This window comes from Gordonia sp. OPL2 (genome assembly GCF_003797825.1).
Classification (GTDB): Bacteria; Actinomycetota; Actinomycetes; order Mycobacteriales; family Mycobacteriaceae; genus Gordonia.
Genome location: NZ_RKME01000024.1, coordinates 1 through 92,434 on the forward strand (window position 1 = coordinate 1; position 92,434 = coordinate 92,434).

Sequence of the window (92,434 nt, forward strand, 5' to 3'; positions counted from 1 at the left end):
CCCGGCCCCCGGGGGTCCCGCACCCCATCAAACACTATTGAGTCACATGACTCAATAGATCCCGCGAATGTCCGACTCAGACGCCGGCGGTCAGCCTCCAGGTGTCAGCGGCGGAGCGTGATCGACAGCAGCGCGCCGCTCTCGGTCCCGGCCACGAGCGAACCCGGTCGGCCTGGGTGTTGCGCGACGGCCGTGACCGGTTGTCCGACAGCGGCCGTGCAGGTCCGGCCGGTGGGCAGGTCCACCGTTGCGATCTGCCCCGTGACCAGGGTGACGACGAGGGTGCGGTCGTCGAGAGCCGTGAGATCGTCGAGAAGCCCGGGCAGTGGGCGCGTGACGTCGGCAGCGACGGCGGTCGCCGACGGGTCGTCGATCGGTACACGCAGGATGCGACCGGTCAGACTCGTCGTGAGAGTGACGTACAGGTCGTCCCCGATCACGACGATCCCGTTGGTGCCGGTGCCGTTGATCGTGCCGTCCGGCGACAGATTCTTGGGTGCACGCGCGGACCAGGCCTCATCGAGAAGTCCCTGGGGACCGATGCGCAGCACGCCGCGGTTGCTGTCTGCGACATACAGATTGCCGCCGGGCCCGAAGGCCATCCCGTTGGGCATCCCCAGCCCCCTGGCTAACTCGTGGGGCGTCGGCTGTCGATCCGTCGGGTTCATCCGCAGGATCCGGCCGGTCCGCGGCACCCCGGGCAGCATGTTGACCGCCGCGTTGCCCGACGTGACGTAGAGCAGTCCGTCGGGGCCCGGGCGGACCGCTCCCGGCGCGTCCACGGGCACGGTCGCCGTCCGACGGCCGGCCCGGTCGTATCGTTCCACCGCGTTCAGCGACAGCCGCGACACCCACAGGTTGCCCAGGTCGTCGAACGCCAGGTTCTCCGACCACCCGGCGGGTCCCGGCGACGGCAGTCGCGTGGTCACGGCGATGCGGGGACAGTCGGGTGCTGCCGATGCGGAGGGCATGCCCAGGCCGGTGAACGCGATCGCGGCCGCGCCGACGAGGACGCCGACGGTCCGCAGTGCAGTCGTCATCGCGCAAAGGTACCGCGTACCGGGCCGATGAGGACGGCTCCCATGTCCCGGGAGGGAGCGATGAGGCCCTCGATGCGTCGATGGTCCCCGGCGAGCAGTGCCGTGTCATGCCCCGGGCAGAGGCGGTGTTGTCGTCGTGACTGCGCTCGACGACGCCGCGTCGTCGGCGTCCGCGCGGGCCGCCGGTGTCCGGGTACCGGTGGTCGACGTCGAGGGCGAGGTCGGCGCCGAATCGGGCGGGGCGGTCGGCGGTGCCGCCGTGGTCGGGGTGCTGGTCGGCGCGGGACCGTCGCGGGCCGGAGCCGCCGGTGCAGACTCCGGAGCTGTGGTGGGCGGTGTCGTCGGCGACGGCGTCGTCGGCGACGTCGTGATCGGCGGTGAGGACGACGGTCCGGTGGTCTCCGGTGCTGCGGGCGTCGACGACACAGCGGGCGACCGCGAGCCGGACGACGGCGATGTGCTCGACGGCACGGACGACGACGCACTCCCCGACGGTGACACCCGTCTGGGCGCAAGGCTGTTCGTGGTGGTGCCCGCCGGCGAGCAGACGGACAGACCGAGGACCGGGATGATCGTGCGGGTGAGCGGCGGGGACGAGACGAAGTTGTCGCCGACGAGTGAATGCAGCGACGCGGTGACGGTGAGCAGCGCGATGGCGGCCGGGGGTGTCACCGTGATGGTCCCCGACGCCTGCGCCGGAACGACCTGCCGCACCGCGGTGGTGAGCAGCGCTCCGGTGTAGACGACGAGATAGCGGTACGTCGGGTTGACGACCGGCCAGCTGAGCTGCGCGGTGAGTTGCAGTCCCGTGTTGGCACACGTGAAACTCGCCGGCCGGGTCACCGTACCGGTCGACACCGTGACGCGCCCGCTCGCCGTGTCCGTCAGCGGCGCGGCGAACGCCGGACCCGGCCGGCCGAAACCGATGGCGGCACAGATCATCACGAGCACCAACAGAATGCCCACCCCGTTGCTCACACCGGACATCGAGTGTCGCGGCCGCGGGCGGGATCTCGGCCTCCGCACGGGCCAGAACACGGTTGCGACGAGCCAGATCGCCAGGATCGCACCGGCGACGGCTGCCGTCGGAGTCGACAGTGCGGCAACGAGATAGCCCGCATACGGGACCGCGATCACCACTCGGTCGACGTCGGTGACGACGTAGGGCCGGGCGTCGACGACGTTGTTGTCGTCCCCCTTGAGGATCAAGGTCACCGAGTTGCCGGTCACCGACGACACCTTCTCGACCCGGTGGGTGACGCGGTCGCCGTTGTCGGCGGTCACGCTCACGACATCGCCGGCCGACACCTGCGTGGCCGGCACCTCGCGGGCGACCGCCAGCGAGCCGGTCGGCATCGCCGGACTCATCGAACCGGAGCGGACGACCAGGGGTGTGAGGCCGACGATCACCGCCGACAGCGCCGCGACGACACACACGAGACCGAGGACCGCCCCGACCCAGAGCGCGGCGTCGACCAGACCGGAGACCTCTCGGCGGCCGCTCTCGCCGTCGGGCCTTCGGTGCCGGCGCGCTGCGAGTTCAGACAACCGAGGTCACCGCCGATGCGACGAACGTGAACTGCACACCGCCAGAGGTCGTCTGCACGGAATTCGGTGCATCGGTCGGGAGAGTGAACTGGACACACAGCGGGTCTGCGCCCGTTCCCCCGGCCAGCGGACCGCGCGTGCCGAGGATGGCGGTGTCACCGGCGGTTATCGCCTGATCGACGACGGTCGTCGCCGTGCCACCGCTGCAACTCCCACCCGACACCGTCGCCCCCGTGGTGATCCGGAGACGCATGGCCCGTCCGGTGGCGTCCGCACTGCGCACCGCCGTCGTGTAGCGGACCGCGAGCGAGCCGCGGTTCTGCACGATCAGCGGCACACCTGCACTGTCGCCCGGCAGGAGCGCTCGACCCAGCGTCACGGTATACGGACTGGTGACGGTCGCGTCGGCGTCGTTCAGTGCGATGTCGACGGTGCCGGTGGTGAAGACACCGGACGTCGTCGTCGTGCTCGCCGACCACGTCGCCAACGTGCTCACCGTGCCGAGACCGAGGATCACTCCGAGCGAGAGAAGGGCACGTATCCGCATCGACACGACACCACTCATCGCGCTCCCCGCGCCTTCGTCGAGGCCTCGCGATGGGCGCGTCCCGCGCCGACGAACTGCCATAGGGCATAGAGGAACAACGCAGCGGCGGCGATCGCGACGACCAGCATCCGCGTGTCACCGGTCAGCCAGTTGTTGACATATCCCAGGTACGGGATGCTGTACCAGAGCGTTCCGCGGATCTGCACGGGCTTCACCGGCTCGCGATCGGGTTGGGGATTCGCATCGCCCTGGGTCGTGTAGACCCGCTCGCCCGTCCGGTCGACACCGGTCGCGATGACACGATGCGTCACCACATCCGGTTGACCGGACTCCAGTTGATAGGTGACGACCGTGCCCACCGGTAGGTGCGAGGCGTCGGTCGCACGGACCACCACCAGCGTTCCCGCAGGGTAGGTCGGCTCCATCGACGACGTCAGCACGGTGTAGGGCCGCGCCCCGCCGAGAAAGGGCACCACGATCAGGGCGAGCACGAGCGCGGCCGCCGCCAGCACCACGACCCAGGTGACGACCGCGCGAATCCACCACCAGACGCTCGTGTCGTCGGAGAGTTCCGGGGGTGTGCGCCCGGCGACGGTCGTCACGGTCGCTCCCACCTCGAGCGGATGCCCGTCATGTCTGTTCCGCGCGGAACGAGAGCAGATGGGTGTACGACGCCGGCTGGACCCCCGATACCGAGACCAGAGTCGTTCGGATACACCAGGTCTCGCTCGCCGCCGGTTGCAGTTCCCGGAATGTCGACGTGACGGCCGTTGTCCCGGTCACGCCGGTCATCGTCCCGAACGCGGCCACCGGCCCGAGAGGCGCACCGGCCGTACAGGACCCGCCCACCGAACCGGCGAGCGTCACCGCCACCGTCGAGGCGGTCGAGGGCACGGGCCCCGCGGAGACGAGTCGGTACCGGAGCGCGACCGTGCCGGTGTTGACGATGACCAGGGGCGCCTGCACAGGCACGTCCGGCACGACATCGGTACCGCTCAGCGCCGGGAGGGTGTAGTTCGGGTCGGTACCCGCCCCGGTGGACAGCGACAGCCTGCCGGCCGCGACGGCACCGGGCTCGGAGGTCGCGGCGTCGGCCCAGTAGGCACCGGTGGTCCGCACCGACATCAGCATGAGCAGCCCGACCACGGCGACGACGACCATCGGGACGATCCGGCGGGCGGTCAGCATCGAGATGTCCGATGAGTACCCGGGCAGCCGGCCCGATCACCTACGTCCGGACCTGCTGCAGCGTGACCTGGAAGTTCTGCAGGTTGATCGTCCCGTTCTGCCCTTCCTGGTTGGGCGTGTCGGTATCGAATGTGACGGTGATGGCGACGTCGACCGTGTCGCCGTCATTGGCCTCGGTGATCTCATTCGCCGGAAGGGCCGCACCATTGATGGTCGCCGTGGTATCGATGTCGACATGTGGCGCGAGATCGGGACTGATGACCGCATCGCTTTGAGTTCCGGTCACAGTTGCGCGCAAATTCTCACCCGATGCCCCGATACGGAAAGTCGCGTTGTATCGGAGTACATCACCCGGGACAATACGGAATGTATTGATGTCGGCAATGGCGCCGGAGTTCACCGCACCAGGTGACACATCCTCCCACTGACCGTTCCCGACCAGCGAGATGTCAAGCGTACCTGCGGTGATGTTGCCGGCCTCTGCATCGTCGCTGTCACTCCAGAGCGCATAGGACCCGGCGCCACCCAGCAGCAGTAATACCGCGGCCACCGCCGCCAACGCGCCTTTCGCCACCTTCTTGTTCACGCAGAATCAACTCCCTCGATGTGGAAACTGACGATGACAAACAGGATTTCAACGAATCTTCGACAGCACATAGGAGTCTGGCACAATCCGCGATTCGTGCTCCCACCATAAACCGCGACGGGGTCATGATGTCCATAGGTTCGCGAATTTTTCCATTGTTCGGACCTCATCGACTTCTATTTCCTAAACAAATGTTTCAACTATTCGTGGCACACATTCGGGATGCGTGCCCTCTGGGCGCGATCGAGGGCACGCTCGGCGGGATCCAGGGCACGATCGGCGAGATCGAGGGCACGCTCTGCGGAGGGATCGCAGGACTTCTCCAACTAACAAGCAGTCTGGACTGTTTCTCGATTTGCCGCTACGCTCGCCAGTCATGACCGACCAGCCCACGCCGGCGCCGCGCACTCAAGCGCAGCGGACCGCCGCCACCCAGGCGAAGGTGCTCGACGCGACCATCGAGTCCCTCGTCGAACTCGGGTACGCGAAGACGACGACGCAGGAGGTCAACCGGCGTGCCGGGGTGTCGCGCGGTGCGTTGCTGCATCACTTCCCCACCCGTGAGTCGTTGGTCGTCGCGGCTGTCGGCCACCTCGTCGATCGCCGGATGACCGAGATCTTGAGCCGACCGCGCACCGGCGACGAGGACATCGCGGTGATCTTCGAGGCTTTCGGCGGTCCGTTGTTCGACGCCGCCCTGGAACTCTGGGTCGCCGCGCGCACAGACTCCGGCCTGCGCGACGCGATCATCCCGCTCGAGCAGAAGGTGTCCGATGCCCTGCTCACCGGTAGCGCCGAACTGTTCGGCTCCCGGTACACCCCCGAACAGATCGCGCTCTCGGTCGAATTGGCGCGCGGACTCGCGGTGTCGCGGATTCTGCGGACCCCGGCCGCCGACCGCGCGCTCGTCGACCAACTGCTCACCGCATGGAAGGACATGGTGACCACCGATGAGTGAGAACCGGAACGGGAACCGGACGACGCTGCCCGACCGGGTGGATGTCCTCGTCGTGGGTGTCGGGTTCGGCGGTCTGGCCGCACTGCACCGTCTACGCGCCGACCACCCCGACCTCGAGATCCTGGCGATCGAACGGGCATCCGGAGCCGGCGGGGTCTGGCGGGAGAACGACTATCCCGGCGCCGCCTGCGACGTGCCGACGTCGCTGTACTCCCTGTCCTTCGCGCCGAACCCGAACTGGTCACACACCTACGGCCGCCGGAACGAGATCCACGACTACCTCGTGGATGTCGCCGAGGACCATCGCGACGTCATCCGCTACGACTGCGCACTCGAGAACGCGTCCTGGGACGCGGCGCGCTCGGAATGGGTCGTCACCACCGAACGGGGCACCCTGCGTTGCCGATTCCTCGTCACGGCTCCCGGGGCGCTCTCCGAGCCGGGCGAGCCCGACCTCCCCGGCGCCTCCGACTTCACCGGCACGATCTTCCACAGCGCACAGTGGGATCACTCGCATGATCTCACCGGACGGCGCGTGGCCATCGTCGGCAGCGGCGCGTCGGCGGTGCAGATAGTGCCGGAGATCGTCGACCGCGTCGAGCACCTCACGGTGTTCCAGCGGACACCCGCCTGGGTGGTGCCACGCCTCGACCGCAGCATCGGACGCATCGAGCGGGGCCTCTATCGCCGGCTCCCGGCCGCCCATCGGGTCATGCGCAGGCTCGTCCATCTCTACCGCGAGTTCTACGTCATCCTGATGGCGCGCCGTCCCCAGCTACTGCCCATCGCCACCGCGCTCGGCAAGCTGCAGCTACGCGTCCAGGTGCGAGACCGGGCACTGCGTCGTCGCCTCACCCCGGACTACACGATCGGATGCAAGCGGATGCTGTTGACCAACAAGTGGTTTCCCGCACTCCAGCGCGACAACGTGACTCTCACGGGTGCGATCACCGGATTCACCGCGACCGGGGCGCTCGACCGCGACGGCACCACCCACGACGTCGACACCGTCATCCTGGCCACCGGATTCACCCCGACCGAACCGCCCATCGCCCGTCACCTCCACGGCGCGTCCGGACGCTCGCTCGCCCAGACGTGGGCCGGATCGCCGAACGCCTATCGCGGGGTGTCGATCCACGGGTTCCCGAACCTGTTCTTCCTCTACGGGCCCAACACCAATCTCGGCCACAGCTCGATCGTGCTGATGCTGGAGCCGCAGGCGTCCTACACCAGTGCGACGATCGCACACCTGCGCGCCCAGGGGCTCGAGACCGTCGAGGTCACCGAGCAGGCACAGCTGCGCTACAACGCCGACCTCGACCGCGAACTCGGCGGCACCGTCTGGAACACCGGAGGGTGTGCCAGCTGGTACATCGACTCCTCGGGCCGCAACTCCGTGATGTGGCCGACCTTCACCAACACCTATCGGCGGATGATGTCGCGCTTCGTACCCGCCGACCACATCCTGACCCGGGGGACGACCCAGGCGATCGATCCCACCGATCCGGCCGACGCGAAGGTGGCCCAGTGACCCTCCGACACAGCCCCGATCACTTCGACGCGATCGTCATCGGTTCCGGATTCGGCGGCTCTGTGGCCGCCCTCCGGTTGAGCGAGAAGGGATATCGCGTCGCCGTCCTGGAGTCGGGCCGGCGCTTCGGCGACGACGACCTCCCGAAGACGAGCTGGCGCATCCGCGACTACGTATGGGCTCCGGCGCTCGGTTGCTATGGGGTGCAACGCATGCATCCGCTACGGGATGTCCTGGTGATGGCCGGCGCCGGGGTGGGCGGCGGTTCGCTGAACTACGCCAACACCCTCTACCGTCCGCCATCCGCCTTCTTCGACGACCCGCACTGGGGCGCGATCACCGATTGGTCGGCCGAACTCGACCCGTACTACGACCAGGCATCGCGCATGCTCGGTGTCACCACCTTCCCGCACACCACACCCGCCGACGACGTGATGCGCGGCGTGGCCGAGGAGATGGGCGTCGGCGACACCTTCGTGCCCACCCCGGTCGGGGTCTTCTTCGGCACGCCCGGCGAGACGGTCGCCGACCCGTTCTTCGGCGGGGCCGGGCCCGATCGCACCGGCTGCACCGAATGCGGCGCATGTATGACGGGATGTCGCGTCGGCGCCAAGAACACACTCGTGAAGAACTACCTGCACTTGGCCGAACAGGCCGGGGCACAGATCTTTCCGATGACCACGGCGCACGCCGTGCGTCCACGGTCGTCGGGCGGGTACGAGGTCGACACACGCCGCACGGGGGTGAACCTGCGACGCCGGGGGCGCAGGTTCACCGCCGACCACGTCGTGTTCGCGGCAGGCACCTACGGCACGAACAAACTGCTGCTGTCCATGCAGCAATCCGGCGACCTGCCGAATCTCTCGTCGCGGCTGGGTCGGGTGGTCCGCACCAACTCCGAGGCCGTCCTCGCCGCGACCGCACGCGACACCGCGACCGACTTCACCGAGGGCGTCGCGATCACATCGTCGTTCCACCCGAACGATCACACCCACATCGAACCGGTGCGTTATGGCAAGGGCAGCAACCTGATCGGGCTCCTCCAGGCGATTCTGGTCGACGGCGGCGGACGCACTCCGCGTCTGCTCAAGGCGCTGATCGCGATGGCCGCGCACCCCGTGACGACCGCGCGGTCGCTCTCGGTACGACGCTGGTCGGAGCGCACCATCATCGCGCTGGTCATGCAGACCGCCGACAACTCGATCGAACTCTTCGCCCGCCGCGGACGGTTCGGCCCCATCCTGCGCAGCCGCGCCGGCGACGGCGATCCTCCGCCGCGATGGATTCCGGAGGGCCACACCGCCGTCCGCTCGGTCGCGCGGCGAATCGATGGCGATCCGGGCGGTTCGATCGTCGATCTGCTCAACATCCCGATGACTGCTCATTTCCTCGGCGGCTGCGCGATCGGCACCTCCGCCGACGACGGCGTGGTCGACGCCTACCATCGCGTCTTCGGCCACCCGGGCCTGCACGTCGTGGACGGGTCGACGGTGTCGGCAAACCTCGGAGTCAACCCATCACTCACGATCACGGCCCAGGCCGAACGTGCACTGGCCATGTGGCCCAACCGAGGTGAGGCCGACCAGCGACCGGCGCAGGACGCCGGATACCGTCGGGTCGACCCGGTCGCGCCGCATCGACCCGCGGTGCCCGAGAACGCGCCCGGCGCGCTACGACTCCCCGATCAACTACCCGACATGCTGCCGATCAGCGCGGTCCGGCGTCACGCCTGATCACCAGCCGCCCAACCGCATCCTCGAGGAGTCCGTCATGTGGAGCGTCGCCGAATCCCGCACCGACCGCGACATCTGGCCGGTGAGCCCGCCCGCCCCGTGGCCGGCCTCCGTCCGGGCCGCCCTGTGGTGGCATGCGGCGACCGACGACGCCCGCTCTCTCATCGTGACCGGCGAACCGATCATTCCCGTCACCGTTGCCATGGTGGTCGACTATCTGGAGTCGCCGGTGGGCCCCTACCGGGAGATCCTCGCCAGCCCGGTCCTGTCGGCGCCGGGCCGGCGGCTGGGGCCACTGTCACGACTGCACGTCCCGTTCATCGCCGTGGACTCCGAGACCTCGGTGCACGGCGGACGTTTCCATTGGAGGCTGCCGAAGGTGATGGCCGAGTTCACCGGCGCGGTCGACGGCGAGTTCACCGCCAAGGGCGAGGACTGGTCCGTGCGGACCACCACACGCACTCTCCCGGTGAGCCTTCCGGTGGCCGGAGGCCTCGGATTCGCGCAGCCGATCGTCCGCGCGGGCGGACCGGTGGATTTCCTCCGCGCGGTCAGCGTGCTGGCCGGCACCTTCCGGCCCGCACGCGTCGGCGTCGAGGTCACCGGGACCACCCTCCCGTCGTGGCTGACCGCCGGCACACACACCGGGATCACCATCACCCGCGGCCGGATGTCGACCCGGCGCGGCCGACGGCGCTGAGCGGCCGCAGCGCCGACGGATCGACCGTCGGCGGGCGCGGCGCGATCGGAGCTCAGAAGTACTGGGCCCCACCATCGATCGAGATGTGCTCGCCCGTGATGAACTTCGACTCGTCGGAGGCGAGGAACGCGACGACGTTCGCGATCTCGTCGGCGTCCGCGACGAACTGGTTGAGGAACGTCATGCCCATGCCGGCCAGGCGTGGGTTGGCCGCGTTGGTCTGCTCGATGCGCGCGACCATCTGACCCGACCCCATCGGCGTCGCCACGGCGCCCGGATGGATGCTGTTGACGCGGATGTTGTGATTGCCCAACTCAGCGGCGAAGGCCCGCGTCATCCCGACCAGCGCGTGTTTGCTGGTGGTGTAGTGGACCATGAAGGGCTGCATCTTCTTTCCGGCGAGTGAGCTGGTGAGTATCACCGAGCCGCCACCGCGACCGATGAGGTGTCCCGCGGTGGCGGTGACCGTGTTCCATGCGCCGGTCACGTTGATGTCGAGGGTGTCTCGGAAACTGGCCGGGGTCACCTCGTCCCAGGTCTCGGGGATGCAGATGCCGGCGTTGGCGACGACCACGTCGAGACCGCCGAAGACCGACACGCCCTCGGCGACGGCGGCGGAGACGGCGTCGAGATCACGGACGTCACCCTGCACCAGAACGGCTTTCGCACCCGCGTCCTCGACCAGGCGGCGGGTCTCGTCGAGATCGGCCGGGGTGGCCGGGTCGTAAGGGACGCCGGGCAGCGGTCCGGCCAGATCGAGGCCGATGATCTGCGCCCCTTCGGCGGCGAGCCGGACGGCGTGGGCACGACCTTGCCCGCGTGCGACACCGGTGATGAAGGCGACCTTGTCGTCGAGACGACCCATGGGAGTGACCCTTTCGCTAGGACTTCGGTTGCAACGGAAGGCCCTGTTCGAGCAGATCGATCGCCCCGAGCAGGGTGGACAGGAGGTCGTCGTCGAGCACGTCGTCGGCCGCGCGGGCGAAGTGGAACATGACGCCGCCGGCGGCGGCGATGAACACCCGCAGGCGCAGATCGTCGGGATCGGTCCCGGTGTACTCGGCGAAGAAGTCCGTCGCCTCCGAGATCGCCCGGTCGGATTCGATCTGGTACGCGGTACGCAGCGCCGGTTCGGACTGGATGAGCCGCATCCGTTCGGCATTGCTGGCCCACGCATCGGCAGTCCCGATCCGGAACAGATCGGTCACGAGCCGACGCAGCAGGCCGAAGTGGCCGAGGCCGGGCGGGATGGCCGCGAGAGCCTCGTCGCGGGCATCCTCGAGGTCGTCGGAGAGGACCACCTGCTCCTTGGACGAGAAGTAGCGGAAGAAGGTGGTGTGGGAGACCTCGGCCTCCCGGGCGATCTGCTCCACGGTCGTCTGGTTGTAGCCGTGCTCGGCGAACAATCTCATCGCCGCGTCGCGGATCGCCGTGCGGGTGCGCATCTTGTTCTTCTCCCGCAGACCGATCCGACGCCCCGGGCCGGTGGTGCCCGGGGTCGTCGTCGGTGTGGCCATGCCCTGACCTCCTGGATTAGTGGCGTGTCACCCGGGACTCAGCTCGGTGATCCGACCGGTTCACGCGGTGCGGCCTCGCTGTCGGAGGGCGGCAGGCCGCGGTCGCGGACCGCACTGCCCTCGATGTCGAAGTTCACCACGAACCGATCCAACCATTTCGGCAGACCCCAGGCGCGATCTCCGAGCATCGCGATGATCGCCGGCACCACCATCATCCGGATGATGAAGGCGTCGAAGGCGACTGCCACCGCCAGCGCGAACCCGATCATCTTCGCGGTCGTGTCGGGCGACAGCATGAACGCGGCGAACACGCTGATCATGATGATCGCGGCCGACGTGACGACGCGGGAGCCGTGTCGGTAGCCGGCGATGATGGCGTCCTTCGCCGACATGCCGTGCACATACTCTTCCCGCATTCGGGTCACCAGGAACACCTGATAGTCCATCGCCAGACCGAACACCAGCCCGATCAGGAAGATCGGCAGGAACGACAGGATCGGCTTGGTGTTGTCGATCAGACCGAAGGTGCCCTCCTGGAAGATCGCCACGGTGACACCGAAGGTCGCGCACACCGAGAAGATGAATCCGATCGTGCCGATCAGCGGAACCCAGATCGAGCGGAACACACCGATCATGATGAGGAACGCGAGTCCGACGACCACGACGAGGTACGGCAGCAGCGCCTTGTCGAGCTTGGCCGACAGATCGGACATGATGGCCGTCTGTCCGCCGACGTGCAGTTGCGCACCCGCCGCCTCCGCCGACGGCGTGTAGGCGCGGATCTCCTCCATCAGATCGTGTGTCGCCCCGTCCGACGGCGCGCTGGTCGGCGTCACCGAGATGAGCGCGGTGTCGGCGCCCACGTTCGGCGTGGTCTTGCCGTTGCCGGTCCAGATCAGGGTGTTCGTGTTCGCGACGTCACCCAGGGTCTTGATGTGCGCGACGGTACGGTCGGCGGCGGCGGCCACGTCTCCGTTGTCGCTGTGCAGGACCACGAGGAGCGGTCCGTTGATGCCCTCACCGAAACCGCGCTGCAGCAACGATTGTGCGGGCGCCTCGTCGTCACTCGTCATCGACATGCCGAGTTCGAGTTTCGTCATCGGGATGGCGGCCAGGATCAGCACCGCGAGCCCGGCGATGACGTAGGGCAGCGGCCGTTTGACGACCATCCGCCCGAACTTCACGCCCAGGGTGTCTGCGGTGTCGGACTCCTCGGCATGCCGGATCCACGGGATGCGCGGAGTGAACGCGAATCGCCCGACGGCACCCAGGAGTGCCGGGATCAGGGTGAGGGCCGCGATGACGGCCACGAGAACGGCCGACGCGGCGCCCAGGCCCATCTGGGTGATCAGCGGAATGCCGATGACCGTGAGCGCGACGACGGCGATCATCACGGTCATGCCGGCGAACACGACGGCCGTGCCCGCGGTGCCGACGGCCCGTCCGGCGGCATCGGCCCGACTGCCGCCACGTCTGACCTCGTTGCGATACCGGGAGACGATGAACAGTGCGTAGTCGATGGAGACGGCGATGCCCAACATCGTGACGATCGCGGTTGCGGTCTCGTTGATGCTGAGGAACTCCGCCGACAGGGTGAGCAGCATGATCGTCAGCATCACGCCGACGAGGCCGGTGACCAGCGGGATGAAGGCGGCGACGAGCGCACCGAAGGCGACGATCATCACGACGAACGCCACGGCGAAACCGATCATCTCGGCCTTGCCGCCGGCCTCCATCACCTGCATCAGCGAACCGGTCGCCTCCACCTGCAATCCACCACCGCGGTGGTCGGCGAGGATCTCCTGCAGCTGTTCCTTCTGATCGACGGTGAGATCGGTCATCTCGATGTTCTGCCGGATCTGCATCAGTCCGACCTTGCCGTCGTCGCCGATCACCGAGGACGCCAGCGCGGGCCGGGCCTTCGCCACGGTGTCCGGGTTGACGACGGTGGCCGGGTCGGTCAGGTCCGGGAGCTTCTGCAGGTCGGCGACGAGTCCGTCGATCTGCGACGCATGCGCTGCGAGCCCGTCGTCAGCGGCCACGAGCACGCTGGTCGATGCCTGCGTCTGCTGCTTCATGACCTCGGGGAAGTACTCCTCCACCTGCGAGGTCGCCGTTCCGGAGTCGGTCCCGGGGAGACTGAAGTCCTTCGCGAACTTCGGATTCAGCGCTCCCACCAGGCCGGCGACGGAGATGGCGGCCACCAGCCAGACGGCGATCACCCACCACTTGTGCCGGAAGGAGAACCTTCCGATGCGATACAAGAACGAGGCCATGGGCCATCCCTTCGGAATCGTCGTACGAACGAGGCCGCCACAAAGTGTTAGTGACTACCACTTGGTACTGGATAACAAAAGATTGCGGATCGTGCCACTTTCCGGCCGTCGTTTGTGGCCAAGGCCTCGTGGGCCGCAAGTTCTGGGAGAGATCATCGAACATGTGTTCGCCACTCCGGTAGGCTCGCGACCATGAATGCGGGTATCCAGGGCTCGCTGTTCGACCAGCCCGACGCCGGAACACAGCTCGGCGATCTCGCGGGGACGCAGCGGAGGTCGCTCTCCGACGGCGCGTGGGTCGACCTGCGTCCGGGATGGATCTCCGGCTCGGAACTCCTCTTCGACCGACTCCGCGACGGCGCGGCCTGGCGTGCCGAGCGCCGGCGGATGTACGACCGCGTGGTCGACGTCCCTCGGCTGCTGGCGACCTACCTCGACGCGGCGACGTTCCCCGATCCACTGCTCGTCGAGGCTCGCGATCAACTCTCCCGCCACTACCGCGACGAACTGCCGGAGGGATTCGCGACCGCAGGCCTCTGCCTGTACCGAGACGGCAACGACAGCGTCGCCTGGCACGGCGACCGGATCGGGCGTGGCTCCACCGACGACACGATGGTGGCCATCGTGTCGCTCGGTTCACCCCGGCCGCTGATGCTGCGGCCGCGCGGCGGCGGGTCGTCACTGCGCTTCGTCGTCGGACCCGGCGATCTGCTGGTGATGGGCGGCAGCTGCCAGCGGACGTGGGAGCACGCGATCCCGAAGAACCCGGGCGTGGGACCGCGGATCAGCATCCAGTTCCGCCCGCCCGGCGTGTGGTGATCGAAGCCCGCATCCGGTGCCGCGCCACCCGTCTGACGATGCGGTACTTCGCGTAACCGGCAGACCCGGCGCATCGACCGCACGGGGCGCACCCCGGGGTGTCGAGATGGTCACGGAGTGGTTGAATCGGGACGTCGTTCATGCCCCGGGGATCGAGTGAAAGAGAACCATGATCCGAAAGTCTGTCGCCGCCACCGCACTCACCGTCGCCGCAACCGCGGCAGCTCTCGCCGCACCCGCGGTCGTCGGATCGGCCACGGCCGCGCCGCTCGACAGCCTGCTCGGGAGCTCGGGCGGCTCCGGCAGTGCGGGCGGTTCGGGCAGTTCGGACCTGCTCGACACCGGGAGTGCCGCGCTCGGGTCGTCGGGCAACAAGCCCCAGCACTTCGGCAAACTCGGACGGCCGGACGCACCCAACGGGGTCAAGTCGATCAACGTGTGGACGTACGCACCCAAGGTGACACCCGTCTCGCCCAACGTCTTCCCGCGCAACTCACGCCTCGGGGTGCGGTGGAACTCGACGATCGACTCCGGCCCGGTTGTCGACGGCAACGAGTGCGGGATGCAGATCCGGCTCGACGGCCCGAAGGTGCCGAAGGCCGCGCAGCTGACCAAGACCCGCGACTGCACCGCGGTGAAGTCGTTCCTGCTGCGTGCGCCGGGCTCTTACTCGATCACCGTCACCGACGGCATCTCCGGGGCATCGAACTCCATCAAGTTCGACGTCAGGTAGTCGCGCCCGGCCCGACGGCGAAGGTGGTGTCGGTGAGCTTCTCCGACACCGCCCACAGGCCGTCTCGGATCGCGGTGTTGTCGGCGCGCTTGTTGTAGCCCGAGACCCCGGGCGCACCACGCGAGCCGAACATCTGGGTCGGCCCGTAGAACGTGCCGTTCGCGGCGTCGGGTGACGTCGCCGCGTACAGGGTCGGCAGTGCTCCGGCGGCTGCGGACTGCGCGACCACCTTGTTCGCCAGATTCATGAAGACGTCCTCGACGGTCTCCGACCGTCCCTGCAGTTCGGTTGCCGCGTAGCCCGGATGCGCGATCACCGATGTCGTCGTCGACCCGGCGGCCGCGAGACGATCCGCGAGTTCCTTGCCGAACATCAGATTGGCCATCTTGGAGTCCCCGTAGGCGCGCCAGCGCCGGTACTTGCGGGTCTCCCAGTTCAGGTCGCCGAGGTCGATGCGGCCGATCTGGTGCATCGACGACGACAGCGTGACCACCCGGTCGGTGATCTTGTCCAGCACCAGCGCGGTCAACGCGAAATGCCCGAGATGATTTGTGCCGATCTGCATCTCGAAACCCTGGGCGGTGCGCTTGTGCGGGATCGCCATCACACCCGCGTTGTTGATCAGGACGTCGGCGCCGCCGAGGCCGTCGGCGAAGGTGCGGACCGAGTCGAGATCGGCGAGATCGAGTTGCGCGACGGTCGCCGCCGACCCGATCTCGCGCGCGACGACATCGGCCTTCTGCGTGTTGCGACAGGCCAGGATGACCTGAGCGCCGGCAGCGGCCAGCGCCTTCGCGGTCTCCGCACCGAGGCCGCTGTTCGCGCCGGTGATCACCACCGTGCGACCGGACTGATCCGGGATGTCCGACGTCGACCAACCACTCATGCTCACGACCCCCTGCTCATTCGACTGATGGCCCCACGCTATTGACGCCGCCGGGGACCGTCAACGGCCGAAGAGGTCGAGGGGCAGTCGCATGAGTCCGAGGAGTCCGGCCCGCCGGACCGGCCGCAGCAGTCCGGAGAGGACACCGGTGACGATCGGCGAGGAGTTCGCTGCGGCGAGTTCCTCGGGCACGAACACCTCGGTCGGCCGGGGGCGGCCACGGAGGGTACGAGAACCGACCGACCGCCAGTTCTCGGCCTCCGGGCCGGCGGCGGCGACCGCTGCATCGCCGGCGAGCACCGGAACCGCGGCGCCCTTGGCGAGTTCGGACAGGCGGGCACATTCATTGACGGGATCGCCGATCACGGTGTACTCGTAGCGCTGCTCGGCACCGACGTTCCCGGCGAAGGCCATGCCAGACGAGACGCCGATCCCCCATCGCACGGGGAGTTCGTCGAGACGCAGGGCCAGATCCCGCGCAGCCGCCAGGGCTGCCGCGGCCGGCTCGTCGATCGCGACCGGCACCCCGAACACCGCGAGCGCCGCGTCACCCTCGAACTTGTTGACGAATCCGGAGTGGTTGTCGACGACGTCGGCGACGATCGTGAAGAACGAGTTGAGCAATTTCACGGTGTCGCGCGGATCCTGCTGCGCGGCAATCGTCGTCGAGCCGACGATGTCGACGAAGAGCACGCCGACGATGGCATTGGTGCCGTGCATGCCGACGCCGCGTTCGAGAGCGAGTTCGGCGACCGTGTCACCGACGTGGCGCGCGAAGAGTTCCCGCATGCGTTCCCGCTCGTCGAGCCCGGCGACCATCTCGTTGAAGCCGTGCTGCAGGACGCCGAGTTCGGACGAGTCGTAGACCGCCACCTGGGCGGCGTAGTCCCCCTGGTCCACACGTTCCACGGCCCGACGCAGATCGGTCAGCGGGTCGGCGATGGCCTTGCCGACCAGGACCACCACGCGCGCGCCTGCCGCGAGACCGACGAGCGCGAGCACCACCGTCGCCCAGTCGACGGGTCCGGGGGCGGGCGGCAGCATCCCCGCCCAGCGTCCGCCGTTGATGATGAGCAGTCCGAGCATCGGGACCGCCGAGCTGACCGCCCAGACCGCGATCATCCTCGACCGCACGCCGTGCATGACGTGGTGCGCCGGATTGTCCTGCAGCGCAACCACGGCCAGCGGACGAGCAGCGCTCTCGGCGAAGATGTAGGTGATGCACGAGCTCGAGAAGCCGGCGAGCATGAACGCGACCGAGACACCGACGACGGTCTTCGCGGTGAGTTCGTTGGCGGTGAGCACGTACGACAGCACCGCCACCGCCCACGCGACGAGCGTGGTCATCACCTGATGGATCGGGATGCGCTGCACGGCCCGTCGTCGGGCGTGGTCCGCGGGACGTCCGCTGACGAACCAGCGCAGCTGCGGCTTGAACACCGCCAGGCCGAGCGCCACGTTGATGATGAGGCCGACGACGATCGCGATCACGACGGACGGGAAGTTGGGGGCACCGAGCGTGGTGTCGACGGTCAGCTGGCCGCCGTTGAACGCCAACTGCACGAGCAGGAACGTCTCGACACCGACCACGCAGTTGGTGGTGCCGATCGCGATCGCCGCACCCACGGTGGCCCAGCGTGCCATCCAGGCACGGTCGTCCACCGAGAGGTCGGCCCAGTCCGGGGACCGCGGGATGCGCCGTCCCCAGATCCGGGTGTGCGCGCGAAGGCGAACCCCCGACCCGACGGCGTCGGTTCGGGGGCCGTGTGGTCGTCCCATACGGCCACCTCCCTGCCCAGCGGCTGCGTCCAGCGTACCGAACCGCCGTATGGTGCAGGTCACAGACGAGGTCGAGACAGAAGAGCCGACACCGCGCCGGGGTGCGCACGGTGTCGGCTCTTTCTGTTCGGACGGCCCGGGCCCGACGCTGTGGTCGGGATCGGCGGACCGCCGGGTCAGCTGACCTCGATCAGGCCGGCTGGCCCGCCTCGATCTCGAGGGTGATGGTGACCTTGTCGCCGACGACGACGCCGCCGCCCTCGAGCGGCATGTCGATGTCGATGCCGAAGTCCTTGCGGTTGAGCACGGTGGTGGCCTCGAAGCCGGCGACCGGGCCGTGGCCCATGCCGGGGTTCACACCGTTGAACTCGAGGGTCAGCTCGACGGACTTCGTGACGCCCTTGAGGGTGAAGTCGCCGGTCAGGATGTAGTCGTCACCCTTGGGAGCGACTCCGGTCGACACGAAGGTCGCCTTCGGGAACTTCTCGGCGTCGAAGAAGTCGGCGGACTTGATGTGGCCGTCACGCTGCTCGTTGCCGGTGGTGATGGAGGTGACGTCGATCTCGGCCTGCACGGCCGGGGTGCCGTCCTCGGCGACCGTGATGGTGCCGGAGAACGACTCGAAGTTGCCCCGCACCTTGCTGACCATCAGGTGCTTGACGGAGAACGCGACTGCCGAATGGGCGGGGTCGATGATCCAGGTGCCGGCGGCGATGGGAGCGGAGACTGCAGTGGTCATGGTGGTTCCTCCAGGTTGAACGTGAACGTGTTCGTGGGTTCTGGTCCGTGGGCCGTCGCGGCCCAACACCACTGTAAACGGACCGTGGTCCGATTCCATTCCCGGGTTCGCCGGATTTTTTGCCCGGGGCCTAACGCCAGGCGAACACGGGCTGTTCGAACCCGTCGACGCGGGTGTGCCGGTCGCGGAGGACGACCTCCGCGAACTGATAGATGACCGCGGCCGTCGGTGCATGCACGAGGGCACCGACGATGGGGAGCTGGATGACCGGTCGGTCCGATTCGGGGATGGTGAGGAACCGCGGCTCGACCATCAGTTCGTCGAAGGTCACGAAGAACAGCTGTGAGACCTCATCCGGGTTGGGATCCGGGATGTGCGTCCCGTCGGACCAGCAGACGACAGGTGTGATGACGAAACCGGACCGCGTCGGATAGTCGTCGAGCATGCCGATCACACTGTCGGCGGGCAGATCGATACCGATCTCCTCATGCAGCTCACGCAGCGCGGCCGTCGGCTGGTCCTCGCCGGGATCGAGACGACCGCCGGGGAGCGCGTACTGCGCGGCGTGTCGTCGCATGGTCGCGGGACGCTTGGTCAGCCAGATGCCGTGCTGTCCGTCGCGCTCGGCGATGGTGAGGGCGACCGCTGCGGCCCGCGCGTCTCCGACGTCGGCGACCCGCCGTTCGAAACCGGAGACCCGGGCGGTGACGGATGCGCGATCGAGAGTGCTCACACTCTCAGTTGATCACGATCGACATCGGCCGCGGCGACCCGCTCACCGAGGTGATAGGTGATCACGGCGAGGGCGAACAACCCGATCGCCAGGTTGAACAGCGCCCCGAAACCCTCGAGAGCGAAGTCCACGAGAGCGTTGGTCAACGTGAAGACGAGTGCGGCCAGACGCAGGGACCGCAGCGGCCAGAGCCGCTCGGTCCGGTTGCGCGCGATCATCGCCGGCAGCGACAGTGCCAACGTGGCGACGCCACTGATGAACAGAATCCAGCTGGCCTTCGTGTTGCGGCTGATCTCGAAGTAGAGCGCCACGTCGCCCATGTCGCGATCGTTGAACGTCCATCCCAGGATGCCGACGACGAATGTGCCAACGGAACTGATCACGAGCAACCAGCCCACGATCGTCACCCATCGCGGACTGCGGAACAGGCCGGGGATGAGGGAGGTCGCGCGGTCACGCAGACGCATCAGCCGGTCCGGTGAATCCTGACTCGCCTCTAGCAGGCCCCGGATGTGTTCGACGACAGCGGGATCGGCGCCGCGGGCGGACGCGACGTCGAGGAACTCGTCGGCCTGCCGTCGGCGGCGGGCGGGCAGTCCGTGGGAGATGCCGTCGGCGGCGATGGTGGCCGCGTTGGCCATCGACTCGGCGACGGTCGGCTTCTTGACGTCACGCACGATCCGGCTGATCAGCAGGATCAGGACGACGAGCACGTACATGATCTCCGCGGACGGCCCGTAGAAGTAGTCGTTGTCCTTGGTGACGAACTTGCCGACCTCGTCCAGAAACAATCCGAAACCGATGCCGCCCATGATGATCGCGATGATCCGCGTCGCCGGTCCCAGGAACAGCCAGCCGACCACCAACGCGAGCATCATGAGCGCGCCACCCCACAGCGCATGCGCGATGTGCAGGGTGCCGCCCCCGACCTGCGGATAGCCGGTCAGCTGCAGGTACAGGCGCGTGACGAGGATCGTCCCGATGGCGAAGATCAGGAACCACTCGACCGCCGCTGTCCCGTAGATGCTGCGGACCACCACGGCGTTGGCGCGCGAACTGCGCGATTCGGTCATGGGGAAAGTATGGTACGAAGCTCTCTCCGCGCCACCCGATTCGGTCGATCGCCGCCGAGCGCGGGAATGCGCTGTGCCCGCGCCCCCTGCGTCCTCAGGCTCCGAGGGCCTGGGGTGCGCTGATCTCGCGACGCAGGATCTTCCCGGTCGCGCCCTTGGGAAGCTCCGGCAGGAACCAGATGTGCCGCGGGTACTTGTAGGCAGCGACCCGCTCCCGGACGAAATCGACGAGCTCGGACGGCTCGACGCCGGCCCCCGGTTTCACCGCGACCGCCGCACCCACCTCTTCCCCCAACGTCTCATGCGGGATTCCGACGACCGCCACCTCCGCGACATCGGGATGCTCGTAGAGCACCTCCTCGATCTCCCGGGGATACACGTTGTATCCACCGCGGATGATGAGGTCCTTCTTGCGGTCGACGATGAACAGGTAGCCGTCGGCATCGACGGTCCCGATGTCGCCTGTCGAGAACCAGCCGTCGGGATCGATCGCGTCGGCGGTGGCCTCCGGGAGGTTCCAGTAGCCGGTCATCACATTATGGCCGGCGATCTGGATCTCGCCGGGTTCCCCGGTGCCGACCTCGGTGCCGTCGGCATCGACCACGCGCATCCGCACGCCCTCGATCGGAGTGCCGATCGAGCCCGCCTTTCGCTCCTTGTCGGGATGGTTGAACGACGCCACCGGAGAGGTCTCCGACAATCCGTATCCCTCGAGGATCATGCAGCCGAAGGTCTTCTCGAAATCGGTGAGCACCGCAACGGGCAGCGACGCCCCACCGGACGCGCAGGTACGCAGGCTCGCGGTGGCGGAGTGCGGGAACTCCCGCGCGACGCCGAGCATCGCGGCGTACATCGTGGGCACTCCCAGGAAGACGGTGACCTGGTCGCGTTCGATCACCTGCAGCGCGGTCCGGGGGTCGAATCGTGGGATGAGCGTCAGAGTCGTCCCGGCGAGCACCGAGGTGTTCATCCCGCACGTCAGACCGAAGACGTGGAACAGCGGCAGGCAACCCATGACGACGTCGCCGAAACCGATCCCCAGCAGCGTCCGCGCCGTCACCTCGCAATTGCGTGCCAGACCCCCATGGGTCAGCTCCGCGCCCTTCGGCGTTCCCGTGGTCCCCGAGGTGTGCAGGATGACCGCGGTGTCGCCGGACTCGCGGTCGACCGGCCGCGGCTGCGCGGGCAGATCCGCGATCAACTCGGCGAGCCCCGCATCGTCGACCAGCCACAGCCGGCTGCCCGCAGCGTCGGCGGCCGCGCGTGCCTCCTCCGCGAACTGCGGCGTCGCGAACAGCGCGTCCGCGCCGGTGTTGGTCAGGTAGAACTCGATCTCGCGACTCTTCAGCAACGGGTTCATCGGCACCGCGATGGCGCCGCGGCGAAGGATCCCGTAGAACGTCAGCGCGAAGGCAGGCGTGTTGCCCAGCATGATGCCGACCCGATCACCCGGTCCGACACCTTCTCGCTCGAGCAGCGTCGCGATTCGTGCTGCCGCCGAATCGAACTCGGTGAAGCTCAGCTCGAGTTCATCGCATCGCAGCGCGACGGTATCGCCATGCGCGCGGGCGGTGGCGACGAGATTGAGTGCGAGATTGGTCATCTGGGGACTCCGGTCGTGATGGCGGGGTGATGGCGAGAATTCTGCTCGACGGGTACGGCGTGAGTCGATGGTCGGTGCCACAAGGTGATCCGCCGTGCTGCTGTCCGGATGCACATGCCGTGCGGTGCCCTCCGGATTCGGCCGCGAACATCCGTGGAACCGATCAGCGTGCTGCGTGTCCCTGCATCCGCACCGCGCGCAACGCGAGGTAGAGCTCGGCGGCATCGATCGGCTTCTCGACCGCGCGTCCGGTGAGGTCGCGGATCTTACGCAGGCGATAGAGCACCGTGTTGCGATGGAAATGGAGCCGGTCCGCGGTTGCCGCCGTCGAGCCGTCGCACTCGAACCACGCCTCGAGCGTCGCGAGCATCTCGTCGCGTTCGGCGTCGGGAAGTTCCAGCAGCGGCCCCAATGTCCGTTCGGCGACCTCCTGCGCCGCGTCGGGGACACGGACGAGTAACAATGCCAGGGAGAGACTCTCGTACCGGATGACGGTGCCGGCACCACTGGGCGCAGAACGTCGGGCCAGCCGGGCCTCGTCGACGGCCCGCACGATCCCCGCCGACGTGGCGAAGGTCCGACTCACTCCCACCCGCTGATCGAACACCGCACCGACATCGTTCACCGCCGCGTCGACATCGGTGTCGGATCGTCCACAGATCAGCCCGAGGTACCCGTCGTGTCGGGTGTCCCACACCGAGGTGATCCCCTTGTCATGCAAGCGGGTTGCGGTGTCACCGGCCGTCGCCGGGCGCGGCTCTGCCCCCTCCGCCGACACGACGGCAAAGCAACCGCGCTCGGGCAGTCCCAGGGCACGAACCGCGTCGATGATCACCGTGGGGTTGTCGGAGTGGTCGTCGAAGACGGTGCGTACCAACAGCGCTCGCGCTTCGGCATCGGCGTGAGCGAGGAGGATCTCGGTCTCCCGATAGCCTTCGACCGCCGCGCTCGAGTAGGCATCGATCGCCGCCCACAGCTGCGCAGGGATGTCGAGCAACTCCACCGGCGTGACGCTGTCGGCACGACGCATCATCTGCTCCCAGATCAGCTGCCCACCGAGGCGGTAGGCGCGCAGAACCGCGGCCAGCGGGATCGCCTGCTCGGCCTTGAGTCGTCCCGTCGCGCGGGCGACGTCGATCCGCACACGTCCACGTCCGGCGAGAACCTCGAGCACCGCGTGGAGGTTCTCCGTGCACGTCGTGACGAGCTGGTCAGGTGTCAGTAGTTGCGACTCGAGGTAGGTCTCCTCCGCCGACCGCAAGCGGTCGACAAGGGCGTCGGTGAGCGCGGGAAGATCGGCGAGCAGATCGACGGCGAGCGCGGCCGCGGGAGAGTTGCCGGTAGAGGTGACCACATCGGCGATCGTAGCGGTATGTCGTGAGCTGTGTCATATCGCCGTTGTGCACGGGCACAACCTCACAGCGACGCCTCCGTGGCAGTCGCCCATGGTGGCACCGCGCCGTACGGCGAAGAATCCAGTCATCGAGCAAGCCCGAGAACCTGACACGACGACAGGAGTTGATTCGCGCACATGAGCGTCGACACACCCCACGACACCGATCACCGGCCCGCGACCGAAGCCGCACTCACCGATCTTTCCGCAGGTGAAGAGGCATGGTCGCGGACGTCACTGTCCGCGCGAGCCGACCTACTCGACCGCGTTCGAGCGCTCACCGGCACCCACGCCGCCGCCTGGGTGGACGCCGCGTCCTCCATCAAACAGCTCGACCCGGATTCGGTGCTGACCGGTGAGGAGTGGATCTCCGGCCCCTACGCCTTCGCGACCGGCCTCGGTGCCGCCGCACAAACCCTGCGCGCGCTCGCCGCCGGCCGCAGCCCGATCGCGCGAGCCACGTTCGGAACGGCAGGCGGGCGCACCACGGTGCGGGTCCTGCCGTCGTCGTCGTACGACTCGCTGCTGCTGAGCGGATTCACTGCCGACGTGTGGTTCCAGCCGGGTGTGGATCGCGCGCGGGCCGAGGCCGACGCCGGTCTCGCGCAGCTCGACCCCGCACGGACCGGTGGCATCGGTGTGGTCATCGGTGCCGGCAACATCACCTCGATCGCCCCGCTCGACGTGATCTACGAACTGCTCGCACACAATCGTGTGGTCGCCCTCAAACTCAACCCACTCACCGATCCCCTACTCCCGGTGCTGGAACGGGTGCTGGAACCGCTGATCTCCCTCGGCGCGATCCGCATCCTGACGGGTGGGGCGGACGTCGGTGAGCACCTCGTCCAGCACGACGCGGTCGCGCATGTCCACATGACCGGCAGCGCGGCCACTCACGATGCGATCGTCTGGGGTACCGGCGCGCAGGCCCAACAGCGCAGGGCATCCGGCGAGCCACGATTGACGAAGCCGATCACCAGCGAGCTCGGCGGAGTCTCGCCCACCATCGTCGTACCCGGACGATGGAGCGCCGCGGATCTGCGATTCCAAGCCGAACACGTCGCGACCCAGCGCCTGCACAACGGCGGCTACAACTGTGTCGCCGCCCAAGCCGTGATCATCTCCTCCGACTGGGAGCAGAAGGACGAGTTCCTCGACGCACTGCGTGACGCGTTCAGATCCGCTCCGGCGCGGGTCGGGTACTACCCTGGCAGCGACGCCCGGGTCGCCGCGGCGCGGGACGCCTATCCGCGATCGGAACGGCTCGGCACCGCTGCCGAACGCCTTCTCGTCACCGGGCTGTCCGCCGACGACACCGAGACCCTGCTGCGCACCGAATATTTCGCCCCTGTCCTCGGCGTTCTCGAACTCCCCGGCTCTGAAGACGAATTCCTCACCGCTGCAACCGATGTTGCCAACAACCGATTCGTCGGCACGCTCGGGATCAACGTGATCGCGCACCCTCGGTCGATCGCTCGGCTCGGCGACGACTTCGAGACGATGATCGCCGACCTGCGCTACGGGACCGTCGCCGTGAACGCCTGGACCGCCGTCGGCTTCCTCACCGCCGCCGCGACCTGGGGTGCGTTCCCGGGTCACACGATCGACGACATCCAGTCCGGAACCGGTGTCGTCCACAACGCATTCCTGCTGGCCGACGTCGAACGCACTGTGGTGCGCGGACCGTTCCGACCCGCACCGCGCGCCATTCTGCACGGCGAGTGGTCGCTGTCGCCCAAGCCCCCGTGGTTCGTCACCAATCGGACCGCCGCCACCACCGGTCGACTGCTCGCGGAGTTCGCCGCGCATCCCCGACCGACCCGACTTCCTGCCATCTTCGCCTTCGCGCTGCGCGGCTGACGCTTTCACACGAGAGAGGACACCATGCCCGTTCCCGCACCCCGCACCGTCGACTACGTCGTCGTCGGTACCGGTTCCGCCGGTGCCGTCGTCGCGAACCGCCTCAGCACCGATCCCCGCAACGAGGTGCTGGTCCTCGAGGCCGGCTCGAAGGACTCCGATAGCTTCATCCACATTCCCGCCGCCTTCTCGAAGCTGTTCGGCGGTGACTCCGACTGGAACTACTCCACCGAACCGCAACCCGAACTGAACGGGCGGCGAGTGTTCTATCCGCGCGGCAAGACCCTCGGCGGGTCGTCGTCGATGAACGCCATGATGTGGGTCCGCGGGTTCGCCGCGGACTACGACGAGTGGGCCGGACGCGCCGGCAATGACTGGTCGTTCTCGTCGCTCGTCGAGTACTTCCGCCGGATCGAGAACGTCGACGGCGCCACCGAGTACGACGAGGGGTCAACCGGCCCGCTGCGTGTGTCACATCAGCGCTCGCCCCGTCCACTGACCCGAGCGTTCCTCGATGCCGCATCTGAATGCGGCTATCCGGTCGAGCGCGCGAACCTGCCTGAGCCGAAGGGCTTCTCGCAGACCATGGTGACCCAGCACAGAGGGGCGCGATTCAGCACCGCCGACGCCTACCTACGACCCGCACTCAAGCGAAAGAATCTTCACCTCATCACCCAGGCCACCGCCACCAAGGTGTTGTTCGACGGCACCCGCGCAATCGGCATCGAGTACGACCATGCCGGACAGACCCGGACCGTCCACGCGCGCCGTGAGGTCGTTCTCTGCGGCGGAGCCATCAACACACCGCAGTTGCTCATGCTGTCGGGCGTCGGAGACAGCCGCGATCTCACCGAGCACGGCATCACCACTGTCGCCCACAACCCCGAGGTCGGCCGCAATCTTCTCGATCACCTCATCGCCCCGATGGGCTGGGACGTGGACTCCGGATCGCTCGCCGACGCGGAGACACCTCGGCAGCTGGCCGACTACCTGCTCCGCCGGCGCGGCATGCTGACCTCGAATGTCGGTGAGGCATATGGCTTCATCCGCAGCCGCAACGAGCTTCGCCTTCCGGACCTCGAGGTGATCTTCGCCCCGGTGGCGTTCTACAACGAGGGGCTCGGCGACCCTCATCCCCATCACGCCGCAGTGATGGGCCCGATCCTGCTCCAGCCGAAGAGCACCGGATCGGTCCGACTGAGCTCCGCGGACCCGACTGCGAAAGCCCTGATCGATCCCCGGTATCTCAGCGATCCCGACGGTATCGACAGAGCGGCCATGATGCAGGGTCTGCGAGCCTGCGCCGAGATCGCCCAGGCACCGTCCCTGCGCGGACTTCTCGGGGTGATCTCCCAGCCCAACACCGGGGTCAGGACCCCGGACGACGACATCCTCGCCGAGGTCCTGAACCGGCACTCGCACACGCTGTATCACCCGGTGGGCACCTGTCGTATGGGCAATGACGCCAACAGCGTCGTCACGCCGATGCTCACGGTGCGCGGGGTGACGGGCCTACGCGTCGCGGATGCATCGGTCATGCCCACGATCGTCCGGGGGCACACCCATGCCCCGTCTGTCGTCATCGGCGAGAAGGCCTCAGATCTCGTCCTGTCGGAGAGCTGATCAAGCGCCGGCGGCACTGCCCGGAAGCTCACCGGGCAGTGCGCAGGTCTCCGGACAGCATCTCGGCAGCGCCGAACAGCTCGAACAGGAGTCGGGTCGAACGACTGGCACCGCACACGCGGATCCGACACGGTTGCGTGGACGAATGCTCGACGAGGATGCCGACCGCACGGGAGTTGATGAACGTCACCTCCGACAGATCGACGGTCACCTGACGGGTCGAGGCACTCACCGCCTCGAGGGTCGCCCGCAGGTCGGCGGCGGCGAGCAGGTCGATCTCGCCGGCGAGGCACACGCGTGCGCGTGTGGCACTCTCACTCTCGATGGTGAAGTGGTACAACGGCTTACGGTTCTGGCGCGGGAACTGTCCACCCACACGGATCACGTCGATGACATCGACTGATTCGCCGAGGTCTCCGGTGGGGAGCGGGGCAATGCGGGCACTGGTCATGGATTCCGCCGATCGTCGCACTGGGTTGCTCGTGAACACCGCGGGCGCAATGGCTCGACGTCCCGTCGGTGACGATGACGCTACTGCCCACCGTGATGACGCGTCGCTCCCGCGCTGCGGGTGACACCACACCGATACGGCGCATCTCGAATCGATAACGGGCTCGCCTCGGCCGCCATCACTCGATCGCTGCCGCCACGCGAGGTGCGACCGGCATCGTCGCGCACACCGGCCAGATCGTCACACGAGGAGGGTTCTCGTCATCCCACGGTGATTCGCCCGAGAACTCCGACTCGGCTCGCTCGATGGCGGCGTCGAGCCGCGCCATCGCGGATGTGAGATCGTCGAGCGCCTCCTCCCCGCCGTCCGGCAAGGCTCCCGGGAGCACGGAAGGTTCCTCCCCGATGCCGCTGCTGCGTCGATCGGATGAGAGGAAGTGCACCAGCTCGTTTCCCGGTCCGAGCGTCGCCACGATCATCATGACGGTGAGAGTTCCCGCGAGCAGCACCGTCGTGCGGCCGCCACGAGAACCGCGCACCGAGCCGCTCGCGGATTCGCTACGATGTCGCATCAGGCGAATCGTCGCAACTGCGCAAGCATGTGTGCGCGAACGTCTTCGATGATCTGTTCGCGCCGTCCATCGGGGAGCCAGCCGCCGCGGAGGTCATCGAGTTCGGCGTCGATCGCCTCCTCCACGCGACGCGCGAACTCGGCGTTGCGCGCGTTCTCATCCGTCGCCCATCGTCGGAGATCGGCGAGTTCGTCGGCGGTGCGGCCGGGGTCGGCAGCAGGCTCTGCCTCGACCACCGCCGACTCGAACGTGATGTCCGGGAACTCGATGCTCTCGGCCCGGATGGATGCGGTGGCGAGGTCACCCATCGCCGACTCGAGCGCACGAAATGCCGCGTCGAACTCGTCAGCGTTGGTCATCTGGTCACCATTTCAGCGCCTCGAGCACCTTCTCGGTCTGCGGAACGGACTTGGTGCACAGATTGGCCGAACCATCCCCGGCTCCATCGATCTTCACGCCGAGAAGATAGCCGTCCGGAGTCTGGGGTGTACGTACCAGCGCCTGACACATCGTGGTTCCGTCATCGTCGAACTGTTGATAACCGGTTCCGTCACCGACCTTGTACTGGCTGACCGCAGTCGTCAGGATCGCATCGACGCTGACCGGTTTGAACACATCGATCGCCAACCACCCGTAGCCGTTCTCCACCGGCCATTTGCAACCGGGCAGTCCCAGGTTCATCGTCGGCTGCGGCTTGTCGGTCACCGTTCCCGAGGTCAAAGGCGCCATGTCCTGAGGCGTCAACGATGCGCAGATCTGCTCTGCGGTCATCGTGGTCGGCGGTTCGCCGTCCTCGGACACGGGCGCCTGCTCGGTCGTGGACTGCGCCGGTGATGCGGCCGCCGGCGGCGTCGCACTGGACGATGATCTGTCGGCGCCGTTTGCCCCACTGCAAGCAGTCGTAGCCAACAGCAGCGTCAGCACGGCGATGGTCACGGCAACGATCCTCACGGCTGGTCCTCCCAGATTCCCGGACCCGTCCCCGGGTCGTAAGCAGTCCTCGGCTGTTTCGTCACTCGGTCGATCTCGGTAGCTGTGGCAACGTCGTTCGCGAACGCGATCTTGTCCAGCGTGTCAGTGAAGGGTTTCAGCTCTTCCTTCACCGCTCCTTCGGCCTTGCCCGTGGCGAAACCTACCGGATCCTTGCAAAAGCTGATGAAGGTCGTGAGCGCGTCGATGGCTTTGTTGATCTCAACGATCATCTTTTTCGCTTCTATGGCAACTTCCGCGAGCAGACGAGTCACCTCGGCCACGGCGGCGGCGGTTCCGGCTCCCGGGACGGCTTTGGCAGCCAGCTTCAGAATGCCCTCGAAGCTGTCGACTTTCACGAGCCGGGACAGCCCCTTCTGCACCAGGGCAATGAGTGCCTTCGCGGCTGCCTCGAGTTGATCTGCGGCCATCGTGAGGCCACGTTCCAGCAGGCGGCCGACCGACCCTTCCCAGTTCAACCCGCGCGCAAGATCTGCACTGTAGGACGAGTACGAGACCGCGGCCTTACCGTCCCAATGGGTGTCGACCGTTCGGTGCCCGGTACCCAGGTCACCGGAGATGATGTCGAATGCGCTGCCAGTCTTCCCATACGTCTTGCCGATTCGCTTGAGTTCCATCCAATTTCCTGCAACCGGTTCGACGGCCGACTGAATGGGACTCCAGTGGGTCAGGCTCGCAATCGCCGAGTCGGCGTCGGCCAGCCAACCCGCCGCACTCTCGATGATGGCGTTCCAGTTCACCGACTCGTTGGCGGGGGCCGTCACGTCGACGGCGCGCGGATTCCCGAAGCCGCGAGTTCCCGGGACGTCATCGACCTGCTCGTAGGTGACCACTGGGTCGGGGACCCGACCCAGCTGCACCTCGATCGGCGGTATGAACGGATTGCTGTTGTAGGTCTCGGTTCGTGTGTGCCGCAATCCGAGGCCGGCTTCACGATCGGTGGTCGTGTAATCCCACGCGGCTTGCTTCAGGTTGACACTCGTGCCATAGAGGACAGGTGGAATCCTCTCGATCCGCGTCTTGGTTGCCGTGTGCAGACTGTCTACGGGTTCTTTGAGCTTGCCCATCAACCCCTTGAACTCACCCGTCGACTGCGCGTGCGCACCAACCAGATTGACCGCCTTCCAGGCACTGCCGTTCAGCGCCAGCACATAGTTGCCCAGACCGCTGATCCATTCCGGGTCAGCCTTGAGTGTCTCGCCCATCCGTCCCCCCACGTCTCATCGGAGCAACGCTCCCCGTCAACCCCTTCACAGAGTTGGACGCATCCGATGCGTAGACGGTTCCATCCGACCGGGTTCCCACCAGAACTGGGGACAGCGTGGACGTGAGCGTGGTCACACGGCACCTCCGTCCGCTACCCCTTCCCCCTCGCCGCCCCGCAGACGTAGCGAAAACCGTCTCCCGGCGCCGTGTTCGCTACGTCTGCGACGCGGGGTCAGGGCCGGCACGCGAGCGCGGTCACACGCTCACCGAGCGCTCCAGCCACCGTCCATCGGATACGACGCACCGGTGACCATCGCCGCGTCGTCGGAGGCCAGCCACGCCACCAGGGACGCAACCTCCTCGGGCCGGACCAGACGTTTCACCGCGCTCTCGGTGAGCATGATCTTCTCGACGACAGCGTCCTCGTCCATGTCGTGGACGCGCGCCTGATCGGCGATCTGCTTGGTGACCAACTCGGTGTGTACGTACCCGGGGTTCACGCAGTTGCTGGTCACACCGTGCGAGGCACCCTCCAGCGCAGTCGTTTTCGACAAACCCTCGAGTGCATGTTTCGCGGCCACGTACGACGACTTGAAGGCCGAGGCGCGTAGGCCGTGCACGGACGAGATGTTGACGATCCGACCGAACCCGCGCTCGTACATGCGCGGTAGCGCGGCCCGGATCAGGAGGAACGGCGCCTCGACCATCAGCCGTTGCATGCGGCGGAACACATCCGGCGCCATCTCCTCGATGGGTGCGACCGACTGGACACCCGCATTGTTGACGAGGATGTCGACGTCGAGTTCGGCTGAGTCCAGTTCGACCGTCTCCGAGAGATCGACGTGCCACGCCCGCCCGCCGAGGTCGGCGGCCACCTGCTTGGCTCCCACGTCGTCGACATCGGCGACGGTGACCAGTGCCCCCCGGGCGGCGAGGACGCGCGCACAGGCCTCGCCGATCCCGGTCGCGGCCCCCGTGACCAGGGCTCGCCGTCCGGTGAGATCGCCGGTCATGCCGAGACTCCTTCACGCTGCGGGGCGACGTCGAGATGCGCGGCGGCATCGGCGGCGTCGATCGACTCGAGCGAGATCCCCTTGGTCTCGCGGGCCACGATGACCGCGATGATCGTGATCACACAGGCGGCCGCCAGATAGAACGCGATCGGCAGCGACGAGTCGAATCGACTCAGCAGCGACGCCGCGATGATCGGCGCGAGGGAGCCGGCGACGATCGAGGTGACCTGATACCCCAGCGACACACCGGAGTACCGCATCCGGGTCGGGAACATCTCGGCCATCATCGCCGGCTGCGGCGCGTACATGAACGCGTGGAAGATCAGTCCGAGGATGATCGCGAGCATGATGAGTCCGTAGTGGCCGCTGCCCATGAGCGGGAAGGCGAAGAAGCCCCACGTCGCGGTCGTGACGGCGCCGACGAGGTAGACCGGTCGTCGGCCGACGCGGTCGGCGAGTCGGCCGACCAGCGGGATGGCGACGAAGTGGACCGCGTGCGCCGCGAGCATCCACCACAGGATGTCGGCGGTATCGGCCTCGACGACGACCTTCAGATAGGTGATCGAGAACGTGACGACCAGGTAGTACATGATGTTCTCCGCGAACCGCAGCCCCATGGCGGTGAACACCCCGCGCGGGTACAGCTTGAGCACCTCGATCGCGCTGAACGACGACGTCTTGACCTCCTCGGCCTCGCGTTGTGCGGCAACGAAGATGGGGGCGTCGGTGACCTTGGTGCGGACGTAGTAGCCGACGAGCACGATCACCGCGGACAGCCAGAAGGCGATGCGCCAACCCCAGCTGAGGAACGCACTGTCGGGAAGGGAGGTGGTGAGGACGAGCAGGACGATGGTGGCGACGAGATTGCCCACGGGGACACCGGCCTGCGGCCAGGACGCCCAGAACGCACGCGATCGGTTCGGGCTGTGCTCGGCCACCAGCAGGACTGCTCCGCCCCACTCACCACCGACGGCGAAACCCTGGATGAATCGCAGCGCGACCAGAAGTGCGGGAGCCCAGTAACCCACCTGGCCGAAGGTCGGCAGACAGCCCATCAGGAAGGTGGCGGCGCCGACGAGGATCAGGCTGAACTGCAACAGTTTCTTGCGGCCGTATTTGTCGCCGAAGTGACCGAATACGATCCCGCCGAGGGGCCGGGCGACGAACCCGACCGCGTAGGTGACGAAGGCCGCGATGATCGCGTCGAGCTCGTTGCCGCCGTCCGGGAAGAAGACCTTGGAGAACACCAAGGTGGCAGCGGTGCCGTACAGGAAGAACTCGTACCACTCGACGACGGTGCCGGCCATCGAGGCCGTGACGATCCGCCGCAGCCCTGACCGGTCGTCCCGGGCTGGTGAGGCACTCGCAGTGTCTGGTCCGGACATTGTCTCCTCCACTCGATCGAGTCGTGTGATGCGGGTCACGCAGTTATCCGAGTATTGGATAGCCAAGCGTGCGCATGCAATGACCGAAACGTCTGATCGGATCTGCAATAGTGCAGATATGGCCCCTGACAAGCTCAGTTCCGACGACCTGCTGGTCTTGCTCGCGGTCGGGCGGAGCGGGCGCTTCACCGCTGCCGCAGATGTCCTCGGCCTCAATCACACGACCGTGGCCCGTCGGATCGACTCGCTCGAACGGGCCGTCGGAGGTCGAGTCCTCGCCCGTGGTGCGGCCGGCTGGGAACTCACCGACCGCGGCCGTCAGGCGTTCGCCGCGGCCGAACAGATCGAGAGCGCCGTCCGCAGACTGGAGACCGACATCGAGGGGTCGCCGACACTCAGCGGGGTGGTGCGCATGTCGGCCACCGACGGCTTCTCCGCCTATCTCGCCGCACCGTCCGTGGTGGCCGTCCGCCGCAGACATCCCGGGGTCAGCGTGGAGATCGTGACCGCGACCAGGATCGCGTCGCAGCATCGCACCGGCCTCGACATCGAGGTCGTCGTCGGCGAGCCGCACGTCCATCGAGCCGAGGCGATCCCCCTGGCCGACTATCGGTTGGGGCTCTACGCTTCCCGCACCTATCTGGCCGAGAATCCCACACCGACATCCGCCGACGACCTCACCACGCACCCGCTGATCTACTTCGTCGACGCCATGCTGGCTGTCGACGATCTCGACCTGGCGCGCACCCTCGTTCCACAGATGGCCGAATCCGTCACGTCGACCAACGTGTTCGTCCACGTCGAGGCCACCCGGGCCCACGCCGGAATCGGGCTGCTCCCCTGCTACATGGCCGATCGCCACGACGACCTCGTCCGCGTATTGCCCTCCGTCGGCGCCCAATTGACGTACTGGCTGGTGACCAGGACCGCGTCGTTCCGGCGACCGGAGGTCGCGGCGGTCGTGGATGCGATCCGTGACGTCGTCGCCGACCATGAGGAGGAACTGCTGGGGCACTGACGAGTTGGGGGACCGACGCGAACTCGGCGAACCAACGACCGGGCCGAACAGAACAGAAAACCCCCGGATCACTCCGGGGGTTCAGACGTGGCCAGGGCCGGGATCGAACCGGCGACCTTCCGCTTTTCAGGCGGACGCTCGTACCAACTGAGCTACCTGGCCGGACGGCACCCGAACCGAATGCCTATCGCACACATGTGTTGCGACCCTGACGGGACTCGAACCCGCGACCTCCGCCGTGACAGGGCGGCGCGCTAACCAACTGCGCCACAGGGCCATGTTCTGTTGTCTGCTCCCTCCGTCCCCGCAAGGGGCCGGGCAAGCGTACCCCCTACGGGATTCGAACCCGCGCTACCGCCTTGAAAGGGCGGCGTCCTAGGCCGCTAGACGAAGGGGGCCGGTTCTCCGTAAGGAGTTCTCCGTTGGGAGCCGACTCAGCTTAGGACACTCGCCGAACAATTCACAAATCAGGTGGTCGGAGGTGGTTTTCTCGCCCGGGCGAGGACCTCGGTGACGGGGGCGTTTCGACGGTGTTCCAGCGCGGGGCCTTCGCTCCCTTCCATCCCGGGTTCATGATATGCAAGAGCGATGGGGGAACAACTCTTCGTGCGCCCGGTCGACCCGGACGACGTCATGGGGATGACGCCGTTCGACCGTGAGACCGTCGGCCGGTTCGTCGCTCGGCACCTGCTACCGGTACCGGTCGACGATCTCGATGCCGACGACGATGCATCGGTCGCAGACCAGCGAGCGTCCACCGGGACGGCCTACATCGACCCATCCGGCGTGCGCGTCGACATCGCACCGGCAGCGATCGTCTTCCACGACCCGGGTACGGCGGCGGAGCAGACTGTCTTCGCGGCGCTGAACGAGGTCGGCGGGATCGCCATCGACCCCGAGCAGGCGTTGGCGGTCAGCTGCGACCAGTCGTGGCTGCAGACCGATCGCAGCCCGGTCGACACCCTGGTCGTCGTGTCGACCATCACCGAGATGCGGCACGCGATGCGGGTGGGCGGCACCCGATCCGGCATCGTCGACGGCCGGTCCTGATACAGCGTCAGTCAGGTCGAAGACCGTCGCTGTCCGATCGGCGGGCCCTCTCGGACCATCGAGCCCGTGCCTGTAAACTCGTCGACGCCCTGTCCGCAGGGCCCCGGCCCCTATAGCTCAGTTGGTAGAGCTACGGACTTTTAATCCGCAGGTCCCAGGTTCGAGCCCTGGTGGGGGCACCCGTCATCCGGGTCGAAACGAGGACCGTCTCCGGTCACGAGCCACTCGAATCGAATCCCGAGAATCTCGCAGATCGCGTCGATCTCGTCGACACTGAGCGGGACCGATCCGGACATCCGTCGAGCGAACTTCGACTGAGTGAGCCCCAGTGATTCTGCGATGCGGATTGCCGGCACCTGCTCCTCGGCCAACAGCGCCCGGAGCCTCCCCGCGATCGCCTTGGATCGTGGCTGATCCTCGCGACTTCCCCTGTGCAGCGTTAGTACGGTCATGCCAGAAATATTAGTCGCAAATCGGGTAAACGCAAGCTAGAGCGTGACATAAGTCGCTCAATACCGGCGTGTTGTGCTTGTTGGGTAGTCGCTGAGCGACTACAAACTCATTCATGAACTTCTCACCCGGTCAGCGACTCGCTTCTCGAGTTCGCGAGCTGATGAAGGGCTCCGGCATCACGCAGAACCAGGCGGCCACCGCGCTCCACATGTCGCAATCAGCATTCTCTCGCCGCTACCTGGGCCGTGTCGAGTTGCGGGCCTCGGAAATTCAGATCCTCGCCGAGCTTCTCGACGTGACGGTTGCCGACCTGATCGAGGATCAACCTTCACCCTCCACCGTCGACGATGCCGCTGCCGTGGGCGGTGTTGCGTAGTGACCACCCCCGTCGCGTCCCGCAACGCGCGCCGGATCAAGGGGCGCCGAGCCGTTGACCGCCAGGCCCGTTACGTCGCTCTCTACCGCTATCTGACGGGTGCCACCACCTCGGTCCGAATCGATCTCGCCACCATCGCGACCCTGTGGCGAGCCGGGTCCGCCGAGGTCCAGGACACCCTCACCGCCGCCGTTGGCCAAGACGTCATCTGGGCGGCGCTCGAAGTCGCCGAGAACGGCTACTGCGCGCAACACGGATCGGGCTACGCGTCGATGCCAGTCCAGTTGATCAAGCGACGACGACGGCACTAAACAATCTTCTCCCGTGACCGCAGGGGAAGGCGGCGCGGGGGATTTCACCAATCACCAACCGTGTGAAGGGAATCCACCCATGTATCAACTCATCGTCGGCAACCTGGGGACCTGCGTCCTCGCGGCTGCCGGCCTCATCCTCGCCGCGGCGATCCTCGTCGACAACGTGCGGCGAGCGTTCGCCAACCATGACCACCTGGTGATCCGCAACGGCAAGATCGTCGAGTCGGAGGGCGGTCGGCGATGAACAAGCGGCAGCGATACGCCAGCGACATCAAGCTCGGCGAGAAGTACCGCGACGACCAGACCGGCATCGAGGGGACCGCGGCCGCGATCCACTTCTTCCAGCACGGCTGCGAGCGCGTCACCGTCGAGCTGCTCGTCAAGGGCGAGCTGAAGGAGTACACGTTCGACGCTCCGCGGTTGCGCCACATCGCAACCGGCCGCCTCGCCACCACTGACCGGACGGGCGGGCCCGAGCGGTTTACCGACGCCGGGCGATCGACGGGTGGTCGTCGATGAGCACGCCGATCGACCATGTGAGCGTCGCCCTCCGCGATGCCACGGACGAGAACTACGCCGTCGTGCACGCGCTGCTCGACATCGCCGACGCCATCCGCGACGGCAACGGCGGGACCGTCGTTGAGGCGGAGATCTCCGAGCTGCAGGTCGCCGGACCCGACCTGACTCACCTCGGCTGCCGCGAGGTCGCATGGGAAGAGGGATTCGAGGCGGGGGCGACCTGGCATCAGAGTGGCCCGACTGGAGTACCCAACGACCCGCCACCCAACCCGTACACGGCGCTCCGGGAACAGCCACTCGCCTACGTGCGCAGCGTCGTCGACCGGCAGTTCCACACCGACCCCGACGACGAGCTTGGCGATGACTACATCGAAGCCATCCTCGACGCGCACTCCGAATGGCTCGGTGGCCAGCGAGGACAGGCCGAGGGTGACATTGGCTGTGCAATTTCTACAGCCGATGTTGCAATCCCCTCAGCCAGCAACACGCGGGCGGAGACTCTCGCGCAGGCCCGCGATGTCCTCGCCGAGCTGAGTTCGCCGACGTCCGTCCAACCGCACACCGAAGAGATCGTCGATGTCCTCCGCGATCTCATCAGCCAGGTTGAGGCGGTGGCCCGATGACCGCCGCCGACATGTTCGCCCGCCATGGCATCCCGTCGAAGGTGCAGGCCGCCGCCGAGCGCGAAACCACCGCGCAGATCCGGGATCGCGACGAGCGTGAGGGCCGGGCACGTCGCCAGCTCACCGACGCAGCCGCGCGGGTCGACGCCCAGACGGTCATCGCGCACCGCCGCGCCTCCGCCGGTGACGACGCCTTCACCGTCGACGTCGTCCAGTACCGCCCGAAGGCGGCCCGCCGCGAGATCACCGAGTCCGGACCCGATCTCGTCGAATGCCTCGACCGAGCACGCGACCGGCTCAACCGGCAGGAGTGGGACCGATGAGCATCGCCGATCTGGACGATGTCCGGGCCCGCCGGCTCGAGGCCGTCGGATCTCTCACCCGTGCGAAGACTCCGACTGCTGAGATCGCCGCGCTCCTTGGCGTCAGTGAACGAACTGTCACCCGCTGCCGCGTCGAGCTCGGCATCGCACGACCCACCCCGCCGCGGCTCACTCAGGAGCAACTCGACACCGCCGAGCGACTCCTCGCCGAGGGTGCCTCGTATGTCGAGGCTGCACAAACCGTGGGATGCACACCTAAACCGTTGCGGCGTCGGTTCCCTGGCCGCGGATGGACGTTCGCCGAGTGTGGTCGGTGGGCTCGGTGGCTCGCCAAACAGGATGGCCGTCAGCGGGCGATCGCATGAGCGCCCCCAACTGGATCGGCAACGACCCGCACGTCATCACTCGCGAACAGATCAACGCCGCGATCGCCGCCCTCGGACTCGATCCCCGCTCGGCCATCACTCGCGTCGAGATCACCGCGAGCGGTCCCATCGTTGTCGAGCGAATCCTCAAGGACGACAACACCCGTGACACAATCCCGCCGTACACGACGACCAAGACGCTGATCGGTGTCGTCGGACAGGTCGCCGCCTCATGACCGACCACGGCACCGGACCGACTCACGTCGACAACATCACCTGCGTTGTCTGCGCCCGCTGCCTCGTCGGGCTGTTCGTCCGCCTGGCGACCGGCGTCTGCACGCTGTGCGAACCGACCGCCGGGTCGGGGGTCGGCCAGTGAGCGCGAGGACCGGCACCGTCCGCTACTGGGACGTGGACAACCGCGGATACACCCAGCCCGCCGAGCGAACCGGTGAGATCCTTACCGGCTCAGGAAAGTTCGTCAGTGTCGACACCAACACGACGACCTATCTCATCCCTGTCGAGAACACCATCCACATCGCGATCCACAGAGAAGGAATCCACCCGTGAAGAAGCTCCTCACCACCCTCGCCGCCACCGCGGCCGTCGCACTGGGCATCTCGGGCCCGCCGGCCAACGCCTCCCCCGCGTTTCCCACCGCGGGCGACCGGATCGTCTACGTCTTCATCTCCGACGTCCAGTTCAACGGCTCCTCGCACTGGTTCGACGAGAACAGTGAGATCGACTCGTTCGACAGCACTCAACTCCCCGACTACTCCGGCGGCCGCTGGTCCGGCGTCCAGCGCGTCACCTCGGCATCGAGTTACCAGTCGACGGTGTCGACCTTCCAGACCGAGGGCTACTACGCGGGTTGCGAGATCTGGGTTAACGGCGTCCAGGTGGCATCCGACTCGGCGACCGGCCGCTACGCGGTCGTCAGCTGCTACTGAGAGGCGGCCTGACTGATGGCACGATTCAAGCCCCCGATCACCCGCCGCGAAACGGCGAAGGGTCACCACTACGTCGACGGCAACGGCGACCGCATCCCGGGCGTCACAACGATCCTCAGCGACGGGCTGCCGAAGACGGCGCTGATCAACTGGGCGGCCAACGCGACCGCCGACTACGCGGTCGACAACTGGGACATGCTCTCCGACCTCCCCGTCGCCGAGCGGCTCAAGAAACTGCAGGGCGGCCGGTACGGCGTCACCGACAAGGCGAAGAAGCGCGGCACCGAGGTCCACGGCTACGCCGAGCGCCTGGTGCACGGCGAGAAGGTCGCCAACGTCCCCGAGCTGCTGCGCGGTCACGTCGAGGCCTACGCCCGATTCCTCGACCAGTTCGACGTCCAGCCACTCGTCGTCGAGGCCTCCGGGGTGAACTACTCAGTCGGCTACGCCGGCACCCTCGACCTCATCGCCGACCTGACAATCCCGAAGCTCGGCGTCACCCGCGTCCTAGCGGACGTGAAGACGAACGAGAAGGGGATCTACGGCGAAACGGCGCTGCAGCTCGCCGCGTACCGCCACTTCGAGAAGCTCCTCGTCGACGGCAACGAGATCGACATGCACGAGGTCGAGCGTTGCGCCGCAATCCATGTCACCTCGGATTCGGCCGAGCTGATCCCCCTCACGGTCGACGAGCAACAGTGGCGCGACTTCCGGTACGCCCGCGAGATCCGACGGTTCGCCAACGAGTCGCGGGACCTCGTTGGAGCGCCGGTCGAGCCGGTCAAGGAGACGACCATCGCGTCGATCGAGTGGCGAGAGGCGGAGGCGTCGTGAATGGACCCGATCACTACCGCGAGGCGGAGCGTCTGGTCGATCTGGCGGTGGACGGCATGGCGGAAGTCGCGTTGGCGGGAATCCCCGGAGTCACAACCCAACAGCTCGCCGAAGCCTTCCAGACTCACGACACTGTGATCCGGTGCGCCCAGGTTCACGCGACGCTCGCTTTGGCCGCCGCCACCACGCTTCAACATCTCCGATCCCCAGATACCGCCACCGCCTGGCGCGAGATAGCGCTCGGTGAACCCACTACCGAAGGAGACAAGCAGTGACCAACGAAATCGCCCAGCAGGATTCGCCGTTCGGCGCCGTCCAACCATTCGGCGTACCCGCCACTCTCTCGGTGCAGAAGGCCGACCCGTTCACCCGGCTGCGCGACTGGGCCGAGCTCTACGTGCAGGTGGGCAAGGCGGCCGGACACCTCGCATCGACCGACTTCGTCCCGGACGGCCTGCGCGGCAAGCCCGAGGCTGTCGCCGCCGCGATGCTCAAGGGTGCCGAGCTCGGCATCGACCCGCTCGACGCGCTGCAGAACATCCACGTCGTCAAGGGGAAGGTCGGATTCTCGGCCGAGTTCATGCGCCGTCGGATCATCGAGGCCGGCCACGAGATCCGGTTCAAGGAGTCCACCGACACCCGCTGCGTCGTCGAAGGCCGTCGACGCGGCGAAGAGGCATGGGAGCGCGTCACCTTCACCGCCGACAACGCGAAAACAGCGCAGATCGACATCCGGTCCTATCCCGCCGACAAGCTCGTTGCCCGAGCCTCGTCGCGGCTATGCCGTCGCGTGTTCCCCGATGTGCTGGGCGGCTCGCTGATCATCGAAGACGTCCTCGACGGCGAAGTCGTCGAGGCGACACCGAATGTCACCACCACTCCCGCCACCGGGACGGGACAGAAGGCTGTCGAGTCGGCGCCGGTCCAGCGCAAGACCGCCACCCGTAAGGCCCCGGCGAAGAAGGCCGCACAGAAGGCCGAGAAGGTCAACGATCCGAGCGACCAGCCGCCGCTGCCCGACGAGGAACCCGCCTCCGATTCGAGCGCAAAACCGGAACCCGAGCAGGTCACCGAGGTCGGCCAGAACTCGCAGGGCGCCGAACGCATCACCGATCCGCAGCTCAAGAAGCTCCACGTCGTCATGCAGAAGGAAGGGCTGACCGAGCGGGCCGCGGCACTCGAATGGCTGTCGCAGCAGATCAACCGACCGCTCGACACCTCGAAGGATCTGAGCAAGGACGAGGCGAGCGGGATCATCGACTTCCTCGAGCAGGCCCAGGCCGCCGACGCCGCCAAGGGCCGCGGCCAGTAACCAACCTCTGATCGCCGGATCAGAACCACCAGAAGGGAATCCACACCATGACCACCTACGACGAGACGACCGACCTGCCGACCGAACATCACCAAGCGCCCGACGACATCGACAAGGCAACTCCCGACATCCCCCTCGGGTCCGGAATCGAGTACAACGGCGAGGTCGTCACCGAGGCGAAGGTCAAGTTCGTCGGCGGGGTGAGCCCCGCGGCGATCAAGAACCCGCCGAAGGAGGGCGAGCTCCGCGCGTACATCGTGCTCGGCAGAGCGCGAAAGCATCACTTCGGCAAGGTGAACGACGAGACGACGCTTGTCGTCGACGTCGAGCCGTACGTGGTCTACGACCGCGCGCTTGGCCCGTTCGGTGACCAGACCGAGCGCGGCCCGAACGACAAGGTCAAGACCGATCCCGACGACGACGTCTCGGACGAGGACAAGAAGGGCGGCCTGTTCGACGACGCCGGCGAGATCACCGGGGACCTCGACAGCGACGTCGCCGACGACGAGGACGGCGACCAGTGACCGACATCAGCGAACTCGTCGGCGAGCAGCTGTCGGACGAGATCAAGGAGCAGCTGGCCGAGATTCTCCACGCGGTGAAGGACGGGAAGAACATCGCGGTCAAGGTCGACGACCCGACATCAGGCTTGGCGAGCAGCGGGTTTCCCCAGACGCGCATCTTCTTGAGATCTCGCCGAGTCATCCTCCACCAGACGAAGGCCGGCCGCTGGCACTGGCGCCTGTTCTCGGCCGACGGAAATCGGGTCGACGCCCGGTCGGGTGACGGGTTCTCTCGCGAGGACTCGGCTCGCCGCGGCGTCATGCGCCAGTACCCGCACCTGCGGCTTGACATCGAGGTGCGTCGTGCCTGAAACGCCGACCACAGTCGTCAACATCCGATTCGAGGGCGTCGACGGGCTCCGTGAGAGTGTCACCGAGGCCCTCGTCGGCACCTGGGGCCAGGGGTTGGCCGATGGCTACGAACTCGCCTGCACCGTCATCGAGGAACTGGTGAAGCTCGGACCCGACACGAAACTCGCCGACGCCCTCGCCGGGCTCCGACTGGCCCAGGAGCAGCAGATTCAGAACGCGGCCGCTTTCGTCCCGACGTCGAGGCGGGGTGGCGAGTGATGCACGAGACCGGAGCATGGCTCACCCCCGACGGTCAGATCGTCGTCCGCTCGGCCGCCGGCATCGCTGACTGGGTGATGCGGTCCCAGGACGGAGCGGAGGTCTCCTATGCCGACGCACTCCCCGAGGGTTCGGTCCCGCTGGTCCGGGCGGACGAGGCGCAGTCGACGGCCGAATGGCTGATGTACGAACTCCTCTGGTCCGCCCTCGGGTTCGCCAAAGCGGGACCGTACTCACCGGAGAGCTTCGACTTCGTGATGCGGATCCGCGCGCTGGCCATCGACCGGGACGAGACCGAGCGGGAGCGGGTGAAGGCGCTCGAGCGGGAGCGAAACGCCGCCGAGCGGCTGCAGCAGCTACGGGAGTCTCCGGAGATGCGACTCGCGATCGCGCATCGGGACGACTGCAGGACGTATGAGGGCATCATCGAGGCGTCCATGGCGTCGCTCGGCGTCGAGAAGTACGGGGAGCTGCCCGAGGCTGCACGTAATGCTCGGCTCGTCGCTGAGTGGCTGATCGCCGAGGTCCGCTACCGCTACTCGCACTTCTACGACCGGATGCGGGCCGACCTCGACGGCGTCAGCCCTGAGGCGACGCGGCCGGCACACCTCCGGTTCGCCGCCACCATCATCGAGCAGACCGCGGTCCCGAAGGACCACGGCGGAGACGGCGAGGACCAGGAGCGCACCGCGCGGCAGCTGCGTGACGAGGCGAACCGGATCGAGACCGCGGCGGCTGCAGACGAGGACCTAGTCGAGGTAGCTGCCCGGGTCATCTGGGGATCACGGCTCGTCGCGAGCACGACCGACGCAGAGACCGCCGCGCACGCACTCCATTCCGCCGGGCTACTCCGGGACGGTGACGTCGCGTGAGCACTGATACCGAACAGCGCCTCCGCGACATGCCTCTCCAAGAGGCCGCCGCCACCCTGCTCGTCGTCCTCCCGATCGTCGCCCTCCTCGCGCTGGCAGAGCGACTCGACGAGTGGATTTACGACCGCCGGGTCGCGCGTGAGGATGAGCGGGAGCGGGGTGTGGCGTGAGCGACTTCGATCCCAACGACTTTCCACCAAAGTACAAGGCCGACATGGTCGCCGCGTATCCCGACATCGCCGCGATGACGGCCGACGAAGCGTGGTTCGCGACGCCGGCTGAGCGCGAGGAAGCGTTCGCCCGCGTCCTGGCCGCGAAGAACCTGCGTCGAACACATCAGCAGTTTCTCGACGACCTCCACCCGCCGAAGCCACCGGCTGAGCTGACTCGGGAGGAGCTGATCGAGTTGTGCACCGACGGCGTCGTGCCGCACGAGAAGTGGCGTGACCGCGACACCGCCGGAGCGCAGATCCAGCTCGGCCAGGCGCGCGCCCTGCTGGCCGCCGGATGCAAGTACCACATCCTCGTCGACGGTCGACTGAGCAGTGACAACGACACCGTCTGGGTCGAGATCACCTGGAATGGATTCGGACACTTCGACTATGGCGGCGAACCAGACGACAAGACGTTCTACATCCCGCAGCGGCGACGACTCGACCGCATCGACGGAGGTGACTGGTACTGATGAGCGACTACCCACCCGGCATGAAGCTCCGCCCGATCGGCGATCGCATCGACTTTCGCGGGCCTGTCCCCGAGGCCCGGCCGGACCTCGGACCGTGCTGGATCTGGACTGGTGCCCGCACCGCTAAGGGCTACGCCGAGCGAGTTCAGATCGACGGTGTACGGATTCAGCCATACCGGCTTCTCTGGACGATGCTGCACGGCCCGTTTCCGGCCGAGTTGGTGCCGGATCATCTGTGCCGCAACAGACTGTGCGTCAACCCCGCGCACATCGAGCCCGTCACCAGCCGCGAGAACACGATGCGAGGCGAGTCGTTCGCCGCGCGTCACGCTCTCGTCGACCGGTGCCCCAGTGGCCACCCATACGACGAGCAGAACACCCGCCGATACCGGGGGCGCCGGTACTGCCGCGCGTGCAACAACGGCGGGTCAGGTCGTTCAGATCGCGTCGAGGCCGCCGCCGACGTGCTCCGTGCTGCGGGGAGGCTGTCGTGACCCTCACCCTGACCGACCTCTTCTGCGGTGCCGGCGGCTCGTCGACCGGCGCGATCCAGGTGCCCGGTATCTCGGTCCGGATCGCCTCGAACCACTGGGATCTCGCCGTCGAAACACACAACACCAACCATCCCGACGCTGACCACCTGTGCGCCGACCTCTCCCAGATCTCGCCGCGCTACTTCCCCCGCACCGACATCCTGTGGGCGTCACCCGAGTGCACCAACCACTCGGTCGCGAAGGGCCGCAAACGCGAAGCCGCCCAGCCCGATCTGTTCGGCGAGGTGCTGCCCGACGCGGCGGCCGAACGCTCCCGGGCGACGATGTGGGACGTCCCGCGGTTCGCCGAACACCACCAGTACGACGCGGTGATCGTCGAGAACGTCGTCGACGCGTTCAACTGGGTGCCGTTCCGCGCCTGGCTGATGGCGATGGAATCCCTCGGCTACGACCACCACATCGTGATGCTCAACTCGATGCACGCCCAGACCCTCGGGCAGGGTGCACCGCAGTCGCGGGACCGCATGTACGTCGTGTTCTGGCGTCACGGCAATCGCCGACCCGAGCTCGAACGTGTCACCCGGCCCGACGCCGCGTGCCCCGACTGCGGGCCCGTCAAGGCGATGCAGTCGTTCAAGAAGACCGACGGCCGCTGGGGGCGGTATCGCGCGCAGTACGTCTACCGGTGCCCGTCGGTGAAGTGCCGCAACCAGATCGTCGAGCCTCTGTTCCGTCCGGCCGCCGAGATCATCGACTGGACACTCGAAGGGACACGCATCGGTGACCGTGCGCGGCCGTTGGCGGCGAAGACGATGGCCCGCATACAGGCCGGGATCGACCGGTACTGGGGACCATTCATCACCGAGCATCGTCACGAGTACCGAGTCCGCGACATCGAGCGTCCGATGCAGACGATCGCCGCGTCCGGCAACCACTTCGGTCTCGCGGTCCCGGTCGAGGGGCGCGATGGGAAGCAGGCCCAGCCGGTCACTCAGCCCTCGCGCACCATGACCACCCGCAACGAGACCGGGCTCGCGTTCATCGCAGAGCTGCGTGGCGGCGGGTCGAAATACCGGCCCGTCTCAGACCCGCTGTGCACCGTTACCGCGTCCGGGAACCACCACGGTCTGGTGACGACGTACTACGGCAAGGGTGGTGCTCAGTCGACCGACGAAGCGCTACCCACCGTGACGACCGTCGAGAAGCACGCGCTGCTGATGCGCAACAACACCGCTCGCGGTGACCAGGGCCAGATGTCGACCCCGGTCGACGGGCCGATCCGCACCATCACGACGAGCGGCCACCAGTCGCTCCTCGACGCCGACCGTCCGACCGTCGACATCGAGGACGTCCGGTTCCGGATGCTCGAACCCCGGGAGATTGTCGCCGCGATGGACTTCCCCGGCGAGTACGTCGTCCTCGGGAACCGGCGCGAGCAGGTGCGGATGGCGGGGAATGCCGTCACGCCGCCGGCTGCGCGGGACCTCGTCGGGGTCGTCGCTGAGTCGCTGGGGGTGGTGGCATGAGTGATCAGCTCGACATGTTCGCCGACCCGACCGTCGCGACTGAGTATGGCGTTCAGTTCCCCGCCACCGAGGACTGCAGTGCGTCGATCGCGGGCCCGTTCTACACCCTCGACGGCGCGATCCGTGCCGAGGACTTCAATCGCAGGAAGTTCGGCACTCCGGGTGAACTCGTCAGTCGCCGCGTCACCCCCTGGGAGCCGATCTGATGCCCGTCGGAGAGTTCCCCCGCTGCCCGAACTGCGGCTCCCCCATGAACGTTCACGGTCGGCTCTGTGTCGACTGTCAGCAAGGGAAGGTGAAGGTGGTGAAGAGATGAGCGACACGACGAAGATCGAATGGACCGACCGCACATGGAACCCCGTCACCGGATGCACGAAAGTCTCGGCGGGGTGCGACCACTGCTATGCCGAGACGATCGCCGAACGGTTCCGCGGCGGGCCGGCATTCCCGAACGGGTTCGACGTCCAGCTCCGCGAGCACAAACTCACCGAGCCGCTCCGCTGGCGGAAACCCGCCAGGGTGTTCGTCAACAGCATGTCCGACCTGTTCCACGACGCGGTGCCAGATGACTACATCGCGCAGGTGTTCGCCGTTATGGGCATGGCCCGACGCCACACGCTTCAGGTGCTCACGAAGCGGCACGGGCGCATGCGTTCCCTGTTGTCCAGCGAAGACTTCCAGGTACGAGTTGGCCAGTTTCGCTATCGGCTGGGGGATTCCGAACCTGTTGCTACTGATGTGTCATGGTCGTGGCCGCTCCCGAACGTCCATCTCCTCGTCTCGGTCGAGAACCAGCAGTGGGCCGACATCCGCATTCCCGCGCTGCTCGACACCCCGGCCGCAGTGCGGGGCATCAGCGCCGAACCGTTGCTCGGCGCGGTCAACCTGCATCCCGACCCGATTGCGTCTGATTCGGTGTTCTGGCTCGGGAACCTCGACTGGGTGATCGTGGGTGGTGAGTCCGGCCGCAACGCTCGGCCTATGCACCCCGACTGGGCGCGGTCCCTGCGCGACCAGTGCGAGCGCGCTGGCGTGCCGTTCCTGTTCAAACAGTGGGGCGAATGGGCGCCCCAGATGCCGACCGACTGGCGACGAGGCGACGTCGCGATCGATCGCGACGGCCCGGCGCACGTCCTCGGACAGTACGGCTTCGACGATCTTCCCATCGACGTTCGGCGCCGCTCCTACCTCATGCGTCGCGTCGGTACAAAGGCCGCGGGCCGTGAGCTCGACGGCCGCACCTGGGACGAGTTCCCCGAGGTGGTGTCGGCATGAAGGCACTGACGGTCCAACAGCCCTGGGCGTGGGCCATCGTCAACGGCGGCAAAACGATCGAGAACCGCACCGCCAACTGGTCCTATCGTGGGCCGCTCGCGATTCACGCCGGCCAACGCTGGTCTGACCGAGGCTCGCAGTCCGAGCTGGTGCACCAAGCCTGGTATGGCCAGCACCCCATCGGTTACACGATCGGTGGCCGGCTGCCCGAGTGGCAGTTCGAGAAGGGCGCGATCATCGGGGTCGTCGACCTCGTCGACATCCACCCCGACGCCGGATGCTGCCGCCCCTGGGGCGAGAGCCGCTACACCGAAGCCGGAGGCCGCCAGCGACGCCTCATCACCCACCTGCAGCTCGAGAACCCACGGCCGCTACGCGATCCGATCCCCGCGGCGGGGCAGCTCGGGTTGTGGACGCCGAACGGCGACATCGTCCGGATGATCGCGGACCAGCTCGGCGGTGATGTGTGATGCCGCAACGTATCCAGCGCAAGCGCACGAAGGACTGGCGGATGCCGGAAGGCACGATCTACGTTGGGCGGCCGAGCCAGTGGGGCAACCCGATCAACCTCTCCGACGTCGCCGCGCAGTACCCGAGTGTCGACGAGCTCGGAATCGCGTACATGGTCGTCCGCGACTTCGAGGTCCTCGCGCGACGCGGCCAGCTTCACCTGCCGAACTGGTGGTTCCTCGGCGGTGAACGCGGCCCCGTCACGTGGTTCTACCCATCGATCGATCTGATCCGCGCCGAGCTCGCAGGCCATGATCTCGCCTGCTGGTGCCCGCTTGACCAGCCGTGCCATGCCGACGTCCTCCTGGAGCTTGCGAACGGCGGTGCGGACCGATGAGCGCCGAGTGCCCGTGGCTCCCATACGGCGACACGGCCGGTGTCTGCGACCGCTGCGGCACCGAGCTGACGGGCCGCCAGACCCGCTGGTGCAGCGCCTCATGCATGAACGAGTGGCGCGCCCAGCACGACTGGGGAATGGCACGCGACGCGGCGAAGAAGCGCGACGGCCACCGCTGCGTGAAGTGCGGCGCCGAAGGGCAATACGACTGGCGTGAACCGGAGAACGCGGTCCGCCTCGAGGTGAACCACATCGCCCCGCGCGTCGGCCGCGGCTACGGGTTCGGCTGCCACAACCACCACGACAACCTCGAAACCCTCTGCCACCCGTGCCACGTCGGAGTGACGAAGCAGCAGGCGGCCGAGCGTCGCGCTCGCTTTGTTCAGGCGTCCGCCCCCTCGCTGTTCGACGTTGGGGGTGACCGCGCGTGATCGCCGCCGCAGTCCTCATCGCCGTCCTGGCCGCAGCCGGCGCGCTGGTGTGGCGGCTGAACGAACTCAATGCCCGCGCAGCGGAGCACAACACGATGACCGGCCGGACCGGTCCCGACGATCAGGAGGCGCACCGTGGCGCGTGAATACGCACCCATCAGACTCGACATCTGGACAGATGACGATTGGCGGAGCCTGACCCGAGATGCCCAGTGGCTCTACTTCTACCTGCTGACCTCGCCGACGCTGTCCTACTGCGGCGTCGCCGACTGGCGGCCCGGGCGGATCGCCGCAGCGGCGGACGACCTCACCGCCGACACCGTCCGCATGGCCGCCGCCGAGCTGATCGACCGGCTGTTCATCGTGGCCGACGAGGACTCGGAAGAGGTGCTCGTCCGGTCGTTCATCAAGCACGACGGACTGCTGCGGAACCCGAAGACGAGCGTCTCGATGGCCAACGCGTTCGCCGCCGTGGCATCCAAGACGATCCGCGGCGTCATCATCCACCAGCTCGTCCGACTGCACTCGGCAGCACCCGATCTGAAGGCCTGGACGGTCGAGAAGGTGACGGCCCTACTGCTCCGAGACAGCATCGATCCGGTCGATTTGCGGGTCGAGTTACCCCAGGACTACCCCCAAGATTTACCGGTAGATTTGCCCCAAGGTTTGGGTAACGGTTTGGGGGAAGATTTACCCCAAGGTTTGGGTGAAACCTACCCCGAGGATTTGGGGGAAGGGTCCCTACCAGCTCCTGCTCCAGCTCCATACTCCAGCTCCATTAGTGGTGGTTACGTAAGTGGGGAACGTAACGACGGCGACGAACTCGCCCCGAGCAACGACCCCCCACCATCAACCTGTCCTCGACACCCCGACGGCACCGACCGACCATGCGGCGCATGCGCTGACGCCCGCAAGGCTCGCGAACGCTGGGAGGCCGAGCTCGTCCAGGCCGAGAAGCGCGCCAAGGCGTCCCAGGCTCGAGCCACCGCAGCCCAGCGTCGCGCCGAGATCGACGACTGCGAGCTGTGTGACGACAGCGGATACACCAACGGCCGCGTCTGCAGCCACGACCCGGACGCCGTCGAGCGCAACCGCCGCGGCGCCGCCATGGCCCGAGCCGAACTCGAGCGGGCACTGGCGAAGCGGGGCGGCGATGACTGACCAGAAGTCCGCGGCCGAACTCCGCCGCGAGCAGGCCAACGAACGCCGAGCCGCGATCCGCCGCTGCGGCAGGTGTGATCCCAACGGCTGGCTCATCATCGCGGGCAAGGCGCACCGCTGCGACCATGGCGCGAAGGCGGACCCAGCGTGAGCGACATCCTCGACGAGATCGACGCCCTGATCGACGAGCAGCTCGCCGCCGGCGAAAGCGGCATGGCGGCCCGCGCTGCCAGCTCGACGCGGCGGTGCGGACACTGCGGCCGTGATTGGCATGGCATGGCGATCACCCGCCGCCTCGAAGAGATGCGCGCCGAATACCAGGCCCGCGCCGCCGACGCGTACTACAACCGCGGTGAGGAAGCCGAGCACGCTGAGTCCGCGATCCTCGACGGCTACCGCTACGACGAAGACGATTCGCCGGTCTTGTGCCCGGGCTCGGAGTTCATCGGACCGATGCCGGCGCCGCCGCGGTGCGAGTGCATGATGTGCCGAGACTTTCGCGCATCAGGCCTGTTCGACGAGAACGGCCGGTACATCGAGCAATTCGCCGAAGCCGAGAACCCCTGGGCGACAGCGTGGACCGTCACGATCCAACAGCGGAATCGCGAGGACCGGGAGCGACGCGAGGCGAGTCGATCAACCGAACTCGTGTCGGTCGAGTGGCTCGACAACGTGCTCGCCGACGCGGGACTCCCCGTGTCGTTCGAGCTGCGACGCGCTTGGGATGAACAGATTCGCAGGTTTCTCGAACGGATTATGACCTGGCCAAACCCGATCCTCATCGACGACCGGATCGCCAGCGTCGGGCTGTTCCAGCAGGTCATCTACGCCGTCGATCCCGCGGCTGACGGATCTGTCGGCATCGCCATGGTCGATGGGGGCGATCAGTGAGCATCGTCGGGATCGATCCCAGCCTCACTGCGACGGGGATCGCGATCCTCGACCGCGACTTCTTCGACGCCGCGACCGTCACGAAACTCACGGCCGTCGGACGCAAGGGCCGCGAGACCGACCGCCACCCCGAGCGATCAGACCGCATCGTCGCCCAGACCCGTCGGATTGTCGCCCACGTGCCCCCGGACGCGGCGCTCGTCCTGATCGAGGACATCCCCGAGGGGATCAACCGCCTGCCGTCGTACAGGGATCGATGCGTGCTGTGGGGTGGTGTCTACTCCACGTTGCGCGGTCGCGGTCTGCCGATTGTGGTCATCAACCCCACAACCCGAGCGGTCTGGGCGACCGGCAAGGGCACGAAGAAGCCCGACGTCCTCGCAGCCGTGCGGCTGATGTGGCCAGCGGTCCACATCGCCGACGACAACGAGGGCGACGCCCTGATCCTCGCCAGCATCGGTGCCCATCACCTCGGCTGGACGATGCCGTTCGAGACGAAGCCGAGACACACGACAGGCCTCGACAAGGTCGAGTGGCCGGAAGGGGTTGCCTGATGGGGCGGTTGAATCCGAACGAGGCCGAGATGTCGCTGGCGCGACGGCAGGTCGAGGTGGGGGCGCTCGCCGCCGAAGGCATGACACCCCAGCAGATCGCACATCGTCTCGGTCTCCACACGAACCGGGTCCTTCGGGATCTCGAGATGATGGAGTTCGACGACTACACGTACGACCGGCCGACCGGTCTCGACGAGTCGCACTGCGCCGGCAGCGGCCGCGAGCCGCTCGATGTGAGTCGGTACAGCGCCGGTCGCGGGAAGTGCTCCGGGTGTGGGCAGGTCCGCGCTATCCGCGCCGACGGCACGATGCGTCGGCACGCGAAGGACGGTGCGGCGTGAGCAATCGTCACCTGACCGACGCCGACCAGTTCTTCATCCTGCGCGCCGAGATCGACTATCTGAAGGGCAAACTCGAGGCCGTCGTCGACCCCGACCTCCTCGACGCGATGTACACCTCGCTGTCACCCGACGCCTCGATGGGATCGTTCGGCGGTGGCGGAGGGAGCAGGCAACAGCACTCCAAACCGCCGTATGCGATGCACATCGAGGCACTGATCGACGAGCTGCGCAACGAGCTCGCGACCGTTATCCGCGACATGTGCGAGACGCGCAAGGTCGAGTACACCGACGGCCAGGACGAACGGGCGATGGCCCGATGGCTGATCCAGAACCGCTACGGCCTGGCGATGATGCAGCAGGCGCCGGAACTGTTCGAGGGCCTGGTCACCGTCATCGACAAGTGCCTGCGGTCTGTCGGTCAGCTGCAGCCCGAGTATCGCGTCACCCCGACGAAGGTGAAAGCCGCAAACAAGCAGGTCGTGACTGGTCCGCAGGTCGAGAAACTCGCACGCCAGCTCGGCGATGAGGCACGCGGACTCACCCGTAAACGCGTCGACCATCTACGCAGGATCGGAGAGCTCGACGGCACCCAGGACGCGGAGAGCGGGACATGGTTCTACCACCTCGGCGACGTCATCGACGCGCACAAACGGGCGAAGCAGTACCGACGCGCCGGAAAGCCGCAGCCAGCGTGAACGCGACTTTGGGCCACCGAGGCGCTACGCTAGCCGCTGTAGGCGCTTCCCATCCCCGGGGGCGCCTTCAGTGTTTCCAAGATCCCCCGTCACGGCGCGCGACGCGCCAACCACTCCCCCGGTCGAGGTTCGATCCTGTTGCGTCGTGGATTCCGCACGGATCGCTCGGGACGCGACCGCGCCGTGACGGGCACCCCTCGGAGGTGATCGGTATGCTCGGCTGGCTCCTGTTCATCGCGGTCTACCCGATCACCCGCATCGCCCGCACGATCGGAGCGCGACATGCCTGAGTTTGCGACCGGCGGCGTCATGCCCCCCAACCGCAGCGCATCGAACCTCTTCCACGACTCCTTCCTGGAGTTGGAACAGGACCCCGGTTGCCCCAGCTCATTCATCCCGGCCGGACACAACCAGCGGTCGATTGCCATTCTCGAAAAGCTCCGGCGCGCCACCGACGAGGCATCGGTGACCATTCGCGAGATCGCGGACGATGCCTGAACGCGTCGTCCGCGCCGCCGACAGCATCGCGACCCGAACCGGTCCCGGCCGCTGGTGCACCGTCATGACCCCGTGCCCCGGCATCCTCTGGACCAACGACGACGACGCGATGGGGTTCGTCGCGATCGGCCAGGTCGACGACACCGTGTTCGACTCGACCGACGTCGACGAGCAGATGCAGGCCAACATCGACGCCGGCCTCGGATTCACCAAGGCATTCGACCTGATGGCCGCCACCCTCGGCAAGAACATCGAGACCGGCAGCCTGACGAACTGGAAGCCGTCGAAGATGCGTCGACGCCCCGACCTCGGGCCCGACCCCGTCGTCACCAGCACCGTCGAGGTCAAGCGCCTCGTCGTCGCTCAGGACGAGGCGGAGCAGTCCGCAGCCGAGCAGACCGCAACAGTCCTCGGCGCCGACGCTGCGCTGACCGACGCAGACGTCGAGGACTGACCGAATGAGACTCTCGCCCGCACAGCGCAAGGCCGCGTTCGACCAGATGGGCAACGGCTACCAGAAGCAGATGTTCCTGCTCGGCGTGAGGCTCAAGGCCGTCGCGTGGGAGGCGACCCAGGGTGGCGTGACCGAAGAGCAGAAGCGACGACTCGAATCCGAGCTCCTGCCCGCAACCCAGCGGATCAAGAGCAACCAGCGCCGCGCCGACAAGCGCGGACTCATGGCGCTGCAGATCCAGCGCGCTACATCGATCTTCGACGACATCTTCGGCGAGGATTGGCATCCGCGCGACGACAACCCGATCCAGCGTGAGTGCCAGGCCGAACTGATGATCTCGCTCTGATGCCCTCCGCGCCCGGCCGGGTGTGCAACCGCTGCCGCAAGGTCATCCCCGCCGGACAGAAGCGATGCTCGTGCAAACCCGCCTGGGAGGGTTCCAGCTACGGCAAGAGCGGGACAGACCGGAAACAGCGAGCGATTCGCGCCCAGCAGCTCCGAGACCACCCGATCTGCCAGTGGCCCGGGTGCACACGCCTCGCCACCCAGGGAGACCACATCCGCAACCTCGCGGCCGGCGGATCGAAGTACGACCCGGCCAACTACCAGAGCCTGTGCGAGCCGCACCACACCGAGAAGACCCAGCGCGAGGCTCGCGACGGGCGCTACGGACGGAAGCCGTAGCATAACCGCAGGTCACGAGCTATAATGGACGTAATCCGATGCCAGTCAACGGATTTCGCCACTCGGAACCTGCTGAGCAACACCGCATTTGGTCACCCGGGTAACACCCCCCAGAAGCCACAACCTGAGCGCGCAAAAAGGCGACCCCCAAGCCGGGCGCCTCCCCAGGCACCCTCTTCGATGGTTACCCACCCCCCGGGGGGTGGAAGACGCTGCTCGGGAATGTACACCGCCACAACGACTTTCATTCTATCACGCCGAGGAGGTGCCAACCATGGTCACTGGACCCGCGCCAGCTCCTCCCGCGCTGAAACTCCTCTCGGGCCGTTCCGAGGGCCGCGACTCTGGCGGTCGTGTCGTCACTCCCCCGCCGGACTTCCGTCGCATCCCGCCGAAGGCTCCGACGTGGTTGAGCCGTGAGGCCAAGGCGGAGTGGAAGCGCGTCGTCCCTGGTCTGTCTCGACTCGATCTGACGAAGGAGGAGGATCGGGCGGCGTTGTCTGCGTACTGCGAGACGTGGGCGACGTTCAAGGATGCGATTCAGGATGTCCGCAAGCGCGGCATCGTCGTCGAGAACCGCTCGATCCGTAAGGACGGGACCGAGTCGGTGTGGATGACGAAGAACCCCGCGCAGGCTGTGGCCGAACGAGCGAGCCAGCAGCTGCGGATGTGGTGTTCGGAGTTCGGGCTGACCCCATCGGCCGAGGGTCGCATCTCCTCGTCGTTCGGTGCGGTCGAGGGTGAGCCCGACGATGATGGCAACCCGTTCGCCTGATCTCTCCGAGGTCGGGCTGTGACCGAGTGGTCTGACCCGACGACTGCCGAGTGGGCTGACCTCACCGAGGATGATCTCGCTGAGCTGAAGGTCAGCCCCGAGGTGGCGTGGTACTGCCAGAGCCGGGGCATCCCGGTGCCCGACTGTCCGCCGCTGGTCAAGACGCCTGAGCCCCGGGATGTGCCTGGCGCCCAGTTCGACCCGGCTCGGGTGGACAAGGTGCTGCTGTCGTTCTCGATGATGCGCCACACGAAGGGGCGCCTGGCTGGCCGGCCACTGAAGCCCGATCCGTGGCAGGTCGTGTGGGTGTTGGCCCCGACGTTCGGCTGGGTGATCTACGACGAGGACGTGTCCCGCTGGGTGCGGGTCATCCGCACGCTGTACGTCGATCTGCCACGCAAGAACGGGAAGTCGACGCTCTCGGGTGGTATCGGGCTCTACCTCACGTGCGCTGACGGTGAGCCTGGTGCGCAGGTGGTGGCGGCGGCCACACGGAAGGAACAGGCACAGTTCGTCTTCGACCCGATCAAGACGATCTGCGAGAAGTCGCCCGGTCTGCGGACTCACACGAAGACGTTCACCGGCAAGGTGGTGCATCCGAAATCGGGCAGCTACTTCAAGGTCGTCGCTGCTGCTGGTGATGCCCAGCATGGCGCCGATCTACATGGCGGCATCATCGACGAGCTCCACCTGCACAAGACCTACGACCTGGTCGAGGCGATCGAGACGGGTACGGGTTCACGCTCGCAACCGCTGACCGTCATGATCACCACGGCGGATGCGGGCAAGCGCCACACGCCGTATGACCGCAAGCGCACCATGATCGAGCAGCTGGCGCGTCGGGTGACGAAGGACCCGTCGACGTTCGGCGTCGTGTGGGCGACACCGCCGGAGATGGACCCGTTGACCGAGGAGGGCCAGCGCGCGGCGAACCCGGGGTTCGGTGTCTCGCCGACGCGGGCGTATCTGCGGGACGCGGCGAAGAAGGCGCAGAACTCACCGGCCGATATGGCGAGCTACCTACGTCTGCACTGTGGCCGGCGCACCAAGCAGTCCGAGAAGTACCTCGACCTGACGGCCTGGGACAACAACGCATCGATCGTCGATGAGACGCGGCTGGCCGGGCGGATCGCCTTCGGCGGGCTCGACCTCGCCGCGACGTCGGACCTCTCGGCGCTGTGCTGGGTGTTCCCGGATGAGGATTACAAGACCTTCGACCTGTTGTGGCGCATCTGGACTCCCGAGGCGAACCTCGAGAGTCTCGACGCTCGTACATCGAACATGGCGTCCACCTGGGTCAAGTCGGGGCTGCTGACCGTCACCTCGGGCAACGTCATGGACTACGACTACATCGAGTCGACGATCGCGAAGGACTCCGAGGCGTTCGACGTCCGTGAGATCGCCTACGACCCATGGAATGCGACCCAGCTGGTGAACAACCTCGTCGGTCAGGGCGCACCGATGGTGACGATGCGGCAGGGCTTCGCCTCGATGTCGGGTCCGACGAAGGAACTTCAGCGCCTGCTCCTGACGGGGACGGCCGATCGTCCGATCTTGCGCCATGGCGGCAATCAGGCCGTGACGTGGATGGTCGACAACTTCGCTATCGCGATGGACCCGGCCGGGAACGTGAAGCCGGACAAGGCGAACGCTGCAGACAAGATCGACGCGGTCGTCGCACTGATCATGGGCCTGTCTCGGGCAATCGAGGCGCGGCCTGCCGACGTAGATGTTTGGGGGTTCCTCGCATGACGTTGCCACAGGCGTGCATCCTGCTCACGCTGCTCGGCGTGCTCGCAGTGGTCGTGGGCTGCGCACTCCTCTGGTCAATCGGGGTGGCGTGCATCGTCGGTGGCGTGATGGTCATCGTGGGCGCTGTCGCCCTGTATGACCCGAAGGCGCTGCACGACGCGAGGGCGCGTAAGTGAACCTCCTCGACCGGATGAAAGGTCGCGCCCGTGGGCCCGAGGAGCGGATGACCATCGACGAGCTGCAGTCGATGCTCAACCAGCAGATGGGCGGGCTCGCTTCGGGCTACCTGCAGCCGGTGCTGCATCAGACACTCAAGGGTGAGGCGACTGAGCGGCCGGCGAACAACTTCGTCGGACTCGCCCAGCAGGCCTACGCGGCAAACGGCGTGGTGTTCTCCTGCATGCTGGTTCGTCAGCTGGTGTTCTCGTCGGTCCGGTTCAACTATCAACGGCTGCGCGAGGGTAAGCCGTCGGACATGTTCAGCACGGCGGAGCTGCATGTGCTCGAACGCCCCTGGGTCGGTGGGACCACCCAGGACATGTTGTCTCAGATGATCCAGGACGCGGACCTCGCGGGAAACAGCTACTGGGTCCGAGGCGGAACGCGGGCCGATGAACTGATTCGGCTGCGGCCCGACTGGGTCGAGATTGTCGGGCGCAAGCGTCACCTGGCTGGACGGAACGGCCGACCACAACTCGGCAATCGCGGAAATGGCCAGGTCGGCTGGGAGAAGATCGGCTACCTCTACACCGAGGGTGGACCAGGCAACAGCGACCCCGTGCCGTTCACGGCGGCCGAGGTGTGTCATTTCGCACCGATCCCAGATCCCCTCTCGCCTTTCGCTGGGATGTCATGGCTGACACCGATCCTGCGCGAGATCCAAGCGGATCAGGCGATGACCAACCACCAGCGCAAGTTCTTCGACAACGCCGCGACCCCGAACATGATCATCAAGCACCCACAAGGCGCTCAGAAGGACGCCGTCGAGCGCTGGGTCGAAGACTTCGCCGACCAGTACAAGGGCGTCGAGAACGCCTACAAGTCGCTGCAGCTCTACCCCGGCGCGGACGCTGAGGTGGTCGGCGCCAACCTGAAGGACATCGATTTCAAGGACGTCCGGGGCGGCGGCGAGACCCGTATCGCCGCGGCGGCCGGCGTCCCTCCGGTGATCGTTGGGCTCTCCGAGGGCCTCGCGGCCGCGACCTACTCGAATTACGGGCAGGCGCGACGTCGACTGGCCGATGGCACTGCACATCCGTTGTGGCAGAACCTCGCATCGTGCCTGGAGAACGTGGTGCCGAATCTCGGTGCCGACGTGCGGCTCTGGTATGACGCCTCCGACGTCCCGTTCCTGCGCGAGGACGAGAAGGACGCCGCCGAGATCCAGAAGACCCGCGCGGAGACCATCAACTCGCTCATCGCGGCGGGATACGCGCCCGAATCGGTCGTCGCCGCCGTCGAGGCGAACGATCTGCGCCTACTCGTCCACACGGGCCTCACGAGCGTTCAGCTACAGGCGCCAGGCGCGGGACCGCCACCACCAGAGCAGGCACCAACCGAACCCGAACCCGCACCGACCGATGCGGACACCAGCCCGACGGCCGAGGACGAGGGAGAGACCGAATGACCACCACCACGAAGACTCACGCTCGGGCAGACCTGCAGAGGTCGGTCCCGTTCACCGTCGTACGCGACGCTGAGGGCAACGGCGATGGCCTGACGTTCGAGGGCTATGGCGCGGTGTTCAATTCGCCCACTCGAATCGACTCGTGGGAGGGCACGTTCGACGAGCAGTTCGCGCCCGGTGCGTTCCGGAAGTCGTTGCGCGAGCGGACCCCGAAGTTCCAGTTCGACCACGGACGCCACCCGCTGATCGGCAGCGTCCCGATCGGCAAGATCACCGCGATCAGCGAGGACGAACGGGGTCTGCACGTCGAGTCGCGCCTCGGCCGGCACATCATCATCGACCTCATCCGAGAGGCCATCGAGTCCGGCGCGATCGACGGCATGTCGATCCGATTCACCGTCGTCCGCGAGGAATGGCGCGACAAGATGGGCGTCGTCGTCCCGGCCTCCGAGGTCGACCACCTCCTGTGGTCTCCGGATGAGCGCGGGCCGCTGCTGCGCACCATTACCGAGGCGAAGCTCGACGAGGTCGGCCCCGTCGTATGGCCGGCCTACCAGGACACCACTGCGAGCGTGCGATCCGCCGAACCGGTCACCATCGCGCCTGATCGTCTCCACGAACCCGAGCAACGCAAGATGCTCGCTGAACTGCTGCTGCGTGCCGAATCGGCCGACAGCGCCAGCCCTCCCGATTCGGGAGGGTCGTCCGAGGACGAGCCGCAAGACACCGCCGATCAGGTGGCCGTCGAGCACTCGGATGAGGACACCGAACCGCCGCAAGGCACCGCCACCGAGGCGGCCGCCGAGCACGGATCGGATTCCCCCACCGAAGAAGCACATCCCGCGCCGACCGACGACGTCGACGCCGCCCGTTCAGCCGAGACCGATCGGCTGTTCGCGGAGGCGCTCGCCGAAGTCGCGAACACGCGGGATGCGACCCCACCGATCATCTGAACGAAGGAGTATCACCGTGGCCGTCGAACTGACCCACAAGCAGGCCCTCAACCGCGAGAAGGACATCCAGGACGAGCTGGAGCGTCTGAAGGCCAAGACCGACAAGACCGCCGAGGATCACGCCGCGGTGCCCAAGCTCCTCGCCGAGTTCCGCGACGTCCACGCTCACCGTCTCGACCTCGAGCACGACGCCGCGCTCGCCGAGATCCGCTCCGCAGCGACCAGCGGCACGGACTCGGAGACCCGGGACGACACCCGCGGCGGAGGCAGTGACGTCGACATCGTCGACACCACTCGCCATCGGGGTGCACCGAGCCTGGGCGGCAAGTACCGCAACCCGTGGGACACCTCGGAGGTGCGCTACGGCCAGGCAGGCACCGCCGACGAGCTGCGCCACCGCGCCGAGGACGCGATCGAGCGGATGCCGCACGCGTCGCAGAAGGTGCGTGAGGCGTCGGCCGGTTTCGTCGAGCGCGCCGGGGACGACACCCGCATGGCCGAGCTGGTGCTCGGCACCAGCAGCCCGGAGTACGCCAAGGCGTTCTTCAAGGTCGTGCGTGCACAGGGCCAGATGGCCGGACTCGAGGCCAGCGAGCAGCGCGCCCTGTCGCGGGCGATGTCGCTGACCGACGCCAACGGCGGCTTCGCGGTTCCGTTCCAGCTCGACCCCACGGTGATCCTCACCGCGGACGGCTCGTTCAACCAGGTTCGCCAGATCGCCCGCGTGGTGACCGCGACCGGCGATGTGTGGCACGGCATCTCCTCGGCGGGCGTCACCGGCTCGTGGGACGGGGAGGGCACCGAGGTGTCCGACGACTCGCCCACCCTGGCGCAGCCGGCCATCCCGATCCACAAGGGCGATGTGTTCGTCGCCCAGTCCTTCGAGGTCGAGGCCGACGCAGGCCTCGCGGGCGAGATCGCACGGATGATCGCGTTCGAGAAGGACAGCATGGAGTCGGTCGCGTTCGTGACCGGATCCGGATCGGGCCGCCCGACCGGCATCGTCACCGCACTCGCGGGCACGAGCTCGGTCATCGCATCCACCACGACCGACACCTTCGCGGTGGGCGACGTGTACAAGCTCGACACCGCGCTGCCCGCCCGGTACGCCGCCAACGGCTCGTACCTCGGGCACCGCGGGATCTACAACGCGATGCGCCAGTTCGACACCAACGGCGGTTCGGCCCTGTGGGGTCAGCTCGCCGAGGGCCGCAAGTCCGAGCTGCTCGGCCGCCCCGACTACATCGCGGAGGCGATGAAGTCGACCGTCACCGCGGCACAGGACAACCACGTCCTGGTGTTCGGCGACTTCTCGAACTACGTGATCGCCGACCGCATCGGCACCACGCTGTCGTACATCCCGCACCTGTTCGGCGCCAACGGCCGCCCGACCGGTCAGAGCGGCTGGTTCGCGTACTTCCGCGTCGGCGCCGACTCGGTGAACGACGGCGCATTCCGGATGCTCAACGTCACGTAGTCCCGCCCACCCAGTTCGTCTGAAGGGGTCCAGGTTCGCCTGGGCCCCTTCGGCGTTCCACCACCCCGATCACTCTTCTCTGAAGGAGGTCTCCCGATGCCGTTCCGCTGCATCAACGCATTCCAGTACGGGGAAGCCCTGTACGCAGGCGGTCAGCTCGTCGACGACGGCGACCCGATCCTCGACACCCACTCCGCGCACTTCGCGCGCGTGGCGATCCCGGTGGCGCCCGGCATCGAGACCGCCTCCACCGATCTGCCCAAGCCGGTCGCGACCGCGCCGGTCGGCGCAGACGCCAACCCGACGCCCACCACGGACACCGGCACCAGCAGCAATGCACCTGCCGATCCGACGGCGGCCGAGGCCGGCAAAGCCGCCGAGGAGGCCGCGGCGAGCGCAGCGAAACCCGCCGATGGCGCCAAGGCCGCGACCCCGAAGTCGCCACGGACGCCACGCAGTGGGGGCAAGTCCGGTGCGTGAGTCGCTGTACAACCGCTGCTTGACTCGGGCGGCGCTGCCGATCGCCGTGCGCACCAATGGCACCGCGAACGGCACCACCGTCGACCTCGGCGTGTACGGCAACGACTTCCGAGCCGTCCTGTTCATCGTCACCGCTGCGACGATCACCGACGGGTCGCACGCGATCACGATGCAGGAATCCGACGACGGGACGACCTGGCGCGCAGTCCCGGCCACGAAGCGCCTCGGTGCACTCCCGACGATCGTCGCCGCCAATGACGACGCGATCTTCGAGTTCGGCTACGTCGTCGGCACAGCGCAATTCGTGCGACTGGTCGCGACCACGTCCGGCGCGACCGGCGGCGGCGAGTACGGCGCAGTGGCCGTCCTTGCGGAAGCCTCGAGCACCCCGGTGGCGCGGGCGTGATCGACTTCTCGGCCTACGACCTGCTCATCCCCGAGGATGACGACCGGCTCGCCGATCTCGACCTCGGCGAGCTGGAGGCGGTCTGCGATGCCATCCGCAACTGGTGCGGGTGGCATGTCGCGCCGGAGGTGACCGAGACCCTCACGCTCGACCAGATCGGCCATCGCGTCCTCACCCTGCCGTCGCTGCACGTGACCGAGGTCGCCGCGGTGACCGACGCCGACGGTCGGGCGATCACCGATTTCGAATGGCGCGATATCGGACAGCTGAAGCGCCGCAATGGATGGCCCGTCGGCTATCGCGCGGTCAAGGTGACACTGACCCACGGGTTCGCCACAGTGCCGCCCGAGATTGTCAGCGTCGCAATCCACATGCTCGAAGAGCGCGCCGACGCCGCCGACCACGCCGGCAACATCAAGACCGCCCAGCTCGATGGCGCAGCGATCACCTACGACTCGACGGCGACGGCGTTGATGCGTGACCTCGACACCTACAGCCACGCGATCGGCCGGTATCGGCTGTGAGTCGCCGCGACCCGATGGCGCGGTTCTACACCTGGCCGCTGATTGTCGAACGCAAGACCGGCACCGATCAGCGCGGCAACGCGGTGCTGGCGCCACCGGTGACGATCAAGGCGAAGATCCGCATGGTCTCCGAGGTCGTCACGACCACCGACGGCAAAGAGGTCACCACGGTGGCCACCGCGTCGATGTCAGCCGACACACCGGTCATTCCGACCGGGTCGCGCGTCACCCTGCCCGAGGAGTTGTCCTCGGCGCGCAAAGGTCACGTCGCCGCCGAAGGGTTGCACGACCTTCGCATCCCGCGGACGCCTCGGTTCTACCAGATCCAGATCGCCTAGGAGGTCCGTGATGGGTATGCGTGGCCACTGGCCAGAGCCCGAAGAGGCAGCAGCAGCACGCAAGTCGGCGGCACGTCGCGCGGGCGAGCGACTGCTGGACGACGCACGCGACCGGGCGCCCGAGTTGACCGGCGAGCTGAAGGACTCGGGCGAGATGACCGAGCTCGACGACGACGCGGCGCGGGTCTCTTTCACCGCGCCCCACGCGATGCGCCAGCACTACCTCGATTACGAGCATCCGCGCGGCGGCGAGCGGTTCTTCCTGCTCAATGCGTCCGAGGAGATCGGCCCTCAGCTCGGTCAGATCCTGGCCGACGAGTTGCGGACGAAGCTGGGCGGCTGATGCGCCAGCCCACGAGCTCCGAGGTGATCGCCGCCTTGGGGCAGTATCTCGCTGGTCGGAACATGGTGCGTTACAGCGCAACCTACGAGGGCGACGATCCGATGCCCGCGTTCATCGACGGGTTGCTGCCGCCCGATCCCGACACCGTCGTCGCCGCGACGATCGTCCGCGATGACCGCGAGCGCGACCTCGACAACCCGGACATCGACGTCCGGCTGCGCTTTCGCGCTGCGGCCGGCGCCGATCGAACCGCGGACGACATCGCCGACGTGCACTTCTTCGTGCTGCACGTCCCCGATCACGTTGTCCGCAAAGAAGTGTGGCCCGGCGGCGTCCGGGTCCTTGATGTCCGCCGGGTCGTGCGGGCGCCGTCCTTCCAGGACGCAAACGGTCGCACCGTGCGTGCCGACGACTACCGGATAACCCTCAACCCGAAGGAGCAATGATGTCTGTACTCGCACCACCGGACACCTCGGATCTGGACGCCACACTCGCCCGGAATTGGGCGGTCCTGACCAAGGCCAAGTCGTCGGACCCGTGGACCCCGGTCAAGTGCCTGACGACCGTCACGCCCAACATGGGCGACAAGCAGCGCCAGGACGCCGGCGACTTCCACAGCGGCGCCTACACCGCGCAGATCGCGACCGAGGCGTCGTGGTCGATCGAGCTGGGCCTGCAGCTCAAGCTCGACCCCGGCACCGATCTGCCCGACCCCGGCCAGGAGATCCTGCGCGACAAGATGGGCAAGCTCGGCGGCGAAGAGCTGGTCTACATCTGGATCTACCGCACCGACGGCCGCCCGGAAAGCTACCAGGGCCGCGCGGGCGTCACCTTCCAGTACGCCTCGGGCGACAAGGCGGCACTGTTCGGCGGCACCGTCCAGCTCACCGGCTACGGCGCCTACTCGCAGCCGGCGAAGCCGACCGACGTCGCGGTCAACGAGGTGCAGCGCATCGAGATCATCTCCGCGCCTACCACGTTCAAGCTGAAGTTCCTCGGCGCCGAGACGGGCAGCCTGACGATCGCCTCGCTCGACGCCGCAACATTGCAGACCGCGATCACGGGGCTGGCGGGTGTCGGGTCGGGCAACGCGGTGGTCACCGGCACCAACTCGGCCGGCTACAACGTCACCTTCCAGGGCGCGCTCGCCGGGATCGACGTCCCGACGCTGAAGGTGTCGGCCATGGTCGGAGGCACCAGCCCCGAGATTGACATCTCGGTGGTCACCGAGGGTCACGCGGCCGCGGCCTGATCTGTGTCCGACCAGTTCGATGAGTGGCTCGACTCCGGGCTCGTGCTCCCCATCCGGGGTCACGAGTTCCGGGTCGAGCCGCCCTCGGCGATGACGATCCTGTGTCTGCATCGCCGCCTGATCTCCGAGAAGATCAACGACGCCACCGAGCGTGAGGACATCCGCGCCGTCCTCGGCCCGACGTGGCAGAAGATGTGCGACGCAGGCATTCCCGACTCGATGGCCATGCACGCCGGGCGCACCGCGGTCATGAAGTACCTCGACGACGCCGAGGCCGCGATCGGCGTGTGGAACTTCGAGGCGCCGACGGAGCCTGAGCGTGAGCCGGAGAAGCGCGGCCCCTCGATCTACGGCGTCGACCCCGACGACAGCATCGATCCACCCGGCACCATCAGTGACCTCGATCCTGGCGGCGGCCCGTACATGCCCGACGTCGGCATGCGCGTGTGGGCCTACCCGCCCCAGTACGCCCCCGCCTACCGCGAGCAGGAAGTGGCCGAACAGCAGGCAGCCAACACCGCCAGCTGGACAGACATCTTCCACGCCTGGGATGCGATCGAGATCGACTTCCAGATCCTCTGCCAACGCGATCTGACACCCGAACTCCTCGAGGCGAAGTCGTGGCGCTGGTTCGCCGTTCGCCTCTCCCGCATCCTCGGCGACCGCTCGACGCTGTCGTCGCAGTACATCAGCTCACGAAAGGCAGACCAGTAGATGGCAACACACCTCGACGACCTCGCGTCTCACTACGATCCGGATCTGCTGCTGCCCATCGACGGTGTGCTCTACCGGATTCCGGCACCGTCGATCGGTGAGGCCGACCGTCTGCGGCCGAAGCTGTGGGGAGCCGAGGCGCGCGTGTTCGGCCCCGACGAGGAGTGGGCCGAGTGCATCAAGATCCTCGGCACCGCCTACGCCGAGATGGTTGCCCACGAGATCCCCGCGCCCTACGTCGGGCATGCCGGCCGAACCGCGCTGATCTACTTCTGCTCAGGACCACAGGGTGGCGAACTCGCTCGCGCGCACTGGCAGTTCATCCACATCACCGAACGCATCAACGTCCCGAAGCTGATGGAGCTCCTGGGCGAGGAAGCCGAGCGGATCCGCAACGAGGACGCCGCCCGCGAGGCGATAAACGCGAAGGCCACCGCCGATGGCCGATAGGGTCGTCGAGCTCTTCGCGGACCTCTCGATCCGCGGAGGCGATGCGTTCGACCAGCAGCTGCGGTCGAGCAAGCAGGGCCTCGAGCAGATGGGCCAGGCCGCCGACGACTCGAGCGAGCAGGTCCGCCAGGCCGCGATCAAGCAGGTCAACGCCTACGAGCGGGTGCAGACCGAGGTCGACAAGGCCGCCCAGGCTCGGCGGAAGGCCGCTCAGACGGCCAAGGACGCTGTCGAGCGCGAGAAGCTCGCGACCGACCGGCTCGCCGACGCGCAGAAGAAGTACGGCGATCTCTCGCCTGAGGTGATCCGCGCCCAGAAGCGGGTCTCCGACGCCCACAAGGACACCGAGCGCGCAGCTCGCGCCGCGGAGAAGGCGACCGACCAGTACACCGTCAAGCAGAAACAGGCCGCCAACGCCGCCCAGAAAGCCGCTCAGGAGATCCGGCGCGCGGGCGATGAGATCGATACCGCGATGCCCAGCGGGAAGAACCTCGACGGATTCATGGGCAAACTTGGCTCGCTCGGCGAGAAGGGGTCGGAGTTCGGCGGCAACCTCGGCGGCGGGTTCATGGCCGGGTTCGCCCCGAAGATCGCCTCGCTCGGATCGAAGGGCGGTCCGATCGGCGCCGCGCTCGCAGGCGTGGCGACTGTGGGTCTCGCAGCCGGCGCCCTGCTGGCCCGCTCGGTCGCCGACGGCGCGAAGCGCGGCCAAGATCAGAACGAGGTGCAGGCGCAGCTCGGTATCGACGACGCCACCGCGGGTCGCCTCGGTAAGGCCGCATCCGAGGCCTACATGGGCAACTTCGGCGAGAGCGTCAAGTCGAACATGGAGAGCATCGGCACCGCGATCCAATCGGGTCTGCTGGCTCCGACGGCCGGCCAGGGCGACATGCAGCACATGTCCGAGCAGCTCTCCACGCTCGCGACGGTCATGAAGGTCGACATCCCCGAGGCCGCCCGCGCCGCCGGCCAGATGGTCAAGACCGGGATGGCCGACAACGCAACCGAGGCGTTCGACATCCTCACCGCGGCATCCCAAAAGGGCCTGAACATCTCAGGTGACCTGCTCGACACGATGAACGAGTACGGCACCCAGTTCCGCAAGGTCGGCCTCGACGGCGCCGACGCCATGGGCCTGATCTCGCAGGCGGTGCAGAACGGCGCGCGTGACACCGACGTCGCCGCCGACGCGATCAAGGAGTTCTCTCTCCGCGTCACCGACGGTTCCGAGTCGACCTCGACCGCGCTGCAGGGCCTGGGCCTCAACGTCCAGGACATCACCGCACAGCTGGCCCAGGGTGGCGAACCAGCGAAGCAGGGCCTCGACCAGATCCTCGACAAGCTGCGCGAGATGCCGCCGAGTGTCGAGAAGAACCAGATCGCCGCAGCGCTGTTCGGCACCCAGTGGGAAGACCTCGGCGCGGCGTTCGACCACTTCGATCTCTCGACGGCTCGAAAGGAGCTCGGCGACACTGAGGGCGCACTCGACATGGCGTCGAAGAAGCTCAGCGAGGGCCCGGGTGCGGCGGCCGAGCAGGCGCGCCGCACGGTCGAAGAGGCGACCATGGGGATCAAGCAGACCCTCGCTGACGCGTTCGGGCCGGCAGCGCAGGACATGGCCCAGGGGCTCCTCGAGAACAAGGATGAGATCGCGTCGTTCTTCGCCGATCTCGTCGTCGCCGCACTTGATTTCGGTATCGCCATGGGCAACACCGCGGCGGGTGCACTGCACGTCTGGGGTGAGGCAGCCAACGGGCTAGGAACGATGATCGGCGGGCTCGTCGAGCTGGCCGGAACAGGCATCGGCGTGATGGGCAATCTCATCTCGAAGATCCCCGGAATGGGGGACATCGGCAACACGATGCGCGATGCCGGCGACAAGGCGAAAGAGACCGGCACGTCGATGAAGTCAATGGGCGACGGCGCACATGCCGCGGCCAACTTCATTGCCGACCAGCTCAACCCCGCGATGGCCAACGCACGTGACAAGGTCGCCGCCGCCGGGGACGCCGCGCGCAACTCGTCGGCCGGTATGGACACGCTGCGTAATTCGATCGTTGGCGTCCCGGATGGCAAGTCGGTGGTTATCACCGACAACAGCCCCGAGGCGCGGAAGCGACTCGAGGATCTCGGATTCACCGTCACGACGATGCCTGACGGCTCGGTGTACGTCGAAGCGAAGACGGCCGACGCGCAGGCGCGCCTCGACCAGCTGCAGCGCGAGGGCACCAAGTGGATCAACGTGAAGCTGAAGGCGGAACAGACTGCCTACGCGCAGCGCGTGATTGCCGCCCTCGAGGCGAACCAGACGGCGATCACGTCGATCAGCCCGAACGCTGACGGCTCGATCCGTCAGTTCGCCGACGGCGGGGTCGATGGGCCACTCCCCGACCAGGCGGTCATCCAGAACGCGCGCAACGGAAAGCGCGGCCTGATCCAGTGGGCGGAGGCCGACGCGGGCCCGTGGGAGGCGTACATCCCCGGCGCTCAGTCGAAGCGACCGCGGGCCACCGCGATCCTGTCGGAGGTGGCCGACCGGTTCGGTTACCGGCTCGCCTCCTACGCCGACGGCGGGATCGCCGAGGGCTACGGCCTGCCAGCCGGGACGTCGATTGGCTACGGCGGTAGCGGATTCCCTGACTGGATCACCCAGCTGGGCGCCAGCTACAACGTGAAGCCGAGCACGTATGCGGGCCACCAGGAGTCTGATCGCGGCGAGGCCGGGTACGCGCCCAACCCGCAGGGCCTGAACCGTGGCATCGACTGGTCGGGGTCGGTCGACGACATGCAGCGGTTCGCTGAGGCGATGATGGTTGCAGCGCCGAACGACCCGGCGATCGAGCAGGTCATCTGGATGAACCCGAACACCGGGCAGAAGCTCGGATGGCACGGCCGCAGTCCCGACACCGATGGCAGCTACTTCGCCAGCGACTACGGCGGGCACACCGACCACGTGCACCTGCGCGTCAACTCCCGCGTCGGCGCCAACGCCGGCAGCAGCGGGGCGTCGGGTGCCGATCAGCCGATCATCGACGTCACCCTCTCGCCGGAATCGTCGCGTGAAGATGTGGCGCGCAAGATCATCGCCGAGGGCAAGCGACGCGGCTACAACGACGCGGAGATCAAGGCGATCCTCGCGACCGCGATCCAGGAGTCGAACCTCTCGCCGTCGGCCCAGGGTGGCGGCGGCGCCTGGCACGGCGTCTTCCAGCAGGACGGCTCGTACCCCGGCCGCGACGACCCGAACACCAACATCACCGGCTTCTACGACCGGCTCGACCAGAAGAAGCGGTCCCAGGGGTGGTCAACCGACCCGTACCGCAACATCTTCTGGCTGCAACAGCGGCCCGGCGAGCTGTCGGCTGATGCGGCGGTGGCCAACGGTCGGCAGGGCTACCTGTCCGAGATCCAGTCCCGGGCGGGCGAGGCCGACTCGATGTTCTCCTCGGTCGGCCCGGTCGGCGGACCACCGACGCCGGAGGGCTACGGGCAGACGTTCACCGTCAGCCCCGACGGCACGGTCACCAACACGACTGCGGCAACCGGACCGCCGGAGGACCCGTACACCACCGAGGTCACCTTCGACAATCCGCTCGAGCCGTTCTGGTGGAAGGGCGAGAAGGAGTACCGCCAGCGGATCATCGACGAGGAGGAGAAGCGCAAGGCCTGGGACGAGTACTGGGACAAGGCCGGTCAGACGAGCTCGGACTCGAAGTCGAAGACCGACGGGACCGGCACCGGCACCGCGAAGAAGGGCAAGAAGCTCCCGACGCTCGAGGAGGCTGAGGCCGATCTCCGCGACGCCCAGGAGTCGCTGAAGATCGCCGAGCAGCGCCAGCGCGAGCTGAAGCCGGACGCCAAGGAGTCGTCGAAGATGTCGGCGCAGCGCGCCGTCACCAAGGCCAACGAGGCGGTCACCGAAGCGAAGTCGGTGATCGAACAAGTGAAGGCGAACCCGTCGGGCTACCTCCCGGCGGCGCCGGAGGTGAAGAAGTTCGCGTTCGGCGACGTCCGCAATGGGCATCAGCCGGAGATGGTGCGGCCGGGCGATTTCCGGATGTGGGGCGAGCCGGAATCCGGTGGCGAGTCCTACATCCCGCACGCACCTGACCGTCGCGCCCGCGCGATCGACATCTGGGCCAAGACCGGACGCATTCTCGGCGTGAAGGGCTTCGCGGCTGGTGGATTCGGCGGCTACACCGCCGACACCCGTGACGCGTCGGCCCCGAAGAACCTCTACGACCTCCTCTCACTCGGTGTCGGCGGCGGAATGATGCTCGCCAACGCGGCGTCGCCGTACGCGATGTCGTTCCTCACCGGCAAGTGGGACCTCGGCAACCTCACCCCGCAGTTCGACACGAAAGCCAACAGCAACAGCGACGTCACCCAGCTCGTCGGCGGCGCTGTCGGCCAGATCTCGTCGCAGCTCACCGAGATCATCTGGGCGCTCAAGGAGGGCGAGAACATCACCGTGAAGATCGACGGCGTCACCGCTCCGGCCAACCTCTCGATGACACGAAAGGGCTGGTGATGGGACTCGAACCGCCGCGGTGCCGATTCACCGGATGGAACGGCAAGGACTGGAAGTTCGGCGACCCGAGCTGCCCGCTGCGCCTGGCCGGGGTGAAGGGTCTGGCGGGAGCACCCACCGAGTTCGTCGACGTGCAGGGCGCAGGCCAGCTGGGCGTCACGAACGTCGACATCACATACGGGCCCAACGTCGTCACGCTCGACGTGAACGTCGGCCCGCTGCTCGACGACGAGCCGGTCATGGGTGATCAGGCGGTGGCGATCTTCTCGGCCTGGCGGCGGTCCCTCGGTATCGGCAAGCAGGTCGGGAAGTTCGAGCTCGTCGAGACTGGCCGCTTCCAGATGGTCCGCGCGGTCATGTCGACGATGCCGGACTACTCGATCCATCAGGTGTTCAATGCCGGATGGACCCGTGAGCAGATCCAGCTGCGATCCGACGAGTCCTGCTGGCGCACCGACCCGTTCGACCAGACCTTCCCCTACGGATCGACGATCGAGGTCGACAACCTCGGCGACTTCGAGACCTGGCCCTGGTACGAGATCATCGGGCCGATCACCAACCCGACTGTCGGGCTGATGGGCGAGACCCGCACGATCAAGAAGGCCGACGGATCGAACCTCGTCATCCCGGCCGGGCAGAAGCTCACCATCCAGACCGACCCCGACCTGTGGGAGATCGTCGACCACACCGGCACCGACCAGTCGTGGATCGGTGACCGCTGGCACCAACGCGCCCCCGAGACGACAGTCGGCATCCCCGTCACCTTCACCGGATCCGGGACGTCGAGCGGCACCTCGATCCGTGTGGTGATCCCGCAGCTGTACTGGCAGGCGATCTAGCGATGCCGCCATTCGCACCCGGGTACGCCGATCCGTACACCGGGCCAGTCGAGCAGTACGACATCCAGGTCGGCAAACGCTTCGGCGGCGGCACCGGATCGAAGGTCAGTTGGCGCCCAGTCGGCACCTACGAAGAGGCAGCCCGCGACGACACCTGGGGCCTCGAAGGTGGCGGGCTCGTCTTCACCCTGAAGCCGGACAACCCGCTCAACAACCTCATCGAAGAGACCGGCATCAAGCGCCGCGCGTATCACGTGCGCTGCACCCACAACGGCATCACCGCCTGGTACCGAATCAAGAAGCGCCGCAAGACCGGACGCGCCGGCCAGGAGAAGGTGCTCTACGAGTGCGTCGACTACAAATACTGGCTCACCCGGGTGCTGTTCTGGGTCAACCCGCTATTCCCGCCCGAGATCCAGGTGGGTCTGACGGGCAAACAGGACGTGATGTTCGGGCCGCCCGACCCGGTCTTCAAGTACTTCATGTCCAAAAACATGATTCGGCTCGACCGGCCGGTGTACTGCAAGCTGCCGATCCACTGGCCCGACTCGTGGACCCAGCCCGACCTGACGAACATCGACAGCCTCGACGACCTGCTCGACCTGCTGTTCGACGCCACCGAGGAGATCACCGGCCTGCAGTGCCGATTCACCCAGGGCGACGAGGCGTTCGCCCAGACCGTCGACATGCTCGAAATGGGCGTCACGGTCGACTTCTGGGACGGCCACGGCGAGAGCCCCGAGCTATTCAACACCGACAGCCTCGCCGCGCTGCAGTCGATCATCGACTACAGCTCCGATCACTTCCTCGACCTGTCGCAGCTACTCAAGCCGATCAACTCGGGACTGTGGTCCAACGAGGCTGACCGCGCCTGCTACGTCTTCGACACCGCAGAGAAGCGCGACCGCCGCGAAGTCCAGTTCCGCACCGACGGAACACAGATCGACACCTACGAGCTGGGTGAGGAACACGCTGATGCGACCGACGCGATCGTCGGAGGCAAGAGCCCGTCGATGGTCAACGAGCTCATCGAGATCGGCGCCAACCTCGCGATCGCCGCGATCCTCGCCGTCGTCGCGACCATCCCGGGACTCGCCGGCGCGGCCGGACTATCGATCGGCGTCGGCGACCTGTTCGACGACATCTTCTTCGCCTACCAACGCTTCTGGGACCAGGAGCTCGAGGACGACATCGGCGTCGACGACGCGTTCGCCGAAGGGTTCGCCGACAACACCGCCGCCTACTCGGTCGACTCCTATTCGGTCGGCAAGAAATACCTCAAGGACCACGGCGGCAGCGAGCAACTGACGATCAACACCGTCGCCTACGGACCGACCGGACGCGGCATCACCTACGGCGCCGACGACGGCACCGCACGCCGTTTCCGCATGGGCGACAACCTCACCTTCTGGGACCGCGGCAACACCGTCGAGCAGTACGCCTCGAAAGTCACCATCACCGACAAGCCCGGCGAGCGGATGGTCCAACAGCTAACCCTCGGCGACGACAAGCGGCTCAAGGGCGTGTGGGACCGCGCTCTCGGCGGCCTCGGTCGCGCTGCCGCATCCATCAACGGTCTCGCGAACAGCACATAGGAGGACACATGACATTCCGAACTGCGTACGGCAACAAGTACTCCGAGAACGGTTGGCGCATGGTCAACCGCGACGAGTGTGCCCTGATCCAGGGTCTCGCGTTCATGGACACCGCGCCGGTCCGCAAGGGCTACGCGTTCGAGGCGCTGTCGGCGTTCGCCCACTGGTACGACGCGAACGTGCCGGGTGAGATCGTGTCGCCGACGTGGGGGTGGTCGAACACGAACGACGTTTGGACGTCGAACCATTTGTCGGGCACCGCGCTCGATATCAACGCCCCGCAGTACCCGTGGGGTGGCGACCGGATGGCGCGCGAATATCCGAACAGGGTGGCGGCGATCCGGCGGGGCCTCGCGGAGTTCGAGGGGATCATCTTCTGGGGTGCCGACTGGTCGCGCAAGGATGAGATGCACTTCCAGCTCAACGGCGGCACCGCCTCCGGTGACGGGGCGTCGGATCGGCTGGTCGACTTCGTGACGCGGCGGATCAAGGACGGCCGCCTGATCGGGTCGGTCGGGAAGACGGCGCTCGACGCGGCGAAGGTCAACGCGTTCACTCAGGCGTTCATGGGTCCGATCGGCTCGGACACGAAGGACTCGCGCGAGCAACTGTGCGGCATGGGCGCCCGCGACGCCGGCGAGTACGACGGCTGGGGACAGCTCGGCAACCGCACCTTCACCGACGGCCTCGGCGCGGTGCTCGGTCGGGTGGTGAACCGATGAGCGCGACCGGCATGCCCGACCTCACCGAGGAGGGCTACGACCGGATCGTGGATCACGGCCGCGTACAGACGGTCTGGTACCCGGACGGCCGAGTGCGGCTGCGCCACGAGTGCCGACGACCTTACATCGTCCTGCACACCGCACCCCTGCTGCAGCTCGACAACGGCCACACGATCGTCTCGACCGACCCAGTAACCGTCACCCCGTCGATCATGTGCGCCGACTGCGGCCTGCATGGATTCCTCACCGACGGCGTCTGGAAGGACTGCTGATGGGTACCTACTGGGCCGACGTCTCACAGTTCCAGCGGCCGGTCGACGACGACTACCCGCATCGGGTGTTCTCGTTCCGCACCAACACCGGCAGCGTGAAGGACACCCGCGCCGACGCCAACCTCACGTGGGCGTTGCAGGCGCTCGCCGACGGCGACCTCGACATCGTCATCCCCTACTACTTCTTCCGGCCCGGGGCGGCGAACTGCGACCTGTGGCGTGAGGTCGTCACCCGCGCCGGGCGGATCGATCCGCGCATCGTCTGCATGGTCGACGTCGAATCCGGATCGGGTTCGTCGCAGGGTGCGATCCCGATCCGCGACCACTCGGACGAGATCAACGATGAGATCGCCCGCGTCCGAGGATGGCTCGGCGGTTCGCGGGTGATCGGCTACTACAACCCGCGCGCCGACCCCGCCCTGTGGAAGGCTCGCGGCGACGTCCCGCTGGTGGTGCCGCACTACAACGGCAGCCCGGGCGATTCCTACGCGTACCCGAATCGGTTCGCCCATCAGTACTCCGACCGTGTGCCGTGCGCGCCGTTCGGACCGTGCGACGCCAACTACTCGGCGTTGTCCATCGACCAGCTCAAGACACTCTTTGGAATGGGAGGCACCACCATGGCGACAACCGACGTCGACCGCATCAACGACTTCACCCGCAACTTCAACGGCCCCATCGGCTCCGACGCCAAGGACATCCGATACCAGCTCGTCGGTGCCCGCGACCTCGTCTACAAGACGGTCAACGGCAAGAAGGTCGTCGACCTCGAGAAGTCGTTCCCTGGACTCCCGCAGCTCGGGAACCGCACCGTCACCGACGCGCTCGCCGCCATCGGCACCGCGCTCGGCATCCCCGGCTTCTACGACCCACTCGGGATCGTGAAGAACCCCACCACGGAAGGCAAGTGATCACCATGTCGGTACCCACAACCACTCCCGCTCGCCTCGTCTTCGGACGTGAGCCCGCCGTTATCTCGGCAGCGATCATGGCCGCCGTCGCGCTGCTCAGCGGGTTCCTGACGCCGATCTCGCCGACGACCCAGGCGCTCATCCAGACTGCCGTCGGCGCGGTGCTCGGCCTCTGGGTGCTCATCCAGGTGCGCGAGAATGTTGTGCCCGGCGTCCTCACACTGATCCAGGCGGTGCTTCCGCTCGCGGTCGTCGCCGGAGTCGACTGGACCACCGAACAGCAGGGCTTGATCTACTCGTCCGCCGCCGTGATCCTCGGACTGCTCGCGCGACCGAACCTGAATCCGAAGGTCATCGACGGCGAGGTGGTGCCCGGTTCGGTCAGGGACGAGCCTCTCGCATGAACTGGCTGAACCCCGCCGCGCTGAGTGACATCGGCGTGGTGGGGGTCGTCGTCGGGTTCGTCTTGGTGCTCGGCATCGCCTTCGCTCGCAAATGGATTGTGCTGGGCAGCGAGATCGACATCTACAAGACCGCCGCCGAACGCGACGCCAACACGATCAGGGACCTGTTGGCCGCGAACGCGACGCAGGCCCAGACGATGGCCGAATGGAATGTCGCCGGGCAACTGATCGCGAGTCAGTCCCGCGCACTACGAGACAGTTTGGAACACAACTGATGTGGTGGCGACGGAGCAAGGAAATGAAGCATGCACAGGTTGTAGATGCACGATCCCGGGCGCACGCCCGATCGGCCGAGAAGGCTCGGTCCGAGAGTGCGCGTCTCGTCGCTCAGGCGAGGCCAGTGCAGCAGGAGCTACGTGACCAGATGGAGCGAAACCACTGGGCTGAGCTGATCTTCGGAAGGTTGAACTAGTGGAACTGACGCACGTGGCCGACTGGGCGCTCGTTGTGTTGGCGGGTGTCACGACCGTCTTCACCCTCTGCTACTTCGTTGGGCAGCCGTGGTGGAAGGAGCGGGTGTCGATCATCTACCTCGGCAAGTCGGTTCTGCTGTCGCTGGTGCTGATCCAGATCTCGGCGTCGGTGTGGGCGGGAACGAGTTACCCGGGACGCGCTGTGATCCGGCTGGTGCTCTACTCCGGTGGCGCGATCATGATGTTCGCGCTGCTGGTGATGCTGCTCGTGCTGCAACACCGCACTCGTCGGGATCGTCGAGCCGCGGGTGACCATCGGCGGCAGTGGGAGATCTGGCGCGACGAACTCTTCAGCCGGATGCCGATCAGATGATCGACCTCCTCTGGCTCGACGGAACTTGGACCCGCCCGGGCCGCCGTTCGGCGCCGTCGGAGGCGCTGCGCCGCGCCGTCGATGGGAGCCGGGTGCGCTTCACCTACGTCGACTACCCGGGCCAGTTCGGTCCGGCGACGGGCGTCGGCGATCTGTCACCGGCCGAGTCGGTTTCGGCAGGCATGGTGGCGCTCACCCACGGCGTCGAGGCCTCCCTCAACCGCGTCGTCGTTGGCGGCTACTCGCAGGGCGCGATGGCCGCGATCGCATTCGCCCGCGAGATCCTGGCCCAACGGCCGGATCTGGTCGTCGACGCCGTCGCGACGATGGGCGACCCCCATAACCCGGTGCACGTCGGCCGGGCGGGGATCGCGGGCCCGCTGTCGGTGCCGCGGCGCCGGTTCACGGTGCATGTGCCGGGTGATCCGATCGCTGATCTGCCACTCGGGTCACCCCTGCGGTCGGTGGCCGATTTGACCGAGTGGATCAGCATTCGGTCGCCGGAGGCCGGTATCCGTTGGGCCACCGAGGCGTACGAGACCCTCGACCGGCAGCGAGCGCAGGCGTGGTGGGCGCCGTGGCGCTGGCACGACATCGAGTCGGCGGGCCGGTATGTGCTCGGCTACCTCGGCACGAAACACACCACCGACTACGTGACCGGTGGTCACGCGGTGCGGCTGGCCCGGATGATCGGGGGGGTTGCGTAGTGCCGCCGCGGATACCAGGTCGGCCTCCGCGCACCGTCGACCTCGAAGACCTGCACGACATCATCCTGAACGCGATGATCGTCGCCCCGTTGGCTCGGCTCATCGCGCCGAAGCTCGGGCTCGACCCAGAGGACTTCGACACCATCGAGGAGATTGAGGACTTCCTCAACCCGTGGCAAGACCTGTTCGGGGCGGACTTCGGTGATCTGCGTGATGCGTTCGAGGGCGACTACACCGGCACCGATCCGACCCTCCTGGCGATCCAGTCGCTGACCACGGGCAAGTGGGTCGACCTCGACAACATCGTCGACAACATCAACAACGCGATCGCTGGCGGTGTCGCCGCCGGAACCGGCGCGGTGGCAGGTGTTTTCAACACCGTGGCCAACATTTTCGGTATCGCCGACGCCGCACAGAAGACCGCCATGGCGGCTCAGCAGCAACTGCAGGACATCGCCAACACCACCCCCGAGGGCGGGTTCTCCTGGTCCACCATCTTTGCCGGGGCTGATGGGTCCGCGCTCAACTCCAGCGACTGGCCAGCGGGGTCCTCCGATCTGGTGATCCGCGGGGACAACGGCTATGTCGGCATCGCATCCGGCGCAGGCAACGGCACCTACTACCGGCAGTGCGCCTACTCCTTCGCGACCGACACTCAGGCCACCTCGATGGTGTTGGGTACCCGCCCAGCACTCGCACCCGGCTACGACACCGGGATGACCCTGCGGTGCAACGCCGACATGACCGCCGGGGCCTACTGCACCGTGGACCGCGAGATGGTGTCGGTGGGCCGGTTCACCCGGTCCGGCTCGACGTGGACCTTCACCCCGTTTTCGACCCAGGCCGTGGCCATCAACCAGGGCGACATCATCCGGTTCCGCGCATCAGGAGACAACTATTATGTCCAGGTCAACGGCACCACCAAGCTGTCCGTCACCGACAGCGGTGCAACAGTCGCCAAGGGCGCCAGCTACCGCCGGTCGGGGTTCCTCGAACAGCGTGGCACCCAGATCTTCTCGGTGGACTCTTACCGCATTGCCTCGTTCGCGATGGCGGACTGGTCAGCGCCGGGAGCAGGGTTGACCACCGCTGCGTGGCGGGTACGCCGAAGCAACACCGCCGAGGTGACCATCACCGCAGGGACGAACGTGCGCGATGTCATGCCGTCGGGGTTCTATGAGTCCTCCGATCTCGCCAACAATGTGACCGTCACCGATCTGGGGCTCGGTCGAATCACGATCGCCGAGGCGGGCTTTTACGAGATCGCGGCCTCCTCGGTGTACCGAACCAACTTCAGCAACTTGTCCGATGCGTACCGGCCCACCCAGTGGGTCCTCTACGTCGACGGCACACCCGTCGCGGGCCCGATCCATTCGGGGGCAAGCACCACCGTCTATCTGGCGGCCGGTCAGGTCGTCCAGCCGGGCTACGTTGCGGCCTGGCCAGGGTCCTACAGCTCCACAGCCGACAACCCGACGATCGCCTCATCCACCATCAACCGAATCGGCGGCGGCCCATCGGCGTCGTTCACCGGACGAAAGGTCGCCTGACATGGCTACATTCACCCTCCCGGAGATCCCCGACGTCACCTTCACCGTCACCCGCGGCTCCGACGGCGAGTCGGGACTTCCATCGAACTGGATCAACATCCGCGGCACCCGGCCTGGCACCCCGACCGATGACGACCCCGAACCTGATCCCGTTGTCGTGTCCGAGGTCGGATTCGCCGGGCCCTGACGATAGGAGCACACCGTGGCTATGCAGTCATCGATCGATTACGTCGGACGATTCATTAAGGACCCCAGCACGACCCGGCCCTACACCCAGGACTGGTCGAAGTACCTCGCCGACATCGACGACCAGATCTCGTCCGTCTCCTTCACAGTCGAGGCGGGGCTGACGAAGGGGGCCGTCAGCAACACGGCGACGAACGCGACCGTCGTGCTGTCGGGCGGCACCGCGGGCGTCTCGTACGACGTCACCTGCCAGATCACCACCGTCGGCGGCGTGATCGACGAGCGCACAGCGCAGTTCCTCGTCCAGAGCCGATGATCGACGCCGACCCCTGGGTCTCGGAGATCCTCGCCGACCCGTGGCGCACCCGGATCGACGCCGAGTCATGGACGACCGATGTGCCGGCCGACCGCTGGGTCAGCGAGATCGGCGCTGAGCCATGGCGATCCGAGATCGCGGCTGATCCGTGGGGTCCACGTGTCATCGTCTGGCCCGAACCGCCCGAGGGTCTGTTCCTTCCCTTCACCATTCCCGCGACGCTAGGAGCCTGACGTGGCAGCGAAGACCGATTGGCAGAGTGGCGACGAGGTCACCGCGGCGACGCTCAACGACCTCGGGGCCGAGATCAACGGCAAGACGACCGACGCCGCGGTAACGGCCGCCATCAACGCGGCGATCGCCAACCTGCTCGACGGCGCCCCGGGCGCGCTCGACACACTCAACGAACTCGCGGCCGCGATGGGGGACGACGCGAACTTCGCCGCCACCGTCACCAACGCGCTCGCCACGAAACGCGAACTGGTGTCCGGGACCAATCGCGTGTACACCACCGACAGTGGCGGCGCCCAGACATCGGTGCCGTTGTCGTCATCGCCCACCGCGCAGACGATCATGCTGCGCACCGCGGGCGGCGTGACCAGCGTCGGCACCCCGACTGATCCGGCACACGCCACGACCAAGGGCTACGTCGATACCGGCCTGAGCGGCAAGGCCGCCGTCGATCACGAGCACACGGTCGACGACATCGACGCGACCGGCACCCCGTCGAACACCACCTACCTGCGCGGCGACGGCGCTTGGGCCACACCGCCCGGCGGCGGAGGCGGATCAGGCATCACCCAGCTCGCCGAAGACCCGTCCCCGGAGCTCGGCGGCAGCCTCGAGCTCAACGGCCACACCGTCGGCGCGGCCACCGCGACCGACCTCGCCGATCTGCACGCCGCGACGCCGCTGGCGCGAACGCTGTTCGCCGCCGACGACGAGTCCGAGGCCCAATCAGCACTGGGGATCGACGAGGTCACTCTCGACGATCTCGCCCGGGTCACCAAGCAGGGCTACGCGCTGGCCCAGGAGTTCTACCGGATCGCGGAGTTCCCTGTCGACGACTCGGGCAACTTCGCATCGCTCATCGTGACCGGACGCCTCGGCGGATGGACCACGTCGAACAACGCTTACTGGCAGATGCTGCTGGGCAACCGATCCGAGAGCTACGACGGCGACACGTTCCGATCGAGCGTCGTCGTCACGGGCAATGTGGCCCAGGCGCTGGGCACCTGCGAGCTCGTCGCCTACGGCCAGACCGACAAGACCGCGGTGCTCTACGTGCGGGTGCCGGCCGACCAGTACTACTCGTTCGACCTGGCGTTCAACTCGCTGCAGGTGACCCCCGACTTCACCGGAGAGCCCGAGATCCCGACGGGTGATCCGATCTGGGCACTGTCTAACACGCCGCTACTGCAGGTGTGGCCCAACGGCGAGGTCGCCTTCAACCAGGTGCGCCTCGGCTGGGGGCCGACCGAAGCGACCCACGCGTCACCGAAGTACTACGTCGACGACGGGCTGGCGGGCAAGGCGAACCTCGCCCACGGCCACGGCCCCGCCGACCTCGGCGGTACCCCCACGCCCACCACCTTCTACCGCGGCGACGGCACCTGGGTCGTGCCAACGAACACCACCTACTCGGCGCTCGCGCTGGCCGAGTTCACCACCGGCACCGCGACGACCTCGCGGGCGATCACCGCGCTGCTACTCAACCAGATGATCAACCAGAAGATCACCGGCGCATCCGCGACGGCACCCACGGCGATTGGCCAGGACATCGCGAAGGCGGCCGACGGGCCAGCAGTCCGCACCCTCATCGGTGCGGTCGACTCCGCGTATGTGGCGGCGCAGATCGCCAACCTCATCGCCTCGGCGCCCGGCGCGATGGACACTCTCGACGAGCTCGCCGCCGCACTCGGTGACGACCCGAACTTCGCAGCGACGATCACCAACGCGCTGGCACTCAAGGCCCCGCTCGCGGCGCCCGCGCTGACCGGTGCGGCCACCCTCGACGGACAGGCGCTCGTCAAGACCAACGACAGCCGACTGTCACTGGCACAGACGGCGGTCCAGCCCGCGGCGCTCGCGGCGGCCCAGGTCGTCGCGGTCCGTTCGGTGACCGGCACGACCGACACGCTCGTGTTGGCCGATCAGGGCAAGGCGATCGAGTGCAGCAACGCCGCCGCCATCACCCTCACCGTGCCGCCGAACTCATCGGTCGCCTTTCCGGTCGGCACGGTGATCGAGGTGCTGCAGGTTGGCGGCGGCCAGGTGACCGTGGCGGCCGGATCGGGCGTGACGATCAACAATGCGGGATCGCTGTCCACGCGAGCACAGTGGTCGGTGCTGACCCTGCGTAAGCGCGGCACCGACACATGGCTCCTCGCGGGGGACATGGCGTGACCGGACTGCCGGCCACCCGCTACCGGGCGACCCGGCGCGGCGCGCAGCCAGTGGTGTTCATCGAGGCCGTCACATCGACCAACCCCTCCGGCGGCACCTCGGTCAACGTGGCGCTGCCACCGAACGGCCAGGTCGGCGATCTCGTCGTCATCTTCACCGGCGTCTACAACGGCAACGCCAACGTGCCGAGCGGGTGGACACTCATCGCGCAGACCACCAACGGCAGCCGGGCACGCATCACGACGATGCAGCGGATCCTCGACGGCACCGAAGGGGCAACCGTCACGGTGACCGTGACGAACAACGATTCAACCGTCCACGCCGCGTGCCTGTTCCGAGGTGTCAACGCCGCCAACCCGATCGACGTGTCGGCGAGCAACTCGGCAGCGGCGACCAGCAGCCAGGTCACACCGACGGTGACGACGACTGCGGCCGTGCCGGTCGGACTCGGCCTGATCGTCCGCGCGGCCGCCAGCTACCGGGCGGCGCTGTCGGGCAACTACACCTGGCCCGCCGGATGGACCGAGGTGGTCGACGCCCAGGCCAACACCTCCGGCGACCCGACGCTGGCCACACTCGGCGTCGCCGTGCGCACACCGACGACCGTCGGGGCGCAGGGCACCGTGACCGCCACGCATACAGCGTCGCAGACCTACGGGGCCGTCACGATGGGGCTGCGGGTGAAATAGTGGCTATCCCAGGAGCCCGCCTACGGGCGATGCGCAGACGAGTGGCCTACCAAGAATCGATCGTCGAAATAACAGCGGTTGGTTCATTCACGATCCCACGACCGTCATGGGCGGTCTACGCCGACGTCGTCGCACTCGGAGCTGGCGGCGGCGGCGGATCAGGAGAAGGCGGGTCGAACGGGCCCGGCGGCGGTGGCGGTGCCGCGACCTGGCAGACCGCGACCTGGACCGTGTCCGGACTGTCGGCAATCACCGGCACCGTCGGCGCGCTCGGCGCCGGCCAAACCTCAGCACGGCAACAGCCCGGCACCGCCGGCGGCACGACGACAGCATCAGCGGGAGCGAACAGCATCTCGTCGACCGGCGGCGCTGCAGGCCTCGCCGGAGCGTCTGGCCGCGACCGTCAGGGCGGATCGCCCGGCGACCGGAACTTCGCCGACACCCTCCATGTCGGAGGCATCGGCGGCACCGGCTCCGGCACCGCAGGGTCCGGGGGATCGAACCCCGGCCCTGACGCAGCAGCGACCGGCGTCGGCGCCGGAGGCGCAGGTGGGTCCGGCGGCATCTTCACCGCATGGCAGAAGGGCGCCAACGGATCACCCGGCCGATTCTGGGTGCGGTACCGGTCCGCGTGACAACTCATCCCGACCTGTGACAGGAGTAGCAACGATATGCCTGACATCACCTTCACCCTTACCGACGGGTTCGGCTCGGGCACCGACCAGAAGAAGAGGATCTCGCTACAGCCTGCCATCGTCCGCGAGGACAACGGCGAGCTCGTCCTCATCAGGCCGCCGCAGCCGTTCTACGGCGCACCCGGTGTCCCGCAGACGGTCACCGGCCTCGCCGCCGGACTATGGCGCGTCGGCGACCTCGATTCCGACAGCGACCGGACCGTCCTGATCGACATCCCCGACCAGAACGGCGACGACCCTATAGACATCGTGCCGCTCATCCTCGCCGAGCTCGAGTTCCCCGAGAACACAACCGTCCAGTCGCTCACCCAGGCGGTCGAGGTCTATCTCGCCGGGCAGGATCTCCTCACCGCGGATGCGGCAGCTGGCATCTTCGCGGCGATCGACGACGCACTCCCCACTGGTGGCGCCGACGGCCAGGTCCCAGTCAAGACCGCCAACGGCGTCGCGTGGCAAGACCCCGCAGCCGCCGAGCCGATTCCCGGCCGGGCGCCCCTCGGGAACCGACTCGCGACACTCGGCGACAGCGTCACCATCGGCGGCACATCAGGCGGTGTGGGTGGCGTGCAGAACAAAGGGACCGCCTGGCCCACCTTCGCCTCGATCCTCTCCGGCGGACGGTTCGAGCTCGTTCGCAACGCGGGTGTCGCAGGCAACACCTCGGCGATGATGCTGGCTCGCTTCGATACCGACATCACGCCCTATGCGCCGGACACCGTCATCGTCACCGCCGGCACCAACGACATTCAGCAGGATGTGCCGATCGCGACGTGGAAGGCCAACATCCAGGCGATCGTCGCGAAGGTCCGCGCGATCGACGCCGCCCCCGTCCTCGGTGCGATCTACCCGTCCGACGCCGCGGTCGGTCGTCCCGCGATCATCAGCGCGTGGAACATCTGGCTGCGCGAGTACGCGCGCGCCGAGGGTATCCCGCTGATCCCATTCGATCAGAAGGCCAACCCCGCCACCGGCGGCTGGCCCGTCGGATGGTCCACCGACAACGTCCACCCGACCCTCGGCAACGGACCCGCCGAACTCGGCAAGCTCGTCGTCGACACCCTCGACCGGATGCTTGCGCCCGCGACGATCGCCCTGCCCGCGTGGCAGAACGCCAACCAGCTCACCAATGGGTTGTTCCTCACCGCGGGCGCCACGAAGGCCGCTCCGACCGCGCCGTCGCGCACCCCCGCTGTCGGCACAGGATCACTGGCTGCTGGCACCTACGGCTACCGGGTGGCGGCCCGCTCGCGCACCGGCACCACCATCGCGTCGGCGGAGGTCACCGCGGTGCTGTCCGACGTCGGACAGATCGCGCTCGCCTGGGGCGCAGCGTCCGGTGCGCAGGGCTACGACGTGTATCGCCGACTCGGCACCGGCCCCTGGTACCTCATCGGCCAGACCACCGGCGCCGCCGCGCAGACCCTCACCGACATCGGCGCCGCAGGGACCGCAAAGAACCCGCCCGACGTCGACACCTACAACCCGCCCGCCGACTGGCTGTACAACTCCGGCGGTGACTTCGTCGTCACCACGCTGACCGATCCAGGTGCACGCGGCAGCGTCTTGCGGATGAATCCCGCGGGCAACACCGGCACAAAAGCGCTGCAGCACACCGCGGCCGCTTGCACGGCCGGCGAGACGTGGGAGGTCGTCGGTCGACTGCGGTCCGACGGTCGCGCCGACGGCGGGATCGGCCTGTGGTGCAGCCTGAGGAACGCGGCGAACGCCCAGCTGTTCTCGGCGCGGCCCGCCGACGGTCTCCGCGGCGCGTTCGACTGGGGCGTGCTGTCGCACCGGTTCACCATCCCGGCTGACGTCACCCAGCTCCTGCTGATCCCCGTCGTTACCGCGAGCGCTGCGACCGATGCCTACGCCGACTTCGCCGAGGTCGACCTCCGCAGGATCGCCTGACCTGGTGGCCCACTACGATCGACAAGCGCGCCCCACCTGTGCCTCCCCGGCCAGGTGGGGCGCCCTTTAGTCGTTGAGGCCGAGTTCGGCGACGAGCTTGTCAAACGACATGGTCGGTTCGTCGCGGGCCTCGTGCACGGCCAGACGATCGCGCAGGTCTTCGATCTCTTCGAGGAGTCCCTCGTATCGTTCGGGTGAGAGCACGATCGCGGCGGGCTTGCCGTGGCTGGCGATGGTCACCGGCTTGTCGGCCGCGTCGCGGACGACCTCCGAGAGCCGGGCCTTGGCCTCGCGAATGGAATAGCTCATCGGTTGTAGACCTCCTTCCGGTGGCCGATGCGAACGACCACGATGATGAGTTCGCCATCGTCGATGGTGTAGACGATGCGGTAGTTGCCGACCCGAATGCGGTAGCTGTCGGTGGTTCCCGACAGCTTCGTCACACCGTGAGGACGGGGGTCGGCGGGCAGCGCGTCGACGGCAGAGCGGATACGCTTCTGCTCCACGCGCGGGAGCTTCATCAGCGACTTCGCCGCGCTGCTCGTGATCCGGAGTTCGTAACCGCTCATGAATGTAGTCTACATTTGTGGTCCACTTTGTGCAAGCCATTGTGGACCACAATTCGGGACTACATTCTCACGGCTCCCAGTCGTCGCCGAGCACCGCGGCCAGGCGGTCGACGAGGTCGGGCGCTTCGGTGATCTGGCTGTACACGACGTCATCGCACTCGACCGCGAGGGCCACCAGTCGGTCGTCGGCCTGCACCCAGAAGCCCGCAGCCTGCGAGGCCTCAGCCTGCGCACGCCGCATCATCGTCCGGATGTCGCGGGCGGCGGCGCGCAGGACGTCACGGTCGGTCACCGCGCCCACAGTAGCGGTGTGACATTCGGGCGAAATAGTTTCAGGGGATTGTCACACCCGAGCACCTAGAACTATCCCGAGCTGCCCGTCACCTCGACGATGAAGGCCGTCAGCTTCGGCGCAGTTGTCGATCCGCCGATCTGGGTGTCATAGCTGAACTCGCCTTCGACCTGAACCCACATCGTCACGAGGTCGTCCTTCACGACGTCGTCGAGAACCCCCGGATCACCCGAGAACACCATCGTGTTGGTGTCGTAGTCGTACCAATCACCAGGCTCGCCACCGACACTCACTCGCATCACGTCCGATCCCGTGCCCGCGTCGAACTGGGTCACACGCCCGTAGACGACGATCCGCTTATTGCGCGCCGAGGTCGGGTCCTTCGCGATCTGTGCCCACTCGCGGGCACTCACCGCGGTGTAGCTCGACTTGTCGAGCATCGTTGCGCGGCGACGGGACTCGTACGCGGCGCGGGCCTGCGCCGCTTCCGCCGCCCTTGCCGCGCTCGACGATGCGGCGTCACGGGCCCGAGACTCGCGCTCAATCGAGAACTGAACCGACTCCGACGACTTGCTCGCCTCAGCCCGGTCGGCCTTCTGTTGGTCGCGCTGGTTCACGACGGCCCCCACGGCGATCACTACCAAGACGACGACCGCGATCACTCCGGCGATGATGAGCGCGCGTCGGGTGCCCCTCTTCTTCGCGTCGGCATCAGCCGGGCTGAAATCGGGCTCCTTCGGTGAGGTTCCCCGCGGCGCAGTGCGGTCCGTCCATTGCTCGCCGTCCCAGTAGCGCTGAAGCTCTCGGCGATGCGGATCGGGGTACCACCCCGGCGGATGCGGCTGCGTCATGCGCGGAGCATACCGGGCGGGATGGGCACCCTCCGTCCGATTCGTCCGTTCGGACTACGCGACGTCGCGGAGGCCACGCATCAGGTCGAGTCCCACGATCGCGTCTCGCCGCCGCTGGTCCGACACCTTCGTGTAGATCTGAGTCGACGCGATTGACTTGTGGCGCATCAGCTCCTGCACCACGCGAATGTCGTGGCCGTCATCGTGCAGCGCCGACCCATACCAGTGACGCAGCGCGTGGGGCGTCCCCTTCACCCCTGCGCGGCGCATCGTGCGGCCGACGATGTCGCTGACCGACTTCGAGAGAGTGTGCTCACCGGGATAGCCGCGCATCGGAAACCACCACCCAGTCTCGGGCATGAGGCTCGCGACCTCGCGCAGCACCGGGTGCATCGGGACCGAGCGGACCGAGCGGCCCTTACCGCGGACCCAGATGAGGCCGGCGGCGTGGTCGAAGTCCTCGCCGCGGATCTTCGCGATCTCGTGGACGCGGAGACCGGCGAGCAGCGCCAGCAGAATCATATAGCGGGTCTTCGTCCACATCCGCGCGTTGAGCAGCTTGGGGACGTCGGAGTCGGCGATCGGGCGCGGCTCGCGGTCGGGCGTCCGGGGCGTGCCGACCTTCACCATTGGATCGTCACTGCGGCGATCGGTGATCTGCAGCCACCGGAACCAGGCGTTGAGGTAGCTCGCGTATGTGACGGCGGTCGAGTCGGACCACTCGTCGTGTTCGGCCATCCACTCGACGATGTCGATTGCCTGGGCGTTGACGGGTTGCACGCCGGACTCGTTGTGGAGTTGGCTGATGACGCGGATGCGCTCGCTGATGGTCCGGTGTGAGAGGCGCTGCGCGTGCTGCCAGACCTTCCAGTCGTCGAGTGCGGTCGTCGGGGTGGGGACACTGCGGAGGTTGGTGATGCTCACGGGGCTGCGGTCCTTTCAGCGATCGTTAAGGGCGTGATCGAGATCATTCGCGATGTCGTCCAGTTGCCGCGCCGGAATCGTCCGATATTCGACTGAGCAGACGAAATGCCTGCGACACTGGAACTTTCGCTCTCGCAAACGATTACGAGTCCACGGACTCAACAACCGTTGTAGGCAACGGCCAGAACTCGTCGACCGCGGCGGCCGCGGCGACGAGGGCGGCGGCGAGGTCGCGAGCGAGACTGGGGCGTCCCTCGAATGAGGCGCCGTCGATCCACACACGGTGATCGGAGGCGACGACCATTGCCGCGTTGGACTTCCAGACGCTGTCCCAGATGTGGCCGCAGAACGCGTACTCCATCCAACCCTTCGCGCGCTGTTCCTCGGTAAGGCGCCGGCCAACCCGCTGGCATGAGTGGCACTCCGGGTCTGTGTAGAACGGCGCGATCGTGAGCTCGTTGGTGTCGTGATCGAAGGTGTGGGTACGGGGGTCGTCGTCGCAGACGTAGGTCGTGATCATGCGGCGGCCGCCGCGAGGTCACGTCCTACGGACCGCAAAGCCAGTCTGACGGGCTGATAATCCGCAGGTCCCAGGTTCGAGCCCTGGTGGGGGCACCGTCATGGCGAAGCGCGATCACACCGCAACAGCCGAACCGGCCAGTTCCCGGCGCAATCGCGCGATGCGGCCCGGCGCATCGATCCCGACCGCTCCGACGACGCGTCCGTCGCGATGACTCAGGATCAGGTCGCCGTCGACGCTCTCGGTGACCGATCCGGCCGTCTCTCCGAGGATCTGGATGCGATGGCCGTACCAGGTGGACCACGCGAACGGGATGCCCGCGTGCACACGCTGAGCCCCGACTGCGTTCGCTCCGGCGACGAATCCCTGATCGGCCGCGGACGTCCAGTGTCCGCCGGCACGTCCGCGCACGGCTGCGACGTCGCCGGCCGCCCAGATGGCGGGCGCACTGGTGGCCATCGTGGAGTCACAGACGACGGCCCGGGTCGTCGGATCCATGTCGATGCCGTCGGCCGGCAACCAATCCGTCGCCGGTGCCGAACCGATCCCGACGAAGACCGCGTCGGTGTCGAGGACATCGCCGGCTTCGGTGGTGACCGATCGAATGTTGTTGTCGTGCACGTGGACGTCGACCACTCGCGTTCCAGCGAGCACCCTCACTCCCGACCGACGATGCAGATCGGCGAGGACGCGCGACGCCACTGGGCCGACAGCGCGCCGCAGCGGTGTGGCAGATTCGTTCACGATGGTCACGTCGATCCCGCGAGCGACTGCCGCCGAGGCGATCTCAGATCCGATGAAACCCCCGCCGAGGACGACGATCCGGCGCGCGGCGTCCAACGTGGCGCGCACGCGTAACGCGTCGTCGAAGGTGCGAAGTGCCTGTACGTTGTCGAAGTCGTTGAGTCCGAACGCGGTTCGTGCCACAGCGCCGGTGGCGATGACCAGAGCGCCGTAGGCGATCTCGCCAGCGGATGTCATCAGGCGCCTCCGTCGGACGTCGACACCGACAGCAGTTGTGCCACTGAGCAGTTCGACATCGAGCGCTTCCCAGGTGTCCGCCTGCCTCAGGAGGGGTACGGTCGGCTCGTCTCCCACACCGAGGACCGCCTTCGACAGGGGCGGGCGGTCGTAGGGCGGATGTCGCTCCGCACCGACCATGATGATCTCGCCCTCCCACCCGTGGGTGCGGGCGCCCTCTACCGCCCGCACACCGGCGAGCGACGACCCGGCGATGACGAGGGGCCCGGTCAGATGCGGCGTCGGCATCGGCATCTCCTCAATCGACGATCCGCAGGGCGGACACGGGACATGATTCGACCGCCGCACGGACGTAGGCACGGTCCTGGTCGGGGATGTCGCTGGTGACCACATCGACGACACCGTCGTCACCGATCTGGAAATACTCGTTGGCCTGGGTCTCGCACATCCCGATGCCCTCACAGACGGGGCGGTCGGCGTGGACATGACTCATGGGTCTGATCCCTTCTCCTGGCGGGCTGTGACTGCGCACCGAAGTGCCGTCTGTTGTCATCTTCACCGGGACGGAGCTCACAAACACTGGCTGATTCGCCGAATCACCCTGACTCGACTGTGCGATCGCACAGTCTGTGCCATCGTTGTGGCGTGACCGACCTACCGGGATGGCTCCAGGGATTTGCCGCCGACCAACGAAGCCCGGAGGAAGTCCGCCAGTGGGTGTCGTCGACGGCCGAGGCGATCGGCGAGGGGGTCGATCTGCCGTCCGATCTACGTCCGCTCCTCCTGCTCGCGGTCGAGGAGCACTGGCTCGCCTTTCTGAGCGGTGTCGCCGTCGAGGAAGAGGTCGTCGTGGACCTCGTGCCCGCAGCCGCCGAACTCGCCATCGAGATCGCCCGTCATCACCTGGGACTTCCGGTCCTGCTGAAGATCTATCAGACGGCGCAGGAGGCGTCCTGGGCGTTCGCCGTGGACGTCGTGCGTCAGGCGCCCGAGAGCCTCGACCACGAGGCGTTGCTGGTGTGGTTCTGGACCAAGGCCAACCGCTGGTTCGGGACGTCCGTGGAGCTTTCGGTCGCGGTCTATCAGTCCGAGGTGGATCGCATCCGCCGACGAGGTGACGCGCGACGCTTCGAGGTGGTGTCCGACGTCCTGGCGGGCGCCAGCGTGGCGACGTCGCTGTTGTCTGCGGAACTCGGTGGTCATCCGATCAATGGCGTCATGCATGTCGCGGTGATCGCACGAGCGATCGACGCCGATGCAATCGAGCAACTGGAACCGGCGATCATGTCGCTCGCGACCACGGTGGCCGGCGCACGCATCGTGCTCGTCCGGCCGGGAGGTCGCGAGCTCTGGGGATGGCTGTCTGTGAGCGGCAGCGTACGCCAGATACTCTGGCAGGCAGAGATTCCCGAGGGCATTCGCGTCACCGTCGGAGGCCCCGCCGGCGGCATCGACGGATTCGTCGGTGCACACCTCGACGCTCGATCGGCGCAGCGGGTCGCGCTCTCACCGAGTCGTCGCGTCGCCGTCACGCATTACGACGACGTCACCGCCCTCTCTCTCCTCGCACTGGATCCGGTTGCCGCCGAACGTTTTGCCCGAACCACCCTACGGGGTCTCGACGACGATGATCTCGGATCGCTCAGGGAGACGATCCGTGTCGTCCTCACCTCGACCGAGAGCGCTGACGGTGTGGCGAGTTCGCTGGGGGTTCACAAGAACACCGTCCGCTACCGAATCCAACAAGCAGAACGCCTGCTCGGACATCCCATTCGGATCCGAGCAGGCGATCTGCTTCTGGCACTTGACTATCACGAGGCATTCTTGAGGTGACGCCGCAACGACTTACGCTGTCGAACCGGTGAGCGGGATGAAGTCGACCTTCTCGCGCACGCCGCAGTCCGGGCAGCACCAGTCGTCCGGGATGTCCCGCCAGGGCGTGCCCGCCCCGAATCCCTCGCTCTCATTGCCGGCGGCGACCTCGTACACGTAGTCACACCCGGGACAACGAGCCGCGACCACGTCGTCATCGATCGTACGAGGAGCGACGTCGGCCACCTCGTCGACGACGACGTCCGCGACGGGCGTCGGGAACCGGCGGAGAAGTCGATCGAGCTTGCCGGGAGCGACGTTCGCGAGACGGACGTCGCCGTCGAAGTGCTGCACGACCCGCGGGTCCATCACCTTCCGCCACAGCGGCGGCACCAATGCCAGCAGAATCATGCCCGCGTATCCGGTGGGGAGCGCCGGCGACTCCCGGTAATCGCGCAGGGTCTGGTAGCGGCGCGTGGGGTTGGCGTGGTGATCGCTGTGCCGCTGAAGGTGATACAGCAACACGTTGGTGGCGATGTTGTTCGAGTTCCACGAATGCATCGGCAGGACGCGTTCGTAACGACCGGTCGTCGTCTTCTGCCGGAGCATGCCGTAGTGCTCGAGATAGTTCACCACCTCCAGCAGAGAGAACCCGATCACCGCCTGCAGCAAGAGATAAGGCAGGATACCGATTCCCAGCCAGATGATCAGAGCACCCCAGATACCCGCGGTCATGAGCCAGGCATTGAGGACGTCGTTGCCGATACGGAAGGGATGAGTGTTCTTGCGACGGTATCGTTTTGCTTCGATGTCCCAGGCGCTGCGCAGCGATCCCCAGACAGTTCGGAACCAGAAGCGGTAGAAGCTCTCGCCGAGGCGTGACGACGCCGGATCCTCGGGAGTCGCCACCCGTACGTGGTGACCGCGATTGTGTTCGATATAGAAGTGGCCGTAGAAGCTCTGTGCCAGAGCGATCTTCGAGAGCCATCGCTCGTGGCTCTCCTTCTTGTGCCCGAGTTCGTGAGCAGTGTTGATGCCGATCCCACCGATGAAGCCGAGCGTCACCGCGAGTCCGATCTTGTCGACGACCGGCCACCCCGCCGTCGCGATCAGATACATCGAGAGCACGAAGCCCGCGTACTGGATCGGCAGAAACGCGAACGTGACGTAGCGGTAGTACTTGTCGCTCTCGAGTTCTTCGATGACATCGTCGGGCGGATTGGTCGGGTCGAATCCGGCGACGAAGTCGATGACGGGCACGAGTCCCAGGACGATGATCGGACCGATCCAGAGGAACACTCCCCACCCGGTCAGCGCATGGCCACCGATCGCCACGAACGCAAACGATGGGACGACGAGCCCGATCAACCACAGATAGCGTTTGCGGTCGCGCCACCTTTCGGTGGTTCCGTCGGCGACGGTACCGCTGGCATCCAAGGCCATGGTGATTACCTCCTACAACAGGACTGATGGACGAACCTGTTGTCAGAATCGACGGGTTGGACGTCACAATCACCGTTCGATCGGCCGGATTCCCGAGCTTGGACTGTGTGATTTCACAGCCGGTCCTGACGCTCAGACTGCTCTTGTACGATTTCGGCATCGCTACTCGCAGAACCATCCGAAGTGGGGAAGTCATCGCGTTGGCATCATCGGCCCGGACAGACATGATCGGCGATGACTGACGGGTCGGCCGAGAACATCCGTTCCGTCGTCCAGCGGCTTCTCATCGAAGCCGTCGAGGGATGCGGTGTCCGCCACTGGGCACGGATCGATGACTGGGACGGTTCGTCAGCAGTCCTGCTCACCGACCTCGGTGGACAACGCTACCGACTCACTGTCGACAGCTTGTCACCCGCGGTGATCGCCCATATCGCGGAATGTGCCATCAGCGATCCGCTCGAGGTCGACAGTTATCTCGCGGACGAGATCATCCAGTCGACACTGTTCGGTGCGGTCATCTATCGCACCGACGTACGCAGACGACCGACATCGATCGCGTGAGAACCGGGGGCATCGACCTCCGCGGCGCTACGACGGCGATCGCCTTCAGAATCAGCTCACCCAACCCCTCGCGCTTCGAACGTCCGTTCGATACCTTCGTTGTCAGCAGGTTCGAAATGATGTGAGTGAACCGCCACACCCCCGGTGTGGTCCCAAGAATCCGATGAGTCTCCTGCTGGCCTGATCTGTCGACTCTTGGGGAGCAATGCTGTGAGCATCATCGACGACATCTCTGACGCCGTCCACGATCTTCGCGTCGACGACGAGGAATTGGCTGGTCCGCACGCGTTCGACGCGATGCGGGCGCTTCTGACGCTGCGTAACCTGATCGATCACCACGCCGCGGTCCTGACCGCAGCGCTCGAACGACTGCGCGTGGCCACCGATCACGGACGCACGACTCGAGAACTGTTGATCGTCATGGGATGTGCACCCGTCGTGGCCCAACGCTTCATCCGTATCGCCGGATCACTCACCACACTGCCGACATTGGCCGCCCACGCCGCCGACGGCGTCATCTCCAGTGAACATGTCGATGCCATCGTCCGCGGTATCGAGCACATCGGGAAAAGATCACCGGAACCAATCGACGACACCCAACGTCTAAACCATGTGACAGATCTTCTCGCCCAACACTTCTCCGGCGCCACCCCCGCCGAAATCAGCGACCGCGCCCGCACCCTGGGCAACCTGATCGCCGACGACACCGACGGCGGCGTGCCCGCCGCCGAAGACCGCACCATCAACACCCTCACCAAACACAAAACCACCGACGGACGCATCCATGTCGACGCCGACCTCGACGTCGAAGTCGGCGAAAAATTCCAGGCCGCCATGGAACACCATGGTGCACCCCGCCCCGAACCCGACGGCTCCCCCGACGCCCGCTCCACCGAACAACGCCTCGCCGACGCACTGGAAATCCTGCTCGACATCGCCGCCACCGGCGGAAACAACGCGGCCATGGTTCCGAGAACCCATGTGCTGCTGACCATTCCCGCCGACAACCCCACAGAATCGTCCCTCGAACACATGGGATCGATCACCCCTGCCACCATGAACCGACTCGCCTGTGACCCGACCATCACACCACTGCTCGTCGACGGCGAAACCGTGCCCCTCGACGTCGGCAGAGACAAACGCCTGTTCACCCCCGCCCAACGCACAGCCCTCTACATCCGCGACCGATGCTGCATCAAATGCGGTGCCCCCGCCGAACGGTGTCACGCCCACCACATCGACCATTGGAGCCAGGGCGGTGACACCTGCTTGGAGAATGGGTGCCTGTTGTGCCCGTCGTGTCACGCCGACATCCACCACAACGGGTGGGAGGTGTTCATCGGCGCCGACCACCACGCCTGGCTGACACCGCCCGCGACCGTCGACCCCTACCGAAGACCCGTGCCCAGCTACAACCGACGCACACTGACCATCGACAACCTGCCCACCGCCGCCTGACCCGACCTGACCGACCAGACCATCAAACCTGCACCCGGCCACGCCGGGACCGCATCCGTACCTTGACAACTCCACAGCGTGAAACCACGGCACCACAGGATGCCGCGTATCCGACGCCCCCCGCGGACGTAGCCGAAACCGTCTCTCAGCGACGATTTCCGCTACGTCTGCGAGGGCGGGGCTGGGGTAAGGG

General features: G+C 67.0%; 116 protein-coding genes and 4 tRNA genes. 85 read left to right on the forward strand and 35 right to left on the reverse strand.

Annotated features, from left to right (window positions below):
- Positions 1-104: 104 nt before the first annotated feature.
- From EEB19_RS19595 to EEB19_RS19620, 6 genes are all read right to left on the reverse strand, one after another.
- A complete protein-coding gene (locus EEB19_RS19595; RefSeq protein WP_262365797.1) occupies positions 105-1,040 on the reverse strand; it encodes an SMP-30/gluconolactonase/LRE family protein in 936 nt (311 codons plus the stop codon).
- Positions 1,041-1,145: 105 nt separating this feature from the next.
- Positions 1,146-2,588, reverse strand: a complete 1,443-nt coding sequence (locus EEB19_RS19600) for a signal peptidase I (RefSeq protein ID WP_187589036.1) — start codon at positions 2,586-2,588, stop codon at positions 1,146-1,148.
- Positions 2,581-3,153 carry a SipW-dependent-type signal peptide-containing protein gene (locus tag EEB19_RS19605; protein ID WP_187589037.1) on the reverse strand — a complete coding sequence of 191 codons (573 nt, stop codon included), beginning with the start codon at positions 3,151-3,153 and terminating at the stop codon, positions 2,581-2,583. Before EEB19_RS19605 ends, EEB19_RS19600 begins: the two co-directional genes overlap by 8 nt.
- On the reverse strand, positions 3,150-3,737 hold the full coding sequence (locus tag EEB19_RS19610) for a signal peptidase I (RefSeq protein WP_187589038.1): 588 nt from the start codon (positions 3,735-3,737) through the stop codon (positions 3,150-3,152). Before EEB19_RS19610 ends, EEB19_RS19605 begins: the two co-directional genes overlap by 4 nt.
- 28 nt (positions 3,738-3,765) lie before the next feature.
- Entirely contained in the window at positions 3,766-4,323 is a 558-nt protein-coding gene (locus tag EEB19_RS19615; RefSeq protein WP_187589039.1) for a hypothetical protein, read from the reverse strand.
- A gap of 40 nt (positions 4,324-4,363) precedes the next feature.
- Positions 4,364-4,909, reverse strand: a complete 546-nt coding sequence (locus tag EEB19_RS19620) for an alternate-type signal peptide domain-containing protein (protein WP_187589040.1) — start codon at positions 4,907-4,909, stop codon at positions 4,364-4,366.
- Positions 4,910-5,285: 376 nt separating this feature from the next.
- On the opposite strand from EEB19_RS19620, the gene EEB19_RS19625 reads away from it, so the two are divergent.
- Genes EEB19_RS19625 through EEB19_RS19640 form a run of 4 tightly spaced genes read left to right on the forward strand, consistent with a single transcriptional unit; the run spans position 5,286 to position 9,831 of the window.
- Positions 5,286-5,867 (forward strand): TetR/AcrR family transcriptional regulator, encoded by a 582-nt coding sequence (locus tag EEB19_RS19625; protein ID WP_187589041.1) that lies wholly within the window; start codon positions 5,286-5,288, stop codon positions 5,865-5,867.
- Positions 5,860-7,398: an NAD(P)/FAD-dependent oxidoreductase gene (locus EEB19_RS19630; protein WP_187589042.1), complete on the forward strand. Its 1,539-nt coding sequence runs from the start codon at positions 5,860-5,862 to the stop codon at positions 7,396-7,398. The genes EEB19_RS19625 and EEB19_RS19630 overlap by 8 nt, the downstream gene beginning before the upstream one ends.
- Positions 7,395-9,131, forward strand: a complete 1,737-nt coding sequence (locus tag EEB19_RS19635) for a GMC oxidoreductase (RefSeq protein ID WP_187589043.1) — start codon at positions 7,395-7,397, stop codon at positions 9,129-9,131. Before EEB19_RS19630 ends, EEB19_RS19635 begins: the two co-directional genes overlap by 4 nt.
- A gap of 37 nt (positions 9,132-9,168) precedes the next feature.
- Positions 9,169-9,831: a hypothetical protein gene (locus tag EEB19_RS19640; protein WP_187589044.1), complete on the forward strand. Its 663-nt coding sequence runs from the start codon at positions 9,169-9,171 to the stop codon at positions 9,829-9,831.
- Positions 9,832-9,883: 52 nt separating this feature from the next.
- Here EEB19_RS19640 and EEB19_RS19645 read toward each other — a convergent pair whose 3' ends face one another.
- From EEB19_RS19645 to EEB19_RS19655, 3 genes are read right to left on the reverse strand one after another with little or no spacing between them, the layout of a single operon-like run.
- Positions 9,884-10,696 (reverse strand): mycofactocin-coupled SDR family oxidoreductase, encoded by an 813-nt coding sequence (locus EEB19_RS19645; protein WP_187589045.1) that lies wholly within the window; start codon positions 10,694-10,696, stop codon positions 9,884-9,886.
- A 16-nt stretch (positions 10,697-10,712) separates the two neighbouring features.
- A complete protein-coding gene (locus tag EEB19_RS19650) occupies positions 10,713-11,348 on the reverse strand; it encodes a TetR family transcriptional regulator (protein ID WP_187589046.1) in 636 nt (211 codons plus the stop codon).
- 38 nt (positions 11,349-11,386) lie between these two features.
- Positions 11,387-13,624, reverse strand: a complete 2,238-nt coding sequence (locus tag EEB19_RS19655) for an MMPL family transporter (protein ID WP_187589047.1) — start codon at positions 13,622-13,624, stop codon at positions 11,387-11,389.
- A 192-nt stretch (positions 13,625-13,816) separates the two neighbouring features.
- On the opposite strand from EEB19_RS19655, the gene EEB19_RS19660 reads away from it, so the two are divergent.
- On the forward strand, positions 13,817-14,443 hold the full coding sequence (locus EEB19_RS19660) for an alpha-ketoglutarate-dependent dioxygenase AlkB (RefSeq protein ID WP_187589048.1): 627 nt from the start codon (positions 13,817-13,819) through the stop codon (positions 14,441-14,443).
- Between the two features lie 169 nt (positions 14,444-14,612).
- On the forward strand, positions 14,613-15,176 hold the full coding sequence (locus EEB19_RS19665) for a hypothetical protein (RefSeq protein ID WP_187589049.1): 564 nt from the start codon (positions 14,613-14,615) through the stop codon (positions 15,174-15,176).
- Here EEB19_RS19665 and EEB19_RS19670 read toward each other — a convergent pair.
- From EEB19_RS19670 to EEB19_RS19700, 7 genes are all read right to left on the reverse strand, one after another.
- The gene (locus EEB19_RS19670) at positions 15,169-16,062 is read right to left on the reverse strand and encodes an oxidoreductase (protein ID WP_187589050.1); all 894 of its coding nucleotides are present in this window, start codon (positions 16,060-16,062) and stop codon (positions 15,169-15,171) included. The two genes, EEB19_RS19665 and EEB19_RS19670, sit on opposite strands and share 8 nt — an antisense overlap.
- A gap of 60 nt (positions 16,063-16,122) precedes the next feature.
- Complete coding sequence (locus EEB19_RS19675) at positions 16,123-17,706, reverse strand: adenylate/guanylate cyclase domain-containing protein (RefSeq protein WP_262365803.1); 1,584 nt, start codon at positions 17,704-17,706, stop codon at positions 16,123-16,125.
- Positions 17,707-18,031: 325 nt separating this feature from the next.
- The gene (locus EEB19_RS19680) at positions 18,032-18,580 is read right to left on the reverse strand and encodes a YceI family protein (RefSeq protein ID WP_187589052.1); all 549 of its coding nucleotides are present in this window, start codon (positions 18,578-18,580) and stop codon (positions 18,032-18,034) included.
- Positions 18,581-18,710: 130 nt separating this feature from the next.
- On the reverse strand, positions 18,711-19,313 hold the full coding sequence (locus EEB19_RS19685; RefSeq protein ID WP_187589053.1) for a CoA pyrophosphatase: 603 nt from the start codon (positions 19,311-19,313) through the stop codon (positions 18,711-18,713).
- Complete coding sequence (locus tag EEB19_RS19690) at positions 19,310-20,353, reverse strand: hypothetical protein (RefSeq protein WP_187589147.1); 1,044 nt, start codon at positions 20,351-20,353, stop codon at positions 19,310-19,312. Before EEB19_RS19690 ends, EEB19_RS19685 begins: the two co-directional genes overlap by 4 nt.
- 127 nt (positions 20,354-20,480) lie before the next feature.
- Entirely contained in the window at positions 20,481-21,989 is a 1,509-nt protein-coding gene (locus EEB19_RS19695; protein ID WP_187589054.1) for a long-chain fatty acid--CoA ligase, read from the reverse strand.
- 163 nt (positions 21,990-22,152) lie between these two features.
- The gene (locus EEB19_RS19700) at positions 22,153-23,343 is read right to left on the reverse strand and encodes a CdaR family transcriptional regulator (protein ID WP_187589055.1); all 1,191 of its coding nucleotides are present in this window, start codon (positions 23,341-23,343) and stop codon (positions 22,153-22,155) included.
- 177 nt (positions 23,344-23,520) lie between these two features.
- Between EEB19_RS19700 and EEB19_RS19705 the strand changes: the two genes are divergently transcribed.
- Together EEB19_RS19705 and EEB19_RS19710 are read left to right on the forward strand one after the other, a co-directional pair.
- Entirely contained in the window at positions 23,521-25,242 is a 1,722-nt protein-coding gene (locus EEB19_RS19705; RefSeq protein WP_187589056.1) for an aldehyde dehydrogenase family protein, read from the forward strand.
- Positions 25,243-25,266: 24 nt separating this feature from the next.
- Positions 25,267-26,865, forward strand: coding sequence for a GMC family oxidoreductase (locus EEB19_RS19710; protein ID WP_187589057.1), 1,599 nt, complete (start codon positions 25,267-25,269; stop codon positions 26,863-26,865).
- A 28-nt stretch (positions 26,866-26,893) separates the two neighbouring features.
- Here the strand turns inward: EEB19_RS19710 and EEB19_RS19715 are convergent, their stop codons facing one another.
- From EEB19_RS19715 to EEB19_RS19745, 7 genes are all read right to left on the reverse strand, one after another.
- On the reverse strand, positions 26,894-27,316 hold the full coding sequence (locus tag EEB19_RS19715) for an STAS domain-containing protein (protein WP_187589058.1): 423 nt from the start codon (positions 27,314-27,316) through the stop codon (positions 26,894-26,896).
- A gap of 178 nt (positions 27,317-27,494) precedes the next feature.
- Positions 27,495-27,887: a hypothetical protein gene (locus EEB19_RS19720; protein ID WP_187589059.1), complete on the reverse strand. Its 393-nt coding sequence runs from the start codon at positions 27,885-27,887 to the stop codon at positions 27,495-27,497.
- On the reverse strand, positions 27,887-28,246 hold the full coding sequence (locus EEB19_RS19725) for a hypothetical protein (RefSeq protein WP_187589060.1): 360 nt from the start codon (positions 28,244-28,246) through the stop codon (positions 27,887-27,889). Before EEB19_RS19725 ends, EEB19_RS19720 begins: the two co-directional genes overlap by 1 nt.
- A gap of 4 nt (positions 28,247-28,250) precedes the next feature.
- Positions 28,251-28,838, reverse strand: a complete 588-nt coding sequence (locus tag EEB19_RS19730; protein ID WP_187589061.1) for a hypothetical protein — start codon at positions 28,836-28,838, stop codon at positions 28,251-28,253.
- On the reverse strand, positions 28,835-30,082 hold the full coding sequence (locus EEB19_RS19735; RefSeq protein ID WP_187589062.1) for a hypothetical protein: 1,248 nt from the start codon (positions 30,080-30,082) through the stop codon (positions 28,835-28,837). Before EEB19_RS19735 ends, EEB19_RS19730 begins: the two co-directional genes overlap by 4 nt.
- Before the next feature lie 264 nt (positions 30,083-30,346).
- Complete coding sequence (locus EEB19_RS19740; RefSeq protein ID WP_187589063.1) at positions 30,347-31,096, reverse strand: 3-hydroxybutyrate dehydrogenase; 750 nt, start codon at positions 31,094-31,096, stop codon at positions 30,347-30,349.
- Positions 31,093-32,481 (reverse strand): MFS transporter, encoded by a 1,389-nt coding sequence (locus EEB19_RS19745; RefSeq protein WP_187589064.1) that lies wholly within the window; start codon positions 32,479-32,481, stop codon positions 31,093-31,095. Before EEB19_RS19745 ends, EEB19_RS19740 begins: the two co-directional genes overlap by 4 nt.
- A gap of 118 nt (positions 32,482-32,599) precedes the next feature.
- Here EEB19_RS19745 and EEB19_RS19750 point away from each other — a divergent pair, with 118 nt between their 5' ends.
- Positions 32,600-33,499 carry a LysR family transcriptional regulator gene (locus EEB19_RS19750; RefSeq protein WP_187589065.1) on the forward strand — a complete coding sequence of 300 codons (900 nt, stop codon included), beginning with the start codon at positions 32,600-32,602 and terminating at the stop codon, positions 33,497-33,499.
- An 88-nt stretch (positions 33,500-33,587) separates the two neighbouring features.
- Here the strand turns inward: EEB19_RS19750 and EEB19_RS19755 are convergent.
- The 3 genes from EEB19_RS19755 to EEB19_RS19765 form a co-directional block, all read right to left on the reverse strand.
- Positions 33,588-33,661, reverse strand: a tRNA-Phe gene (locus tag EEB19_RS19755).
- Positions 33,662-33,702: 41 nt separating this feature from the next.
- Positions 33,703-33,776, reverse strand: a tRNA-Asp gene (locus EEB19_RS19760).
- Positions 33,777-33,824: 48 nt separating this feature from the next.
- Positions 33,825-33,897, reverse strand: a tRNA-Glu gene (locus tag EEB19_RS19765).
- A gap of 190 nt (positions 33,898-34,087) precedes the next feature.
- Here EEB19_RS19765 and EEB19_RS19770 point away from each other — a divergent pair.
- The 73 genes from EEB19_RS19770 to EEB19_RS20135 all read left to right on the forward strand — a co-directional run bounded on the left by EEB19_RS19770 (position 34,088) and on the right by EEB19_RS20135 (position 82,830).
- The gene (locus tag EEB19_RS19770; protein ID WP_187589066.1) at positions 34,088-34,549 is read left to right on the forward strand and encodes a hypothetical protein; all 462 of its coding nucleotides are present in this window, start codon (positions 34,088-34,090) and stop codon (positions 34,547-34,549) included.
- Between the two features lie 106 nt (positions 34,550-34,655).
- Positions 34,656-34,728, forward strand: a tRNA-Lys gene (locus EEB19_RS19775).
- Positions 34,729-35,114: 386 nt separating this feature from the next.
- Entirely contained in the window at positions 35,115-35,378 is a 264-nt protein-coding gene (locus EEB19_RS19785) for a helix-turn-helix domain-containing protein (RefSeq protein ID WP_187589067.1), read from the forward strand.
- Positions 35,378-35,689: a hypothetical protein gene (locus tag EEB19_RS19790; protein WP_187589068.1), complete on the forward strand. Its 312-nt coding sequence runs from the start codon at positions 35,378-35,380 to the stop codon at positions 35,687-35,689. The genes EEB19_RS19785 and EEB19_RS19790 overlap by 1 nt, the downstream gene beginning before the upstream one ends.
- Positions 35,690-35,768: 79 nt before the next feature.
- The gene (locus tag EEB19_RS19795; RefSeq protein ID WP_187589069.1) at positions 35,769-35,936 is read left to right on the forward strand and encodes a hypothetical protein; all 168 of its coding nucleotides are present in this window, start codon (positions 35,769-35,771) and stop codon (positions 35,934-35,936) included.
- Positions 35,933-36,211 carry a hypothetical protein gene (locus EEB19_RS19800; RefSeq protein WP_187589070.1) on the forward strand — a complete coding sequence of 93 codons (279 nt, stop codon included), beginning with the start codon at positions 35,933-35,935 and terminating at the stop codon, positions 36,209-36,211. Before EEB19_RS19795 ends, EEB19_RS19800 begins: the two co-directional genes overlap by 4 nt.
- Positions 36,208-36,834 carry a hypothetical protein gene (locus tag EEB19_RS19805; RefSeq protein WP_187589071.1) on the forward strand — a complete coding sequence of 209 codons (627 nt, stop codon included), beginning with the start codon at positions 36,208-36,210 and terminating at the stop codon, positions 36,832-36,834. The genes EEB19_RS19800 and EEB19_RS19805 overlap by 4 nt, the downstream gene beginning before the upstream one ends.
- A complete protein-coding gene (locus EEB19_RS19810; protein ID WP_187589072.1) occupies positions 36,831-37,157 on the forward strand; it encodes a hypothetical protein in 327 nt (108 codons plus the stop codon). Before EEB19_RS19805 ends, EEB19_RS19810 begins: the two co-directional genes overlap by 4 nt.
- Positions 37,154-37,522 (forward strand): helix-turn-helix transcriptional regulator, encoded by a 369-nt coding sequence (locus EEB19_RS19815; RefSeq protein ID WP_187589073.1) that lies wholly within the window; start codon positions 37,154-37,156, stop codon positions 37,520-37,522. Before EEB19_RS19810 ends, EEB19_RS19815 begins: the two co-directional genes overlap by 4 nt.
- Positions 37,519-37,758 (forward strand): hypothetical protein, encoded by a 240-nt coding sequence (locus EEB19_RS19820; RefSeq protein WP_187589074.1) that lies wholly within the window; start codon positions 37,519-37,521, stop codon positions 37,756-37,758. Before EEB19_RS19815 ends, EEB19_RS19820 begins: the two co-directional genes overlap by 4 nt.
- Complete coding sequence (locus EEB19_RS19825; protein ID WP_187589075.1) at positions 37,755-37,901, forward strand: hypothetical protein; 147 nt, start codon at positions 37,755-37,757, stop codon at positions 37,899-37,901. Before EEB19_RS19820 ends, EEB19_RS19825 begins: the two co-directional genes overlap by 4 nt.
- A complete protein-coding gene (locus EEB19_RS19830) occupies positions 37,898-38,092 on the forward strand; it encodes a hypothetical protein (RefSeq protein ID WP_187589076.1) in 195 nt (64 codons plus the stop codon). The genes EEB19_RS19825 and EEB19_RS19830 overlap by 4 nt, the downstream gene beginning before the upstream one ends.
- Positions 38,089-38,472: a hypothetical protein gene (locus EEB19_RS19835; protein WP_187589077.1), complete on the forward strand. Its 384-nt coding sequence runs from the start codon at positions 38,089-38,091 to the stop codon at positions 38,470-38,472. The genes EEB19_RS19830 and EEB19_RS19835 overlap by 4 nt, the downstream gene beginning before the upstream one ends.
- Before the next feature lie 15 nt (positions 38,473-38,487).
- Complete coding sequence (locus EEB19_RS19840) at positions 38,488-39,306, forward strand: hypothetical protein (protein WP_187589078.1); 819 nt, start codon at positions 38,488-38,490, stop codon at positions 39,304-39,306.
- Positions 39,303-39,581: a hypothetical protein gene (locus EEB19_RS19845; RefSeq protein ID WP_187589079.1), complete on the forward strand. Its 279-nt coding sequence runs from the start codon at positions 39,303-39,305 to the stop codon at positions 39,579-39,581. The genes EEB19_RS19840 and EEB19_RS19845 overlap by 4 nt, the downstream gene beginning before the upstream one ends.
- Positions 39,578-40,618, forward strand: coding sequence for a hypothetical protein (locus EEB19_RS19850; protein WP_187589080.1), 1,041 nt, complete (start codon positions 39,578-39,580; stop codon positions 40,616-40,618). Before EEB19_RS19845 ends, EEB19_RS19850 begins: the two co-directional genes overlap by 4 nt.
- Positions 40,619-40,665: 47 nt before the next feature.
- A complete protein-coding gene (locus tag EEB19_RS19855) occupies positions 40,666-41,142 on the forward strand; it encodes a hypothetical protein (RefSeq protein WP_187589081.1) in 477 nt (158 codons plus the stop codon).
- Positions 41,139-41,492 (forward strand): hypothetical protein, encoded by a 354-nt coding sequence (locus tag EEB19_RS19860; RefSeq protein ID WP_187589082.1) that lies wholly within the window; start codon positions 41,139-41,141, stop codon positions 41,490-41,492. Before EEB19_RS19855 ends, EEB19_RS19860 begins: the two co-directional genes overlap by 4 nt.
- Complete coding sequence (locus EEB19_RS19865) at positions 41,485-41,751, forward strand: hypothetical protein (RefSeq protein WP_187589083.1); 267 nt, start codon at positions 41,485-41,487, stop codon at positions 41,749-41,751. Before EEB19_RS19860 ends, EEB19_RS19865 begins: the two co-directional genes overlap by 8 nt.
- Positions 41,751-42,623 (forward strand): hypothetical protein, encoded by an 873-nt coding sequence (locus EEB19_RS19870; protein WP_187589084.1) that lies wholly within the window; start codon positions 41,751-41,753, stop codon positions 42,621-42,623. Before EEB19_RS19865 ends, EEB19_RS19870 begins: the two co-directional genes overlap by 1 nt.
- Positions 42,620-42,793: a hypothetical protein gene (locus tag EEB19_RS19875; protein ID WP_187589085.1), complete on the forward strand. Its 174-nt coding sequence runs from the start codon at positions 42,620-42,622 to the stop codon at positions 42,791-42,793. The genes EEB19_RS19870 and EEB19_RS19875 overlap by 4 nt, the downstream gene beginning before the upstream one ends.
- Complete coding sequence (locus EEB19_RS19880) at positions 42,790-43,308, forward strand: hypothetical protein (protein ID WP_187589086.1); 519 nt, start codon at positions 42,790-42,792, stop codon at positions 43,306-43,308. Before EEB19_RS19875 ends, EEB19_RS19880 begins: the two co-directional genes overlap by 4 nt.
- Complete coding sequence (locus EEB19_RS19885; protein ID WP_187589087.1) at positions 43,308-43,802, forward strand: HNH endonuclease signature motif containing protein; 495 nt, start codon at positions 43,308-43,310, stop codon at positions 43,800-43,802. The genes EEB19_RS19880 and EEB19_RS19885 overlap by 1 nt, the downstream gene beginning before the upstream one ends.
- Positions 43,799-45,328, forward strand: coding sequence for a DNA cytosine methyltransferase (locus EEB19_RS19890; protein WP_187589088.1), 1,530 nt, complete (start codon positions 43,799-43,801; stop codon positions 45,326-45,328). Before EEB19_RS19885 ends, EEB19_RS19890 begins: the two co-directional genes overlap by 4 nt.
- A complete protein-coding gene (locus EEB19_RS19895; RefSeq protein WP_187589089.1) occupies positions 45,325-45,534 on the forward strand; it encodes a hypothetical protein in 210 nt (69 codons plus the stop codon). Before EEB19_RS19890 ends, EEB19_RS19895 begins: the two co-directional genes overlap by 4 nt.
- Before the next feature lie 106 nt (positions 45,535-45,640).
- Positions 45,641-46,603: a DUF5131 family protein gene (locus tag EEB19_RS19900; protein ID WP_187589090.1), complete on the forward strand. Its 963-nt coding sequence runs from the start codon at positions 45,641-45,643 to the stop codon at positions 46,601-46,603.
- Entirely contained in the window at positions 46,600-47,073 is a 474-nt protein-coding gene (locus EEB19_RS19905; protein ID WP_187589091.1) for an ASCH domain-containing protein, read from the forward strand. The genes EEB19_RS19900 and EEB19_RS19905 overlap by 4 nt, the downstream gene beginning before the upstream one ends.
- Positions 47,073-47,450 carry a DUF4326 domain-containing protein gene (locus EEB19_RS19910; RefSeq protein WP_187589092.1) on the forward strand — a complete coding sequence of 126 codons (378 nt, stop codon included), beginning with the start codon at positions 47,073-47,075 and terminating at the stop codon, positions 47,448-47,450. Before EEB19_RS19905 ends, EEB19_RS19910 begins: the two co-directional genes overlap by 1 nt.
- Positions 47,447-47,881 carry an HNH endonuclease gene (locus EEB19_RS19915; protein WP_187589093.1) on the forward strand — a complete coding sequence of 145 codons (435 nt, stop codon included), beginning with the start codon at positions 47,447-47,449 and terminating at the stop codon, positions 47,879-47,881. Before EEB19_RS19910 ends, EEB19_RS19915 begins: the two co-directional genes overlap by 4 nt.
- Positions 47,878-48,027 (forward strand): hypothetical protein, encoded by a 150-nt coding sequence (locus EEB19_RS19920; protein WP_187589094.1) that lies wholly within the window; start codon positions 47,878-47,880, stop codon positions 48,025-48,027. Before EEB19_RS19915 ends, EEB19_RS19920 begins: the two co-directional genes overlap by 4 nt.
- A complete protein-coding gene (locus tag EEB19_RS19925) occupies positions 48,017-49,042 on the forward strand; it encodes a hypothetical protein (RefSeq protein WP_187589095.1) in 1,026 nt (341 codons plus the stop codon). The genes EEB19_RS19920 and EEB19_RS19925 overlap by 11 nt, the downstream gene beginning before the upstream one ends.
- Positions 49,035-49,193, forward strand: a complete 159-nt coding sequence (locus tag EEB19_RS19930) for a hypothetical protein (protein ID WP_187589096.1) — start codon at positions 49,035-49,037, stop codon at positions 49,191-49,193. Before EEB19_RS19925 ends, EEB19_RS19930 begins: the two co-directional genes overlap by 8 nt.
- Complete coding sequence (locus EEB19_RS19935; RefSeq protein WP_187589097.1) at positions 49,190-49,933, forward strand: hypothetical protein; 744 nt, start codon at positions 49,190-49,192, stop codon at positions 49,931-49,933. Before EEB19_RS19930 ends, EEB19_RS19935 begins: the two co-directional genes overlap by 4 nt.
- Positions 49,930-50,487 (forward strand): hypothetical protein, encoded by a 558-nt coding sequence (locus tag EEB19_RS19940; protein ID WP_187589098.1) that lies wholly within the window; start codon positions 49,930-49,932, stop codon positions 50,485-50,487. Before EEB19_RS19935 ends, EEB19_RS19940 begins: the two co-directional genes overlap by 4 nt.
- Positions 50,487-50,828, forward strand: a complete 342-nt coding sequence (locus EEB19_RS19945) for a hypothetical protein (protein WP_187589099.1) — start codon at positions 50,487-50,489, stop codon at positions 50,826-50,828. Before EEB19_RS19940 ends, EEB19_RS19945 begins: the two co-directional genes overlap by 1 nt.
- Complete coding sequence (locus EEB19_RS19950; protein ID WP_187589100.1) at positions 50,825-51,523, forward strand: hypothetical protein; 699 nt, start codon at positions 50,825-50,827, stop codon at positions 51,521-51,523. Before EEB19_RS19945 ends, EEB19_RS19950 begins: the two co-directional genes overlap by 4 nt.
- Before the next feature lie 282 nt (positions 51,524-51,805).
- Positions 51,806-52,021, forward strand: a complete 216-nt coding sequence (locus EEB19_RS19955) for a hypothetical protein (protein WP_187589101.1) — start codon at positions 51,806-51,808, stop codon at positions 52,019-52,021.
- Positions 52,014-52,475, forward strand: a complete 462-nt coding sequence (locus EEB19_RS19960) for a hypothetical protein (RefSeq protein WP_187589102.1) — start codon at positions 52,014-52,016, stop codon at positions 52,473-52,475. Before EEB19_RS19955 ends, EEB19_RS19960 begins: the two co-directional genes overlap by 8 nt.
- A 4-nt stretch (positions 52,476-52,479) precedes the next feature.
- Positions 52,480-52,821 (forward strand): hypothetical protein, encoded by a 342-nt coding sequence (locus EEB19_RS19965; protein WP_187589103.1) that lies wholly within the window; start codon positions 52,480-52,482, stop codon positions 52,819-52,821.
- Positions 52,821-53,159 (forward strand): HNH endonuclease, encoded by a 339-nt coding sequence (locus tag EEB19_RS27035; protein WP_262365798.1) that lies wholly within the window; start codon positions 52,821-52,823, stop codon positions 53,157-53,159. Before EEB19_RS19965 ends, EEB19_RS27035 begins: the two co-directional genes overlap by 1 nt.
- A gap of 274 nt (positions 53,160-53,433) precedes the next feature.
- Positions 53,434-53,934 (forward strand): phage terminase small subunit P27 family, encoded by a 501-nt coding sequence (locus tag EEB19_RS19975; RefSeq protein WP_187589104.1) that lies wholly within the window; start codon positions 53,434-53,436, stop codon positions 53,932-53,934.
- 18 nt (positions 53,935-53,952) lie between these two features.
- Positions 53,953-55,686: a terminase large subunit gene (locus EEB19_RS19980; protein WP_187589105.1), complete on the forward strand. Its 1,734-nt coding sequence runs from the start codon at positions 53,953-53,955 to the stop codon at positions 55,684-55,686.
- Positions 55,683-55,862 (forward strand): hypothetical protein, encoded by a 180-nt coding sequence (locus tag EEB19_RS19985; RefSeq protein WP_187589106.1) that lies wholly within the window; start codon positions 55,683-55,685, stop codon positions 55,860-55,862. Before EEB19_RS19980 ends, EEB19_RS19985 begins: the two co-directional genes overlap by 4 nt.
- Before the next feature lie 47 nt (positions 55,863-55,909).
- Positions 55,910-57,313 carry a phage portal protein gene (locus EEB19_RS19990; protein WP_262365799.1) on the forward strand — a complete coding sequence of 468 codons (1,404 nt, stop codon included), beginning with the start codon at positions 55,910-55,912 and terminating at the stop codon, positions 57,311-57,313.
- Positions 57,310-58,266 carry an HK97 family phage prohead protease gene (locus EEB19_RS19995; protein ID WP_187589108.1) on the forward strand — a complete coding sequence of 319 codons (957 nt, stop codon included), beginning with the start codon at positions 57,310-57,312 and terminating at the stop codon, positions 58,264-58,266. The genes EEB19_RS19990 and EEB19_RS19995 overlap by 4 nt, the downstream gene beginning before the upstream one ends.
- A 16-nt stretch (positions 58,267-58,282) precedes the next feature.
- Positions 58,283-59,743 carry a phage major capsid protein gene (locus tag EEB19_RS20000; protein WP_262365800.1) on the forward strand — a complete coding sequence of 487 codons (1,461 nt, stop codon included), beginning with the start codon at positions 58,283-58,285 and terminating at the stop codon, positions 59,741-59,743.
- Between the two features lie 96 nt (positions 59,744-59,839).
- Positions 59,840-60,223 carry a hypothetical protein gene (locus tag EEB19_RS20005; RefSeq protein ID WP_187589110.1) on the forward strand — a complete coding sequence of 128 codons (384 nt, stop codon included), beginning with the start codon at positions 59,840-59,842 and terminating at the stop codon, positions 60,221-60,223.
- Positions 60,216-60,629 carry a hypothetical protein gene (locus tag EEB19_RS20010; RefSeq protein WP_187589111.1) on the forward strand — a complete coding sequence of 138 codons (414 nt, stop codon included), beginning with the start codon at positions 60,216-60,218 and terminating at the stop codon, positions 60,627-60,629. Before EEB19_RS20005 ends, EEB19_RS20010 begins: the two co-directional genes overlap by 8 nt.
- Positions 60,626-61,153: a hypothetical protein gene (locus tag EEB19_RS20015; RefSeq protein WP_187589112.1), complete on the forward strand. Its 528-nt coding sequence runs from the start codon at positions 60,626-60,628 to the stop codon at positions 61,151-61,153. Before EEB19_RS20010 ends, EEB19_RS20015 begins: the two co-directional genes overlap by 4 nt.
- Positions 61,150-61,491: a hypothetical protein gene (locus EEB19_RS20020; protein ID WP_187589113.1), complete on the forward strand. Its 342-nt coding sequence runs from the start codon at positions 61,150-61,152 to the stop codon at positions 61,489-61,491. The genes EEB19_RS20015 and EEB19_RS20020 overlap by 4 nt, the downstream gene beginning before the upstream one ends.
- 10 nt (positions 61,492-61,501) lie before the next feature.
- A complete protein-coding gene (locus EEB19_RS20025; RefSeq protein WP_187589114.1) occupies positions 61,502-61,834 on the forward strand; it encodes a hypothetical protein in 333 nt (110 codons plus the stop codon).
- Positions 61,834-62,280 carry a hypothetical protein gene (locus EEB19_RS20030; RefSeq protein WP_187589115.1) on the forward strand — a complete coding sequence of 149 codons (447 nt, stop codon included), beginning with the start codon at positions 61,834-61,836 and terminating at the stop codon, positions 62,278-62,280. The genes EEB19_RS20025 and EEB19_RS20030 overlap by 1 nt, the downstream gene beginning before the upstream one ends.
- Positions 62,280-63,086, forward strand: coding sequence for a phage tail tube protein (locus EEB19_RS20035; protein ID WP_187589116.1), 807 nt, complete (start codon positions 62,280-62,282; stop codon positions 63,084-63,086). The genes EEB19_RS20030 and EEB19_RS20035 overlap by 1 nt, the downstream gene beginning before the upstream one ends.
- A 3-nt stretch (positions 63,087-63,089) precedes the next feature.
- Positions 63,090-63,800, forward strand: a complete 711-nt coding sequence (locus tag EEB19_RS20040) for a hypothetical protein (RefSeq protein WP_187589117.1) — start codon at positions 63,090-63,092, stop codon at positions 63,798-63,800.
- Positions 63,801-64,250: a hypothetical protein gene (locus EEB19_RS20045; protein WP_187589118.1), complete on the forward strand. Its 450-nt coding sequence runs from the start codon at positions 63,801-63,803 to the stop codon at positions 64,248-64,250.
- Positions 64,240-68,781 (forward strand): phage tail tape measure protein, encoded by a 4,542-nt coding sequence (locus tag EEB19_RS20050; protein ID WP_187589119.1) that lies wholly within the window; start codon positions 64,240-64,242, stop codon positions 68,779-68,781. The genes EEB19_RS20045 and EEB19_RS20050 overlap by 11 nt, the downstream gene beginning before the upstream one ends.
- Positions 68,781-69,620: a hypothetical protein gene (locus EEB19_RS20055; protein ID WP_187589120.1), complete on the forward strand. Its 840-nt coding sequence runs from the start codon at positions 68,781-68,783 to the stop codon at positions 69,618-69,620. Before EEB19_RS20050 ends, EEB19_RS20055 begins: the two co-directional genes overlap by 1 nt.
- Before the next feature lie 2 nt (positions 69,621-69,622).
- Complete coding sequence (locus EEB19_RS20060) at positions 69,623-71,215, forward strand: hypothetical protein (protein WP_187589121.1); 1,593 nt, start codon at positions 69,623-69,625, stop codon at positions 71,213-71,215.
- Positions 71,216-71,223: 8 nt separating this feature from the next.
- Positions 71,224-71,937 carry a M15 family metallopeptidase gene (locus tag EEB19_RS20065; protein ID WP_187589122.1) on the forward strand — a complete coding sequence of 238 codons (714 nt, stop codon included), beginning with the start codon at positions 71,224-71,226 and terminating at the stop codon, positions 71,935-71,937.
- Complete coding sequence (locus tag EEB19_RS20070; RefSeq protein ID WP_187589123.1) at positions 71,934-72,209, forward strand: hypothetical protein; 276 nt, start codon at positions 71,934-71,936, stop codon at positions 72,207-72,209. Before EEB19_RS20065 ends, EEB19_RS20070 begins: the two co-directional genes overlap by 4 nt.
- Positions 72,209-73,120, forward strand: coding sequence for a hypothetical protein (locus EEB19_RS20075; protein WP_187589124.1), 912 nt, complete (start codon positions 72,209-72,211; stop codon positions 73,118-73,120). Before EEB19_RS20070 ends, EEB19_RS20075 begins: the two co-directional genes overlap by 1 nt.
- Positions 73,121-73,125: 5 nt before the next feature.
- Positions 73,126-73,524 carry a hypothetical protein gene (locus EEB19_RS20080; RefSeq protein ID WP_187589125.1) on the forward strand — a complete coding sequence of 133 codons (399 nt, stop codon included), beginning with the start codon at positions 73,126-73,128 and terminating at the stop codon, positions 73,522-73,524.
- Positions 73,521-73,799 carry a hypothetical protein gene (locus EEB19_RS20085; RefSeq protein ID WP_187589126.1) on the forward strand — a complete coding sequence of 93 codons (279 nt, stop codon included), beginning with the start codon at positions 73,521-73,523 and terminating at the stop codon, positions 73,797-73,799. Before EEB19_RS20080 ends, EEB19_RS20085 begins: the two co-directional genes overlap by 4 nt.
- 196 nt (positions 73,800-73,995) lie before the next feature.
- Positions 73,996-74,370: a hypothetical protein gene (locus tag EEB19_RS20090; protein ID WP_187589127.1), complete on the forward strand. Its 375-nt coding sequence runs from the start codon at positions 73,996-73,998 to the stop codon at positions 74,368-74,370.
- Positions 74,367-75,077, forward strand: coding sequence for a PE-PPE domain-containing protein (locus EEB19_RS20095; protein ID WP_187589128.1), 711 nt, complete (start codon positions 74,367-74,369; stop codon positions 75,075-75,077). The genes EEB19_RS20090 and EEB19_RS20095 overlap by 4 nt, the downstream gene beginning before the upstream one ends.
- 74 nt (positions 75,078-75,151) lie before the next feature.
- Positions 75,152-76,627, forward strand: coding sequence for a hypothetical protein (locus tag EEB19_RS20100; protein ID WP_187589129.1), 1,476 nt, complete (start codon positions 75,152-75,154; stop codon positions 76,625-76,627).
- A gap of 1 nt (position 76,628) precedes the next feature.
- Positions 76,629-76,814: a hypothetical protein gene (locus EEB19_RS20105; protein ID WP_187589130.1), complete on the forward strand. Its 186-nt coding sequence runs from the start codon at positions 76,629-76,631 to the stop codon at positions 76,812-76,814.
- Between the two features lie 15 nt (positions 76,815-76,829).
- Complete coding sequence (locus EEB19_RS20110) at positions 76,830-77,129, forward strand: hypothetical protein (protein ID WP_222929961.1); 300 nt, start codon at positions 76,830-76,832, stop codon at positions 77,127-77,129.
- Positions 77,126-77,362, forward strand: a complete 237-nt coding sequence (locus EEB19_RS20115) for a hypothetical protein (protein WP_187589131.1) — start codon at positions 77,126-77,128, stop codon at positions 77,360-77,362. The genes EEB19_RS20110 and EEB19_RS20115 overlap by 4 nt, the downstream gene beginning before the upstream one ends.
- A 1-nt stretch (position 77,363) precedes the next feature.
- The gene (locus EEB19_RS26760) at positions 77,364-79,535 is read left to right on the forward strand and encodes a hypothetical protein (RefSeq protein WP_222929962.1); all 2,172 of its coding nucleotides are present in this window, start codon (positions 77,364-77,366) and stop codon (positions 79,533-79,535) included.
- Positions 79,532-80,224: a hypothetical protein gene (locus EEB19_RS20125; RefSeq protein WP_187589132.1), complete on the forward strand. Its 693-nt coding sequence runs from the start codon at positions 79,532-79,534 to the stop codon at positions 80,222-80,224. The genes EEB19_RS26760 and EEB19_RS20125 overlap by 4 nt, the downstream gene beginning before the upstream one ends.
- A 29-nt stretch (positions 80,225-80,253) precedes the next feature.
- On the forward strand, positions 80,254-80,859 hold the full coding sequence (locus EEB19_RS20130; RefSeq protein ID WP_187589133.1) for a glycine-rich domain-containing protein: 606 nt from the start codon (positions 80,254-80,256) through the stop codon (positions 80,857-80,859).
- 36 nt (positions 80,860-80,895) lie between these two features.
- Positions 80,896-82,830 (forward strand): GDSL-type esterase/lipase family protein, encoded by a 1,935-nt coding sequence (locus tag EEB19_RS20135; RefSeq protein WP_187589134.1) that lies wholly within the window; start codon positions 80,896-80,898, stop codon positions 82,828-82,830.
- A gap of 66 nt (positions 82,831-82,896) precedes the next feature.
- On the opposite strand, the gene EEB19_RS20140 is transcribed toward EEB19_RS20135, so the two are convergent.
- The 8 genes from EEB19_RS20140 to EEB19_RS20175 all read right to left on the reverse strand — a co-directional run bounded on the left by EEB19_RS20140 (position 82,897) and on the right by EEB19_RS20175 (position 87,460).
- Positions 82,897-83,139: a type II toxin-antitoxin system Phd/YefM family antitoxin gene (locus EEB19_RS20140; protein ID WP_187589135.1), complete on the reverse strand. Its 243-nt coding sequence runs from the start codon at positions 83,137-83,139 to the stop codon at positions 82,897-82,899.
- Positions 83,136-83,399: a type II toxin-antitoxin system RelE/ParE family toxin gene (locus tag EEB19_RS20145; RefSeq protein WP_187589136.1), complete on the reverse strand. Its 264-nt coding sequence runs from the start codon at positions 83,397-83,399 to the stop codon at positions 83,136-83,138. The genes EEB19_RS20140 and EEB19_RS20145 overlap by 4 nt, the downstream gene beginning before the upstream one ends.
- A gap of 67 nt (positions 83,400-83,466) precedes the next feature.
- Entirely contained in the window at positions 83,467-83,691 is a 225-nt protein-coding gene (locus EEB19_RS20150; RefSeq protein ID WP_187589137.1) for a hypothetical protein, read from the reverse strand.
- Positions 83,692-83,762: 71 nt separating this feature from the next.
- Positions 83,763-84,542, reverse strand: a complete 780-nt coding sequence (locus EEB19_RS20155; protein WP_187589138.1) for a DUF2510 domain-containing protein — start codon at positions 84,540-84,542, stop codon at positions 83,763-83,765.
- A 54-nt stretch (positions 84,543-84,596) separates the two neighbouring features.
- Positions 84,597-85,466, reverse strand: coding sequence for a tyrosine-type recombinase/integrase (locus EEB19_RS20160; protein WP_262365801.1), 870 nt, complete (start codon positions 85,464-85,466; stop codon positions 84,597-84,599).
- A gap of 142 nt (positions 85,467-85,608) precedes the next feature.
- Positions 85,609-85,986, reverse strand: coding sequence for a hypothetical protein (locus tag EEB19_RS20165; RefSeq protein ID WP_187589139.1), 378 nt, complete (start codon positions 85,984-85,986; stop codon positions 85,609-85,611).
- A gap of 114 nt (positions 85,987-86,100) precedes the next feature.
- The gene (locus EEB19_RS20170) at positions 86,101-87,255 is read right to left on the reverse strand and encodes an NAD(P)/FAD-dependent oxidoreductase (RefSeq protein ID WP_262365802.1); all 1,155 of its coding nucleotides are present in this window, start codon (positions 87,253-87,255) and stop codon (positions 86,101-86,103) included.
- A 10-nt stretch (positions 87,256-87,265) separates the two neighbouring features.
- The gene (locus EEB19_RS20175; RefSeq protein ID WP_187589141.1) at positions 87,266-87,460 is read right to left on the reverse strand and encodes a ferredoxin; all 195 of its coding nucleotides are present in this window, start codon (positions 87,458-87,460) and stop codon (positions 87,266-87,268) included.
- Positions 87,461-87,612: 152 nt separating this feature from the next.
- On the opposite strand from EEB19_RS20175, the gene EEB19_RS20180 reads away from it, so the two are divergent.
- Positions 87,613-88,800 carry a CdaR family transcriptional regulator gene (locus tag EEB19_RS20180; protein WP_187589142.1) on the forward strand — a complete coding sequence of 396 codons (1,188 nt, stop codon included), beginning with the start codon at positions 87,613-87,615 and terminating at the stop codon, positions 88,798-88,800.
- Between the two features lie 12 nt (positions 88,801-88,812).
- Here EEB19_RS20180 and EEB19_RS27145 read toward each other — a convergent pair whose 3' ends face one another.
- Entirely contained in the window at positions 88,813-90,222 is a 1,410-nt protein-coding gene (locus tag EEB19_RS27145) for a fatty acid desaturase (protein WP_187589143.1), read from the reverse strand.
- Between the two features lie 234 nt (positions 90,223-90,456).
- Between EEB19_RS27145 and EEB19_RS20190 the strand changes: the two genes are divergently transcribed.
- Together EEB19_RS20190 and EEB19_RS20195 are read left to right on the forward strand one after the other, a co-directional pair.
- Positions 90,457-90,783, forward strand: a complete 327-nt coding sequence (locus EEB19_RS20190; RefSeq protein ID WP_187589144.1) for a hypothetical protein — start codon at positions 90,457-90,459, stop codon at positions 90,781-90,783.
- A 210-nt stretch (positions 90,784-90,993) separates the two neighbouring features.
- The gene (locus EEB19_RS20195) at positions 90,994-92,241 is read left to right on the forward strand and encodes an HNH endonuclease signature motif containing protein (RefSeq protein WP_187589145.1); all 1,248 of its coding nucleotides are present in this window, start codon (positions 90,994-90,996) and stop codon (positions 92,239-92,241) included.
- Positions 92,242-92,434: the final 193 nt, after the last annotated feature.

Excerpts from the sequence above, each read along its gene's own strand:
- EEB19_RS19840 (WP_187589078.1), top strand. The coding sequence starts at position 38,488 with ATGGCACGATTCAAGCCCCCGATCACCCGCCGCGAAACGGCGAAGGGT.
- EEB19_RS19625 (WP_187589041.1), top strand. The coding sequence starts at position 5,286 with ATGACCGACCAGCCCACGCCGGCGCCGCGCACTCAAGCGCAGCGGACC.
- EEB19_RS19740 (WP_187589063.1), bottom strand. The coding sequence starts at position 31,096 with ATGACCGGCGATCTCACCGGACGGCGAGCCCTGGTCACGGGGGCCGCG.
- EEB19_RS19855 (WP_187589081.1), top strand. The coding sequence starts at position 40,666 with ATGACCACCTACGACGAGACGACCGACCTGCCGACCGAACATCACCAA.
- EEB19_RS20175 (WP_187589141.1), bottom strand. The coding sequence starts at position 87,460 with ATGAGTCATGTCCACGCCGACCGCCCCGTCTGTGAGGGCATCGGGATG.
- EEB19_RS20065 (WP_187589122.1), top strand. The coding sequence starts at position 71,224 with ATGACATTCCGAACTGCGTACGGCAACAAGTACTCCGAGAACGGTTGG.
- EEB19_RS19595 (WP_262365797.1), bottom strand. The coding sequence starts at position 1,040 with ATGACGACTGCACTGCGGACCGTCGGCGTCCTCGTCGGCGCGGCCGCG.
- EEB19_RS19820 (WP_187589074.1), top strand. The coding sequence starts at position 37,519 with ATGAGCGCCCCCAACTGGATCGGCAACGACCCGCACGTCATCACTCGC.
- EEB19_RS19705 (WP_187589056.1), top strand. The coding sequence starts at position 23,521 with ATGAGCGTCGACACACCCCACGACACCGATCACCGGCCCGCGACCGAA.
- EEB19_RS19975 (WP_187589104.1), top strand. The coding sequence starts at position 53,434 with ATGGTCACTGGACCCGCGCCAGCTCCTCCCGCGCTGAAACTCCTCTCG.
- EEB19_RS20155 (WP_187589138.1), bottom strand. The coding sequence starts at position 84,542 with ATGACGCAGCCGCATCCGCCGGGGTGGTACCCCGATCCGCATCGCCGA.
- EEB19_RS20135 (WP_187589134.1), top strand. The coding sequence starts at position 80,896 with ATGCCTGACATCACCTTCACCCTTACCGACGGGTTCGGCTCGGGCACC.
- EEB19_RS20025 (WP_187589114.1), top strand. The coding sequence starts at position 61,502 with ATGGGTATGCGTGGCCACTGGCCAGAGCCCGAAGAGGCAGCAGCAGCA.
- EEB19_RS20095 (WP_187589128.1), top strand. The coding sequence starts at position 74,367 with ATGATCGACCTCCTCTGGCTCGACGGAACTTGGACCCGCCCGGGCCGC.
- EEB19_RS20105 (WP_187589130.1), top strand. The coding sequence starts at position 76,629 with ATGGCTACATTCACCCTCCCGGAGATCCCCGACGTCACCTTCACCGTC.
- EEB19_RS20035 (WP_187589116.1), top strand. The coding sequence starts at position 62,280 with ATGTCTGTACTCGCACCACCGGACACCTCGGATCTGGACGCCACACTC.
- EEB19_RS19735 (WP_187589062.1), bottom strand. The coding sequence starts at position 30,082 with ATGGGCGAGACACTCAAGGCTGACCCGGAATGGATCAGCGGTCTGGGC.
- EEB19_RS19785 (WP_187589067.1), top strand. The coding sequence starts at position 35,115 with ATGAACTTCTCACCCGGTCAGCGACTCGCTTCTCGAGTTCGCGAGCTG.
- EEB19_RS27145 (WP_187589143.1), bottom strand. The coding sequence starts at position 90,222 with ATGGCCTTGGATGCCAGCGGTACCGTCGCCGACGGAACCACCGAAAGG.
- EEB19_RS19805 (WP_187589071.1), top strand. The coding sequence starts at position 36,208 with ATGAGCACGCCGATCGACCATGTGAGCGTCGCCCTCCGCGATGCCACG.
- EEB19_RS19605 (WP_187589037.1), bottom strand. The coding sequence starts at position 3,153 with ATGAGTGGTGTCGTGTCGATGCGGATACGTGCCCTTCTCTCGCTCGGA.
- EEB19_RS20045 (WP_187589118.1), top strand. The coding sequence starts at position 63,801 with ATGGCAACACACCTCGACGACCTCGCGTCTCACTACGATCCGGATCTG.
- EEB19_RS19945 (WP_187589099.1), top strand. The coding sequence starts at position 50,487 with ATGGGGCGGTTGAATCCGAACGAGGCCGAGATGTCGCTGGCGCGACGG.
- EEB19_RS19720 (WP_187589059.1), bottom strand. The coding sequence starts at position 27,887 with ATGCGACATCGTAGCGAATCCGCGAGCGGCTCGGTGCGCGGTTCTCGT.
- EEB19_RS19675 (WP_262365803.1), bottom strand. The coding sequence starts at position 17,706 with ATGGCACGCTGGGCCACCGTGGGTGCGGCGATCGCGATCGGCACCACC.
- EEB19_RS19870 (WP_187589084.1), top strand. The coding sequence starts at position 41,751 with ATGCACGAGACCGGAGCATGGCTCACCCCCGACGGTCAGATCGTCGTC.
- EEB19_RS19900 (WP_187589090.1), top strand. The coding sequence starts at position 45,641 with ATGAGCGACACGACGAAGATCGAATGGACCGACCGCACATGGAACCCC.
- EEB19_RS20170 (WP_262365802.1), bottom strand. The coding sequence starts at position 87,255 with ATGCCGACGCCGCATCTGACCGGGCCCCTCGTCATCGCCGGGTCGTCG.
- EEB19_RS19990 (WP_262365799.1), top strand. The coding sequence starts at position 55,910 with ATGACCATCGACGAGCTGCAGTCGATGCTCAACCAGCAGATGGGCGGG.
- EEB19_RS19815 (WP_187589073.1), top strand. The coding sequence starts at position 37,154 with ATGAGCATCGCCGATCTGGACGATGTCCGGGCCCGCCGGCTCGAGGCC.
- EEB19_RS19650 (WP_187589046.1), bottom strand. The coding sequence starts at position 11,348 with ATGGCCACACCGACGACGACCCCGGGCACCACCGGCCCGGGGCGTCGG.
- EEB19_RS19645 (WP_187589045.1), bottom strand. The coding sequence starts at position 10,696 with ATGGGTCGTCTCGACGACAAGGTCGCCTTCATCACCGGTGTCGCACGC.
- EEB19_RS19930 (WP_187589096.1), top strand. The coding sequence starts at position 49,035 with ATGACTGACCAGAAGTCCGCGGCCGAACTCCGCCGCGAGCAGGCCAAC.
- EEB19_RS19895 (WP_187589089.1), top strand. The coding sequence starts at position 45,325 with ATGAGTGATCAGCTCGACATGTTCGCCGACCCGACCGTCGCGACTGAG.
- EEB19_RS19665 (WP_187589049.1), top strand. The coding sequence starts at position 14,613 with ATGATCCGAAAGTCTGTCGCCGCCACCGCACTCACCGTCGCCGCAACC.
- EEB19_RS20100 (WP_187589129.1), top strand. The coding sequence starts at position 75,152 with ATGATCGTCGCCCCGTTGGCTCGGCTCATCGCGCCGAAGCTCGGGCTC.
- EEB19_RS19955 (WP_187589101.1), top strand. The coding sequence starts at position 51,806 with ATGCCTGAGTTTGCGACCGGCGGCGTCATGCCCCCCAACCGCAGCGCA.
- EEB19_RS19640 (WP_187589044.1), top strand. The coding sequence starts at position 9,169 with ATGTGGAGCGTCGCCGAATCCCGCACCGACCGCGACATCTGGCCGGTG.
- EEB19_RS19825 (WP_187589075.1), top strand. The coding sequence starts at position 37,755 with ATGACCGACCACGGCACCGGACCGACTCACGTCGACAACATCACCTGC.
- EEB19_RS20050 (WP_187589119.1), top strand. The coding sequence starts at position 64,240 with ATGGCCGATAGGGTCGTCGAGCTCTTCGCGGACCTCTCGATCCGCGGA.
- EEB19_RS20075 (WP_187589124.1), top strand. The coding sequence starts at position 72,209 with ATGGGTACCTACTGGGCCGACGTCTCACAGTTCCAGCGGCCGGTCGAC.
- EEB19_RS19965 (WP_187589103.1), top strand. The coding sequence starts at position 52,480 with ATGAGACTCTCGCCCGCACAGCGCAAGGCCGCGTTCGACCAGATGGGC.
- EEB19_RS19750 (WP_187589065.1), top strand. The coding sequence starts at position 32,600 with ATGGCCCCTGACAAGCTCAGTTCCGACGACCTGCTGGTCTTGCTCGCG.
- EEB19_RS20145 (WP_187589136.1), bottom strand. The coding sequence starts at position 83,399 with ATGAGCGGTTACGAACTCCGGATCACGAGCAGCGCGGCGAAGTCGCTG.
- EEB19_RS20115 (WP_187589131.1), top strand. The coding sequence starts at position 77,126 with ATGATCGACGCCGACCCCTGGGTCTCGGAGATCCTCGCCGACCCGTGG.
- EEB19_RS20190 (WP_187589144.1), top strand. The coding sequence starts at position 90,457 with ATGACTGACGGGTCGGCCGAGAACATCCGTTCCGTCGTCCAGCGGCTT.
- EEB19_RS19710 (WP_187589057.1), top strand. The coding sequence starts at position 25,267 with ATGCCCGTTCCCGCACCCCGCACCGTCGACTACGTCGTCGTCGGTACC.
- EEB19_RS27035 (WP_262365798.1), top strand. The coding sequence starts at position 52,821 with ATGCCCTCCGCGCCCGGCCGGGTGTGCAACCGCTGCCGCAAGGTCATC.
- EEB19_RS20140 (WP_187589135.1), bottom strand. The coding sequence starts at position 83,139 with ATGAGCTATTCCATTCGCGAGGCCAAGGCCCGGCTCTCGGAGGTCGTC.
- EEB19_RS19680 (WP_187589052.1), bottom strand. The coding sequence starts at position 18,580 with ATGACCACTGCAGTCTCCGCTCCCATCGCCGCCGGCACCTGGATCATC.
- EEB19_RS19615 (WP_187589039.1), bottom strand. The coding sequence starts at position 4,323 with ATGCTGACCGCCCGCCGGATCGTCCCGATGGTCGTCGTCGCCGTGGTC.
- EEB19_RS20055 (WP_187589120.1), top strand. The coding sequence starts at position 68,781 with ATGGGACTCGAACCGCCGCGGTGCCGATTCACCGGATGGAACGGCAAG.
- EEB19_RS19810 (WP_187589072.1), top strand. The coding sequence starts at position 36,831 with ATGACCGCCGCCGACATGTTCGCCCGCCATGGCATCCCGTCGAAGGTG.
- EEB19_RS19695 (WP_187589054.1), bottom strand. The coding sequence starts at position 21,989 with ATGACCAATCTCGCACTCAATCTCGTCGCCACCGCCCGCGCGCATGGC.
- EEB19_RS20085 (WP_187589126.1), top strand. The coding sequence starts at position 73,521 with ATGAACTGGCTGAACCCCGCCGCGCTGAGTGACATCGGCGTGGTGGGG.
- EEB19_RS19800 (WP_187589070.1), top strand. The coding sequence starts at position 35,933 with ATGAACAAGCGGCAGCGATACGCCAGCGACATCAAGCTCGGCGAGAAG.
- EEB19_RS19995 (WP_187589108.1), top strand. The coding sequence starts at position 57,310 with ATGACCACCACCACGAAGACTCACGCTCGGGCAGACCTGCAGAGGTCG.
- EEB19_RS20130 (WP_187589133.1), top strand. The coding sequence starts at position 80,254 with ATGCGCAGACGAGTGGCCTACCAAGAATCGATCGTCGAAATAACAGCG.
- EEB19_RS19715 (WP_187589058.1), bottom strand. The coding sequence starts at position 27,316 with ATGACCAGTGCCCGCATTGCCCCGCTCCCCACCGGAGACCTCGGCGAA.
- EEB19_RS19630 (WP_187589042.1), top strand. The coding sequence starts at position 5,860 with ATGAGTGAGAACCGGAACGGGAACCGGACGACGCTGCCCGACCGGGTG.
- EEB19_RS19745 (WP_187589064.1), bottom strand. The coding sequence starts at position 32,481 with ATGTCCGGACCAGACACTGCGAGTGCCTCACCAGCCCGGGACGACCGG.
- EEB19_RS20165 (WP_187589139.1), bottom strand. The coding sequence starts at position 85,986 with ATGATCACGACCTACGTCTGCGACGACGACCCCCGTACCCACACCTTC.
- EEB19_RS19660 (WP_187589048.1), top strand. The coding sequence starts at position 13,817 with ATGAATGCGGGTATCCAGGGCTCGCTGTTCGACCAGCCCGACGCCGGA.
- EEB19_RS19670 (WP_187589050.1), bottom strand. The coding sequence starts at position 16,062 with ATGAGTGGTTGGTCGACGTCGGACATCCCGGATCAGTCCGGTCGCACG.
- EEB19_RS19655 (WP_187589047.1), bottom strand. The coding sequence starts at position 13,624 with ATGGCCTCGTTCTTGTATCGCATCGGAAGGTTCTCCTTCCGGCACAAG.
- EEB19_RS20005 (WP_187589110.1), top strand. The coding sequence starts at position 59,840 with ATGCCGTTCCGCTGCATCAACGCATTCCAGTACGGGGAAGCCCTGTAC.
- EEB19_RS20070 (WP_187589123.1), top strand. The coding sequence starts at position 71,934 with ATGAGCGCGACCGGCATGCCCGACCTCACCGAGGAGGGCTACGACCGG.
- EEB19_RS19960 (WP_187589102.1), top strand. The coding sequence starts at position 52,014 with ATGCCTGAACGCGTCGTCCGCGCCGCCGACAGCATCGCGACCCGAACC.
- EEB19_RS19915 (WP_187589093.1), top strand. The coding sequence starts at position 47,447 with ATGAGCGCCGAGTGCCCGTGGCTCCCATACGGCGACACGGCCGGTGTC.
- EEB19_RS19795 (WP_187589069.1), top strand. The coding sequence starts at position 35,769 with ATGTATCAACTCATCGTCGGCAACCTGGGGACCTGCGTCCTCGCGGCT.
- EEB19_RS19905 (WP_187589091.1), top strand. The coding sequence starts at position 46,600 with ATGAAGGCACTGACGGTCCAACAGCCCTGGGCGTGGGCCATCGTCAAC.
- EEB19_RS19910 (WP_187589092.1), top strand. The coding sequence starts at position 47,073 with ATGCCGCAACGTATCCAGCGCAAGCGCACGAAGGACTGGCGGATGCCG.
- EEB19_RS19725 (WP_187589060.1), bottom strand. The coding sequence starts at position 28,246 with ATGACCAACGCTGACGAGTTCGACGCGGCATTTCGTGCGCTCGAGTCG.
- EEB19_RS20080 (WP_187589125.1), top strand. The coding sequence starts at position 73,126 with ATGTCGGTACCCACAACCACTCCCGCTCGCCTCGTCTTCGGACGTGAG.
- EEB19_RS20060 (WP_187589121.1), top strand. The coding sequence starts at position 69,623 with ATGCCGCCATTCGCACCCGGGTACGCCGATCCGTACACCGGGCCAGTC.
- EEB19_RS19985 (WP_187589106.1), top strand. The coding sequence starts at position 55,683 with ATGACGTTGCCACAGGCGTGCATCCTGCTCACGCTGCTCGGCGTGCTC.
- EEB19_RS19770 (WP_187589066.1), top strand. The coding sequence starts at position 34,088 with ATGGGGGAACAACTCTTCGTGCGCCCGGTCGACCCGGACGACGTCATG.
- EEB19_RS19885 (WP_187589087.1), top strand. The coding sequence starts at position 43,308 with ATGAGCGACTACCCACCCGGCATGAAGCTCCGCCCGATCGGCGATCGC.
- EEB19_RS20030 (WP_187589115.1), top strand. The coding sequence starts at position 61,834 with ATGCGCCAGCCCACGAGCTCCGAGGTGATCGCCGCCTTGGGGCAGTAT.